Origin of the sequence: Butyrivibrio sp. VCD2006, from assembly GCF_000423925.1 — a bacterium.
Classification (GTDB): Bacteria; Bacillota; Clostridia; order Lachnospirales; family Lachnospiraceae; genus Butyrivibrio.
Genome location: NZ_AUIX01000022.1, coordinates 1 through 105,163, shown reverse-complemented (window position 1 = coordinate 105,163; position 105,163 = coordinate 1). Strand labels below are relative to the sequence as shown.

General features: G+C 40.5%; 85 protein-coding genes, 1 tRNA gene and 2 pseudogenes. 6 read left to right on the top strand and 82 right to left on the bottom strand.

From position 1 onward, the window contains the following. Positions 1-283: 283 nt before the first annotated feature. The 6 genes and pseudogenes from G586_RS0109825 to dnaX form a co-directional block, all read right to left on the bottom strand. A complete protein-coding gene (locus tag G586_RS0109825) occupies positions 284-736 on the bottom strand; it encodes a CvpA family protein (RefSeq protein ID WP_026527636.1) in 453 nt (150 codons plus the stop codon). Positions 737-777: 41 nt separating this feature from the next. Next, the gene (locus tag G586_RS22420; RefSeq protein WP_051204689.1) at positions 778-2,091 is read right to left on the bottom strand and encodes a DUF5711 family protein; all 1,314 of its coding nucleotides are present in this window, start codon (positions 2,089-2,091) and stop codon (positions 778-780) included. 23 nt (positions 2,092-2,114) lie between these two features. After that, positions 2,115-3,155 (bottom strand): aldose epimerase family protein, encoded by a 1,041-nt coding sequence (locus G586_RS0109815; RefSeq protein ID WP_026527635.1) that lies wholly within the window; start codon positions 3,153-3,155, stop codon positions 2,115-2,117. Positions 3,156-3,250: 95 nt separating this feature from the next. Continuing rightward, complete coding sequence (gene recR, locus G586_RS0109810; protein ID WP_026527634.1) at positions 3,251-3,850, bottom strand: recombination mediator RecR; 600 nt, start codon at positions 3,848-3,850, stop codon at positions 3,251-3,253. Positions 3,851-3,882: 32 nt separating this feature from the next. Further along, the gene (locus G586_RS0109805; protein ID WP_026527633.1) at positions 3,883-4,233 is read right to left on the bottom strand and encodes a YbaB/EbfC family nucleoid-associated protein; all 351 of its coding nucleotides are present in this window, start codon (positions 4,231-4,233) and stop codon (positions 3,883-3,885) included. A gap of 404 nt (positions 4,234-4,637) precedes the next feature. Beyond that, a pseudogene (dnaX, locus tag G586_RS22415) lies at positions 4,638-6,263 on the bottom strand (DNA polymerase III subunit gamma/tau); the annotation flags it as partial. Between the two features lie 188 nt (positions 6,264-6,451). On the opposite strand from dnaX, the gene G586_RS0109795 reads away from it, so the two are divergent. Continuing rightward, positions 6,452-6,537, top strand: a tRNA-Ser gene (locus tag G586_RS0109795). A gap of 137 nt (positions 6,538-6,674) precedes the next feature. On the opposite strand, the gene G586_RS0109790 is transcribed toward G586_RS0109795, so the two are convergent. From G586_RS0109790 to G586_RS0109755, 8 genes are all read right to left on the bottom strand, one after another. Beyond that, on the bottom strand, positions 6,675-7,991 hold the full coding sequence (locus G586_RS0109790) for a sugar phosphate nucleotidyltransferase (protein ID WP_026527632.1): 1,317 nt from the start codon (positions 7,989-7,991) through the stop codon (positions 6,675-6,677). A gap of 199 nt (positions 7,992-8,190) precedes the next feature. After that, complete coding sequence (gene glmS, locus G586_RS0109785) at positions 8,191-10,059, bottom strand: glutamine--fructose-6-phosphate transaminase (isomerizing) (RefSeq protein ID WP_026527631.1); 1,869 nt, start codon at positions 10,057-10,059, stop codon at positions 8,191-8,193. Positions 10,060-10,139: 80 nt separating this feature from the next. After that, positions 10,140-10,751 (bottom strand): hypothetical protein, encoded by a 612-nt coding sequence (locus tag G586_RS0109780; protein WP_026527630.1) that lies wholly within the window; start codon positions 10,749-10,751, stop codon positions 10,140-10,142. 84 nt (positions 10,752-10,835) lie between these two features. Next, a complete protein-coding gene (locus G586_RS22410; protein WP_155834085.1) occupies positions 10,836-12,059 on the bottom strand; it encodes a glycosyltransferase family 4 protein in 1,224 nt (407 codons plus the stop codon). Positions 12,060-12,223: 164 nt separating this feature from the next. Continuing rightward, positions 12,224-12,379 carry a rubredoxin gene (gene rd / locus G586_RS0109770; protein WP_026527629.1) on the bottom strand — a complete coding sequence of 52 codons (156 nt, stop codon included), beginning with the start codon at positions 12,377-12,379 and terminating at the stop codon, positions 12,224-12,226. A 125-nt stretch (positions 12,380-12,504) separates the two neighbouring features. After that, positions 12,505-13,167, bottom strand: a complete 663-nt coding sequence (locus tag G586_RS0109765) for a flavin reductase (RefSeq protein WP_026527628.1) — start codon at positions 13,165-13,167, stop codon at positions 12,505-12,507. 120 nt (positions 13,168-13,287) lie between these two features. Then, positions 13,288-14,469: a glycosyltransferase family 4 protein gene (locus G586_RS0109760; protein WP_035772932.1), complete on the bottom strand. Its 1,182-nt coding sequence runs from the start codon at positions 14,467-14,469 to the stop codon at positions 13,288-13,290. Continuing rightward, the gene (locus G586_RS0109755) at positions 14,456-16,441 is read right to left on the bottom strand and encodes a DUF2142 domain-containing protein (protein WP_026527626.1); all 1,986 of its coding nucleotides are present in this window, start codon (positions 16,439-16,441) and stop codon (positions 14,456-14,458) included. Before G586_RS0109755 ends, G586_RS0109760 begins: the two co-directional genes overlap by 14 nt. A gap of 72 nt (positions 16,442-16,513) precedes the next feature. On the opposite strand from G586_RS0109755, the gene G586_RS0109750 reads away from it, so the two are divergent. Then, positions 16,514-17,338, top strand: coding sequence for a glycosyltransferase (locus G586_RS0109750; RefSeq protein WP_026527625.1), 825 nt, complete (start codon positions 16,514-16,516; stop codon positions 17,336-17,338). Between the two features lie 10 nt (positions 17,339-17,348). On the opposite strand, the gene gmd is transcribed toward G586_RS0109750, so the two are convergent. The 28 genes from gmd to G586_RS0109600 all read right to left on the bottom strand — a co-directional run bounded on the left by gmd (position 17,349) and on the right by G586_RS0109600 (position 50,947). Continuing rightward, a complete protein-coding gene (gmd, locus tag G586_RS22405) occupies positions 17,349-18,440 on the bottom strand; it encodes a GDP-mannose 4,6-dehydratase (RefSeq protein ID WP_051204687.1) in 1,092 nt (363 codons plus the stop codon). Positions 18,441-18,566: 126 nt separating this feature from the next. After that, the gene (locus tag G586_RS0109740; protein ID WP_035772930.1) at positions 18,567-19,382 is read right to left on the bottom strand and encodes a glycosyltransferase family A protein; all 816 of its coding nucleotides are present in this window, start codon (positions 19,380-19,382) and stop codon (positions 18,567-18,569) included. Between the two features lie 40 nt (positions 19,383-19,422). Then, complete coding sequence (locus G586_RS0109735; protein WP_026527623.1) at positions 19,423-21,015, bottom strand: AAA family ATPase; 1,593 nt, start codon at positions 21,013-21,015, stop codon at positions 19,423-19,425. 153 nt (positions 21,016-21,168) lie between these two features. Then, complete coding sequence (locus G586_RS0109730; RefSeq protein ID WP_026527622.1) at positions 21,169-22,272, bottom strand: DegT/DnrJ/EryC1/StrS family aminotransferase; 1,104 nt, start codon at positions 22,270-22,272, stop codon at positions 21,169-21,171. After that, a complete protein-coding gene (locus G586_RS0109725) occupies positions 22,269-22,694 on the bottom strand; it encodes a sugar 3,4-ketoisomerase (RefSeq protein ID WP_026527621.1) in 426 nt (141 codons plus the stop codon). Before G586_RS0109725 ends, G586_RS0109730 begins: the two co-directional genes overlap by 4 nt. Positions 22,695-22,827: 133 nt before the next feature. Further along, a complete protein-coding gene (locus G586_RS0109720; RefSeq protein ID WP_026527620.1) occupies positions 22,828-24,423 on the bottom strand; it encodes an AAA family ATPase in 1,596 nt (531 codons plus the stop codon). 81 nt (positions 24,424-24,504) lie between these two features. Then, on the bottom strand, positions 24,505-25,506 hold the full coding sequence (locus tag G586_RS0109715; protein ID WP_026527619.1) for a glycosyltransferase: 1,002 nt from the start codon (positions 25,504-25,506) through the stop codon (positions 24,505-24,507). A 227-nt stretch (positions 25,507-25,733) separates the two neighbouring features. After that, a complete protein-coding gene (locus tag G586_RS0109705; protein WP_026527618.1) occupies positions 25,734-26,279 on the bottom strand; it encodes a GNAT family N-acetyltransferase in 546 nt (181 codons plus the stop codon). A 14-nt stretch (positions 26,280-26,293) separates the two neighbouring features. Further along, entirely contained in the window at positions 26,294-26,872 is a 579-nt protein-coding gene (gene rfbC, locus G586_RS0109700; protein ID WP_026527617.1) for a dTDP-4-dehydrorhamnose 3,5-epimerase, read from the bottom strand. A 26-nt stretch (positions 26,873-26,898) separates the two neighbouring features. Beyond that, positions 26,899-28,014 carry an acyltransferase gene (locus G586_RS0109695; RefSeq protein WP_196811573.1) on the bottom strand — a complete coding sequence of 372 codons (1,116 nt, stop codon included), beginning with the start codon at positions 28,012-28,014 and terminating at the stop codon, positions 26,899-26,901. A 117-nt stretch (positions 28,015-28,131) separates the two neighbouring features. Beyond that, on the bottom strand, positions 28,132-29,787 hold the full coding sequence (locus G586_RS0109690; RefSeq protein WP_026527615.1) for a glycosyltransferase family 4 protein: 1,656 nt from the start codon (positions 29,785-29,787) through the stop codon (positions 28,132-28,134). Next, positions 29,774-31,579, bottom strand: coding sequence for a glycosyltransferase (locus tag G586_RS0109685; RefSeq protein ID WP_026527614.1), 1,806 nt, complete (start codon positions 31,577-31,579; stop codon positions 29,774-29,776). Before G586_RS0109685 ends, G586_RS0109690 begins: the two co-directional genes overlap by 14 nt. 60 nt (positions 31,580-31,639) lie before the next feature. Next, positions 31,640-32,374 (bottom strand): ABC transporter ATP-binding protein, encoded by a 735-nt coding sequence (locus tag G586_RS0109680; protein WP_026527613.1) that lies wholly within the window; start codon positions 32,372-32,374, stop codon positions 31,640-31,642. A gap of 12 nt (positions 32,375-32,386) precedes the next feature. Further along, a complete protein-coding gene (locus G586_RS0109675; protein ID WP_026527612.1) occupies positions 32,387-33,184 on the bottom strand; it encodes an ABC transporter permease in 798 nt (265 codons plus the stop codon). Continuing rightward, entirely contained in the window at positions 33,181-33,687 is a 507-nt protein-coding gene (locus G586_RS0109670; RefSeq protein ID WP_026527611.1) for a GNAT family N-acetyltransferase, read from the bottom strand. The genes G586_RS0109675 and G586_RS0109670 overlap by 4 nt, the downstream gene beginning before the upstream one ends. 8 nt (positions 33,688-33,695) lie before the next feature. Next, a complete protein-coding gene (locus G586_RS0109665) occupies positions 33,696-34,832 on the bottom strand; it encodes a DegT/DnrJ/EryC1/StrS family aminotransferase (protein ID WP_026527610.1) in 1,137 nt (378 codons plus the stop codon). A 14-nt stretch (positions 34,833-34,846) separates the two neighbouring features. After that, entirely contained in the window at positions 34,847-37,000 is a 2,154-nt protein-coding gene (locus G586_RS0109660) for a glycosyltransferase (RefSeq protein WP_155834083.1), read from the bottom strand. Between the two features lie 456 nt (positions 37,001-37,456). Next, the gene (locus G586_RS0109655) at positions 37,457-39,133 is read right to left on the bottom strand and encodes a DUF6020 family protein (protein WP_026527608.1); all 1,677 of its coding nucleotides are present in this window, start codon (positions 39,131-39,133) and stop codon (positions 37,457-37,459) included. A 109-nt stretch (positions 39,134-39,242) separates the two neighbouring features. Continuing rightward, positions 39,243-40,925 carry a DUF6020 family protein gene (locus G586_RS0109645; RefSeq protein WP_026527607.1) on the bottom strand — a complete coding sequence of 561 codons (1,683 nt, stop codon included), beginning with the start codon at positions 40,923-40,925 and terminating at the stop codon, positions 39,243-39,245. A 104-nt stretch (positions 40,926-41,029) separates the two neighbouring features. Beyond that, entirely contained in the window at positions 41,030-41,404 is a 375-nt protein-coding gene (locus G586_RS0109640) for a DUF2304 domain-containing protein (RefSeq protein WP_026527606.1), read from the bottom strand. An 86-nt stretch (positions 41,405-41,490) separates the two neighbouring features. After that, positions 41,491-42,207, bottom strand: a complete 717-nt coding sequence (locus G586_RS0109635) for a hypothetical protein (RefSeq protein ID WP_026527605.1) — start codon at positions 42,205-42,207, stop codon at positions 41,491-41,493. After that, positions 42,194-43,585: an AAA family ATPase gene (locus G586_RS0109630; protein WP_330363260.1), complete on the bottom strand. Its 1,392-nt coding sequence runs from the start codon at positions 43,583-43,585 to the stop codon at positions 42,194-42,196. The genes G586_RS0109635 and G586_RS0109630 overlap by 14 nt, the downstream gene beginning before the upstream one ends. Before the next feature lie 170 nt (positions 43,586-43,755). Next, a complete protein-coding gene (locus G586_RS0109625) occupies positions 43,756-44,478 on the bottom strand; it encodes a glycosyltransferase family 2 protein (RefSeq protein WP_026527603.1) in 723 nt (240 codons plus the stop codon). Then, positions 44,478-46,310 carry a hypothetical protein gene (locus G586_RS0109620; protein WP_026527602.1) on the bottom strand — a complete coding sequence of 611 codons (1,833 nt, stop codon included), beginning with the start codon at positions 46,308-46,310 and terminating at the stop codon, positions 44,478-44,480. The genes G586_RS0109625 and G586_RS0109620 overlap by 1 nt, the downstream gene beginning before the upstream one ends. A gap of 73 nt (positions 46,311-46,383) precedes the next feature. Further along, a complete protein-coding gene (locus G586_RS0109615) occupies positions 46,384-47,601 on the bottom strand; it encodes an ABC transporter ATP-binding protein (protein ID WP_026527601.1) in 1,218 nt (405 codons plus the stop codon). A 65-nt stretch (positions 47,602-47,666) separates the two neighbouring features. Beyond that, positions 47,667-48,455: an ABC transporter permease gene (locus G586_RS0109610; RefSeq protein WP_026527600.1), complete on the bottom strand. Its 789-nt coding sequence runs from the start codon at positions 48,453-48,455 to the stop codon at positions 47,667-47,669. A 153-nt stretch (positions 48,456-48,608) separates the two neighbouring features. Next, complete coding sequence (locus G586_RS0109605; protein WP_026527599.1) at positions 48,609-49,739, bottom strand: glycosyltransferase; 1,131 nt, start codon at positions 49,737-49,739, stop codon at positions 48,609-48,611. A 29-nt stretch (positions 49,740-49,768) separates the two neighbouring features. Then, on the bottom strand, positions 49,769-50,947 hold the full coding sequence (locus G586_RS0109600) for a glycosyltransferase family 4 protein (RefSeq protein WP_026527598.1): 1,179 nt from the start codon (positions 50,945-50,947) through the stop codon (positions 49,769-49,771). A 282-nt stretch (positions 50,948-51,229) separates the two neighbouring features. Here G586_RS0109600 and G586_RS0109595 point away from each other — a divergent pair, with 282 nt between their 5' ends. Both G586_RS0109595 and G586_RS0109590 read left to right on the top strand, forming a co-directional pair. Then, a complete protein-coding gene (locus tag G586_RS0109595) occupies positions 51,230-53,029 on the top strand; it encodes a methyl-accepting chemotaxis protein (protein WP_026527597.1) in 1,800 nt (599 codons plus the stop codon). Positions 53,030-53,266: 237 nt separating this feature from the next. Next, a complete protein-coding gene (locus tag G586_RS0109590) occupies positions 53,267-54,079 on the top strand; it encodes a hypothetical protein (RefSeq protein ID WP_026527596.1) in 813 nt (270 codons plus the stop codon). Positions 54,080-54,123: 44 nt separating this feature from the next. Here G586_RS0109590 and G586_RS0109585 read toward each other — a convergent pair whose 3' ends face one another. The 23 genes from G586_RS0109585 to G586_RS0109475 form a co-directional block, all read right to left on the bottom strand. Further along, positions 54,124-55,197 (bottom strand): ABC transporter substrate-binding protein, encoded by a 1,074-nt coding sequence (locus G586_RS0109585; RefSeq protein WP_035772926.1) that lies wholly within the window; start codon positions 55,195-55,197, stop codon positions 54,124-54,126. A 197-nt stretch (positions 55,198-55,394) separates the two neighbouring features. Then, complete coding sequence (locus G586_RS0109580; RefSeq protein ID WP_035772924.1) at positions 55,395-56,315, bottom strand: hypothetical protein; 921 nt, start codon at positions 56,313-56,315, stop codon at positions 55,395-55,397. A gap of 132 nt (positions 56,316-56,447) precedes the next feature. Beyond that, on the bottom strand, positions 56,448-58,109 hold the full coding sequence (locus tag G586_RS0109575; RefSeq protein WP_330363259.1) for an ABC transporter substrate-binding protein: 1,662 nt from the start codon (positions 58,107-58,109) through the stop codon (positions 56,448-56,450). Continuing rightward, complete coding sequence (locus tag G586_RS0109570; RefSeq protein ID WP_026527592.1) at positions 58,106-58,981, bottom strand: carbohydrate ABC transporter permease; 876 nt, start codon at positions 58,979-58,981, stop codon at positions 58,106-58,108. The genes G586_RS0109575 and G586_RS0109570 overlap by 4 nt, the downstream gene beginning before the upstream one ends. A 118-nt stretch (positions 58,982-59,099) precedes the next feature. Then, entirely contained in the window at positions 59,100-59,999 is a 900-nt protein-coding gene (locus G586_RS0109565) for a carbohydrate ABC transporter permease (protein ID WP_026527591.1), read from the bottom strand. Positions 60,000-60,005: 6 nt separating this feature from the next. Further along, entirely contained in the window at positions 60,006-61,235 is a 1,230-nt protein-coding gene (locus G586_RS0109560; protein ID WP_026527590.1) for an ABC transporter ATP-binding protein, read from the bottom strand. Positions 61,236-61,372: 137 nt separating this feature from the next. After that, positions 61,373-62,191 carry a PHP domain-containing protein gene (locus G586_RS0109555; RefSeq protein WP_026527589.1) on the bottom strand — a complete coding sequence of 273 codons (819 nt, stop codon included), beginning with the start codon at positions 62,189-62,191 and terminating at the stop codon, positions 61,373-61,375. A gap of 171 nt (positions 62,192-62,362) precedes the next feature. Then, a complete protein-coding gene (locus tag G586_RS22400; RefSeq protein ID WP_051204686.1) occupies positions 62,363-64,549 on the bottom strand; it encodes a beta-glucosidase in 2,187 nt (728 codons plus the stop codon). 133 nt (positions 64,550-64,682) lie between these two features. Continuing rightward, positions 64,683-65,852 carry a serine hydrolase domain-containing protein gene (locus G586_RS0109545; protein ID WP_026527588.1) on the bottom strand — a complete coding sequence of 390 codons (1,170 nt, stop codon included), beginning with the start codon at positions 65,850-65,852 and terminating at the stop codon, positions 64,683-64,685. A gap of 209 nt (positions 65,853-66,061) precedes the next feature. Beyond that, entirely contained in the window at positions 66,062-68,074 is a 2,013-nt protein-coding gene (locus tag G586_RS0109540) for a glycoside hydrolase family 31 protein (RefSeq protein WP_026527587.1), read from the bottom strand. Positions 68,075-68,149: 75 nt separating this feature from the next. Continuing rightward, entirely contained in the window at positions 68,150-68,842 is a 693-nt protein-coding gene (locus G586_RS0109535; protein WP_026527586.1) for a thiamine diphosphokinase, read from the bottom strand. A 5-nt stretch (positions 68,843-68,847) separates the two neighbouring features. Then, positions 68,848-69,780, bottom strand: a complete 933-nt coding sequence (locus tag G586_RS22395) for an endo alpha-1,4 polygalactosaminidase (protein ID WP_051204685.1) — start codon at positions 69,778-69,780, stop codon at positions 68,848-68,850. Positions 69,781-69,858: 78 nt separating this feature from the next. Then, positions 69,859-70,731, bottom strand: coding sequence for a DNA-3-methyladenine glycosylase 2 (locus tag G586_RS0109525; protein WP_026527585.1), 873 nt, complete (start codon positions 70,729-70,731; stop codon positions 69,859-69,861). Between the two features lie 68 nt (positions 70,732-70,799). Continuing rightward, complete coding sequence (locus G586_RS0109520) at positions 70,800-71,897, bottom strand: substrate-binding domain-containing protein (protein ID WP_026527584.1); 1,098 nt, start codon at positions 71,895-71,897, stop codon at positions 70,800-70,802. Between the two features lie 86 nt (positions 71,898-71,983). Then, positions 71,984-73,378, bottom strand: coding sequence for a GGDEF domain-containing protein (locus G586_RS0109515; protein ID WP_026527583.1), 1,395 nt, complete (start codon positions 73,376-73,378; stop codon positions 71,984-71,986). 254 nt (positions 73,379-73,632) lie between these two features. Then, positions 73,633-74,826: a multiple monosaccharide ABC transporter permease gene (gene mmsB, locus G586_RS0109510; RefSeq protein WP_035772921.1), complete on the bottom strand. Its 1,194-nt coding sequence runs from the start codon at positions 74,824-74,826 to the stop codon at positions 73,633-73,635. After that, the gene (gene mmsA, locus G586_RS0109505) at positions 74,816-76,372 is read right to left on the bottom strand and encodes a multiple monosaccharide ABC transporter ATP-binding protein (protein ID WP_026527581.1); all 1,557 of its coding nucleotides are present in this window, start codon (positions 76,370-76,372) and stop codon (positions 74,816-74,818) included. Before mmsA ends, mmsB begins: the two co-directional genes overlap by 11 nt. A gap of 141 nt (positions 76,373-76,513) precedes the next feature. Then, positions 76,514-77,707 (bottom strand): multiple monosaccharide ABC transporter substrate-binding protein, encoded by a 1,194-nt coding sequence (gene chvE, locus G586_RS0109500; RefSeq protein ID WP_026527580.1) that lies wholly within the window; start codon positions 77,705-77,707, stop codon positions 76,514-76,516. Positions 77,708-77,947: 240 nt separating this feature from the next. Beyond that, the gene (locus G586_RS0109495) at positions 77,948-79,063 is read right to left on the bottom strand and encodes a sugar ABC transporter substrate-binding protein (protein ID WP_026527579.1); all 1,116 of its coding nucleotides are present in this window, start codon (positions 79,061-79,063) and stop codon (positions 77,948-77,950) included. A gap of 19 nt (positions 79,064-79,082) precedes the next feature. Then, positions 79,083-80,693, bottom strand: a complete 1,611-nt coding sequence (locus tag G586_RS0109490; protein WP_026527578.1) for a helix-turn-helix domain-containing protein — start codon at positions 80,691-80,693, stop codon at positions 79,083-79,085. Between the two features lie 48 nt (positions 80,694-80,741). Further along, entirely contained in the window at positions 80,742-82,217 is a 1,476-nt protein-coding gene (locus G586_RS0109485; protein WP_026527577.1) for a sensor histidine kinase, read from the bottom strand. Beyond that, positions 82,210-83,304, bottom strand: a complete 1,095-nt coding sequence (locus tag G586_RS0109480) for a substrate-binding domain-containing protein (protein WP_026527576.1) — start codon at positions 83,302-83,304, stop codon at positions 82,210-82,212. The genes G586_RS0109485 and G586_RS0109480 overlap by 8 nt, the downstream gene beginning before the upstream one ends. Before the next feature lie 32 nt (positions 83,305-83,336). Further along, on the bottom strand, positions 83,337-83,834 hold the full coding sequence (locus G586_RS0109475; protein WP_026527575.1) for a M13-type metalloendopeptidase: 498 nt from the start codon (positions 83,832-83,834) through the stop codon (positions 83,337-83,339). On the opposite strand from G586_RS0109475, the pseudogene G586_RS25595 reads away from it, so the two are divergent. Next, positions 83,825-84,106: pseudogene (locus G586_RS25595) on the top strand (transposase); the annotation flags it as partial. The gene G586_RS0109475 and the pseudogene G586_RS25595 overlap by 10 nt on opposite strands. A 147-nt stretch (positions 84,107-84,253) precedes the next feature. Here the strand turns inward: G586_RS25595 and G586_RS22390 are convergent. From G586_RS22390 to G586_RS22370, 14 genes are all read right to left on the bottom strand, one after another. Next, on the bottom strand, positions 84,254-84,808 hold the full coding sequence (locus G586_RS22390) for a hypothetical protein (RefSeq protein ID WP_035772911.1): 555 nt from the start codon (positions 84,806-84,808) through the stop codon (positions 84,254-84,256). 18 nt (positions 84,809-84,826) lie between these two features. Next, positions 84,827-85,120, bottom strand: coding sequence for a hypothetical protein (locus G586_RS0109460; protein WP_026527573.1), 294 nt, complete (start codon positions 85,118-85,120; stop codon positions 84,827-84,829). A gap of 141 nt (positions 85,121-85,261) precedes the next feature. Then, entirely contained in the window at positions 85,262-85,558 is a 297-nt protein-coding gene (locus G586_RS22385) for a replication initiator protein A (protein ID WP_051204684.1), read from the bottom strand. Between the two features lie 285 nt (positions 85,559-85,843). Continuing rightward, positions 85,844-87,346, bottom strand: a complete 1,503-nt coding sequence (gene rlmD / locus G586_RS0109450) for a 23S rRNA (uracil(1939)-C(5))-methyltransferase RlmD (RefSeq protein WP_081674309.1) — start codon at positions 87,344-87,346, stop codon at positions 85,844-85,846. A 180-nt stretch (positions 87,347-87,526) separates the two neighbouring features. Then, complete coding sequence (locus tag G586_RS0109445) at positions 87,527-88,021, bottom strand: tRNA (cytidine(34)-2'-O)-methyltransferase (protein ID WP_026527571.1); 495 nt, start codon at positions 88,019-88,021, stop codon at positions 87,527-87,529. Positions 88,022-88,143: 122 nt separating this feature from the next. Further along, complete coding sequence (locus tag G586_RS0109440; protein ID WP_026527570.1) at positions 88,144-89,580, bottom strand: sensor histidine kinase; 1,437 nt, start codon at positions 89,578-89,580, stop codon at positions 88,144-88,146. Positions 89,581-89,584: 4 nt separating this feature from the next. Then, positions 89,585-90,283, bottom strand: coding sequence for a response regulator transcription factor (locus G586_RS0109435; RefSeq protein WP_026527569.1), 699 nt, complete (start codon positions 90,281-90,283; stop codon positions 89,585-89,587). A gap of 141 nt (positions 90,284-90,424) precedes the next feature. After that, the gene (locus tag G586_RS0109430; protein ID WP_026527568.1) at positions 90,425-92,806 is read right to left on the bottom strand and encodes an endonuclease MutS2; all 2,382 of its coding nucleotides are present in this window, start codon (positions 92,804-92,806) and stop codon (positions 90,425-90,427) included. Next, on the bottom strand, positions 92,806-93,753 hold the full coding sequence (locus tag G586_RS0109425) for a 3'-5' exoribonuclease YhaM family protein (protein ID WP_026527567.1): 948 nt from the start codon (positions 93,751-93,753) through the stop codon (positions 92,806-92,808). Before G586_RS0109425 ends, G586_RS0109430 begins: the two co-directional genes overlap by 1 nt. Before the next feature lie 86 nt (positions 93,754-93,839). Further along, positions 93,840-95,225, bottom strand: coding sequence for a S1C family serine protease (locus G586_RS22380; RefSeq protein ID WP_051204683.1), 1,386 nt, complete (start codon positions 95,223-95,225; stop codon positions 93,840-93,842). 52 nt (positions 95,226-95,277) lie between these two features. Further along, the gene (locus tag G586_RS0109415; RefSeq protein WP_026527566.1) at positions 95,278-96,438 is read right to left on the bottom strand and encodes a pyridoxal phosphate-dependent aminotransferase; all 1,161 of its coding nucleotides are present in this window, start codon (positions 96,436-96,438) and stop codon (positions 95,278-95,280) included. Next, positions 96,435-96,923, bottom strand: a complete 489-nt coding sequence (locus G586_RS0109410; protein WP_026527565.1) for an Lrp/AsnC family transcriptional regulator — start codon at positions 96,921-96,923, stop codon at positions 96,435-96,437. Before G586_RS0109410 ends, G586_RS0109415 begins: the two co-directional genes overlap by 4 nt. Positions 96,924-97,307: 384 nt before the next feature. Then, complete coding sequence (locus G586_RS0109405) at positions 97,308-98,330, bottom strand: AIR synthase-related protein (RefSeq protein ID WP_026527564.1); 1,023 nt, start codon at positions 98,328-98,330, stop codon at positions 97,308-97,310. 86 nt (positions 98,331-98,416) lie between these two features. Then, complete coding sequence (locus G586_RS22370) at positions 98,417-100,114, bottom strand: VanW family protein (protein WP_196811572.1); 1,698 nt, start codon at positions 100,112-100,114, stop codon at positions 98,417-98,419. Positions 100,115-100,309: 195 nt separating this feature from the next. Here G586_RS22370 and G586_RS0109390 point away from each other — a divergent pair, with 195 nt between their 5' ends. Beyond that, complete coding sequence (locus G586_RS0109390) at positions 100,310-100,963, top strand: hypothetical protein (protein ID WP_026527563.1); 654 nt, start codon at positions 100,310-100,312, stop codon at positions 100,961-100,963. 77 nt (positions 100,964-101,040) lie between these two features. Here G586_RS0109390 and G586_RS0109385 read toward each other — a convergent pair whose 3' ends face one another. The 3 genes from G586_RS0109385 to G586_RS24865 all read right to left on the bottom strand — a co-directional run bounded on the left by G586_RS0109385 (position 101,041) and on the right by G586_RS24865 (position 105,034). Beyond that, positions 101,041-102,204 carry a galactokinase gene (locus G586_RS0109385; protein ID WP_026527562.1) on the bottom strand — a complete coding sequence of 388 codons (1,164 nt, stop codon included), beginning with the start codon at positions 102,202-102,204 and terminating at the stop codon, positions 101,041-101,043. 230 nt (positions 102,205-102,434) lie between these two features. Continuing rightward, complete coding sequence (locus G586_RS0109380; RefSeq protein WP_026527561.1) at positions 102,435-103,583, bottom strand: toxic anion resistance protein; 1,149 nt, start codon at positions 103,581-103,583, stop codon at positions 102,435-102,437. An 86-nt stretch (positions 103,584-103,669) separates the two neighbouring features. Next, entirely contained in the window at positions 103,670-105,034 is a 1,365-nt protein-coding gene (locus G586_RS24865) for a 5-bromo-4-chloroindolyl phosphate hydrolysis family protein (protein WP_051204682.1), read from the bottom strand. Between the last annotated feature and the right edge of the window lie 129 nt (positions 105,035-105,163).

Below are 105,163 nucleotides of genomic sequence, written 5' to 3'. Positions count from 1 at the left end.
ATCGTTCGTCTGACCAGAACTTAAGCTTGGCTTTTGTTCTGTCCGTTTTACCTTTAGTTAGGTTGTTTTGTTCTCTGAATATTCTTTTTGGAATTTTCAGGGTTGCATTACTATTTTATTGTCAAAGTGCTTTGTCTTGGCTTGTCAGCCGCAACTCTGATAGATTATCATGTTGTGTGCTTTCTGTCAAGAACTTTTTTAATTTTTTTCGAGATTTTTTATAAGTAGTTATCAGCTCTTATTTGTGCTCTCTCGAAGTGAGCGAAATTGATTATAGCATCACTTACACATGAATGCAACTAATTAATTCAGAAATTGTAAAATTAATTGCAGCGCCTATATTATAGCCCACAATATGCTGTATCAGCGCTACCCATATATAGGTTTCACACGCTCCAAAGACTCCGCCCAACACTTTATTTGCAGTTGAAAGTATCGGAATCTTCTTTGAACCGGTAGCAGCTTTTCCTATTCCCTGGATCACACGATAAACTGCAACGATAATTGCAAGTTCGATAATCGTTTCTATCAAATGAAGGTTCTTCCCTTGAAGAAGCTTACCTATTGCTCCTGCCGAGAGAGAGAAGATCACAAATCCTATAGCTAATGCCGCTATTCCAATTAACTCAGATATAAGTCCGTATGTAAAACCAGACGCAATTCTCCACAAGAGTATTATTAAAACCGCAAGTGATACAATCACCTGCGGCATAGCAATAAATTCCATAATATTCATAAACTAGTTCCTATTAAGCGAAATAGAAAAATAAATTATCATCACTTAAGCTCCAGCGTTTCAATAGCCTTCTCTGTAACAAGAATAAACTTGCTTCGCACATTTGTAGGGATCATTACTTTCACGGCACGATCAAAGGTATTTCTGAATTTTTCCACACCTTTCATATCATAGAGTATGTACTCATTTTCCCCATAAACAACTATTTGGTCGTTGTCAAATAGAACATCTACATATTCTGTATCAAAGAAAACCGTTGTCTCAAGACTACCCGTCTCACCATAGATCTGAAGCCTATAAGCACCTTCATCTGTGTTATTCATGAACACAACTCCAACATGAGAGTCATTGAAGAATACAGATCTTATTTCCTCATTTGCTGTAAGGCTCTCTGTCTGACTTGTCGGAACCTCTTTGCCCGAAAAGAACATTATTCTGTCATCTGCTACTGCAAAGATCTTAGAATCATTCATGAACTGAACATAAGGCACAACCACTCCGGGATACTCATATCCACTCGCATAGTTGTCAGAAAGATTCTGTCCGACAGCTCCAAAGTTAAAGAACGCTACACTTGTCTTTATTTTGCCATTATCTGCTTTCAAATAGGACACGCACACAAGCTCACCACTTGGCGAAATAGATATATCAACCGGATATCCGCTATCCTGCATGGTTGTCTTGAAATTTGCAAGGGTATTGCCTGTTGCATCAAAAAGATAGATCCATGTGACATTTTTATCATCCAATACCGCAGCCACTACACCTTGTGAAGCCACACAGAAATCTCTGATGGGAAGATTTGTATCTATCTCACCGAGAGCTCCTGATGTATTTGCCACGTAGATATTGTGTCCATTGTAATCACCTATGGCTACCACATTTTTACATGTATGAACCGTGGGATTCTGCATCTGATAAGTCTGGTTCCATAGCTGTTGCCCTTCACCATCAAGACAGCTGACACCATCTTTACTGTATGTGAGTACATATCCACCCAGATTAACAGCTTTAGCACCTGCCGCATCAGTCAGTTTGACAGATGAAATCACATTACTCTCTGTAAAATGCTTATCTCTCCAGCTGACATACACGGCAGCTACCATAAGTACTGCTATTGTAATGATAACGATAGTCCTAACAAAAACCGCAATCCTGTGTTTTCTTATTCTCTCCTTATACGAAGGACCACTATTTTCGTAATTGTCCTCGCCTTCAGAATCATACTCATCGCTATCAGGTTCCCAATCTAAGTCGCCATTTAGTGCAGCAAAAGGATTTTCATCCTTATCCTTTTCCTTTGAGTTCTTTTGCAGCTTCTTTATGTACTTAGTGAAATCCTTGACTTCTGCCATTTAAAACTCTTTTCCGAATTTTTTTAAATAAAGCGGTATACCGTTATTGAATCATACTCGCGCTCGGGTCCGAATACGGCATCCGGGAAGTTATCATGATGAATAGCGTCAGGATGTATCTGAGTTTCTAAGCAGAAACCATCTCTCTTCCTATAATCTGCGCCACCTTTTCCGCCTTCTGCTTCAAGGAAATTGCCGGCATAAAACTGGAATGCAGGAAGTGTTGTTGAACACTGCATTGTAATTCCGCTCTCAGGACACTTTACAGTAGCAAAAGTTCTTCTTGTTCCATCAGCGCCATCAATAATAAAGTTGTGGTCATATCCGCCACCCAATGCTATCTGATCATTATCTGCATCGATTTCGAGACCAATAACCTTTTCATTTCTGAAATCGAAAGGGGTTCCCTCAACATCAGCAATTTCGCCGGTAGGGATAAGTCCCTCTCCTACTGTTGTAGTTTTGCTTGAATTAAACTGAGCAACATGATCCGTGATAGTTCCTGATCCCTGACCGCGAAGATTAAAGTAGCAATGGTTTGTAAGATTGATCATGGTCTTAGCATCACTTGTTGCATGATAATGAAGTGAGAGTGCATTGTCCTCACTAAGAGTGTATGTAACAGAAAACTCTCTATTTCCTGAAAATCCAAGATCTCCATCCTCTGCTTTTAATGTAAAAGTAACACTATCTTCTGTCTCAGATGCTTCCCAGACTCTCTTGTGGAAGCCATTATCAAAATCACTATGAAGATTATTAGGTCCATCATTCACTGCCATCTGGAAAGTTTTTCCATCAATCTGATAGCTTGCTCCGCCAACTCTGTTAGCAACAGGGCCTACTACAACGCCAAGGAAGCAGGAATTATCAAAATATTTCTCAGGATCATCAAATCCAAGAACAACGTCTCTTGTCTGTCCATCCTTGTCTTTTACAAAAATATTACGTATGGTAGCGCCATAATTAAGAAGGCAAACCTCCATTCCCTGGCTGTTTGTCATATGGTAACCGTAAATAGGTGCTCCGTCCTTTGTTTCTCCAAGAAACTCTCTTTTCACACTCATTTTTTCCTCCGTTTCTGAATTTCCCGCTCGAAGTTCGAGCAACTTCCGCTTTTGTTTTCTAGTTTTTCCGTTTAGTTATTGCATCTGTTTTAGGTTTACAACTCAGTTCTGCCCTCTAGTGCACGGAGCAGTGTTACTTCATCTATGTACTCAAGATCGCCGCCGACAGGAACGCCGCTGGCAATCCTTGTAACCTTGATACCGGTGGGCTTTATGAGTTTACTTATATACATTCCCGTAGTCTCACCCTCAAGGCTTGAATTCGTAGCAATAATCACTTCGTTTACATCATCTGTCTCTAGTCTCTGTACAAGCTCTTTTAGCTTGATATCTCCAGGTCCAATCCCAAGCATTGGAGAAATGGCCCCATGAAGAACATGATAGACACCTTCGTATTTTCCCGTCTTCTCATAAGCTGCAAGGTCTCTTGCGTTTTCAACCACCATTATAGTTCTGTGATCACGCTTCTCATTAGCACAGATTGGGCATATCTCATCATCAGTAAGAGTGCAGCATTTGCTACAGTAGTGCACATTCTCTCTGGCATCAGTAAGCGATTTTGCCAATCTTTCAACCCTGTCCTTTGGAAGACCTATAATGTAAAAAGCCAGTCTCTGAGCCGATTTGCCGCCGATTCCCGGAAGGGATGAGAGCTCATCGATCAGTCTGTTAATATGTCCGCTATATAGATCCATTAAAATAAAAATCCTCCGAGGCTATGCTCCAATTAGAACGGAAGTCCTCCGAGACCTCCAAGGCCGCCTGTCATCTTGCCCATAATATCGCCCTGTGCCTTCTCAGCCTGTTCCATTGCCTCGTTTACCGCTGCAACTATCATATCCTGAAGCATCTCCACATCATCGGGGTCAACTGCATCCTGCGCAATTGTAATACCAACGAGCTTTTTATTACCTGTAACAGTGGCCTCAACGGCACCACCGCCTGCACTTGCCTTGAACTCCTTTGTCTCAAGTTCCTTCTGGCTCTCCTCCATCTGACGCTGCATACGCTGAGCCTGTTTCATAAGGTTATTCATGTTGCCAGGCATACCACCCGGGAATCCACCTCTCTTTGCCATTATTTGTTCCTCCTGTTTGTTACTTTTAATTCTATTTTTACTACTGATTGTAGGTTTTCAGCTTTTATCAGCTAATCCTCGTCCGTATCCTTCTCCTCAAAGGCATTCTCTTCATCGCTGGCCCGCTGCTCATTAAATGAATTCTCTGACGATGCTTGCTCGTATGCTGCATACTCTTCTTCCTGCTCATCATAGGAAGCGGCATATTCTGTAGCCTGCTGAGCATAATACTCATCTTCGTCAAGGCCGGTAATTATATCTCCGCCGGAGTTTTCCGGATTCTCGTCTTCTGATGAGGGTTGAATTTCCGGATTATCTTCTGATGATGGTTGAATTTCCATGCTATCTTCTGATGACGGTTGAATCTCCGGGTTATCAGGCATACTCACTTCTTCCTCAATCTCGATGTCGAAATGAATATCATTAAGGCTGACATACTGCTCTGATATTGGCTTATCCTGCACCGCATAACGAAGTTCAAAATCTACATGCTTGCCGATAGAGTCATCAAGAATAGCTGAAAGCTCGCTACGTCCCGGATCTTCGCTATATTTTTGTGCCCGCTCTTTATTATCCAGAACTATGAAAAGCTTACCATCTTCACTCTGACTGAGAACCGCCTTAAGCATATAAGCCCTCATAGGCATTGGCATCCTGTTAAGAATTCTGTTCCAATTGTTGACGACTTTTTTGACATCCTCAGCAACAGCCTTCTCAAGCATTTTGGCCCGCTCTTGCATGGAAGTACCTGACCCGGCACCTACTCCGCCAGTGCCTACGGCACCGGCCCCATTAAAACCCGGTCCTCCATTACCTCCTCCAGTTGCATTAACAGCAATCTGTCCACTGGTAATTCCGCCTAGGACTCCATTCATCTCCTGACTACGCTCTTCCAGTATTCTTATTCTGTCAAGAAGTGCATCCGTGTCTTCGTCCATTTGAGGTTTGCAAAGCCTTATCAGTGCCACCTCTATTAGAATACGTTTTGCCGCTGCAAATCGCAAGTTCTGTGATAACTCCGAGAACACGCGAATATAACGCATGATGGTATCTATGTCAGAGCTCTTTGCCAGTTCTTTTAGTGCTGCAAGATTATCCGTGGACATATCCACTGCATCCTCCATGTTATCGGAGGTGCTTACCAACATCAGATTTCTCAGGTACCAGATGAAATCACTGACAAACTGTGTTAGTTCTCGTCCCTGTATGACAATGTCGGACAGAAGATTAAGAGCGCCTGTAACATCCTGAACTATCAGATACGAAAACAGTTTTCCAAAAACAGCAGTATCAACTGCACCAAGTACACTAAGCACTCTGTCATAAGTCAATTCTTCGCCGTAATTGAAAGCGATACACTGGTCAAGAAGGCTTAACGAATCACGCATCGAACCATCTGCTGCCTTAGCGATATAGCGAAGTGCTCTTTCGTCAACTTTTACCTGTTCCTTATCAACAACCTCTCGAAGTCTGTCCGCTATAGTGTCGATAGTAATTCTGTGAAAATCGTACCTCTGACATCTGGACAAAATAGTGATCGGTATCTTCTGTACTTCTGTAGTTGCAAGAATAAAAATTACATACGACGGCGGTTCCTCCAGGCTCTTAAGAAGAGCATTAAAGGCTCCGGTTGAGAGCATATGAACCTCATCGATAATATATACTTTGTATTTTCCAACTGTTGGTGAATAAGAGATCTCATCAATGATCTCACGGATGTTATCTACGCCGTTATTGGATGCAGCATCTATCTCGATGACGTTACCCATTGCTGCACCGGACTCGATTGCCTTACAGGTGGGGCACTCGCCGCAGGGGCTGCCATCCTTCGGGTTCTCGCAGTTAACTGCTCTTGCAAGAATCTTAGCAACCGATGTCTTGCCGGTACCTCTGGTTCCGCAGAACAGATATGCATGCCCAATCCTGTCAGACTTAATCTGGTTCTTCAGCGTTGTCACAATATGATCCTGTCCTTTGACATCGTCAAAAACAGGTGGTCTGAACTTTCTATATAAAGCTACGTACGCCATTTAAATCCCCATTTATCAGGCACATCAATCAAAACACAGAAAAGTTTTATCAAGAGTTGCCCGATTTTTTTCATACTTCAACTAACTAATTATACTCAATAACCGCTCGTGCAACAACTGTTTATTGACTTAAACCATACTCCCTCGTATAATGAAAAAGCGCGAAAATATGAACTTTCACGCTTTATGGAGACGTATCAAAGTGGTCGTAATGAGGCGCACTCGAAATGCGTTTGTCCTCCGGGGCACGCGGGTTCGAATCCCGCCGTCTCCGCTAAGCTTCACCTTGACGGTGGAGCTTTTTTATTCTGAATTTTCATTTCCAATTAGTAAAAAGCCCCGGCAGATTTTCCTGCCAGGGCAATTATTAAACATTTTTTCAAGGCCATTTTTTGTCTTGATGTGAAAGTATTACAGATCAAACTTCTTCTTATCTTCCACTGTAATCTCTTTTCCCATCTGCACCTCGATAAGCTGCAGCTCTTCACCGTTATCATTGATGATGGTGTGCTTTGTGCCTGCTTTCATGTTGACAACATCTCCGGGACGAACTATCTTTTCAACGCCATCAATGATAGTCTTACCAGTACCACGTACAACACTCCAAACTTCATCGCGTCTCTCGTGACTGTGATAGTTCATAGAATGTCCGGGGTTAAGAGTAACTTTAATGGTCATGGAGTCTTTTTCAACATCAAGAACTCTATAGCTTCCCCAGGATTTCTCAGCAAACATGATCGGCTGCTCGATTTTCTCAACAAAAGGCTTAATGTAAGAGCTCTGTTCCTTATCAGAAACAAGAATACCATCAGGAGAAGCAGCAACGATGGCATCTTTTAGTCCCATAACAATTACAGGGATGTTCATATCATTTATCACATGAACATTTTCACAGTTTTCATTCAAAAGTGCATCGCCGATAACATTCTCTTCCATAGCCTCTGTAAGAGTATTCCAGGTTCCCAGATCCTTCCACAGGCCGTTAAAACGCATTACGCTGATCCTGGTCTCCTTCTCTACAACCGCATAGTCGAAGGAAATCTTCTCAAGGGTATCGTATTTTCCAAAAAGATCATTGTAGTCTGTAAAATCAATAATCTCATGTGCCTTATCAAGAAGGTATGAAAGTTTATACGCGAAAATTCCGCCATTCCAAAGGGCACCCTTTGAAATATAATCTTTAGCAGTTTCTACGTCAGGCTTTTCCTTGAAGGATACAACCTTTGAAACCTCTGCCTTATCCTCAGGAATGATGTAACCATATTTCTCTGAAGGATATGTGGGATCTATTCCCATGAGTGTAAGATTGGAATCACCCTCCTCTGCAAGCTTTGAAAGCTTCTCGAGAGCAAGGAAGTATTCCTTGTCAACATAAGGGTCAACAGGACATACCACTACAGGCTCATCCAGTCCAACGTTCTGCACATCATGAAGGTATGCACTTGCAAGAGCGATTGCAGGGAATGTATCCCTTCTGCAGGGCTCAATGGAAATTCCAACATTCCCACCAAGCTGATTATTGATGGCTGAAACCTGTGTCTTACTTGTTGCTATGGTTACATTTGCGTTTGGATCAATAGCTCTTATCTGGTGATAAACTCGCTGAACCATTGATTCATACTCTCCGTCAGTTCCTTTGAAAATCTTAATAAACTGCTTTGATCTAACATCGTTTGAAAGAGGCCAGAGACGCTGACCTGATCCGCCCGATAATAAAATTATATTCATGTTTGTCCTTTCTGATCCCCCTCATCCGGCACTTCGTGCCTCTTTTTTCCCAAGGAGAAGGCTTTGGTATTTATCTACGCCTCTTTTCTCCAAAGGAGAAGGCTTTGGTATTTATCTACGCCTCTTTTCTCCAAAGGAGAAGGCTTTGGTATTTATTTGTGCCTCTTTTCTCCGTAGGAGAAGGCTCTATAAACGCTTATTATTCTACAGTTACGCTCTTTGCAAGGTTTCTCGGTTTATCAACATCAAGGCCCTTGGCAACACTAATATAGTAACCAAGAAGCTGAAGCGGGATAACTGCAAGCGATGCCGCAAAGTGCTCCTCAATTTTAGGAACATACGCTGCAAAATTAACTGTATCCTCAATCTCATAATGACCATAGGTTGTGAGTCCCATGAGATAAGCTCCTCTTGCCTTACATTCAACCATATTACTGATTGTCTTCTCATAAAGGTCGTTCTGCGTGAGCACACCGATTACAAGGATTCCATCCTCGATAAGGCTGATAGTACCATGCTTAAGTTCTCCTGCAGCATATGCCTCTGAGTGAATGTAAGAAATTTCCTTCATCTTGAGGCTTCCCTCAAGCGAAACGGCATAGTCTATTCCTCTTCCAACAAAGAAGACATCCTTAGCGTTTGAATACTTAGCAGCAAACCACTGAAGTCTCTCCTTATCCTCAAGAACCTTCTGTATCTTCTCAGGGATAGTTTTCATTTCAGAAATATAACTAGCGTATCTCTTATTATCAATTAGTTCTCTTACAAATCCAAAGTGGACAGCAAGGGCATAAACTGCAACAAGCTGCGCACTATATGCCTTTGTTGTAGCAACAGAAATCTCGGGACCTGCAAGGGTATAAAGGACATGGTCTGCCTCTCTGGCAATTGAAGATCCAACAACATTAACGATACCCAAAGTAGCAACGCCCTGATTTTTTGCCTCACGAAGAGCGGCAAGCGTATCTGCAGTCTCGCCGGACTGTGAAATAACGATTACCAGATCATTTTTATCAAGAAGCGGCTTTCTATATCTGAACTCAGATGCAAGCTCAACGCGAACAGGGATACGTGTAAGATCCTCAAACACATACTGAGCTGCCATGCCTACATGCCATGCACTTCCACAGGCAACAATAAAAATCTGTCTAAGGGACTTGATCTTCTCATCACTTATACCGCATTCTGAAAGATCGATCTTTTTGCCTTTTATAACAGAATTAAGTGTATCCTCAACTGCCTTAGGCTGTTCATGGATTTCCTTCATCATGAAGTGCTCGAAGCCACCCTTCTCAGCAGCTTCAGCATCCCATTTAATCTCAACCTTTTCCTTCTGAATCTCATCTCCATCGAGATTATAGAAGTGAGCTTCGCCTTTTCCAAGGCATGCCATTTCCTGATTACCAATATAGTAAACATTCCTTGTATATTTCAAAATTGCAGGAACGTCAGATGCAACATAAGTAGCACCGTTCTCGACACCAATTACCATCGGAGAATCCTTGCGGGCAACCCAGACCTGATCCGGATAATCCTTGAACATAAGTGCAAGTGCATATGAACCACGCACACGCACCATAGTCTTAGCAATAGCATCGATGGGTCCGATTTTATACTTATTGTAATAGTAATCCACAAGCTTAACTGCGACTTCAGTATCAGTCTGTGAATAGAACTCATAGCCATGATGCAAGAGCTTTTCCCTAAGCTCCTGGTAGTTCTCAATTATACCATTATGAACACCAACGACATTTGCTTCCTCAATGGTTTCACCATGTTCAAAATGATTTGATGAAACATGTGGGTGTGCATTAGTCTCTGAAGGCTCACCATGTGTTGCCCATCTTGTATGCCCGATACCTATACATCCAGTGAGTGAAGCTCCGTCATTGGTTTTCTCTGACAGAACTTTAAGACGGCCCTTGGCCTTTACTACCTTTACCTTGCCATCATCGCCTCTTACTGCGAGACCTGCTGAATCATATCCACGATATTCAAGCTTTGAAAGGCCATCCAACAAAATGGGAGCTGCTTGCTTTTTACCAACATATCCAACTATTCCACACATATATTTTATCCTCTTAAAATAATTTGCTTAGCTTTAATCATTATATACATTTTTGTTAAAAGCACAAGTTTCTTATATTTTCATGATTTAATTTTTGCCCATCTAATATCAATTATCAAAGTTATTATTCCCATAAATAAAAATACTACGGTCAACCCTAATGCCGTATATGCAAGATATCCAATGCGCTTATCTTCTACCCTTCTAAAATCCGGTTTGGTGATTGCGATCTCAATACCGGGATCTACCGAGTAGATATATATCTCTCCTGTCTGTGGGTGATTGATTCCATCAAAATACAGATCACCTTCGATCAAATTCTCGCCCTCATCCAAAACTGTTGTAAAAGAACAAGACGACATATCATATTCACCTGCTGCAAGACTTGTGATAATTTCTGCTTTAGAAGCATTTAAAAGCGTCGCTTTATATTTTACATGAAAGCTTTCACCTGACATAAACGAAACAGGGACATGCAGCACATAGTTTTCTTTAAGTACGGATCTGAAACTGTGATTTCCATATGGAACATTCTCTATTTCGTCGCCATTTGAAAAATCAGTTAATATCAAACTCTCGTTATTTCTTACAGGTGCTCTGTTTGTAGCTGCAAGACTAAAAGCAATAAGACTGATATAAGCAACAAAGAAACATAACACCATCCTGAATTTTCTTTTTTTGATAATCTTCATATTATGTATTCTTTTACCGACACCCCCTTCATGAAGTCAAAAATCAAACCAACGCTACCATTATAAACATCTGTGCTTATCTCATTATACCTTTTTTGTCAACTCAGCAAACCTCTCCCTAAAAATATCTGCTGCACGTTCAGGCTTCATCATCTCTCTTATATGAAAAAAAGCTGATTCTTTCTTATAATCATAAAACGCTTTATCATCATACAATCTTCGAATATATCCTGCTGCCACATGAATATCCGGATCGGCCCAGTGATTGCCCTTATGATAAGGAGGCATATCTGTTTCAATTTCAACTATCCTTGCGGGAACCATACAGCATGATTCCTCAGACATGAACTCAGAATTCGCTGACCAGTTTGTTGCAACAACCGGGGTTCCGAGAAACATTGCCTCTGCCATTACAAGTCCAAAGCCTTCCGAGCGATGCAATGAAACATACACATCTGCATCTTTAATCAAACTATTGAACTCTTCCTTACTGAAGCTTTCAGTTAAAATGTATACGTTTCTATAACCCTCCAACATATTACGCAGACGCTTTATTTCTTTTTCATTTGCATGTGTCGCCTTAATTATCAGTCCAACTCCAGATTGCTCTTCCGGATAGGCTTCTTTATATGCAGCTATAACAGCCTCGGGATTTTTACGTTCGGAATTACTTAGCCCATCATAAGACATAAGAAATAAAAACTTATCTCTCGGCAAGCCAAAATAATTCCTGTCACATTCAAGTGAGACTTTCGGCTCTCTCATAGCATACGGCACCGTAAACACAGGCTTATCTGTCACCCTTCTTATTGACTCAGAAACAAACTCTGAAGGTGTCCATATTTCATCAAACATTTTAATCTGACAAACCCAATGCATAGGAAATTCCGGCACTTCCCAAAGCCAAAATGCAACCTGATATCTGTTATCAAACATATTTCTAGTTGATCTTAATGAAAAACTAACCATTTCATTTGGATTGATATGAATAAGGTTAACGTTATACCTTGGCTCATCCTCTTCATATTTAACAAAAGACAAGTTTGTTTCTTTTGCTTTTTTGTTTTGAAAACAGTTGTTTATTACAAATGGAATTCCGGAAGTCTTAATTGTTTGCGCAACCAGTCTGCAACTTTCACCGAGCCCAAAGTCACCTCTTGAATGGCCTATAAGATTAATGCCATCAGGATATTCTCCGAAATCAGTTTTTATTCTCTTAATCCTGAGATAATTAGCATTGAAAATCACACTGCGAATCTGTTCGCGAAGAGTATAAGGCAAAATCTGTTTTAATACTTCCCGTACCACTTCAGTTCCCCTTAAAACAAATGATTGATCACATCCATATAAACAAGATACACCCTAACGAACATAAAACCAATCAAATCGATCAATTTATCTCCGATAGGGTGTATTTTTATTCTTTGTCACATATTCGTACCCAACTAGGTACATTTCGAGTTCCAGCCTCCTTATTCAGCTTTGAACTCTTCCTTACCAACTCCGCAAAGCGGGCAAACCCAATCAGCCGGAAGATCATCCCATTTGGTTCCGGGAGCTATTCCGTTATCCGGATCGCCTGCTGCCTCATCATAAATATATCCACATGTGCCACATACATACTTCATAGAAAAGCTCCTTTCCTGCGAAAAAGTGCAATATCAACTAACAGAGTAATTATATCATGTATGAACCTGGATAATCATTATCATTTCATTAAATATCGATAATAACTTTTCGCGCATATGTTTACTTATCTAACTATTTTCTCAAAATCTGCCTTCGGATGCTTGCAGATAGGGCAAATGAAATCATCCGGCAGTTCTTCTCCAACCCACTCATAACCACAGATTCTGCAACGCCATACAGTTTCACCTTTAGGAGTAGTTCCAACTGCTTCCGGCTTCGGCTTAATATTGCTTTGGTAATATTCATAAGTACAGGAACCGGTATCAGCTAGAACTGTCATGAATTTAGGATCACAAATAAAGAGTGTATGGGATCCAAGATCAACTTCCTTCTCAACTCTTAATGAAAAATACGCATTAGTTCCACTGATTATGTAAGGCACTCCATTCTCAGCCAAAGCGCATGATATATCAGTACCTTCAATTTTCTGTTCACCTGCCCCTTCACTAATTCCGGCAAACTTATTCACATCCCTTCCGGACTGGAATCCAAAATGTTTAAACAAATCAAAGCTTGCTTCCTTGCTGATTACAGATACATTACATACGCCCGTATCCTTGATCATGTCATGGGTGAAATTAGCCTTGTTCACAGCAACTGAAATACGGTTTGGTTCTGACGCGATCTGCATGGCGGTGTTTATTATACAGCCATTAATTTTCTCGTCTCTTACAGCGGTGCATACAAACAATCCATACGATAACTTGTACATTGCTTTTGTATCCATTTCTGACATTTTGATTCCTCCTTTAGGATATTTTATTTAATTGTAACTCATTTAATTTTATACACAAATAAAATGTTTCTAAAGAAAATTCTCCATGCTTTTAACACTACGAGCTCTAATTTATCTTTCTCCGGCAAGCTCTATCATCTCGGAGAGATTGTCGCAAATTCTATTCCAGTTAAATCTCTCATGTACATATTCTCTCCCCTTCTCCCCCATTTCATCTCTAAGCGATTTACTTCCAAGTAGCTTAGTAAGTCCTCTTTCAAATTCCTCGTAATCGGTATAATAAAGTCCTCCACCGCTCTTTACGCAATGTCCCTTTAAAACCTCGCATTCACCGTTAACCAGCACAGGTTTTCCAAGTCCAAATGCCTCCAGAACAACTATCGAAAGACTTTCAAATTTTGATGGAAGCACCAGGAAATTGGCACCTGCAATTGCATCAAATTTGTCCTGATCACTCACAAAACCAAGCGACAAAATGTCAGGAGAATCAGGTATATCTATTACTGCTTTTCCTATAAGCACCAGCTTAAGGTCTTCATTATGAGCGCTTTTGTACTTTAAAAAATGATCAAATAATTCAGGACAGTTTTTACCATCATCTATTCTTCCGGCATATATGATGTAATTATCTATCTTATATTTTTTCTTGAAATCTTCCCCGCTTACAGTATCCGGAATCTCTACACCTGCGCCGCCAAATCTGTAGGGAACATGCCTGCTGTTAAACCGCTTCCATACCAAATCACGCTCCTCTTCTGTTTGAAAAAGAAATGCTTTTGGCAGCTTGAAAACAGGATCAAAAATCTTCATCTTAAGGAATGGCTCGTCATGCGCGAGTGGAAGAAAAACAGCATTGTCAGCTGCTACTTGAATTCCCTTTACTGTTGGATAATATAGGTATGTCATAAAAACAAAGGCATAATACTCATCCTTATGTGCCTTTATATATTCCACAAGCTTCGGTGCATGTGGTCCCTGAAGGGTAAGCCACAAATTCTCCATAAATCCCGGGAGAAATCCATCTTTAAACACTCGATTTATAATATTAAAGATCTTTCTATGCCTTGTTATATTTACAGAAAAACGGCGTACTACCACGCCGTTTATTTCTTCTTCATCCGCTTTATATTCATCTTTCCATGTCATGTAATCAACAGCTTTAGTTGTGATGACTTCAACATCATATTTTTCGGTAAGGCGCTCAGCCAACTCTCTGCACAAGGTCTCCGCTCCGCCATTTACATCTACGCCATATCGCTGAATTACAAAACAGACTCTCTTATTCCCACGCATAAACAATCACCTGCAGTACAGCAACAGCTTCAACAAATGCTCCGATTTTCCAGAGCTTCTTAACATCCTTATCCGAAACGCTCACCATGTGATTTCCTAAGTTCAAGAACAGGAAAGTTGCAAATGGAAGAAAATACCTTCCCTGAACACCTGAAACGGTATCAGATCCAAATGCAGTATCGGCAAGGAACATTCCTAGCAACACAAGAAATATTGAGCAGCACATTGTAATGATGAGAATCACCTTTTCACGCTTAAATCCCGTTAAAGAATCATCCTCAACATTAGCCATAAGCAGGGCTATCAAAAACATTGGAATTGCATACACCATACCAAGGTCAATTGAAAGCCATCCAAGATATCCTCCCATGAAACCAAGGAAATATTCATCAAACTTCTGCATGATAGTGTTTCCAATAACTTGAATAAACCAACCGGGGTTACTAATAATATATGGAACACTATAACTCTCCTCGCCATAGCCGGTCGCACTAGCTCCGGCATAGGAGAATATTGCATCCTTGTAAACAAGGAAAACTACCGAGCACAATACAATTAAAGCACCTACCAGTGAAAGCCAAAACCACACATTCCCTTTGAATCGCAATCCGGATAGCCTGCCTCTAAAAAAGAAGAAATATGTACCCGCCAAAATAACCGGCGTATACACTCCACCTTTACTGGTAACAATCAGTAAGCCTGTAAGAGCAAAAAGCGTAGTCTCCCACCATCCGGCTTTATGATCATCGCTCAAAGCTCTAAGAACCATAGCAGCAAAAACTGCTCCTGCCCCGATAAGCATAGAATCATACGATGCTGATCCACCCTGCTGCAAAGATATTGGCAGTATTGCTATAAGTGCAGTTATATTCTTACCAACCGGCATAAGTACTATCGCCAGATACATGAGTGCCGCACACGCGAAAAAAGCAAACAGTCTTCCAAGGACATACACCATTATTGCTGACAACCCAAATAGTCTTCCTATTGTCATCCCAAGTGCCATAGGAAAATACATAACCCCGAATACCTGATTTGAAGTATCTGTAAAACCAACCTCCATAAGTTCTGTATTATCAGCACGTTTAAAAGCACCTGTCATAAGCTGGTAATATGAATTAGTTTCCACATTATTACCCAGCATGTCAGATTGGATAACATCGCATTTTCTCTTCATGATAGTGCCGGGATTAGCAGAATCATCAATTCCCATCATCATGTTTGAATACTTATATGCCGTATCTATATGCCAGCTTTCATCCGGGACTCCGCCCACAGGAATGACAATTTGAAAAGTAATTCCCAATACGATCATAAGCAGTGGGAAAAGCGTTTTGATATCGCATAAATCAACCCATAAAAAAACGATACCGGCAAAAAACATCACCAGGATAGTAATGATGACAAATAGCCCTGATATCATCTGTACAGATCCATATCTGACTTTCGTTATAACATTCAGCTTATCCTCGGAATTATTAAATGATGTGACTATGCCGGGTTTGATATTAGAAAGAAGTGATACTTTGGTATCGCCCGGATTTTGCAGCATGATCCTTACAAGATAACTTCCACTTGTAAGTTCATTATCAGAAAACGAGATCTTAAGATTTTTCCCATCACCATCGAAAGCCTTAGAAACAAGTTTTGACACGTCAGCAACCACCGTTGCGGATTCTACATGTGTCACAATTACATTCACCATCGCATCCGATGCAACATCCTTCGACGTTCCATTAATGGTAATACTCTGAATATTGGGAAAATCCAAAACAATTTCTTCAGATACGGAATCATTTTCAGCAGATAGAATATATTCATAATTTGGCTTATGAGCCCACTTAAGCCCAGCCTCTATCGGCGCTTCATAAAAGCTGTTCATTCTATATCTGTATATAATTATTGAAATAAACAAAAGCAGAAGCTCCACAAGCAGAAAGCAGACTACTTTTCCCCACTTTTTAGTATTCATAAAGGATCAACCTTGCCTTGAGTAGTATACATATATTATATTTATAGCATCTTAGCCGTAAGGAGTCATCAAATGAATGATATAACCATCGTATGCTGTTACAACGATCCGAAGCAGTATAACGAATTAGTATCTCAGTTAAATGAACAATCTGTTATTCCGCAGATAATCGGAATTGATAACACTGATAACGCGTACTCTTCCTGTTCAAAAGCTTTTAACAGCGTACTTGATAACATAAAAACGCAGTATGTGGCCTTTTCTCACCAGGATATGATTTTCGAATCTCCTGATGTCATCAAAAACTTTGCAATTCATCTAAGTCGCATATCCGAATCAGATCTCCTTGGAGTTGCCGGAGTGAAGGCCAATGATAAAAGTACGTTTTCCAATATCTATGATGGACTTGAAAACAAGAAAATCGTCGGCAAAAGCAGAATCCAGGACATGGAAGAATGTGAAACATTTGATGAATGCTTCTTTGGCGGTTATTCATCATACTTTAAGAATAATCCGTTCTCAGAAGATATCTGTAACAATTGGCACCTTTATGCCGTCGAGCAATGTTTAAGAGCAAGAGTGCTTGGCGGTAAGGTCTATGTATGTGACACCGATATGTACCATCACTCTAACGGTGTTCACAATGAGAAGCTCCATGACAACTTTAGGGCATTATCCAAGGCATATCATAAAAAATATAACTATATCTGCACTACCTGCTGCCGTGGCTACACTGATTTCATTCGCAGGCATTGGGGGCATTATGCAAGAAATATGAAAATCGGAATAAAGCCCCAAAATGCCTTTATCAGAAAAGCTTTAAACTACTTACGTAAAAAATCAAAGAAGAATAAAACTCTTCATAACTTTCTATATGGAACCGGCTTTTTCAAATAAAGCCGGTTTATTATTTTACTACACCTTTTTCAAGATATTCTGCAAGGTTAGTTTTAATTCTCTCACTAGCACGTTCTACAGCAACCTTATCCATATCATGCTTTGTCATGATCTCTACAAGCTCCTCGAAGCTTGTTTTGGTAGGATTCCAGCCAAGTTCTCTCTTGGCCTTGGAAGGATCACCCCAAAGATTTACAACATCGGTAGGACGATAAAAATCAGGACTCACTTCTACTACAACCTTACCTGTAGCTTTATCGATGCCCTTCTCATCAATTTCCTTGCCCTGCCACTCAAGCTCAATTCCTGCATGATGGAAAGCAAGCGTCGCAAACTCTCGAACTGAATGCTGAACTCCGGTAGCAATAACAAAATCCTCAGGCTTATCATTCTGAAGAATCAACCACATACACTCAACATAATCTTTTGCATAACCCCAGTCGCGAAGTGAATCAAGGTTACCAAGGTAAAGCTTTTCCTGCTTTCCCTGTGCAATACGAGCAGCAGCAAGAGTTATTTTTCTTGTAACGAAAGTTTCTCCTCTACGCTCTGATTCATGGTTGAACAGAATACCTGAGCAGCAGAACATGTTATATGCCTCTCTGTATTCCTTCACAATCCAGAAGCCATACTGCTTGGCAACAGCATAAGGACTGTAAGGATGGAAGGGTGTGTTCTCATTCTGAGGAACCTCCTCAACCTTACCATAGAGCTCTGATGTAGACGCCTGATAAATACGGCATGTCTCAGTCAGTCCACAAAGGCGAACCGCCTCAAGTATCCTAAGAACACCAATGGCATCCACATCAGCCGTAAACTCAGGTGAATCAAAAGAAACCTGCACGTGACTCTGGGCAGCCAGATTGTAAATCTCATCCGGTTTTACCGTACTAACCACATCAAGGATACTCATAGAGTCACCAAGATCTCCAAAGTGAAGATGGAAATTCTCAGTTCCCTCGAGATGCGCTATTCTCTCTCTATAATCAACTGAAGAGCGACGGATCATTCCATGTACTTCATATCCCTTTTCAAGAAGAAACTCAGCAAGGTATGAACCATCCTGTCCTGTAATACCGGTAATAAGTGCTTTTTTTGACATAATAAATCCTTTCCAAAATCGCTTTGATTTAAGGGAACTTCCCCAAAGTCAAATGTGTGCCTCATAAGCATTCATGCTATTATAGCATAACATAATAATTAAACAAAAACGGCAATGCAAATCAGCCTAAAGATTATTAGAATTCTCGCTGTGTTTGTAAAAATGCTCTATTATCCGCGCTATCCACTTTGGCCAAAACTTGCAGAACATTTCGAAGTCTTCCTGTGTTCTGGTGTTACCGTTAATCAATGCTGTAGTCTCAGAATCGTCATGAATCCTATGAACCATCTGAATACTATTCACAAACACAAACTCTCCCTGAAGCCTTGAAAACCTCTCCCAAGCCTGCCAGTCAATTCCACCCTTGTAACCCGGAATGAACAACTGCTCCGTAAGATTCTCGGGCACATAAGTTACTGATGGGCAGCAGATTGCTGAGCCCAAAGATAACATTCTGCGTCTCATAAATTTGGAAGACCACATGAATCTGGGGCGAAGCGGAAACAGCATAATACGCTTGATGTTAAGATTTCTTATATTTGAAACTTCTACGCCATTCCTAAGCTCAGCATAATCTGTATAAGCAATAAGCGGCCTTCTTGTGCCATTAAAATGCTCTATGACTTCCTTGGCAAAATCCTTTTTATATAAGTCATCCTGATGTGCGATGGTAACAAGTCTGGTCTTTGCACAGCTTATTGCAAAGTTCCAGTCTGTAGCAATATCGCTATTAAACTTCTTTTCCTCATTTATAAAATACGGAATGTTATATTTCTTTGTGAGAAGTTCAAGATATTCCGAAGGAGTGGAGGTGCAAAGAATCACGTTTGTCTGTAGAGACTGCGACGTTACTGATCTGATACACTCTTCTATATATTCACTTTGTCCATAGGCACAGATCGTAAAGGTATGATCCTTTGCCTTAAAAAACTGTTTATTCATAATAATGTCTAATTCACAAGCTTATAAAAAGCGTCCCTTATTATTCATTTAGCGGAAAGATCATTTTCTCAATCTTACATTCATGCTTCTTTGTCTTGGCATCATAATTGATGCCGCACAAAATGACCTCTCCCTTAATGTTTTCAAAAACTTTAGGATAACTCCTTTCATGAATCTGATTAATAGCTCCATCGACGCTACCAGCCATTTTCAGTTCAATCAGAAGTACCGGTAACAGTTCGCCGGGATTAGGAATATACACCACATCAGCGTATCCACGTCCTGCAGGAAGCTCTTCAACTTTTATATAATTATTTGCACAACTAATATAAGCAAATTTTACAACAGAACGCAAAGCTTGCTCATCATTGTAGAACAACGGAGATATCCCAAATGTACCTGCCGTATGAACCTCTTCCACCGCCTTGGCCACAGCTTCTTCATTCCCATCTATAGTATCTGCTATAAGTTGATCAGAATTTCTGATAATTTTGGTCGTTGCTTCATGATTTCCGGTACGCACAGTACTTATGAACTCTCGCCTGATTTCCTCATTTGGGATCCGCGCCTTACCTGTTTTAGCATCATAAGCCAAATACCCCAAATGAATGAGCAATGACAATACATCATCACGGTTTTGAGCGGAAGTCATATCATTCTGAAACGTAGCTGTATCCACAGGCATCTCATTTCCACCAATCATCTGGATAATATCCGCCTGCAACCCGTATTTATCCAAGTTGATATATTCAAGTAATGCTTCATAGGTTTCTGTCTTAGACCAATAAGAATCATAAACTCCGGTTCTTACTGCCTGGCACACCGAATTAGGATTATAAACATCTCCAACCTTTGCAAATGAATAGCCATTATACCATTTCTTGAGCTTGGATTTATTGACAGTATAGTTGGAAGAGAGGTAATCAATGTCTTTTTTTGTGAAACCAACATATTCAGCAAATATCGAAGGCTGAATCATGGTATATTCTCTAAAATCAGAAATAGCTGATTGATGACCATATTTCTTGATTGGCAAAATCCCAGTCATAAAAGCGCCTGCAATAGCCCTATCAGTCACGTTTCCATTCTTAAATATCTCTCTGAGAAAATCTATGTATTCCTCCTGAAGCTCTGTCTTTTCCTTATATTCTCTAAATAGAGCATCCCATTCATCTATTACAAAAAAGAATTTATCCTTAGAAGCTTCAACCATATTTACTAACAATTCTCCAAGAGAATTGCCGGTAACTCCGGAATTAGCAGCACATATTTCGTCAATAATCGATGCCCTTATTTCCTTAACGATGTTATCTATATTTTTTGAACTTGAAATGAACCCGGTGATATCAAGATAAACCATATGATATTTATTTAAATGGACTTTATATGTGGGGGACTTCGAGATATCTTTGCCGTCAAACAAGCCGGATGAATCGCATGTTTTTCCATAATAAGCACATAGCATTTTAGCTGTGTATGACTTACCGAAACGACGAGGTCTGCTAATGCATGTGAGTTTATCCGAGGTATTTATTGTATTATTTATAGCCTCAATAATACCGGTTTTATCCACATAAATACCATTCAATATAGATTTGAAGTTCTCATTTCCCGGATTAAGAAAAAATCCCATATGGTTTTTTATCCTCCATAAATATTTCAAAATAAGGTACACAGCTAATGCCGCATACCTTAATGCGCAAAGAAAACATTGAGACAACATCGTCACTAATTACTCTAGACCTTTCAAGCCAGAATAGTGCCTCTTATGATCAATTAAAAACCCTTAATACGAATTAACTGCATTTATTACTGCCTCTACATCTTCTTCACTCATACCACTATACATTGGCAACGATACTTCGTGATTTGCTATATAATATGCATTCGGAAAGATCTCTGCCCCATTAAGTACACCCGCACAAGTATTCATATAGCATTCCGCTAAAAATGGAGGAATTGGATAGTGAACTTGAGTTTTTATTCCATTATTTAGTAGATGCTTTTGAAACGATTCCCTATCATCAACCAACACCGGAAACAAATGATAAACATGTTTGGCTTCATTTGCTGTTACCGGCAATTTTACCTTCGGATTATTTATTTCATTCATATATCTTTCAGAAAATCCTATCCGCATCTGATTGCTTTCATCCAAATGCTTCAGGCCAACAGAAAGAACAGCAGCCTGCACCTCATCCAACCTACTGTTAACGCCAATACTTTCGTTGTGATACTTCACCCTTGATCCATAATTTCGTAGCATACGGACTTTATCAGCCAACTCATCATCATTCGTACAAATGCATCCAGCATCTCCAAGCGCGCCCAAAGGTTTTGTGGGATAAAACGAGAAACAACTAATAGTACCTTCTGTGCCGGCATACTTTCCATTCCACATTGCACCATGACACTGAGCACAATCTTCAATAATGTAAAGGTCATATTTCTCAGCTATCTCTTTAATCGCAGACATATTACAAGCTTGGCCATAAAGATGCACCGGCAGTATCGCTTTTGTTCGATCTGTAATGGCCCTTTCTATAAGTGATGTATCCATGAGTAAAGTATCGCTTGTACTATCTATATATACAGGCTTAGCGCCATTTTCAGTTATTCCCAAGACAGATGCAATGTATGTTCCTGCCGGTACAATCACTTCATCCCCCGGTCCAATTCCTAAGGCTCGTATAGCAAGAATAAGAGCGTCAGTTCCTGAGTTTAACCCTACACAGTGTTTTATGCCTAAGTAATCAGCAAATGATTTCTCGAATTCATCAAGCTCCGGTCCAAGAATATACCACCCCGAGCGAAATGCTTTTAGTACAGCACTTTCATACTCTTCTTTATAGAGATTATAGTTTTGTAATAAACTTGTATATTCTATCATTGCTTATTTCCCTTTTCTGATATTAACTTTAAGTATTCGTCATAATTCCTAATATACTCGGATGAGTCATAATGAGTACTCGCCAGAACTAGAAGCACAGAATCTTTTGAAAAATCATACATATCTTTCCAAATCATTTTAGGAATATATACTCCCATCATTGGTTTATCTAAGTTAATAATTAGTTCTTCACTGCCATCTGTAATTCTTACTTTGCTTTTTCCGGCTACATTTATTAGAACAAATTCTGATTCTCGGTTAGCATGTTGTCCTCTGACTACCTCAGAATCTGAATCATATATATAAAAAACCCTCTCTATTTTGAATGGTATAGATTGATCACCTTCTACTACTACAAGTTTACCCCTTTCGTCACCAAAATCTTTGAAATTAATTACTTTGCATATATCTTTTAAACTCATATTTATAAACCCTTTTCATTCATTTTCACCGGAACACATTTAGCGCAGTAAACAAAGCAGTCTTCGTATAGTCTATTAAGAATTCCAATATCCAGTCCGGTGTTATTCGAAAATATATTAGCTAATTACACCCTCATATCACGGCTTCATATAACACCTTATCTTCATAGTTAATCTTCTTAACACCTTGTGTTTTCTTCTTGTTAAAGTTGAAGCTTAACATATATCCTGTTTTCTCGCCAAAATAATCTAAATACCCTGTTAATTGCTTCTCTCCGGCAGCATTATGACTATCGCCACGCCATATTTTTAACTCAATAATATAGCGTTTACCTAAATAGTCCACGATAATATCAGTTCTTGTCTGATCTCTTGTCTGTGCCTCTATGTAATAATTACCAGTCCCATTGATGATTGGTTTCAAATAAAGAAGGAAAAACTCTCTACCATCTTTTTCTTTGAATCTCTCTTGTAATGGACCATATACTTCAGTATAAGTTGCAATAAACCTTTCCAAAATTAAAGGCATGTCTAATCTACCATTCTTAATAAACAGGCTCTTAGCAATCCCTCCCTCTCTAACAAACACATTATTTTTCATTATCTCGTCTGAAAGAAAGAGGTTATATAAAAATGTTTCAAAAATCCTATTAGAAATAACAACGGAACCATTTTGATTATTAATGAATCCATACATTTTCATCTGTGCCAGTTCTTCCTGATAGTTATTAAAAGGTATGCTGGCACCTTCCATCAGAATACTCTTTAATACAGTCTTTAAATCGTGATAATTCTGCAATTTACCAGAAAGAGACTCAAAAAGTGTATTGCTATCATAGAGAATAGCCTTAACTGCTTCATCAATACCATCTCTGGTCCATGCTTTGGCCAGACTCTCGATTTTTTCAGGAACAAGTCTTTCATCAATTATCTGACATATTCTACTTACAAGATATGGGTAACCATTAGTATATTCATATATTTCCTTAGCTATAAGAGCCGTGTCAAAATCGATTTTATGATCAGTCTTATACTCCTCAAGCATCAGAGCTATGCCTTTTTCCTTAAGACTCATATCTACGTTAAAATCAGTCGCAATATTCCATGGACTATTCACTTTGTGTTGATCTTCAGTACGAAGTTTACTTTTTAGATGCTTGACATCTGTAACACCGGCAAGGATCACTGCTTTAAAGGTTTCTACTCCCTCTGCGTCTCTCCTGATATATCCCTCTCTCAGTAGCCCAAGAAAATCAAGGAACACCTGATTATTGGTAGCGCTATCCACCTCGTCAATAATCATAACTATTTCCTTTTCAGAAATAGAACACCACTCAGTAAAAGTATCAAAAAGCTCTCCCAGCTTAGCTTTATTCTCTTTTTTGGATATATAATCTGATAATTCATTCTCTATTACTTCAGGTATTATCAAACCACTTCTCTTCTTACCCAAAATCAGTCTTGAAAGCTCTTGCGTAAACGTCTGCTCTGTCTTAAATCCAGCATTACCTATCCCCTGAAAATCCAAGCTTATAACTACATAATCCGGCTCCAAGACTTTTCTTAAAGCAGTAAGCGTTGTGGTTTTACCGTATTGTCTGGCTCTATTGATTGTAAAATACTTCCCGGAATCAACCAGCGCCTTAATCTTCTCTATAGTATCTGAAACATCTACCATATAATGTTTTTCCGGTATACAGACCGCGGTAGTATTAAATGTTTTTGTCATATTGAAAAACCTCTCGTCTGCTTAACATTAATCGCAGCCACAATTCTTACAAGCTTATCCTTATGCCATACATCATGATTGCTAAGGGCATCTATGAAAAATCCTAAGAAACAAGCCATCCAGCTTTAATCTTTTAAGCATCATATAAATAAATATAGGTCTTGCTACAGATCTTCTCTCTCCTTCAGGTCCACTAAAAGAAATGTACTTATTTCTCTCAATATCCGGCATTTTCTTATTAAGCCAATCAAAAATGTCATTACGATATTTTATAAGGGCATCCACATCTGTACCACTAGCTGCATAAAGGATATGAAAGATACCTGTTTTCAACATAAAAAATCTAAACTGATCATCTTTCATCCATATATCAGCTGTGTCCATGTTGCCAAGAGCATCAAAAAGCCTTAAAATATGCGTTTCATCGCTCACTTCACGGTGAACTGTATTAGAAACGGAATTCTCATTTATTACCCATTGATATCCAACGTACTTTGTAAATTCCACCTTATCAGTATGCGAATAACACAATACATTAAAAAAAATATCTTCACCGAGTGGCACAGGTAAAAACCTAATCTTTTCATGTTCAACAAAATCTCTTCGGTATATTTTTCCCCAGGGCGTAATGTTCATAAAGCGGCACCACTCGCTGTTAATCAGTTCCACATGCTCCTTCACCTCTCCGGCAACAGTTATATGCTCATAACCAGAAATGACAATGTCTGAGTTATTCTCCTCCGCCACATTAAGAAGTCTCTCAATATAATCAGATTTAATCCTATCATCCTGATCCACAAAAAGAATATAATCACCGGTAGCCTCATCTATACCGCGATTTCTGGCTCCCCCCTGTCCTGTGTTAGATTGGGTGATTAATTTAAAAGAGATACTATTTTCCGAATTCTCACCATCATATTGATGAATTTTTCCTGCAACAATCTCTGCTGAATCATCAGTCGAGCCATCATCAATAAGGAGAACTTCCAAATTTTTATAAGACTGTGTTCCTATCTGATAAAAGATATTCTCTATGTAGTTTTGCCCATTATAAATAGGAATAATAACCGAAACTTTCTTCACGCATCAGCCTCTTAAACATCACATAGTCTGCAAAGAACCTTATTTATTATCTATTTTCCATTTGCAAGATCTTTTTGAATCAAATTCCAATCTCAGCCACTTTTACTTGTCTTCAATCAGCATACCATATTTTTTTAGTTTCATCTGAAAAAACGCCGCAAAAAGCGGCGTTGATAATTTCATTTTTTGAATATCTCATTTTACTCAGTACTAGCTCAAATATATTTTTAAATATCCATATCTACTTGTTTGTAGTCACTATCAAATATGACCATCCTATATGCATCATCATATTTGCCATTCATTCCAACAGCTTCATTTTCAAGCACATTCTCAACTTTGAAATTAGCACTCTCAAGAAGTTGTTTCTCGTCATCATATCTCGTAAATACATAAGAATAAACTTTATGCATTCCAAGTTCCTCAAAGGCAATAAATAACAATTTCTTAATTGCCATTGCCTGACTTTCAGTATTCCACTCCTCGTCATCACTTGTAAAAATGCACAACTCACAACGTTTATTAATTCTATCAATATCCTTCAAATAAACAGTAGCAATAGGATAAACTACGACACCAGTAAATTCTTCTATCCTTTCAACTATATATTGCTTATAGCGTCCAGTCTCAACCTGTTCATGAAAGAATTTCTTATTTGATTCAAGAGTTACCGGAGTTCTATTGAAGCAATGCATTGAAACATTAGGATTATTTCGCCATTTAACAATAAGTGCACCATCATCCTCTGTTATTGGTCTTAAATAAATTTTCATATCCAGCCCTCCAATCAAATGCCATGTTCTTCACAATACTGTTTGAAACTTGAATTCACCTTGTCTTTATCAGATAAAATTAAATCACTCTCAGTCATTCCATCAGGAATAGGCCACTCAACCCCTATATCAGGATCATTATACATTAGTCCACCTTCATCATTTGGATGATAGAAGTCAGTAACCTTGTAGCAAAACTCAGCATAATCACTCACTACCAAAAATCCATGTGCAAATCCCTTAGGAACAAGAAACTGCTTCTTATTCTCAGCTGATAACAAAATACCATAATGTTTGCCAAATGTTGGAGACCCTTTTCTCAAATCAACAGCTACATCAAATACTTCGCCTACAATGACTCTTACAAGTTTATCCTGCGGATGATTCTTCTGAAAATGAAGGCCTCTAAGGACACCCTTCTTGCTTGCTGATTGATTATCCTGGACAAAGTTATAGTTTAAGCCCTCAGCCGCCATATCATTTTCGTTATAAGTTTCCATAAAGTAGCCTCTGTCATCACCGTAAACTGTTGGAGAAATAACACAAAGTCCCTCTATGCCATTAATATCTTTATCAATTGTAATTTTTCCCATTTCTATACTCCTATCAATTTCCTGAATTATGGTTTAAATAAATTTTTAATACTGATAAATAGTCTTGCATAATAACTATATAACAATTCCATTAAATATGACAGTATCAGTGAACATACAAACACAATTGGAACAAATATGAAAAATGTCAATAATCTACTTTTAAAATCCAGTGTGTAATCTTGCATAATTGGATAAAACATATTCTGGAAAAATTCATTAGAAAGAAATCCCCCCCATATAAGTGAAGATATTCCTCTTATTATTTTTCTAGAATGATTTCCCAAGAATGAAATATCCAAATTTAAAACAAAACTGAATACTAATACTGATAACACCACAATAAATATGGATGGATAATTACACCAATTTTCTAATATAAAAACAGTTCCAAGGTTTCTCCAATATGTATAAACACATATTAAAAATGTCATTACCAAAATTAGCAATACATGAACCATTTTGTTAATTTTTAGATATCTTTCTCTAAGATAAGCACCTAGAAAATAATACAAAAAGGGATATAGTGACGTCCAATAATCTGTAATAATTTTGTTATACTCTGCATTTTTAGATGGCATTGACCACCAATCTAAATCTTTAAGATTATAAACATTAAGTACCGGACCTAATGATGATATAAACGCAAGCGAAAGAATAAGAACTCTTTTTTCATTTAAAGTACAGTTTGCCCATATCTTATTTATAAACGGCACCAAAAGAACAAATCCAAAATAGAACTCTATATACCAGGCATGTCCAAAAGAGAGTGTATCAAGAACAATATCAAAAAATGTTTTCCCTGTAAAAAAAATCTGAAATCTGTATACTCCCACAACACCTCTAAGTATTGAAAACATAACATAAATAATAAATGGTTTCAATCTACTAGGAATATAACCTCGAGTGAATTCCGTCTTTTTTAATAATAAATAACCAGACAGCATCATAAACAGCGGAACGCATGTTGTATTAAAAATCCTAATATAAGTCATTACAAACAGGCTTTTGTCCACTCCCTCAAATATCTGCTGATAATAGCCATTTACGAGAAAATAATGAACAGCAACAATAAAATATCCAGCCAAAATCCTTATAACGTCAATATTGACTGTTTTATCCGCCCTTTCTTTTTCAATCATGCAATCAATCATTACGTCACCATAAATATATTGTTTTTCTTTTATAACAAATTCCCAATGAATAATTCACAAAACTATTCATTAGGAACTTCAGAATTTATTATATCTGTTATCACTTTACTCAGCTTGATATAGTAGAGAATATTTTCTACCCCAAATCTTTCTCCAAGCAGATGCTGTCATTTTAAGCATATTATTCTTAGGATATTTCTCATACACTACATAATCAGATGCATAATCAGATTCGCACATCACTGATAAACGATACTTTTTCCCCTTTTTCACTGCAATAGAATCAAAATCAAACTCAGTCCATAAATTATTTACTATCTTTTTAATTTCAACCTTACTTTCAGCCAACTTTCTTTTACCATCAAATAATGACACCGTTACACTTCCTTTAGCATTACTAGTGGCGTAAGAAGTAAGAATAATATATATCCTTGATATTTTATCTATTGAAAACCGAACATCATACATCAAGGGTTTTGTAAGCCTTTCAGATACACCTATGCGATGAGTATCTATTGCCTGAAGACTCGACCCTCCTACCGTTTTAACATGTCCTTTCAATAAATATAACTTAATAAGATCATATACAAACTCTTTTTGATATGTATCTTTACTTGGAGTCTTTAATGTCTTATGCAATAAACTAACAATCTGCTCTTTAGCTGTATCTTCAGAATATTTCAATTCAAAAGAAGATTTAGCATTACTGGACATTTCTTCGATCTTACTTGGATTCTCCAATGCAAAGATCATTTTATCTGCTAAGCCAGAGTAATCACCCCGATCTATAAGGAATCCATCAAATCCATCATCAATAATACTATCAGGGCCTCCGCTTCTATATGATATAGGCACAACTCCATAAGACATAGCTTCAATAATAGTCAATCCAAAGGATTCCAAAAATGATGGTTGTATTAAGCAACATGCTGATGCATATGCTTTTTGAATATTCTTAGTTTTTTTGTTCAAAACAATATTTTCATGTAAGTCATTTTTATCAATATAATGTTCTATTTCTTTTTCATAATCTGACTCATTTTTACCGTATAAGTGAACCTCAAATTTATATCCTTTTTCCTTAACAATTTTTGCTGCATGTAATAAATCTATAATTCCCTTATTTTTTTCAAATGAGTTAAGACAAATGAAAGTAGTAGTATTATTTCTTACTAATTCATTCGACATTTTTTGCGACCAGTTATTTATTACAACGCCTCTGTTATCATCTAGGAAATTAGCATAATAATCTTTTGTCCAACTTGAACAAAAAATTACATTGTCACATAATTCGTAAACAATCCTATCAAAAAGAAGCCTCATTTTTGAGTCATATTTATTTCCAAGCAAAAATGGATCAAAAATACCGTGAGTCCATACTATAACAGGAATCCCTGCTTCATAAGCGGCCATCACTCCACACAAGCTGACTTGCGTATTACTAATCAACAAGTCTATATCGTAGTCTTCAATTATCTGATAAATATCCTGCTTAATTCTTAAGGTAAGTGATGAGAATAAGCTCTCCTCATCTTCATTTAAACAAATGTATACAGGCAAAGCCTCTATTTTCTTATACTCAATTGTTTCTCCGCACAATTGTGCTAATGGGCTTTCATCTAAAGCCGGAATAATCATTATTGGTTCAAATTTATCTGTTTTCCTTAGGAGTTGAGCCATATTATATAGCATTCTTTCAGCTCCACCCAAGGAACCCGTATGTGATAGTAAACCTATTTTATAAATTCTATTTCCACTCATTGATTACAACCTCTATATTGTGAAGTACAATAGGAAGAACTGCATCAACTGTATGGTTCTTCATTACGTCCTCATAAGCATTATTCTTAACTCTATCCAATAAATCGGAATCAGCTATTATTTCATTTATCTTATTAAACCATGCTTCCTCAGTATTTTGATCAAGCAAGAATCCATTATAATTATCTTTCACAACATCCGTATATGGTTTAACATTTGAAAAAATACAAGCAGCACCAATCACTCCACTTTCAACATACTTGTTATAACATTTCGATTGTGACGTTCTTGAAGAGTCAAGTGGAGCAACCAACAAGTCTGGCTTAATCTCCGATATTCTTTTGGCATATATTGAATATGACGAAAATGGTACTGTTATAATTTCAACGCCTTTGAAATACTCCAATTGCTTTTCACTCATATTTCCAACTAAAGCAACAATGACATTATCATTTTCCTTGGCCACTTTTGCTAATGCTTTAAATGCAGTATCATCATATCTCAATGATCCACTATATCCAATAATATATTTACCTTTTTTATCAATCTGTTTTCTTTCCGAAACAAATAAACTATTGTCCACGCTAATTCTTGATTGAATAAATCTAGAAGCGTATTTTTCTAAATCTTGCTTTATAAAATCATTGAAGTACCAGACGCCATCACATTTTTTCACAATTTCTATAAAATTATCATATTCCGGCTTACCCTCGGTAAAAATGTCCCCATACTCAGGAAAATCATTTGCTATAGAAAACCAGTTGTCATCTAACATGTATAAAGAAGTAATTTCATGCTTGTTGCAATATTCAACTAATTTTATAGCATTTTCACTTCTGGTCCTTGTGAATATCACTAAGTCATAACCTATTAAATCTGTTGGCAGGCACTCACTATCCAACTTAACATTGAAAGTTGCAAATCTTTTCCCTGCAACTCTTTCAAAATAATTCATAAAAACAATTTGATTATGATGATATTCCCAATACCCCCCTAATATCATAATTTTATACTTTGTTCCAGGTTTATTCTGATTTTTACAATCTAAATACTTAGCTACCTCTTCTGCTTCATAATCTTTCAAATCATTTACAAAGTTTTCATTAATTTGTTCAATATTACCATTATTAGCCCCACACCTTATAATGTAACGTTCAATTAAATCTTTTGAAGCAATTTTCGCAGTCTTTTTATTATATTTCTTTCTTGGTGCACCTAGATGACCAATACACGAAAAATTTTCTATTCTAGAATTCCGTAAAACCCATTCTCTAAAAAAGTCATTACGTAAAAGTTTCGTTTCATTAAACGAATTTTTTAGCAAATATGATCTACGTATTATGAAATCATCAACAGAATAATAGATTCCTGTTTGGAGCAAACCGTATCTATTCATATCACTAGGGATAACAGTCTTATTTATTTCTCTCTGAATAAAATTAATATTTTCTAACTCGTCTGTTTTAGAATAATCACAATATATTTTTATTCTATCAGAAATATTATCCGTATCTATTTGCCAAAAAGAAACAAATTCAGCCTCTATTTCTTTTAAAACATTATTATATAAGCCCGCTAATGTTTCATGTTTTGATGTAATTATCTTTTTAGCATCATCAACCTTCATTTCCAGTAATTGCATAATAGGAATAGATTCCCATTTTTTATCATCATAAGCAAACACCAATTGAATTCCATCAACATCTGAAAATGATTCAATTACTGTCCCTATTTCATTTATACTGTCTTCTATTCTTCCTGTAAGTGCTATTATAATTGCTAAATCATTCATAATTATTTGATAATATTCCTGTTAATTCATTTATAATACTTCGTTATCAATTAGTTTAACTTATTTCATAGAATCTTCTATATATCTTTTAGTTATCTCTTCAGGCGAACCGCTATCTATAATCTTACCAGCTTCCATCCAAATACACTTGTTGCACATATCCACTGCTGATTGCATACTATGAGTTACCAAGATCATTATCTTGGAAGTATTTACCATATTGTGCAATCTTGCATTAGCTTTTTCTAGGAACGCTGCATCTCCAGCTGCAATAATTTCATCAAGCAGCAATATATCTGGCTCTATAGAAGTAGATATTGAAAATGCTAACCTTACAAACATACCAGAAGAATAATACTTAACAGGCATATTTAAATAATTCCCTAACTCTGAGAATTCAGCAATCTCGTCCATTTTACTTTCTATTTCAGAAGGTTTTAATCCCAGCATGAGTCCTCTAAGTCGAATATTATTCCACCCCGATTGTTCCATCTCAAAACCGGTAGCTAACTCAAACATACTAGAAATATTTCCTTCTACTATAAGATTGCCACTTGTAGGCGGATATATGCCGGAAATCAATTTAAGAAGGGTACTCTTACCTGCACCATTGTGACCAATAATAGCAAGCCTATCACCATCTTCCAACGAAAATGACACATTATTAAGGGCATGAACTTTGCCATCATTAAAGGAACTAAATTTGTTGCTACCTGGAACTAAAATATCTTTAATTCTCTTCTCATGCCAAACATTAAAAACTAAATTTATATCTTCTAATCTTATCTGACTCATAAATTTTCCTAGTTATAATTTCATTGCAATTCCATGATTGTTTTTAACAGTAATAACCGCACTGATCAAAAAGGCCACAAAAGTAACCGCTAAAACAATCAGATATTCTTCTAATACTGCAAAATTAAAATCGTTTCCCAATGCCGGTGATCTTACAGCGTTAATCAAATAATAAAATGGATTTGCACGATAAATGATTGAAAATCCTTTATCGTCCATCATTGATGTCGTGTATATTATCGGCGTCACATAAAAAAGACCTTGCAGTACCAAACTCTGAAGTGGCTGAAAATCCCTTAGATGGATAGTTATAGCACTTGACATATTAGCAAGAGTTAATCCTCCTAAATATATCACCAACAATCCCGGGATAATCATTAGCATACTAAGTCCAAAACTAGATGGACTTAAAATCAAAAAGACCACAAAGTATGCTACCATACTATATACCAGATTAACAAAATTAACTGAAACAACTCTGATTGGAAATATCTGCGGACTAACCTGTGTTTGCTTTAAATAACCTTCGGCACTTATATAAGCAAACGTGCCACCATCAGCGCTACCACTTAAAAACACCCATGGATTTAATCCTGAAAAAAGTATAGGAATAAATCCTTTTGGATCAACTCCATAAATAATTGAATATATAAGTCCTATAATAATAGATAACCCTAATGGTGTTATAATTTGCCAAGCAACGCCTAATACTGATCTGTTATACTTCATTTGCAGATCCTGTTTGACTAAGCTTCTCAATACATATCTATCCTTATAGATACCACTAAAATATTTCTTTAAATATTTCATTTTTCACCTATATCATATATCACTTTTGTTATGCCTTCTTTTTCACAATCCTTGACGAACCCCGCGCCATAAAAAGATTTGAGACTCGGGACATTAGTAGAATAGATATTGGCATAAAGAAGTTTTAATCCCAATTCTTCTTTTGCTAATACCTCCAACAATCTAATTGCCTCTGCACCATAATGCTTGCCTGCAGCAAGCTCTCTATCAACGATTATCCTGCCAACTTCAGCACAGCCATTTGAATTATCCACATCATAAATTCCGATTCCGCCAATATACATGGCGGAATCGGTCTCATAAATACTAAACATATACTGTGTTTCATCAGCAAGATATTCATTATACCAATTAGCTTGCTGATCTTTTGTTATTTCTGTTCCTGAAAAGAAAAAGCTAATATTATCTTTTCTATTTCTAAGAACTCGATAATTCTCACTGTCTGTAGAAGACATCGGCTTTAAGATAATCTTGTTTGATTCTAATTCAAAACTATGATTCATAAGCCCTCTTAATTCTTCTCAACAAACTCAATTACCTTGTCACAAATATACTGAACATCATCATATGTAAGATAAAGGTTCATAGGAAGTGTTAATGTATGGTCACTTACATACTCAGCATAAGGGCATGTTCCTTTTGCATATGAGTACATTCTGTAATTTGTGTTATCAGAATAATGTACGCCTGGGAAAATCTCGTTTGCGTTTAAGTGAAGCATAAGCTCGTCTCTATTCTCAACCATAATCTGGAAAAGATGGCATGAAGACTCGCAACCTTCCTCGATTCTTACAAACTTAATCTTATCAGCATGCTTTGAAAGTCTCTCCATGTACCATCTTACAAGCTGACGTCTGTATGCATTATCTCTGTCAAGATACTTAAGCTGTACCTTACCAATAGAAGCCATGATTGAGTTACCGTGAGCCTTGTCACCTACATACTCAACATCATACTTCCACTTATAGTTACCCATGTTAGTTGTTCTAGCATATGTATCCTTGTTAATACCCAGCCATGCTTTCTTTCTAACGATTTCGTCATAGTTACCATTCTTGAAGCAGATCATTCCACTATCACCTGTAGGAAGGTTCTTAACAGCCTGGAATGAGTAGATAACTACATCTGCTTCCGATCCGGGAATCTCACCATCAACTCTTGTACCTGCCATATGAGCAGCATCAAGAATAAGTTTAAGATTTTTCTCCTTACAAATTTTAACGATTTCTTTATAATTACCGGTATTACCGCCAAGACCAACATACATAATTGCCTTAGTCTTATCGGTAATTCTCTCTCTTACAGACTTAGGATCAAGACACATTGTATCATCAATATCAGCAAATACAGCCTTAAGGTTAGACTTAAGGATAGCATGGTTTGTAGACACGAATGTGAGGGGAGTTGTGATAACCTCATCTCCATCCTGCCAGCCGTTCTCTTCCTTAAGAATCTCAACAGCAAGGTATAAACCAATTGTTGAAGAATTGAGGTAATGTGCAAAAGGAAGACCTGTATACTCCTTCCATGCATCTTCGAACTGAACTGTCTTAAATCCGAGTCCTGTCCAGCCCACCTCTAAACATTCTCTGATCTCAGCAAGGCACTCATCAACCTCATATTTCGCTTTAAATAACTGAATAGCCATCTTCTATATCCTCCTTAAAATCTTGAAGCTATATGTTTACGCCAAATAAAATTTAATTGGTGTAGTAAACGATTTGTATGATATCTGACCTTGATATCCGGGGCATGATATGCACATAACTCAGGCATATCAGCAGCCAATTTATCAACTACATCTTCCACAATGAAATTTCTGCGGAGATCTTCTTGCGCATTTTGAATTATCTGTTGTCTTTTATCTTCATTTTTTAATAACTGAAGAATTCCTGAAGCCCAGGCTGAAGATGTGTTATCAACAATTAACCCATTAACGCTGTCCTTAACTGCAAGCCGATATGGAATTACGTTAGAATATATACCCGCAATTCCCATTCTTGAGTACTCAAGATACTTATTATAATATTTGCAATTACCGAATTCATCATCCTTGATAACCGCAAGACCTATGTGACAACCGGATGCTTTAACCATTTCTCTGTAATCATCCATGCTTTTTGACCATGGAAGATATTTGGTTTTGAATTCACAACCCGATAAGGACTCTTCTTTGAAGCCTATAAATACTGCTCTAAACTTATTAAAACTCTTACTCACCTCGTTTAACGCGGGAACAATCATTTTCTGAACAGTCTCTATATGAGCAGGAGATCCTGCATATAAAATTGAATACTCCTCATCAGCATATGACATGTCAAACAAATTATCAATAGGATCAAATACCTTACCCTCTACAAACCTGATCGCAGGTGACAGCTCTTTATACTTATCATATATGTGAGGATTCGATGCCCATAGTATATCACAGTTTGTCAAACACTTTAACAACGCATCCCCATATAGCGTTCCTCGATAGACTCCATACAAATCATCATCCAAATACAAAACTGTCGTACGCTGAGCTTTTTTTGCCGCCTCCGCGATTCTGGCCATATAGGGATCAGCACCTCTGCAAAAAATAACGGTATCTGCATTCCTGATATCCTTGGCCGTTACTATTGTACTCTCTCTAACGACTAAATGAGCATTATTCTTTTTTGTTGCTCTGTCGACTATACTTTCCAATAATTCTGTTGTTGTTGTGTAGCCTGCATATACAAGCAAAACTGATGTGGAATCTTTTTCTATGTTTTTTTGAGTCATACTGTATTCATACTTTTCTACTAATATGGTCACATATTTCCTGATATAGTTCATAAACAATGTAGGATGATATTTTACTGTATTTTTATCGAATACCCCTTCAAATAATTCCGGAATCTTCCCATATACAGAACCGGTCATCTGCTTAGCAGAAAACTTCTGACGGCACAATTCCTGTGCATTATTTATCATATCCTGACACTCCTTTGGATGCCGTATCGCATATTCCAATTTATCAGTCCACGACTCGATGTTATTATCAGCCAAAAAACCATTTTGTCCATCAACCACAACCATTTTATATGGATAATCATTGGAATAAACTCCAACTATACCATATCTGGAATACTCTATAAATTTATTAACATACTTGCATCTGTGAAAGTCGTCATTCATTATGGGAGCAACTCCCAAATCAAACTTTCTACTCATGATCAGGCGATTATACTCGTCAAAATCTCTAATCCATGGTATGTATTCAGTTTTCCCTTTGCACTTATCAAGCGCTCCGGGATCAATCCCGATGCAAGTAAAAGAAATGCTATGATTTCTCTCTACCAATTTATTTATTGAAGGAATTATAAAATCATTCAAATACTTAACATGATCCCCATTACCTGCAAAAAGAATCTTAAATTCTCCATCACAAGCACCGGGACTTACCACATCATCGAAATCATACGCCACATCTGTGATTTCATATCTTCCATTATCTACATACTTACTGTACTTTTCTAATAAAAATGGATTTGATCCCCAAAGAACATCACACAATTTCAGACTTTTAATTAAGTATTCACAATTTCTTTTATATAATGACTTTGTCAGAACTTTTCGTATTATATTAGGATATGTTTCCGGAAGATTGAGGAGATCATCATCAAGATATGCAATTATTTTTTTGTTTGCTCTTTTGCCTGCCTCGATTATCCTATAAGCTCCAACCTCAAATGGTCTCACAAAAAGAATTGCATCTGCCCATTCTATATCTTGGGTCCGGACATCAACAACAGCCATTTCCCTAATTTCACATCCATATTCATTTTTCACCTTACTCATCAAATGACATATCAGCGAAACCGTTGGTATTCTCGACGAGTAGGATATCAGTATCCTGCTCATTTTCTAAGACTATCCCTCTAAATTCACAAAAGCTAAAAAAGCAAAAAACTCTTTGTACTTTATCATCTTTTCAATTTACATTCAACTACAAAACATTTTTCTAAATTTTTCCAAAATCAATGAAATAAAAAAATGATATGGCCGCTGTACCCACCGTAACAACAGCATATAAAACAATGATAATGAAACAATTGCTCCCCACAAAAAACCGTTCAGCGCTCCCAATTAGAAACAGCCCAGCAATAACATAAAATAGTTTTGTCAGATATATACTCTTAAATAATTTCTGCATAAGCAAAAGAATAAACAATATAGATTGCTATGCAAATGCTCGCTCGCAAATATTGTAATCATTCGTTTCTCTGAATAGTATGATTCCTCACCTTATTTCTCAGAAGCCCTATTTTCAAATAATAGCAATGGCATAGTCAAAAACACTGAATAAAGATATCTAAATTCTCCATTCACAGGAGATGCTATTAGCAATGTCCCCCATAACGCTATTAAAGGCAAACACATGATGCAGTATGAATAATCTTTTTTCTTGAAATGTATTAGCACTAGTGCAAACATTATCCATATATGTAACCCAATACTAATAAAGATACTTAGAGATGCCTTTGATCTATATTTCCATATATATTCTTCAATAGGATTAGTCTTTGCACTCTCTATGAATGAACTTTTTATCCCAAAATCATTATCAAAAATCATGGGATCCCACCAAACATTATTGGGAAATCCCGCACACCAAAAGCCTTTTGTTTGGTCTATCCAAGCATGTAAATAACATATGGGATTCCTGACTCCGATTTTTGCCCATAAAGTCAAAAAATTTGTAATATTATCTTCAGTTATGACTCCTACCGCATATGACTTAATCGGATCACTCCCACTATCAACATATAATTCCTTTACTTTATCTACAGGTAAGTAATTTATCAACTCTGTTATTTGATTTTCGCTCAAATAACCATCATCAACGATAACTCTTGATATCTGTTGAATAGGTATTGAAAGGGATTCGGCCGTTTCTGTTGGGCTTACAGATAACAATCCTAATAATGGCCCATTCATTATTATCCCTATAACCATCGAAACAAATACCGTAATAATCATTTTACGCTTAATTTGTGATTTAAAAATCCATAACCCAAACACAAATGCCAACAAACAATATACTCCGTTATTTCTCAGCACTCCAACACCAAGTGTACACATGAACATCATTAAATAATCAAATCTGCATTCATGTTCGCTACATCTAATAATCCTGATAAAAGAAGCTACTATTCCTGTTAAACAAAGTGCAAACGGTACATCTTTCCACATAGTAACACTGTATTTTATGTTATAAGGTAGGAATGTATACCCCATGATTGTTAAAACGATACATATTCGAGGTAATTTCTGTTTAACTAATGTATCAACAAAATATACAAAAAACATACTTACCACTAATACCTGAATCACACTATAAAGTCCAACAAAACTATTGATATCTCCCCAGATAGCCATAGAAATATCATATAAAACTTTCATATATCGAATCATGTAATAAGGATGATGATTAGTATAAGTCTCTAGAATAAAAAACCTTATCATAGCTGTACTATCATAAGTAACTAGACCTGGCCAAGCAACTGTAAATAGATAATAATAGTCCATGCCAACTACTGAAACAAATGTTAATATACACCAAATCCATCTTTCCTTTATGGGGAATTCATTAGACTTATGTGCTTTATTTATCAGCATTTCCAGTAAATATATGCAATTGTAAAAAATAACTATTCCAAACAGCCAAAGTCCTATCCATTGTTTTATTTCATCAACATATTTGTAATTAGCCAACATCACTGATGAGGAAAATATTATGGATAACAATATATTTAGAAAATCCAACTTAACTTCTTTTTTATAATGAAAAACTGCTGCTAATGCAAATCCCCCTAATAGAAAATAATTCTGAAAAAAAGTATCTGTATTATTATCCCAAAAAGACACCCAAGAAATAACACTTATTATACATAAAATAATACTTATATCGCGTTTTACCATCGCTTAAGAAGTCTCCTACAAAATTCCGTTATTTACATATCCCATCTTCATCATGCAATAAACTATAACTTCTGCTATTGAAGCAGCATCTTCAGCAGCATTTTCCATTTTATTCCTTAGCTACCCCATTTTCAAATAATAATAATGGCATTGCTAAAAACAGAGAATAAATATATCTGAATTCTCCATTTACCGGAGAAGCTATCAACAATGTGCCCCATAATACTATGAGTGGTAAACACATAACAAAATATGAATAATCTTTCCTTTTCAAATGGATTAGTATTAGTGCAAACATAATCCAAATAAATAAACCAATGCTAATAAATAATCTCAAGGATGATTTTGACGTAAAACTGCATATATACTCTTCCATAGGATTCGTCTCTGAACTATCAGGAAACCTGCTCTGAATCCCTAACGAATTTTCAACTATCATCGGTTTCCACCAAATATTATTCGGTATTCCCGCGCACCAAAAGCCTTTCGTCTGATCAACCCATGCCTTAAAATAGCAAACAGGATTTTTTAAACCAATCTTAGCCCACAGAATCAAAAAATCTTTGATATTCTCATCCGTAATGGTTTCCAATGCTAATGTCTTAACCGGATCACTCGATCGTTCGTAGTAGAGTTCTCTTACTTTATCTACTGGCAAATAATGGTTAAGCTCTGATTTCTGTTCTTTACTAATATAGCCATCATCTACAACAGCCCTGGCTACTTGCTGAATCGGAATTGATAGTGATTCTATTGTTTCAGTTGGCTTAACATTTAGCAAATCCAACATCGGTCCATTCATAAATATACCGAGAACTGTTGAAACAATTACTACCAGTAACATCTTTTTCTTTATGTGTGTTCTAAAAATCCATAACGCAAATACAAAAACTATCAAACAGTACGAGCCATTATTTCTTAAAATTCCCACACCGAGTGTACAGAGAAACATCATAATATAGTCAAATTTGTTTTCTTGCTCCTCACATCTGATAATTCTTAAAAATGAAGCCATTATCCCGGTTAAGCAAAGAGAAAACGGAATATCCTTCCACATTGTCACGCTATATTTGATGTTATAGGGTAAACATGTATATCCGATAATTGTCACAGCAATAATAACTCTCGACAACTTCTGTTTCATCATAGTATCCACAAAATACACAAAGAAGGCACTGACAACCAACACTTGAATCACGCTGAAAAGCGCAACAAAAGAATTGATATTTCCCCAAATAGCCATTGAAATATCATATAGTACTTTCATATATCTAATCATATAGTACGGGTGATGGTTCGTATAATTTCCGGAAAGGAAGAAGCCTATCATAGCAATACTGTCGACAGTAGCAATGCCTGGCCAGGCAACATTTAGTAAATAATAAAAATCAACACCAGCTACTGAGACAAATGTAATTATTCGCCATACCAGTTTTTCTTTTTTAGAATACTCATTAGCATCATGCCCTTTAGTAATTATTACTTCAAGCAAAAATATGCAGTTTTCAAAAACAACCACTCCAAATATAAAAAGACAAATCCATTGTTTTACATTATAAATATTGTCATAATTCGCTAATAATACTGATAAAGAGAATAAAGCAGATAACAATATATTAGATAAATCCGATCTGAACGTTTTTAAATAATATCTATATATTCCTGCCGCTAAAGCTACAACCCCCAAAAGAAAATAGTTTTGAAAAAAAGTATCTGTATTCTTATCCCAAAATGATACCCACAAAATAGCACTTATTATGCATATTATAATACTTATGTCTCGTTTCCCCATCTCTAAAAAACTCCTGCAAAATTTCACGCTTTGTAAATCCCATTTTGAGTTGTATTATCCTTTCCCGAAACAAGATTACCTTTCTTGATCGTTACCCTCGGAATTTATTCCTTATCCAGTCTCTCCTCAAGCTCCCTTACTCTCTTTTCAAGTAGTCCCTGAGTCTGGATAAGTTTAGTTATTCTACTTGCCTGACGTGAAGCTATACTTGTGAGCGAAAGAACAAGCATTATCAGGAATCCAATCAGAACGAGGAAAAGTCCATTCATGGTTCCAACAATTCCAATCATTCTCAGGAACCAGACTAGTATCTCTGGTCTTAACACAAGTATCAGAAAAGCCACTCCTGTAAAGAGCCACAGTAGTGTGTACTTCATGTTTAGCTTTTTATGCTTCAGTAGTGAAAGAATTATAGTGAAGTAGGCAACAATGACGATGATAAGGACTATCGTCAGCCGTTTAGGTATTATTTGAAACATTTTTTATCTCCTTACGCCATAGCTGATTCGGCACACAATTATATCTAGCGTCACTTTGATCCTAGAAAACCGGCTGGAGAAAATACTTATTCCTTAGTAAATATTATCCCCAAATTTGTATATCTATTTAAAGAGTTCTTTTCCTTTTCTATAAAAGTCCATGTTCTTTTATATGGTCCTGTAACCGCAAATTCAGGATTTAGGATAAATTCTATAAACCCTTCTACGTTTCCCTCATATTTTTCAGCAAAGTCATCTGCAAGTTCTTCCTTTTCCTCGTCAGTATAAGGCTTTAATTCTCCATATAGTACATGCTCCAAATTGCAGGAATTATAATACACCCTATATTTTATTCCGTTTCCGGTATCACTTAAGCTATCACAAATATGCCCTGTTAAATATAGTTTTTCCAAAATGCCGCTCTTTCGCTCATTACGTTTTACGATACCATTTACGTCTTTGGTTTCAATATGGTCAGTGTAATATAGTGTCTCTTCTGCAGCTTCATTATCAACAACTGACTCCGAATCTATAAATGCGCCATCCGTATCAACCATATGGATTATCTCTACCACATCTTCCGGATCATAACCATATTTGTTCATAAGTTGCTCTACTTTATCATTAAGGCGCGAAACAATATTCTCTTTTGTCACATATAATTCTGTAGTAATATCGCCACGAACCACTAAAAATGCAACTTCCTCAGATGAAAAATATTCCTGCATTATAGTACCTAATGCCGCTTTATCTGTTGATCCCTCAACTATCAGAATAATTACTTTTTTCTTATAATCCCCCAATTTTCTTCCCAGCCTTTCTGAAAGCCCTGGCTATTTTCAAGCTGTTTGTTTCATCATATATGACTTCGTCCTGTCCTCCTAGGGTCAAACTTTTAATATACTGCTTTCTCAGATTATTAGTCTCTCTGATTTTTTTCATACGTATATACCGATTGTCAGGATTAACTGTAGAAAACATAATATTATCTTTATCCAACATTTCTAATGCCCGAAGATTGTGGGATGTAAAAATAAGCTGCCCTTTCCCATCTGTATTAAAGATATCTAAGAGTTCTCCGAGCATATATTCAAATATTCCTGCATCCAATTCGTCGATTACCAAACATACTGTTTTTTGATTATAGGCCTGAATCAAAGCACTAAGGATGGAGATAATTTTTACAATTCCTTCAGACTCCATTCTAATGGGTATTTCTGTCTGTCCTTCACGTTTTGAAACAAGCTCCGCTTTCCATCCGTCTTCACCATTATCCAGCGCCTGTTTACCATGCTCTTTAACCCCAATCTGTAATCCTGGAATAATCTCACTAATCACTTTATTTATCTGATCAACAATCCCATATAGGATTGTTTTCTCCTCTGCAGATAGCACAACTGGTTCCCAAAGTAATACCGGCAAATCCCCTTTCCTGCCCTTGCCATCCTTTTCAAGCTTGAAAGCCATTGGTAAAATTACCTGTGCCGTTATATAACCGGAATGAGAATTGCGAATTACAAACAAATCTTTTACAGCATATTCATATAAAATCTTGATTATTGAAGAATATTGACTAAATGCATTCGTATATTTCTTGCAAAAAATATCTCTGCTGTTTTCCCCGAATATATAAGAGCACCTACTCTTTTCAGCCATTTTTCTAGCGACAATCAGATCCGTCTTATTTTCTTTATTGTCTTCTAACAGTTCCTGAAGTCTTACAGCAGGCCTAAGAATCTGCGCTGAGTCCATTCTGACAAATTCCAAAAATACAGTCTTATTTGAGCGCTCGTCATTCTCATTTTTAGCGCAACTAAGTGCTTCTTTTTCAATTGTTACGCCATTATAGTCTTTTCTAAATATGATTTTGTATGTGGTCTCGTAAATGATCTTTTCAACAAATATATTAAAATCCACTTCTATTTCCGCATTATTAGAGTCTGTATTAATATAATCAGCAAATTCTTCTGGAATGCTCTTACCTTTCATGATTTGCTGTAAAAAGAACATTACATCTACTACTGCGGTCTTACCTGACCCATTTTGTCCATAAATTCCCAAAACTTCTGACTCATCATTTACAAATTTCTTCTCAAACGCGAAAGGCATTACTATTCTTCCATTGGCAACATTCTTGAAATTTTTTATTGTAAGTGCAGAAATTCTTACTATTGCTTGCATAATGTAATCCTCCTGCCTGTATAATATCATAATATAAAGAAAAGGCAAATATTTATTTGTAAAAACGTATTTTTTATACATTTTACCAAATAAATATTTGCCTTTTCCGTGATCTAGTAATTCAGAACAAAAACTATCGTCAGCCGTTTAGGTATTATTTGAAACATCATTTATCTCCTTATGCCATAGCTGATTCGGCACACAATTATATCCAGCGTCACTTTGATCATATAGTAAATTGACTTCTTGAAGTTAATTGAGCTCTTTCCTGTCTCACGCTCTCTCATAACTACAGGAAGCTCAAGAATTCTCTTTCGTCTCATTATCGCATCCAGGATTGCCTCCGGTTCAGGATAATCTATGGGATAGTTTTCAGCAAAGACGTTTATGAAGAAGCGGTTGACTGCCCTAAAGCCGCTGGTCACGTCTTTTACCCTGTGAAAACAGAGGACGGTAATAAGTCCGCTAAGGAAATGGATTCCGAGCCTTCTGGTGAAGGAGCTCTGAAAGCCCTCTTTATTCACAAATCTTGAACCGATGACGTAATCAGCTTCGCCTTTTTCAATCGGTGCAATAATCTCAGCAATATAGGCAGGATCATGTTGTCCATCTCCATCGATCTGAACGGCAATTTCGTAATCATTCGCCTTGGCGTAGCGATAGCCTGTCTGAATTGCTCCGCCAATACCAAGATTGATGGGGCAGTTTATGTGATTGTAGCCTCTTTTCTTCAGTATTCGCGCTGTATCGTCTGATGAGCCATCGTTTACGACCACATAATCATACTGTGGATATCCCGTGGTGATCTCATCAACGATATTCTCGATATTTTCCGATTCATTATATGCAGGAATTATTATCAGCACATCGGAGTTTTTGTTTGCAGTTCCCATTATTTATATGTTTCCTTCCGCTCCATAGTTGCAGGATCATTATTTTTGTATACGGAGTAATTATTTCCGGTCAGTTCCGGAATAAGCGTCACCCCACTTATCATATCCTCGAAGGGCTCCCCTTTGTTCGTCACTATAAAAAAATCTATATTCTCCGGAATATATGAGTTCCTGATTATCGGTTCCACCAAAACTCCGGAATAATTTTTTAAGTCTTCGTCCGGTATCATGTATAGTCTGTCAGCAGATCTGAAATATAGATCATAGACCTTACTCTCCTCCGAAAACTGGCTCTCGTCAATAAAAGCGAAATTTTTATTCGTAAGGCCATTGTTTTCAAAGTATTCATCAAGTTCCGTCATTTCGGCAATCATATCCTCATCATCAACATAAGTATGATAGACATTGAAACAGCCTATGGCAATGTTCATAGCCGACAACAGCATTGCGCCACAGAAAAAAACGAAAACCGCAAGGCTATTTCCTCTCTTAGCAGCAAAATGAATTATCAATATGAAAACGGTAAATCCTAAGGTCGTCGCAACACCTGCCGGATAGATAACCGACATGCTATCAGAAACACTCCAAACGGCGCCAACAATTTTTCGAATCACATAAATATACTGTAATCCTATGGTTCCCGTAGTGCATGTGTTATAAATACCTTTGAAAACGAAGCTCGCCAAAATAAGAAGCCCTATGTTAATCAAGAGCGCTTTCCCTTTAACAAGTTTATCATTCTGGGACAAGTATGCAAAGAAAATGCTTATAAAAGGAACAATAATTCCTGCAAGGTACCTGAGATGCACCCCCGGAATTGCCTTTCCAAAGTCCTCTCTGGCTGTTATGGTAACTGATATCACAAATACGGAGCCAAGCATCAATAGCACTGTAAACAGCATGTATTTGCGACACACCCAGCTCATCTTCTTATAATTTACCAAAGGCAAAGTTACTGGTAGAACCCAAAATGCAAGAACTGTACTTATCAAAGTGTAAAAGAATCCATAAATCAAATACAGAATCACCTGATAATTCATGAAATAATGGATATCCAAGGCTCCGCTTTTAATATAGAAATTTGATATTCCTCCAAAGAAAAAAATATGAACTAAAAGATAGACAAAACCGGCTGCTGCCAGATATATGAAAATTCGCCAGGGAGCTGATGTTTTGCCCCCACGGACATTCGCATCCATCTTAGATGCGTCCCGTCTTTTCCCAAAAATCGCAGTCACCACCTCTGTAGCCACATAAGCAAGCAACAAGCAAATCCCGATTTCTTTGGTAAAGTATGCAAGAAATGACAGCACCAGCACTATCACTGTATATCTTCTTTTTTCATATTTGTACGAAAGAAGAATGTAATAAAAGGCGAAGGCAGTAGCAGGAAAATACAGGTTTTCTGACATAAAGGTCCCTGAAATGACAATATCCGGCCAAAAGCAGATAAGAATTGCTGCAAGACGGCAGTATTTATCCGTCACCTCCAGCTCCTTGCATATCAGATAACCGGGAATGAATGAGAGCGACATAAGAACCGAATTTATCAGCATGATGGCGCGAACTCGCAGAACAACGTTTTTGATTAAAAACGTCGGAAGAAGAACCAATGAATAAGCAATCTTGGTAAATTTAAGCTCTACGCCGTGGAGCATGAAGCTCTTTCCCTCAAAAATACTTTTAGCAATGTCGTAGTAGATTATCTCGTCCGGATAAGTCTCCATCGCCTTGCTGTAATCAGAAAGCAGGTAAAGAAATGCCACGTGAAGAAGGAAGATTACAAAAATAGCTGTCTTTTCTTTAGTTGTAAGTTGTACTCTTTTCCCCAATTAAAACTCTCCCCCAAACGCTTCTATCAACACTCATATCAGATGCTTCACAGACCTCTTATTGATACTTCTGTCAGTCCATTTTACCAAGCTTCCACTGATGCTCCATGCGGGTCGTGCCCTCATCCTCTATGCTAGATGTAACATTGAACTTTGCGACGCTTTTCCAATAGTCAACTGGGTACTCCTCCCCCGTCTCAATTGAAATGTCTATGGTGTATTCCCCGGAAATCAGCGCGAGCCTTGGCATGATAAATTCAATGCTCCCGTCTTCTGATAATTCTATTCTATTAAGATGCTCAGCCCTAGTCGTGGTGCCATAGCAGAGAACACCGTCATTTCTATATATTTTGATTCCAAAAACAGCATCCGCCACGCATTCCCTGACCGTATAATCCACGTGAATTGTACACGGATCCTCCGCATCAAATCCAAGAGCAGGCTCTCCGTTTTTCAAAAGCCTGACTTCGGATACCTGCGCTTCGCCACTGCCATATCTCTTGACCTCGAAATACTTAGTCTTATCTTCTTTAGCATCTTTATACTCCGAGCCTCTTTTTGCAATGAAGTCCAGATACAGTGGATTAACATCACAGGGCTTACCATCGGCTCTTACTTTCCCATCGTGAATCCAGATACACCTGTCGCAAAGCTGCTCAATCTGTCTTGTGGAATGAGAAACAAGTACAATGGTCGTCCCTTTCCCCCTGATTTCTCTTAGGCGATTGAAGCACTTAACCTGAAAAGCCGCATCTCCCACCACAAGAATCTCATCGATGAGGAGAATATCTGCATCAACATTTATTGCAACCGCAAAAGCAAGCCGCATGTACATTCCGGAGGAATAGGTTCTTACCGGGTTGTCAATGAATTCCTCAAGCTCAGAGAAAGCTATGATATCATCAATTCTTTCCTCAATCTCTCTGTGAGTGAGCCCAAAGATAGCAGCATTTATGAAAATGTTCTCTCTTCCGGTCATATCAGCATGGAATCCGGCTCCAAGCTCAAGAAGACTGGAAACCCTGCCGCGCATGGTGATGTTACCCGAATCCGGATAAATAATCCTTGTGAGCATTTTAAGAGTAGTACTTTTGCCGCACCCATTGTGGCCAACCAAGGCAACTGCCTCGCCTTTTTTAACCTTAAAGCTTAAGCCATCAATTACATTACGGATCTCGTAGCCTCTTCTTTTCTTGAAAAGTGAGAGTTCTTTCAGGGTAAAGCCTTTATCATGGTATACTCTGAAGCTCTTTTTTATATTATCAACTTCAATAGCGTATTCTTCCTGCATCTTAAATCTCCGGATTTATTATGATAATTAAATAGTAAGTATTCGGCAAATACTTTTAACGCTTACTATAGATACTCCGCAAACTTGCGCTTTAGTTTATTGAAAAGATGCCAGCCTACAACCAGGGATCCGATTCCCATTATGCACGCAATAATAAGAGTATCGATTTCAGGAGCCTGCTGGTAATACAGGATATCTCTATACGCCACTATTACTGAAGTCATCGGATTCAAATAAAAAATCTTTACCAGGTTTCCCGGAATCATATCCACGGAATACATAACCGGAGTCATAAACTGCCATGCCATGGTGATGATAGTCATCATATATTTAACGTCCCTAAGATACACGCACCATGCACTTGTAATGAATACAAGTCCTATAGTCAGGCAAAACTCAATTCCCATAATGAGCGGCAAAAATACAAAAACCGCAGGGTTTGTGAGCCTCCCGGCCACAAGTAGCGCCACTAACACTATTATGAAACAGAGCAACATATTTATAAACTGACTGACCACGTACGAGATCGGGATTACTTCTCTGGGAAAATATATTTTTTTGACCATATCCTCCATGTCCCGAAGGCACCCGCTTCCTTCACTCATGCATGTTCCAAAGAAAATCCAGGGAATCAGCGTCACAAAAAGGAATAGTGAATACTGTTCGATTTTATTCTGCATGATTACTGAAAACAAAATAGTATAAACAATGAGCTGAAATAGAGGATTCAAAAAAGTCCATAGAAAACCAAGGGCAGATCCTTTGTATCTGCCGCGGAGATTCCTGTGAACCTGAGTGAATATCATTTCACGATAGGCGTATATTTCTTCTATACGTTCGAGTGTGGTTTCCATTTAGCCCCTCATCCGGCACTTCGTGCCACCTTGTCTTCGCTCCGCTCCGGTCGGCGCAAAACCAACGTCCCCCGGACGTTGTGCGCCCCCAAGGGGAAGGCTTTAATTTTTTTCGTTCTATCTACAACTAAGAAGGCTCTTTCTTATTACGCCTTATTTATACACCGTTATGCCCTCAAGCTGCCTGCTCTTGAAAATCGCATATTGCTCTTCGACAAATCGCTTAAGCCTGTCGCGGAATACGCTCTCATCAAACTCCATTGCGTGAGCCCGGAGTTTTTCCTTATCAAACTTAAGCTTTTCAAATCTATGTATAGCATCTATCAAGGCTTCCGGTGTGGCCTCATTAAAAAACACACCGGTCTCGTTCTCTATTATAGTTTCAAGGATTCCACCTTTTCCAAGGGCAATCACAGGGCGTCCGCAAGCCTGAGCTTCAAGAGGGGTTATTCCAAAATCCTCAACTCCCGGAAAGATAAGAGCTTTGCACTTCGCATAGTAATCAATCAGCTCATCATTCTGTACGTACCCAAGGAACTTAACCGTAGGACCTGCCATTGCTTCAAGTTTATCCCGCATTGGTCCTGTTCCTATGACATACAGAGGCAGATTTTCTCTAGTGCACGCCTTTACTGCAAGTTCAATTCCCTTGTATTCCTGAAGCCTTGAGACACAAAGGTAGTAATCCCCATCCTCGGGGGATATATGAAACATGCTCATTCTCACAGGACAATGGATCACATAAGCATCTCTTCTATAGTGCTTGTGTATACGCCTCGCAACGTTCACGGAATTACCGACAAAGACATCCACGCGGGCCGATGATGCATAATCCCACACCCTCATAAAAGTCATGAAGTATGAGATCATCTTATTCTTAAAAGAGCCCTTGCCAACAAGCGGTCCGATATAGTTGTGGCGCTGCTCCCAGGCATAGCGCATAGGAGTGTTACAATAGCATATATGCAGAGTATCGGGACCTGTTATCACGCTCTTTCCAACACTTGTGCTGCTGCTGATGACCACGTCATATCCATTTAAATTTATGCTCTCCATTGCAGTAGGCATGAAAGGGAAAAGCTTCCTGTGATTAAGCTGCTTCTTAGTGGTTTTCTGAAGATGAGTGGTACGTATATCTGCATCCTGCAATGTCTTGCACAAATTCATCTTGTTACACATAGAAGTATATATTGGTGCATCGGGAAAAACCTCATGCATATTTATTATCACATTTTCAGCGCCTCCCATGAAAGGAAGCCAGTCATGAACAATCGCTACTTTCATAAACCCTCTTTATAAATTCTCTGCACAGCTTAGATTCCATCAATAATGCTCTTTGCTGAGTTCTTCCAGGAATATTTATCCGCGTAGAATTCTCTTATTTCATCCGTTATTGCATAATGCTCATCGTCTAACATTTTAATATCAAATAAATCAACATCCGCTGGATCAAAAAAATAGCATCCTCTCGAGTATATCTCCTTCAAAGCAGGAATATCCGCAAGTGCGATATGCTTTACACCCGAAAGTATAGCTTCCATTGGAGGAATTCCAAATCCTTCATATTGAGATGGAAAAATAAACCCATGAGCACATTTATATAATGATCGTATTTCATTATCCGTCACATATCCCGTGATAAGCAGGTTTCCTACATTACTTGATGAGTCCTCTGCTTCACCGGAGAATAAATCCCTTCCAAAGACATTATCATTATTCTCCCCTACAACCACAAATTTCCTGTCAGGGTATTTTTGAGCGAGTTTTTTGATGAACATCTGATTTTTATGCAGATTCTTACTTCCCACACTCAGATAGTAGCTTTCATTCTCTCTGATTCCCCATTTTGACAGGACTTTATAATCCTGAGAACACGTCGTATCCCGAGTACTTCCTTCCCCATCAATGATGTGCCGGGCTGAATTTCCGGCAATTATTACTTTGTCTTCTGGAACACCATAGTAGTCCATGAGTTCATTTTTACTAAACTCTGAGATTGTTATAACTCTCTTACATCTACGAATAGTCAGAGAATACCCCAGCTTATACATCGATCTGAATTTTCTGCTGTATGAATCGGGATATCTGATGAAAGCAATGTCATGAAATGCGGCATTATCAGGCTTTATTATGGGTGCTATTCCCGCAAGTGTAAGGATTATTCCCCTCTTTCTTAAAGCGTACAATGGCAGATCAATCTGCGTCCATTTGTTGCCGCTTCCTTTTCCAAAAGTCACAATTTCAATATTCTCATGCTCAGGCTTAGTCTTCAATTCACCCTGCGGAAGAGCAAGAATCACTTCCCCCGGTTCTACCATTTCATCCATGCACTTAATGATTTCTATACCATAGCGCTGTACTCCGGTTACCTTCTGAGTATAGATTCTTCCATTTATGATCAGTGGATGCTCTTTACTAAAACCCTGATGTGCTCTTTCGTTACCACCGGCTATTTTTCTCTTGTCTTTTGTTGTAGATTTTTCAGCCCGCATCAATTGATCTCTTTTCTCTAATGAAATTATCTCTAAATTTATAATAACTTAATTCCTAACATTTAGATATAGTAGTAATCCACATTGAGAAATCAAAAAACTGTTTGTTTTACTTTCGTTTTATTATCGTTTTTTCGATTTTTTATTGTTATTTTATAATTTGGTTTTCTATAAGGCGATATAATATATCTAGTAACTATTATGGTTCATTAGCTCATTCTTTTGGAATTGTGTGAAAGACCCATACTCTTTTCTTTTTGACCTTATGGGGAGGCGAAAAAAATGGCATACGAGAGAAATGAAACCACCGAGATGAGTTCGCAAAAAGGCGGGTTCTTCCAGACAATCCTGTTCCAGAACATGGCCGTTAATATCATAATTTTGGTGGCCGTAATAATCATGACCATTGTAATGGTCAATGGTATGAAAACCATGATGTTTACAGCTGTTATGGCTAGCACAAATGAGGTTGATACCTTGATAGCAGAAGGAAAACTTCGTCAAGCTACTCTGCAGATTGATGGCAGCCTTAGCGCTCTCATAGGTGCAGCAAGCATGGAGAGCGTAGATGCGGAGACATTACAAGGCTATGCTGATACACTGAAAGCTGCAGAGGCAGAAATTCCTGATCTTACTGAATATCTTAGCACAAGCCTTATGGTAACCCAGGTTGCCGAAGGACCAGAACAGTACGCGGCGCTTGAGAGCTCACTTAATGCATTCCTTGCAGACGCCAACGCGATAATGGAGAGCTGTCTGGCAAGAGATATGGAGCCTGCATTTGCGGTTCTTTCATCAACATACTATCCAAACATGACAAGCCTAAACGCAAGCTATGATGCCGCTGAAGCATCAATTCAATCCCTGTCAACCGGCCTTAGTGATTATCTACAGCTCACACTGAACGCGTCTGTTAAAAATGCTGTTATAGGCATCATTCTCATCATATTATTCATTCTTGCAGGACTTGTCCTCAGCATCACAAGAATAAGCCGCAAGATCAATGCCATCTCGAGCGAAGTAGGCGCGATTATCGATAATATAAATGCAGGAAAAGGTGACCTTACCGCCCGCATTCAGACCGAAACCAAAACTGAGCTGTGGTCCATCACAGATGGAATCAATCAGTTCATAAGCACCCTTCAGGGAATCATCCGCGATGTAAAAGACGGCGCCGATGTCCTTACATCCTCAGCAGATGAAATGACTGATCAGATTCAGAAAGCAAGTGATAACATCACAAATACTTCTGCTGCTTTGCAGGAGCTCTCTGCAAGCATGGATACAGTTTCAACCACGGCTGACCAGATCACCGAGAGACTTGACGAAGTCAAGGATGCAGCAGACGACATTAGAAAAGAAGCAGCTGAAGGTGCACAGACAGCAGTTTCGATCAAGACAGAGGCTGATGAGATCAAGGTTGCCGCAACGCAGAAGAAAGAAAACACCGGCGCCAAGATCACAGAGCTTAACGAGGTTCTTCAGATTTCTGTTAAGGATAGCGAAAAAGTATCACAGATCAACGAGCTTACAAATGTCATTTTGGATATCGCTTCCCAGACTAACCTTCTGGCCCTCAACGCATCTATTGAGGCTGCAAGAGCAGGAGAAGCCGGTAAGGGCTTTGCAGTCGTAGCTGAAGAAATCAGCGCACTTGCCGAAAACAGCCGCCAGACTGCCGGCAATATCCAGGTTATCAGTAACGAAGTAACTTCTGCTGTTAAGAGCCTTTCAAACAACGCTCTGGAGGTTATCGATTTCATCAACAATACCGTTATATCCGATTATGATGCTTTCGTTGAAACCGGTGACAAATATGAACAGGCAGCTATCATGATGGACGATATGCTTGGAAAATTCTCAGACAAAGCAGATAACCTTAACACCATCATGGATCGCATGGCTGATTCCGTTGAATCCATCACAGAATCAGTTAAGCAGAGTACAGAAGCCATTGGTCTTTCCGCATCGAACTCCACTGAAATCGTAGGCGAGATTCAGGGCATCGACAATGCTATGCTTGACAACAACAAGGTAACAGAGAGACTTAACCAGAGCACAAGTATATTTGTGAATCTGTAATACCCATATTATTGATCGCAATCCCCTAAATATAATAAATCAAGGCAGGAACCGGCTATGGTTTCTGCCTTTTTTATTTTATCTTATTATCCCAATTTTTCATTCCGCAACACCATATTTATGGTATAATATATTTAAGTACATACTATATATTGTGCTTTGTGTTTGTTACAGTCGTTCTACGATTTTTCGGGGATGGATCACTTTTTTGATGAAAAAAGTTTTTTGGGGGGAGTCATGGACTACGATTATCTTTCTTCGGTTGTTTCAAATTACAGTAATCTTACATCATTGAATTCATTATCAGGGGGATTACTTAGCGGAACTTCCAGCCTTGGCAGTGCTTCTGCATTAGCCAGTCTCGGAAGCTCTCTTGATGTCTCTGATTCCACCAGCGCTCTTGCAAGCGCAAATTCCTTTTCAAGCATCCTCGGAATGGTCATGAAATCGGATCTTTTAGGACAGACAGCTGCCTCTGAAGATTCTGCCGAGACCATAGCCAGCGAACTGGCAGAAGAGGCCAGGGACAGACTCATTGGTATCGCAGGTGCAGCATCTGATGGCACTGCTGATGGTGAAGCCAGGAGTAATCTGATTCTTCAAAACTACCTCTACACTGCTATGATGAAGGATTCCCTGGATAATACTCTTACTGACAACGCTGATTTTACATCAGGTCTTTTCTCCGACCTCGCAGTAGGCACGGAAGATGATAATGGCAATTCTGCACTGAGTTCACTTCAGGATTCAGCGCTTTCCGCTATAAGCAGCTATTCTAACTACAAGTCACTTCTGGATAATTCTCTTGGAACAAGTGCTCTCTCTTCAGCACTGGAGGATACTTCTGATGAAGACAACGTAATTTCATCATATCAGGGACAGGGCTCTCTTCTAAGAGAGATGCTCGCAAGTCTCTCAGATGATCTTATGACTACATCTGCTGCTTCTTCGGGAGCAGGAGATTCTCACAGCATAGAATCGCACATGAGAAATATTGATAACAGAGCTTCTTATAACTCAAGACTTCGCTCAGCATACAGCAGAGCATAAAAATGAGCTGCAACGTTTTGTTGCAGCTCTTTATCGTCAACACTCTAATAAGCATCCTCAACCGCTTTTTCATCCACAACCACTATAGGCTCAGTCACTTCCTCGCCCATGCTGTTGAAGTATGTTATCGATGGAATTATGTCCTCAGCGGCGTACCAGGTCTCGCTCATAGTTGTTTCCGGCTGTACTTCTATGCCATTTTCCAAATCCGATATAAGCTTAAGACAATCAGGTCCCTGAAGTGGATTGCACTGAAAATCTGCGTTAATCGACCCGTCCAGCACTTTCTTAAGCCCTGCGGTACAGGCATCAAACGAAATAATTATGACATCTCCCCCAACTCCATAGCTGATGCCATGGGCATCAAGACTTTCCATTATTCCAAAAGCCATGTTGTCATTCTGAGATACTATCACATTAAACTGTCCTTCATATTCCTCACAGAACAGGTCCATGATGCGTTTTCCGCCTTCCTCGGTGAATTCGCCATCAAGCGAATCTATTATATTCCAGCCTTCATACTCAATATATTTATGAAAACCCGCTGTTCTTCCATTCTCAGCTGAGGAACCCTTATTTCCTGTTACCTCCAGAATGTTTATCTCCTTTATTCCTTTTTCATTCGCATAACTCTTTAGCCATTCACCGGCAGCCAGACCTTCATCTGTAAATTCCGATCCAAGCCATGTGACATAGTTCTCGGAATCATCGATAGTCCTGTCAATTACTATTACAGGAATATCGGCGTCCTCTGCCTTTTCGAGTATATCATCCCAGCCCGTAGATACTATAGGAGCAATGAGAATGTAATCAACTCCCTTTTCAATAAAGTCGAGAATCGCCTCGCGCTGGACATCAATATCATTGTCACAGTCAACCAGCTCCAGTGTAATCCCATTCTCTTTACTAAGCGCCTCTTTAACAGAATTTGTTTCAGCTGATCTCCAGTCAGATTCATGCCCTACCTGCGCAAAGCCTACATAGAGCTCTCTTTTAAGCTTTATGCTATCATTTCTGCCTGAAGAAGATGCGCACCCAAAAAGCATAAATGCTGTCATAGCAAAAACCAGAATGAGCGAAAGAAATCTTTTAATTTTCCCGGCTGACAAGATCCTCATGTGCATAATCTCCATACTCACAGTCAAAAATTGCATTTCAAGAAAAAACCTGTTGCGAATTAGCAATAACGCAAAAAGGCGCTACCATTATTATGATAGCGCCTTTAAATACCTAATTCTATTTAATTTCTATTAAATCTTCCTTAGCCCTGATCCTGTTTTATCCCCATCAAAGCCTCGACTGTTTAACGGAATGATTACTTAACAGTAACCTTTGTGATGTGGGGGTTAACGCCCTCATACCAGTAAAGGAAGCCTTCCATATCTACCTTGTCGCCAACGTTCAGAGCCTCAACAGCCTTATAAACATCTGAATCCTTGTCGCAGAGATAAGACTCAACAGTAAATGTATAAGTCTTGCCATCAGCAGAAACATTGAAGTAAAGGTCATCACCCTGTGAACCTGAACCATCATAGTTGTAAAGGAAAGCTACTTCGTTTCCTTCAGCATCTGTGCTGGGCTCAACAGTCATATCTGTGAAAGCTACAAACTCGTTCTGATGATCAATTACAGAATCGCTTGCAAGATCAGCTGTGATGTCTGTTGCTTCAGCAACATAGTTTCCATCCTCGATCTCGTATGTAGCATCAACAATCTCAACCTCACCGGACCACTCAGACTTAAAGCCTGTTACCTTAATCTTTGTTCCCTGAGTAAGCTTCTCGTAATCCTCCTCAGAGCAAGGCATGTTGTAAAGGAAATATGCACCGTCCTCAGCCTGTGTATAGAAAGTAGCAACGCCTACGCCGTCGTTCTCCCACCAGCCCTGCTTAGCCTGTACATAAGTCTCAACAGTAACCTCTGACTCAAGCTCAGCTGCGATGAAATCGTCGTGTGTCATAACCTCGCCTGCAGCAGCATCGCTCTCTTCAGCAGTCTCTTCCTCTGCTGTCTCTTCTTCTGTAGTCTCCTCTGCTGTCTCTTCCTCTGCTGTTTCTTCCTCAGTTGTCTCCTCAGCTGCTTCTTCAGTAGTTTCTTCAACTGCCTCTGCAGCTTCCTCTGTGCTCTCAGCTGTTGCAGGTGCCTCAGCGGGAGCCTCTGTCTTTGCGTTGCCGCATCCGATCATGCTAACTGCGAATGCAACTGCTAACAATGTAGCGATAGTCTTATTTTTCATAATTTTTTCCTCCTGTAAAGGCAGATGACCAATCCAGCTGAATTTACAATAATTCCATATCAGCTTTTGGCGTACTGCCGTTAACATTATCGCGGATTATTATACACCATTATTTTGAAAAAAACTATTTTCTTATTTATCTGCTTCATTTTTCCTGAATGAAAAATAATATACAGCGATAATGATCCAAACTCCGACTAAAATTCTTATAAGCCATTTGGATATTTCCGGAAGCGGTCCAAGCTCGGCTTTTCCTGCTGTGACTGCTCCTGTAGAATCCAGATGATAAAGGCTTCGTGTATCATCATAAAGCTTATCTATATATTCATCATCCACATTCTTCTTTCTGCGCACAGCCTTGGTGACATTCTCAATCAGCGAGCCCGCTGCATCCCTAAGAGACGTGGAGCCATTGAATACACTGGTTACAAATGTATATCTCTGGTTATCAAGAAGAAGCTTTGTCGCAGCGATTTTTACATCATAGTGTGCGCTGTTGTCCTCTCCCGCTCTGCTTAAGTAATCCACATATTCGTCAGACTTCTGAGCCTTGGTGGTTACAGGAACATAACCTTCTGTCTGCGCATAAGCCATCTGAACATCATTTGTGAGCATATACTGCGCAAAAAGCCAGGAAGCAAGCACTACCTGCGGATCAGACTTGTTGAAAATACAAATCGAGGGACCCTGAGATATCATGGCATATCTTGGTCTGCCGTCTGTAACAGGTGCTTCCTTTGGCACAACCTGTGGCACCGGATAAACCACTGTCTCAAAATCAACTATCTTGTCTTGCGCAATATCACAAAGCGGTGCATTGGTTCCCATCCATGTGGAACCAGCTGTCGAATCCACAGCGAAAATGCATTGACCCGCATTCAGGAAATTTGCGGGATAACCGGATATCTTAAAGGTGGAAAAAGCACCGGTTTTCGCATGCTGTGCTATGTTCTTGAGGTTTTCTTTAGTATCATCGCTAAATAGGCCTATATCACCGTTTGAATTGGAATACTCCTTACCCTGCTGCTTAAGCATCTGGATCATCATGTTATCTGTGGACTTGTAAATAAAAGGTATCAGCACCTTCTGCCCATTCAGCTTGAAGGTTCCGTCTTCATTTTTTTCAAGTGCTGCCTCAGAAACCTCCCATACAAAATCCCATGTAAGCACCTCAGGCATCTCGAAGCCAAGCTTTTCCACATAATCCTTATTCACGTAACATGCCTCAGTGGAGCGCATATATGGAACGGCATAATGATTCTGACCAATCATACATTCAAACAAAAACTCAGGAACTATCTCTTCCTTTGTGGGGCCATCAAATTTCAGCTCGCTTCCTCCAAGACCATACTTTTCATCTGCGAAAAGATCATCAAGCGGTACCACAGTATCGGCGCCCATCATATATGTAGCAATATGATCAGGATACGTAATGCAGACATTTGGCGTTGTATTCGTGGAGATATTGGTTATTACATCGTTGTAGATTTTTCCATAGTCCGTGTACAGACGGATCGTGACATCTATATTAGGGTAAAGCTTCTCAAAATCGCTTATGGCTCTTTCATAAATCTTGGTCTGGGTCTTATTTGTGTCGTTCTTAGCCCAGAATGTAAGCTCTATCTTTTTACTCTCATCAAAAGCTTCCGGAATATCAAAACCTCTTTCCTCCTTACTGCCATGGCAGGCTGTAAGAGAAAGCGATCCGGCAATCATCGTAGCAGCCATTCCAAATGAAAAGAGTGTTTTTGCGACTTTTTTCCTGAATACCCCGCTTAGCAAATTCGGCATCATCCCTTCGTACCTCCTCTTGCAACTCCGGCCATAATCTTCTTTCTGAAAACTAGGAAGAGTATCATCAGCGGCACTGAAATCGCAACCACTGCTGCCATCATGGCGGGTATATTTTCGCGTCCAAAACCGTTTTCACGTATCTCCTGAATACCGTTGGAAACGAGGAAATAGTTGGAATCATCGGTGATAAGACGAGGCCACACATAGGAATTCCAGCACTCAATTACCTTCAAGATGGTAATGGTGATAATAGTTGGCTTAGAGATTGGAATCATGACACGCCATAAAAATCTCATGTCACTTGTGCCGTCAACCTTTGCTGCCTTATACAGCTCATCGGGAATCTGCTCAAAGTTCTCTTTTAGCAGATAAATGTAGAAAACCGAGATTACGGACGGAAGTACCAGACCCTGATAGGAATTGCGCATATTAAGGTCTGTGATCGTAACATAATTAGTTATGATAACAAGCTCATTGGGAATCATCATCAGCGATAAAAAGAGAGCAAATACGAGATTTTTCCCCGGGAATTCAAGTCTTGAAAATGCAAATGCCGACAAAACCACAATAACCAGCATAATGGCTGTTGTGATGATTGTGAAAATCGCTGTGTTTATCAGATATCTTCCCAGTGTCACTTCCGTAAATGCACTCACATAGTTCTGAATAGTGGGTGAAGTTATGATAAGTCTCGGCACATACTCACTATTGTAGGAACTGTAGCTTTTAAAGGATGTGAGAATCATCCAGTAAAAAGGGAACAGAACTATTAATGCCCAGAATGTGAGGAATGTATATTTTACGATTCCCTGGGTTATTTTTCCTGCCCTATCGCGGGCTTCGATTTTTTCGTAGTCTATGTTGTCTTGCATGTGGCCCTCATCCGGCTGCTGCGCAGCCACCTTCCCCCAGAGGGGGAAGGCATAAATAATTATTTCTTCATCCTTCCAAAAGGAAGGCATATTTTTTGCAAATAGATAAATCAAATGTTTACTGATAATATACTGTCTTCTCACTCACAAGAAGATTAATTACAGTTATCGTGAACACAATTGCAAACAGGATAATGGCTGCTGCCGATGCGTAGGAAGGATAGCCTCCGCTGTTACCGTAAAGCATGTCATAGATATAACCAACAATTGTATTCATTCCCGCGGCGTTAAGGTCAGTTCCGAAAAGTGCAACCTCATCGCTGTATGCTTTAAACGCGCCAATGAATCCGGTGATTACAAGATAAAAAATCATAGGGGAAATCATTGGAAGCGTAATCTTGAAAAAGATCCTCCACTTTGGAGTAGCATCTATCTGAGCTGCCTTGTAATAAATCGGATCCACCGATGCCAGATTGCTGGTGAGAATCAGTATCTTAAACGGTAATACTACCCAGATAGTGTAAAAGCACATTACAAACATTTTTGCCGCATAAGGTCCATCGATAAAGTCGATGCTCTCTCCGCCAAAGACATTTATAAGTGCGTTTACCATTCCGTCCGTGTAGGCCGTTTTTTGGAACAGGATCATGAAAACCAGTCCTACGGCCAGTGTATTGGTCACATAGGGCAGGAAATAGATTGTCTGAAAAAGCTCTCTGAGCTTCCCAATCGAGCTTAAAGCTATGGAAATAATCAATGCTATCCCTGTAGATAGCGGCACTGTAATAAGCACAATAAGGAAAGTGTTCTTAAGCGCCTGAATAAAATATGGGTCGTGCAAAACATAAGAGTAATTATAAATACCAATCCCAAAATAATTCTGGGATGCAAAGTTATAGCCTTCCTCAAAGGAGTACACAAATACATCTATCATCGGATAGACAAGGAATGCACCTAAAAATATGATTGCCGGCAAAAGGCATAGCCAGGCAGTTAGAATCTGTTTCTTATTAGTCATATGAGGTTATCTTATTACCTCCTCCGTCTCAGCATCAAAAATATGAACCTTTGATGGCTTTAACCTAAAGCACACTTCACCACCAACAAATTGCGGCCTCGTATCAGAAGGGATAATCGCCCTTATCACGGTTCCGTCAAAAGCTTCGTGATAGCAGATAATACTTGTATCACGTCCCATAACTTCCATTTTTCTAAACTCGCATTTAAGAACTCCGAAGCCATTCCCGGCCTTAGAGGTAGCGTTTCCGTTTTGGTCCCCGCTGTTATCAGTTATAGTCTCTGCATCTGACAGCGCCTCAAAGCCCTCCGGTCTTATTCCGACATATACCTGCCTTGTCTCTGTGCCACCGGGATTTTGAGTTGCTTCTGACAATTTACCCTTTGCACAGTCCCTGCCGGCCTTTCCGCAGAGTTCATTCATATCCATAATATAATCGTTTCCAATGAAAAGTGAGCTGCCTCTGATCTCGCCTCTAAAAACATTGATCTGAGGTGAACCAAGGAACTTTGCAACAAACAGGTTGTCAGGATAGTCATAGACATCCTGAGGTGAGCCATACTGCATTATCCTGCCATCCTTCATTACAACTATGGCATCGCAGATACTCATAGCCTCTTCCTGATCATGGGTTACAAAAATCGTGGTTATTCCGGTCTCTATCTGGATGCGCTTTAACTCCTCTCTTGTCTGGAGACGAAGTCTGGCGTCAAGATTTGATAACGGCTCATCCAAAAGCAGAACTCTGGGCTGTTTTACAAGTGCTCTGGCAATCGCAACTCTCTGCTGTTGTCCGCCGGACATCTCAGCAGGTTTTCTATCCATAAGCTGCTCAATCTGCACAAGCTTCGCAGCCTGCAGCACCTTGGCATTCATCTGCTCCTTGGTAAGCTTATCCTTACCTCTTAGATTCTCAAGTGGAAATCTGATGTTATCCCTTACATTCAGATGGGGATACAGCGCATAATTCTGAAAAACAAGCCCCACTCCGCGATTTTCAGGTGGCAGTTCAGTCACGTCATCATCTCCGAAATATATCCTGCCGGAAGTTGGTTTCTCAAGGCCGCTGATAAGATTAAGAACTGTACTTTTTCCGCAGCCGGAAGGACCGAGGAGCCCAATGAGCTTCCCGTCCGGTATTTCGTGATCAAAGCTGTTCACGGCGATGACGTCACCCTTTATTTTTTTGTTTCTGTTTGGGAATTTCTTAGTGAGATTCTCTAAAACTATTTTCATACGTTGCCCTCATCCGGCTGCTTCGCAGCCACCTTCCCCCAGTGGGGGAAGGCATATATATTATATCTTTATGCCTGGCCACTGTAATTGTTTTCCAGGCACATAATAATTTATATGCCTGGCCCCAAATGTCTGCTTTAACCCTGCTCGGAAAAATCGATTTCCGGGAAGCCGGCCGCGTAGTACTGAGAGAGGAAGCTCTCGCTGTCGCGGTTCATGATAAGCTCCTGTGGAAAATGAATTTCCTCAAGCATTGCTATTGCCGTAGGAAATCTACCGATATCAGTTGCAATGTGGGCATCGGTATTGACGCAGATACTTACCCCAAGCTCCGCGCATCTTACAGCAATCTCTTTGCATCTTGAAGCGATATCGCCGCTCCAAATGACGCTATGCTCATTTATTTCAATTGGCTTATGAAGCTCTTTTGCCCTGTTCAGAACCTCATCGGTTTCAAAAGGAATACCGGCTCTTCCGATATGCCCAAGCATCAGGATTCGCGGATCCTCCAAAACTGTTATATACATCTGTGTCGCCTGATTACTGGTAATGCCCTGAAGCCCCCACTTCCCATGGACACTTGCTATTATAAAATCAAGTCGCTCAGTTGTTCTCTGAAATAAATCTTTGTCATCCTTATACGGATCCCCTACAATTGATTTTTTTATCGGAAGTCCCATTCCAAAGAGGTATCCTTCAGGATTCACAATATCCACCTCACAGCCACGAAGAAGCTTAACGTTGTGCCATAGTCTTCTCCAACAGTTCTGATTAGTGAAAAACTGATATGACCTGAGATCCTCATCTTCAGCAACGACCATTGAACTAAAATGATCGGTACTGGCCAGAAGCTCTAATCCCAGGGACTCAGCTTCACGCACATTCTCTTCTATGGTCGAGTATGCGTGAGCTGAAAATAATGTGTGCGTGTGTAGGTCACACTTTATCGTTAGCATGTTTCCCCCTCATCCGGCACTTCGTGCCACCTTGTCTTCGCTCCGCTCCGGTCGGCGCAAAACCAACGTCCCCCGGACGTTGTGCGCCCCCAAGGGGAAGGCTTATAAGTTTCTTTTTTCAAAAGTTTCCTCAAAAACACTTAACAACAGCTATCCGCTCAAACCCATAAATCAAAATATATCCATAAGCTCTGCGCTGTTAAATCCTATAGCGTATCTTCCCATGCCGACTCTGTCCCGCACGTTTACTTCAAATTCTATCTCAGAATTTGCGCGAAGATATATCTTTTCAAAGCCCACAAGCTCAAGATAATCGTGTATCTCGTCAGGCAGACGATAAACCTGTATGATCTCGGCACCATCCTGATCGGATTTGTTTGTCAGTGTGCCCTTTGCCGCATGTCTGCCGGTATTAAAGGACAGGTTAGAAATCTCAAAATTCGAATATGTAAGTCCATAACCAAATGGAAACTGGACCGAAATATTTCCTTTGTAGATATGGCGGTATCCGATGTCAAAGCGCTCTTTATAATGAACGATATCAGTTCCTCCAAAGTCTCCAATGCTATTAGCCGAGCAATCTGCTGCCGATTTATAGAAGGTCTCCGGCAGATGACCGCATGGATTGATATCGCCAAGGATAACCTCAGCAAGTGCGTTTCCGCCCTCCATGCCATTATAATACATCCACACCAGTGCCTTGCAGTCATCCAGCCACTTTGTCATGTCAACGACACTGCCTCCGATCATGGTGACAATTGTGTCCGGACGTTCCTTCAAAAGTTCCACAAGAAGTTCATTCTGATCATAAGGAAGATTCAAATTCTCTCTGTCAAATCCCTCGCGGTCGATGTCATGATTGAGACCACCTACAAAAATAACATAATCATAATCCTTGCAGGCTTCAATAGCCTCTGCTCTAAGCTTTTTCCGCAGTTTTTCGAGGGCTTCCTCATCTGCCTTAGCCAAAAGACAATTATCAAGTCCAAGGCTGTCAGTCCCCATTGCTCCCACTTCCTCAAAGATTTCATGCACACTCTTTGAATCAATATCATCATCCTCTGCGGATTTATCTGAGTCGTAGCCATCGAGGCTGGTGGCCTGCCAATTTGTACCCTCGTACGTGCAATCAAGCATTGGCGTACTTGCATAGCCTCTAAGATAATCAACCTTTGCAGCGCCGCCAATTCTCGACTTTAATCCCATGAGAGGTGTTATCTCATAAAGCGCCTTGATTTCTGCACTTCCTCCGCCATTTGAATGTGTCCTGTTAGCATTTTCACCTATCACAAGTATCTTCTTATTCTTGATCTGCGGCCTTATTATCGGAAGCAGCCCATCCTCATTTTTCAGTAAAACAACGCTTCCTCTTGCGATATCCAGACAATCCTGCCTTGCGGCAAAGGAATTGTAAGATGCATCCTTTCTGATCATCACATCTTCATCAAGCATATTAAGTCGCAGCATCAGGATTAGAATCCTTATGACCTTCTGATTAATAATTTCCTCATCAATCTCTCCGTTTTTCACCATTTTTAATAAAGGCTTCGCGAATTTATAATGATCAAAATCTCCTGTCACTGACATTTCGCAGTCAATATCAGCCTCGGCGCCTTTTCCGGTATCGTGGATTGCACCCCAGTCAGATACTGCAAATCCCTCATAACCCCACTTTTCTCTTAGTATCTCGTTTAAAAGGAATTTACTCTCACAGCAGTATTCTCCGCGAATCTTGTTATATGCGATCATAATACTGTATGGATCTGCCTGATCTATAACATCCTTGAAAACCTGCAGATAAAGATCCTCAAGAACATCATCATCAATATCTTCGTCAACCTCAAGTCTCGCAGTTTCCTGGTGATTCAAGGCAAAATGCTTAGGACATGCGGAAACATCCCAGCTCTGGACACCTTTAATATACTCTGTGGCAAGCTCAGATGTAAGGTAGGGATCCTCACTGAAATACTCAAAGTTTCTACCACACAGAGGCGATCTCTTAAGGTTCATACCGGGAGCAAGAATAATATCCTTGCCACGACCTCTGGCTTCCTGTCCCAGAACGCTTCCTGTTCTTCCCGCCAGATTCCTGTTCCAGGTAGCCGCAACCGCACTGTTGCACGGCAGATATGTCACATAATCATCGGTATTTCCAATAGGAATCCACTCATCCTTTTCATACTCTGCCCTAACCCCCATGGGGCCGTCAGACATGACGAGAGGTGGAATTCCAAGTCTCTCCACACCCTTCGTCTTGAAAAGTTCGTTTCCGTGAATCATTCCTATTTTTTCTTCCAATGTAAGTGCTTCAAGTATTTCCTCTGCACGGTATTTTAATGTTTGAATGCTTCCTTCCATCTTCAGCCCTTCCTGATTAATAATCACGAATCAGTTGACAGTATGTGGGATTACATGTTAATCCATTCTCATCTTAGCACACAGCCACTGAAGCATTCGTTAAATTACTATTAAAAAACAGTTATGCAAACGATTAAGCGAATACAATATTTCTCAGCTTTCTGGTTGTTATTCCTGTAGCGTAGTCGACTCTCTGAGTGAGCATCAGGAAGGTCGTTCTGCTCTCAGGGTCATTACAAAAGTAAGGCCCAAGCCAGCCATCCCAACCGTATTCACCTTCACCTGCGATGAGTCCCGCTTTCTCAGGATCCTTCATGATACGCATGAGATTCCCATATGAAAAGCCACCAAGTGCAGGCCATCCATTAGTCATATCCTTCTGCGGGCCCTCCTGAAGCTTTGATTCTGTCATGAAACGAACGGTTCTCTCTGTAAGAATTTCTTTTCCTTCAAAAGTTCCTCCGTTCATAAGCATTCTTGCAAAGTTAGCATAGTCATCAATCGTTGAGAAAATGCCTGCACCACCTGACTCAAACGCATTTTTCTTTCCATCGTCACGAATTCCCAGGTTGTTTCCACTATAGGGAACGGCTTCACCACTGCCCAGATCATAGGCAGTTGCATATCTGTCCATTTTTTCCTCCGGCACATAAAAATCCGTGTCCTTCATGTTTAGAGGCTCAAAGATTCTCTTCTTTAAAAATTCTCCGAATTTCATACCGGAAGCCTTCTCGATGACAGCTCCAAGCACATCTGCACTTGTTCCATATTGGAAATGATCACCCGGCTGGAAATTCAACGGGAATGTTCCCAGGCGCTCAGCAAATTCCATGGTGCTCATCATGTCATCTGTGGATAATCTCTCTATGAGTTCATTGTACAGCGCCCCTGTGCATACCTGCGCTACCGTATCATCTGCCGGGTATGTAAGACCGGATGTCATATCCAAAAGATCCTTGATAAACATCGGATGATCCTCCCTTACGGGATGCCTTAACCCATTCTCAATTGTGTACTGCTTCTTAAAGCTTTCTATATAGTTTCCGACAGGCTCATATGGCTCAATTATTCCGTCCTGAATAAGGAGCATTGCTGCCGCTGCTGTTATTGGCTTACTTTGAGAGTAAAGTCTTATTATGGTATCTCTTTTAAATGGCTTTTTCTGCTCAATATTTGCATATCCCGCATCTGCGTAAAATTCCTCCTTGCCGTCTTTAAGAACAAGGACGTTTAAGCCTGCCAGTTCCTTTGATTCTATTGCTCTGTTCATGCAATCTATGAGTAGTTGTTTTTTGTCGCGCATGGTGTCTCCTTTCTGACCCCTCATCCGTCAGCTTCGCTGACACCTTCCCCCACAGGGGGAAGGCAAAAAGAATATATCAATTCTCTTTTTTTTCTTAGAGAATATGTCAAAACTCTGTATTTAATTTCACTTAACCAGCTTACAACGTCCCCCAGGGGGGAAGGCTTTAGAATAATCTACTCCAAATGAGGTTAGAGAAATTTTTCTATTTATTTTAATAATCTATATACCGGAATAGACTCAATAGGCGCTGCTGCCTTGATTGTCTGTCCGCCGTCGTATATCTTGCCATCTCTTATATCTTCCCATTTTCCTTCCGGGAGATATACTTCTCTCTCATACTGATTAAGCTCAAGGATCGGAGCAACAAGATACTCACTTCCGAACATGTACTCATCATATACTTCCCAGCACTTTTTATCCTCCGGGAACTCGTAGAACAATGTTCTTATGATGGGTGCTCCGTTTTTGCTTGTCTCCTCGAAAAGTGATTTGATATATGGTTTAAGGTCATGTCTCAGCTTAAGCTGATCCTTCATAATCTTGAAGTTGTCCTCGCCATAGCTCCAAAGCTCGTTGTCCTGACCTGTGTGGAGATAACCGCCTCCAAAATCTCTGTTATCAAGCGGCGGAATGTCGTAAGGTCCTCTGTCTCCGTGAATTCTGAGGATTGGTGAAAATACCGCAAACTCATACCATCTGATTAGGAGCTGTCTGAAATCAGGATCATTTACATCGTCAGTCATAAATCCGCCGATATCCGTTGTCCACCAGGAAATTCCGGCAAGGCCCATATTAAGTCCTGCTGCCAGCTGGTCTCTCAACGCCTCAAATGTGCTTGGAACATCACCTGACCAGACTACATTTCCGTACTTCTGGCTTCCTACCCATGCAGAGCGAAGAAGATTAACTACAGGCTTATCCTGTACTTTTTTCATATTGTCATAGAAAACTCTACTGTAGCACTGAGGATAAATATTACTTACCTCCAGTGCAGGTCCCATGTAGTATCTAAGTGAATCGAAATCATACTTAACAAGATCAGGCTCGGAGTTATCAAGCCAGAACATATCAATTCCCAGATCATAGTAGTTCTTTTTGCAAATCTCCCACACATAATCTCTTGCTTCGGGATTGGTTGCATCAAAAACAGTGCAGTCGCCCTGATAATCGTAGTTCTGAAGACCGCCTCTCTCATTTTTCACAAGAAGGCCTCTCTCAAGCATGTCGTAAAAATGCTCACTTCTCTTATCAACTGAAGGCCATACTGAAACCATAACCTTTATGCCCATGCTGTGGAGTTCATCCACCATGGCCTTGGGATCCGGCCAATAGGTCTCGTCAAACTTCCAGTCTCCCTGAACTGTCCAATGGAAAAAGTCGATTACAATACAGTCGATCGGCACTCCTTTTTCCTTACAGGTGCGGGCTACCGTAAGAACCTCTTCCTGTGTGCGGTAACGAAGCTTACACTGCCAAAGACCCAAAAGCTCATCAGGCATCTGTGGTGCACGACCTGTTACCCCTGTATAATTTTCAATTATCTGTCTTGGTGTATCATCCACTGTAATCCAGTAATCGAGTTCCTTTGAAGCTTCTGTAACCCATTCTGTGTAGTTATTTCCAAAGGTTACTCTTCCAACTGCCGGATTATTCCACAAAAATCCATACCCAAGGCTTGAAAGCGCAAACGGAACAGAAACCTGAGAATTCCTCTGCTCGAGATCCAGAATGCAGCCCTTCAGATCTGTGTAAGGCTGCTGGTACTGACCCATGCCAAAGATTTTCTCGCCGTCATTGCTCTCGAATTTCTGAATTATGCGATAATCGCCACCAACATGGGGCTTATAATCACGATTAATGTATTTAAGGCATCTTGATTCTTTCGACTCAGTTCCACCGTAGCAGCGGAAATACTCGCGAAGAATGAAATCATCAGGACCGCTGTTGTCCTTTTTATAAAAAGTGATAACGCCGGCAAAATTCACAGTTGCCTCTATTTTGCCATTTGAAATCTTAGCAAAGGGGCCATCAGCTCTCTCTGTGATAGTAACCTTAGCCTCATTTCCTGATACAGACTCTGTCAGTGCCCAGTCCCTCCCGGTAAAATCCGGATACATGGTACTTCTGACTCTCAGGGAATTCTTACCCCAGGGCTCAATTTGCAGAGTTTCTCCCTGTCTTTTTGCAATTAGTGCTCCATCCTTCTCCCTAAATACCATACTGTCTCCTCCAATTCTCTGTCCTACATTTTTCCCAAAAGCCTCTATATATCAGTTCTGTAAATAAGTAATCATTCACTCTGAAAACACTTCAATAACAAACAACCGTCCCTGCTTAACACTGACTTCAGCTATGCTGCCTGCGGGAACCTCATTGGATACACCAAGGGGAAAATCCGATTTAATATCAGCATTCTCAATATTATATTTCGCATTCCTTATAGTTACTCCATGGGCGTCGCCTCCTGCTGCCAGCACAGAGAAATATTTGCAGGCATCAGACACACTAAGGACACCCGGCTCCTCCTCCGAAAAACCGCCGTAGGTATCAGGGCTTCCTTCTTCAGAAGATTTTCCGACTTCCCCGGATACAACCCTTATCTCTGAATAGTCATCAACGATTACTCCGGAGAGCCCCATGGAATCAAGCATAAGTAAAATAGAAAGATTCCCAAGGGAATGGTCAAATCTTTTCCCTAAAGCTCCTACAAGCACAAAATCAGTAAAGCCACGTTTTACGGCTTCTTTCACAGCATAAACCGTGTCGGTGTCATCCTTCACTGTCGGTAATACAATTGTCTCAATATTAAGACCGGGATTCTCATGGGAATCGAAGTCCCCAACAATCAGAGAAGGCTCTGCGCCAAGCCCATCCATGTGAGAAAGTCCGCAGTCACAGTAGATGACGAAATCATCATCCCTTAGGTGCTCGCGGACAAATTCATAATTTCCTATATAAGATCCCCCAACAACAACACATCTTCCCATAACACTTAACTTTCCTCATCCTCGTCCGTGCCACTCTCCTCCGGCACTTCCACATTCCCATCAAGCCTTAGTGAATCCGTAACATAGCATTTATAGCCATTCTGTATGCAAAAATCGCTGATCTTTTCAACCAGTCTCATATCCCGAGTATACTCAAGCATATACACGATGAGTCCCTGTTTCTTTGCTCTTTTCAGATATTCGACAAAATACTCTCTATCCAGGGCTGGTTGTTCTCCGAATATGCCCTTATCATAATCCAAAATACTGCTAAAAACCGACTCCTGATTGATTCCTGTGATCAGACCCTGTTTTCCTTCATCCATGAGCTGTGTCACAAACATGTCTCCGCCGTTTACTATGATTGGCAGATTGTAGGAATCCCGGAGCCTTGTAATAATCTTGACGAGTCCCTTATAAATCCAGGAATGCTGATATAGATAATACACATCGCAATTATCTATGAAAAATCCATCAACTCCCTTGGCAACACAGTCCCTGGCAACAGTATCACATATAAAATCCTGCCACGGCTCTTCTGATACGTCTATCCAGTATTCTCCCGGCCAGTTTTCATAAGCATTTAATGTCAGCGCGGAATATGTATCATAATAATCCCTGAACTCCTCTAAGGATCCGACATTAAGATACGTGTAAATCCTTCTGCCATTACTCTTAAGCGCCCCGATATCCTGCGCAGTTACATACTGAGCATCAATAATCGCAAGTCCGATGTCGGTATCCTTATCGAGCTTTTTATGAAGCTGCGCTGCATTTGCACCAATATAAACGCCATAGCCCCTTGGGCCGTCAGGCGATTCAATATCAACGACATGACCCGCATGAGCCATGGAGGGAAATAGCAAAATACTTGTAAATAAACTTATCAAAAATACAGCTATTTCTCTTCTCAATTGTTGCTTGACTGTATCCCACATAGTAACGCTCCTAACTGCCAGAACTACTAATATTAGACCAACACCGGGCAAAGTAATCACTATTGCCACAGCAAGAATTCATCGATTCTTCATGTAGTAGAAAATATATTGCTGGATAATCCCCGCATTTCCCCCATATTCAGGGAAAGGATTGACTCCGCCAAACTCGTCATCAATGGCGCGCGCGATCCAGACATCCACAGGTGCTCTTCCCATTCTTGCATATGCAAAAAGACACACACAATTGGAAACCTTCATTCCCACGCCATGGACTTCCATAAGCTTCTCAAAGAGCGCTTCATCATCAAGTGCTTCTATTCCGTCAAGATCGAGCTCACCACCAAGGACTTTTCTAATTGCATCCAGAACATATGGCGCCCGATATCCAAGCCCGCACTCCTTAAGATCATCAAGCGTTGCACTTGCCATCTGCTCCGCAGTAGGAAAAGCGTACAACTCTTCATCCAAATCTTTCGTAAAACCATCCGCATAAAGGCGCGTTCCAAACTTTCTTGATACGGCCTCAACAGCACTGGAAATTGCAGGAATACTCTTTCTCTGAGAAATAATGAAGGATATAAGCATCTCCCACTTATCCTGCTTCAGGATTCTCAGTCCACGGCCACATTCTATTGCCCTATCTGTAAAATCATGCTTTCCGCACTCTCTTCTGCAGATATCAGCATAGTTTCTCCCCATATCAAAATACGGTTCCCAGACCTTCTTCCATATATCCTCAGAGCATGAGATTTCAAAGCGTTTTGACGTCTCATCTGCTGAAGCTGAGCCATCGCCTTCTGCACTCTCTTTGGCTCTTCTTATATAAACAACATTTTCACCGGTTATAAATCTAAATACATTCGGTTCGCACTCCTTAACCCTGAAGCACTGCCCGCTTATCTGAATCTTCTTTAAATCAAAATCATCTTCAATGATTATGCTTGTCCCCATTTATAGCTCTCCTCAAAATTCTTATTTAAAAAGGGCTGGAACACCAGCCCTTCAACTCCGCATTCTTATTATTTTACGGCATCGAGGATTTCCTGAGCGTTGTCCACAGTAATCTTTACATAATCACATCCGATATAGTGGTCATTGCTCTGACCCTTCACATAATTGATTGCCGCATCAGCAGCACTATGGGCCTGAGAAAAATGATCATTGAAAACAGTTCCTGTCATCTTGCCATCTATGACATCTTCAAGAGCCTCAATAAGTGCATCCACACCCACAAGGTAAATATCAGTTCCAACTGTTCTACCTGCTGACTCAATGGACTCAAGTGCTCCGAGAGCCATTGCATCATTATTGCAGAATACAACTTCCGTCTCAGGGTGAGCTGCAAGTGCATCGGCAACAATTGTCTTAGCCTGCTCCTTTTCCCAGTTTCCTACATCGCTTGCAACACACTTAGTTTCCATTCCGGCATCCTCAATAGCCTTTATTGAAAAATCCGTGCGATATTGCGCATCTATGTTTTCAGGATCACCCTGAACCATGATATATTCAACTTTTCCATTTTTATTAAGGTCAACGGCACCCATTCCGAGATCTGAAATGATCTCTCCCTGATATGTTCCGGACTGACGTGCATCACAGCCAACATAGCACACATTCCAGTCATTATCTGTCCATCTCTGCTCCTCAGCATTGTCGGGCTCGCGGTTTATATAAACGAGCGGTATATTGGCTTCCATGGCAAGATCAGTGATTTCCGATGCAGATGAAGCATTAACCGGATTGATGATCAGGACATCAACTCCACTATCAATAAAATCCTTTATCTGACTTGTCTGTATATCCTGGCTGCCCTTACCGTCAGCTATTGAAATATTATCTGCAGAAAAGCCCTGCGCAACCAGATAGTTCTTAAGTTCATTCCTGAAAAGGGTCATAAAGTCATCTTCAAACTGATAAATGCAAACTCCTACCTTTTTATCCAGAAGACTTAGCACATTGGTACTTGCATCTTTATTCCCTGTTTTAGAAACAGTTTCCGATGCGGAACTATCGGATCCTGTATTATCAGCTGTATTCGCTTGTGATCCCGAACAGCCCGAAAGCATGGTCACAACCATTGCTGTTACCACCAAAAGGCTAATCAGCTTTTTTTTCATAATATTGTATCCTCCTGCAATAAAAAATTAAGTAATCCAATACATTCTATCAGAAATTCCGATAATAAGTTTCCATTTTTTCTAGCTTAGCATCTCTTTTCGGGATATTTTTCATAGAAAGTTTCGTTCTCACTCTGCATCATCTTATTGGCAACACGAAGAGCAGCCCTGAGATTGCCTTCCTTCTTGTCATACTCATATCCTATGGCAAAATAGACACCATCAGGGTCACTTCCCAATTCTCTGAGCTTCTCAATCTTCTCGTTAAACTCATCCTCATCGATGTTTTGGCATACAATGGAGAATTCCTCGCCGCTGGACCTGAAAACCTCAGACTCGTCAAATACATCCCTCAGAATCTTTCCGGCTTTTTCAAGACACTGATTACCTGCATCATGTCCATTTTTATCATTTAAAAATTTAAGTCCGTTCATCATGCAGAAAGCAACACCAAATGGTGTTTTTTTCCACTTAAGAAGCTCTGCAAACTCATCAACCACTCTGTTCATTGTGGCTCTGTTTCTAACTCCTGTCAGCATATCGACACTGGTCAGCCACTCAAGGCGCTTCAAAAACTGGCTGTTTGCTATCTCAGAAGATAGGAAAACAGACAGAATTACAAGTGTATCCTTTATCATGCTGGCATTATCCACATCGAAATTAGTAAGCAGAATATACCCTGTTATATCTCTTCTCTGTGAAAGCGGAACCAGACAAAGGCTCTGCACACTATCCATCTTTAATTTGTCAGCCCAATCAGGAATGACCTCTTCTATTCTCTCTAACTCTGCCTTGCTTCTCATTATGAAGCAATCGCTTTCACCTACAAGATCTTCCCACTTTTCCGCAATAGCATAAGGAATCTTCATGAAGGTATTTTCAACTAAAAACAGCCCTTCTTCTGTAGACTGACTTAGAATTTCTGCCTTTTTCTTCTCTCTATTGAGCGAAAGCACACATGTAGTTGCGGCCCCTGTGAACACTCTGATATCAGCCATAACCTGATCTAAGTTTGTCTTGAAATCATTGTCAGCACGGAGCTCTAAACAGCTTTTAATAACAAAACCAGCTACCTTCGGAGAGATAGTAGAAAATTTTCCGGCATCCATATCTTTTGTCAATTCATAGATGTACTGGCAATATCCGATATTTCCACCTTCTTCGGACTTAAGCGGCAGGATCAGATTATCAACCCAGGATCCCAGCATTTTTCTGGAATCAACGTAGGTGTGGAATTTCTCTCCCCCAAAGGCCGCTCTATAGCACATATTCTCAAATTCAGGCTCCTTCGGTAAGTATTTGGTATACACTTCACCCTCTACATTTTCGCCCGTCATACTGAATTTATCATTAGCAGCAAAAATCCTTAATTCACCGATAGTTCCGTCTTCCTTTTTCTCTATGGAAATGACAGCACACGGATTTTCAACTGACTCAGCTATGATCTTGAATTTCTCGTAGGTGCTATTGGCCGGATTCATCAGGATACCTCCTATTCTCGTAGTTACGAATATTTTACCACATTAATATATTGTAAATCGTTAAATTTATATAAAAGAAGAGGCGTAGGGAACGCTTTACGATCCACTATGCCTCTTAGATGATTACCCTCATCTGTCAGCTTCGCTGACACCTTGTCTTCGCTCCGCTTCGGTCGGCGCAGAGCAATCGTCCCCCGGACGATTTGCGCCCCAGGGGGAAGGCTTTATATTCATTTCACTAATTTCGAAAAAGATCAGTTCTTTACGATCATCTTACCGCCGCGCTTTGAAACTACGTCGAAGATAACGGCTGCAAGAAGAACGACACCCTTAACCACCTTCTGCATGTTGGCATCAACACCCATAAGTGACATACCAAGGTTGATAACACCCATAAGAACCGCACCGACAATAACTCCGGGAACTGTACCGATTCCACCGTAAGCTGATGCTCCACCGATGAAGCAGGAACCGATAGCATCCATCTCATAGTTCTGACCATATGTAGGCTGAGCTGATGTAAGTCTTGCGATTGTGATCATTCCTGCAAGTGCTGCAAGGAATCCCATGTTTGTATAAGCAAGGAAGTAAACCTTGTTTGTATTGATACCGGAGAGCTTTGTAGCCTTCTCGTTACCACCTACTGCATAGAAATAACGTCCAACTGTTGTATTGTTTGTGATGTAACCATAAACAAGTACTACGATAAGAACCCAGATAAGAACTGTAGGAATACCCTTGTGCTGTGCAAGCTTGTAAGCGAAGATAACGATTACAGCTGAGATAGCAACAAGCTTAACAATAAATGTTCCGAAATTCTCTACCTCATAGTTCTTCTTAGCTCTCTGAGTACGAGATGAAATCTGAAGAACGATGAAAACTGCTGTAGCTACAAGTCCACCAAAGAGACATGTAAGGTTGAGTGTTCCGTTTCCGAAGATATCGTGGATATAGCAGTCAGCTCCGCCACCGAAGAGGTTTACGAAAGTTGTCTTATCCTTGATGGAAACTGTAAGTCCGTTAAGTACTACGTTTGAAAGTCCTCTGAAAACAAGCATTCCTGCAAGTGTTACGATGAAAGGAGGAATTCTTACAAATGCGATCCAGAAGCCCTGGAAAGCACCGATTGCTGTACCAAGAAGGATCATGCAAACAATTGCTAAAGGTGTAGGAACCTTAAGGTTAACCATAAGTGTTGCACCAACAGCACCTACGAAGCAGACAACTGATCCAACTGAAAGATCGATGTTACCACCGGTCAAGATACAAAGCAACATACCTGTTGCAAGCACGAACACGTAAGCGTTCTGAGAAATCAAGTTAGAAACGTTCATGGGCAGGAGAATTGCTCCGCCTGTTCTCCAAGAGAAGAATGCAAGTACTACGAGGAGAACGATAATCATAGTATTTTTCTTTAAAAAGCCAAGAACCTGGTCCTTATTCATTATTAACCTCCTTATTTCCGGATGACTGTAAGATATAAGTCATAATCTTTTCCTGAGTAGCATCTTTTCCATCGAGCTCTCCTACCATTCTACCTTCGTTCATGACATAGATTCTGTCACACATACCAAGGATTTCAGGAAGCTCTGAAGAAATCATTATTACTGATTTGCCCTCAGCTACCAGCTGGTTGATGATGCAGTAGATTTCGTATTTAGCACCTACATCGATACCTCTTGTAGGCTCATCAAGTATAAGAATATCAGGATCTGCGAACATCCACTTTGCAAGAAGTACCTTCTGCTGGTTACCACCGGAGAGGTTTCCTACGTTCTGTTCTACTGAAGGAGCCTTAGTCTTAAGCTTCTCCTTGTAGTCTACTGCTACTGCGTATTCTTTATCTTTATCAATAACTGTTCTGGTACTTACCGCATCAAGATTTGCAAGTGTTGTATTGATCTTGATGGGATTTGAAAGGATAAGTCCGTTACCCTTTCTGTCCTCAGTAACATATGCAAGCTTGTGTTTGATTGCATCCTGTACTGTATTTAAGTGGACTTCCTGTCCCTTTATGAAAAGCTGTCCGGAGATGTTTTCTCCATAGCTCTTTCCAAACACACTCATGGCGAGCTCGGTACGACCTGCACCCATAAGTCCTGAGATGCCGAGTACTTCACCCTTTTTAACGTGAATATTAACGTCTTTAACGACTTTTCTGTCACTATATAAAGGATGGTAAACATTCCAATTCTTAACTTCCATCATTATCTCATCGCCGACATGATGTTCTCTCTTCGGGAATCGGTCTGAAAGCTCACGACCAACCATGCCCTTAATGATTCTGTCTTCTGAGAAGTCATCAACACCCTTTGTCAGAGTCTCGATTGTAGAACCGTCACGAATAACAGTGATCTTATCTGCAACGTATGAAACCTCATTAAGTTTGTGAGAAATGATGATTGATGTAAGTCCCTGCTCCTTTTTAAGCTTGAGCATAAGATCAAGCAGAGCCTTGGAGTCTGTCTCGTTAAGTGATGATGTAGGCTCATCGAGAATAAGAAGTCTTGCGTTCTTTGAAAGAGCTTTCGCAATCTCAACAAGCTGCTGTTTACCAACACCAATATCCTTAATCTGTGTCTGTTCACTGTCTTTAAGTCCGACAATGTCAAGATATTTGCGTGCAAGATCGCTGGTCTCATGCCAGTTAATCTTAAACTTGGTTCCTCTCTCGTTTCCAAGGAACATATTCTCGGCAATTGTCATATAAGGAATAAGTGCAAGTTCCTGATGGATAATAACTATTCCTTTTCCTTCACTGTCCTTAATGTCACCAAACTGGCAAACATTTCCGTCATATATAATATCGCCCTCGTAGGTACCATACGGATAGATGCCACTAAGAACATTCATAAGTGTAGATTTTCCTGCTCCATTTTCACCTACCAGTGCGTGAATTTCGCCTTCTTCAACCTGGAGATTAACATTGTCCAGGGCTTTCACACCGGGGAAGGTTTTGGTGATATTTTTCATTTCAAGTAATATCTTCGCCAAGTTAACCCCTCCTTTTCCAAATTATATTTTCCATTGATTTAAAACACCCTAATTCCATTTAAAAAGTTGTTGTAGCTATGTGATTACTTAAAATTTGGACGGGTCTTAGAAGACCCGCCCAAGAAGATAATTCAATTTGAATTACTGAAGATCTGCCTCTGTGTAGTAACCAGAGTCGATAAGAAGCTCTTTATAGTTGTTAACGTCTGCAAATACGGGCTCGCAAAGGTATGAAGGAATAACGCCTGTGCCGTTGTCATATGTAGTTGTATCGTTTACAGGAGCGTCTGTGCCCTTCATGATAGCGTCAACCATCTCAACTGTCTTAGCTGCGAGGTCACGAGTATCCTTGAAGATAGACATTGACTGCTTACCAGCGATCATGTTCTTAACGTTTGCAACGTCACAGTCCTGACCAGTGATGATCGGCCAATCGCCTGTGTAGTTAGCCTCGAGTGAGTTTGTAGCACCGAGAGCTGTTGAATCGTTAGAGCAAAGAACTGCGTCAAGCTTTGTGCCATCTGCATAGTTAGCAGAGATGATAGCATCCATTCTGGACTGTGCTGTCTCTGTTGCCCAGTTAGCTGTAGCAACTTCGTCGAACTCAACCTGACCGGACTTAACTACAAGCTTGCCCTCGTCGATGAAAGGTCTAAGAACGTCCATAGCACCGCCGTAGAAGAATCTAGCGTTGTTGTCACCGGGATCTCCTGTGAAGATCTCAATGTTGAAAGGACCATCAGCGTTCTCAAGATCAAGCTGATCTCTGATGTACTCACCCTGCTTTGTACCAACCATGTAGTTATCGAATGTTGCATAATAGGTAACAGCGTCTGAGTTCATGATAAGACGGTCATATGCGATAACAGGAATGTTTGCTTCCTTAGCCTGTGCAAGAACTGTTCCAAGTGAATCACCATCGATAGATGCGATAACCAGAACCTGTGCACCAGAGCTGATCATGTTCTCGATCTGAGAAACCTGAGTTGCGATATCGTTTGATGCATACTGAAGATCTACTTCATAGCCAGCGTCCTTGAGCTGTGCTTCCATGTTTGAACCATCCTGGTTCCATCTCTGAAGGTCCTTAGTAGGCATTGCAACACCAACCTTACCGCCGCCTGCAGATGTTGTATCAGCAGCCTCTGTTGCCTCTTCTGTTGATTCAGCCTCTGTAGCTGTCTCTGTAGTTGTTTCTGTTGCTGTCTCTGTTTCTGTAGCTGTCTCTGTCTGAGTGTCAGATGATGCCGGAGCTGTGCTTCCGCCGCCGCATCCTACAAGAAGTGATGCAGCCATTGCTACTGAAAGAAAAGTACTAACAAGTTTTCTCTTCATTTGTGTTTCCCTCCCTATTGAGAAATAATCATGCGGGATTTGTGTCCCGTCGTTTACGAGTTATACTTTAACACAGAAATATTAGGAATAATTTACGATGTTCTTCAAATTTTTGAAAATTAATTTCGCATAAAAATACCCGAATAGCATTTTTTTGCTATTCGGGTTAATGTTTTTAAAAATATGCTATTATCAACGATTAATCGTCAACTTTACAATGCATCAAAACTCGCATAAAACCTAGTCTTCTTCGGTTTTATCGTGAACGTTTAAGTACACATCCTCCTTGAGATGGAATCCACTTTTTATGATAACTTCGTCCATATTTTCTGCTGTAACACTCACCGGTTCTATCTTAAGACAGGGAATTTCATAGGTTCCGTCCGAAATTGTGCTAGTCCTTCCACCTGCAGCAGTGATTTCCTCACCCTTTGCCATCTTTACAGCAATCTCAGCGGCAGCCTGTGCCAGCTTCTCAATGGGCTTGTACACTGTCATTAGCTGCGTACCTTCAACTATTCTCTGGCATGCCTCAAGATCCGCATCCTGACCTACCACAAGCTTTTTACCTGCGAGCCTCTTCTCAGAAAGTGCCGTAACCACTCGGCTTGCAATATCATCGTTACCGCACATTATTGCATCACAGTCAATTACACTGGACATGTTCTTGTCCATGTAGTCACTTGCAAGCTCTGCTTTCCAGCCATCTGCATAGAAGGTATCAATGATCTCATTCCCATGCTCCTTCATCACATCCTTGAAACCTTTGCCGACCATGGGTACATTGTTATCACTGTGGGGACCGCATACCATTATGACTTTTCCGTTTTCAAGGCCGTTGTCCACAAGAGCCTGTCCCATCATTTCTCCGACCTTTTCATTATCGAAGGAAATATAGAAGTCAACATTGGAATCACTTATCAGTCTGTCGTATGCTATAACCTTTATTCCCGCATCCTTGGCCTTCTGAATATTGGCCTTCAAAGCCATAGAATCTATGCTGACGATAACGATTACGTCCATTCCCTTTTTAATAAAATACTCAATCTGCTTTTTCTGTTCCGAGATATCTCCGTTGGCATTCTGGATATTAACCTCAGCTCCGAGCTCCTTGGCCATGGAAACAAATACGTCACGGTCTCTCTGCCATCTCTCAATTACAAAGGAATCAAAGGTCATTCCTATCTGAATTTTTTTGTCCTCTTTTTTCTTCTGAGTACTGCCGCCGCTCTCCTCTCCGGTACAACCGCAGATTGAGCACGCAAGCATAATAAGGACCACAAAAACACAAAGAATCCTTTTTATAAATGTGGAAAAATGTGCTATTTTCCCGGCTTTGGTATATTTAGTCTTCATTCTCAGTCTTCCCCGGTTTTTATGTCTTCGCCGGAGTCTTACCATCCTTATATTCTGTAGGGGTCACACCCACGTTCTTCTTAAAGTTTCTGCTGAAATAGTTGGGATCAGTGTATCCGCACATAGCGCAGATTTCCTTCATGGACAGATCTGAATTATCCAGAAGCTCCTTAGCCCTCTCCATTCTGACATTGGTCAGGTATTCGATAAAGTTACAGCCGCTCTCTTCCTTAAATATTTTGCTGAAATAATAGGGAGAGATATTCACTATTCTTGAAACATCATCAAGTGAAATGTCCTTGGCGTAATTATCCTCAATATAGCGCTTGGCTGTTTTTATAGCGTCTGTTGATTTTTCCTCCCGCTTAACAAATACATTTCTGCAGGCGGTGGAAATCTTATCAACAAACCATTCCCTTAGCTGATCCGTTGTTTCAAGCGCCATTATCTCGGGAAGATAGTGATTTCTGCCCTGATAATGATAGGTCTGTCCACCGTTTAAATACATAAGGTGCTCTGCATAGAGTGAAAACTCCAGGACCTTAAGTCTCATGGCCATCACATCGCCATCGGCAACGGATGCACTCATCCAATCGGCATATTTATTGGCAATTACTACAGCTTCATCGATATCGCCCTTGGAAACTGCCTCAAAAAGCGGTTTCTCAAGATCGATAGGATAACCCTCATCATAATCACAGCTTATGGGAAGATCGTCTGCATGAGCAACCGTTCCCGTTGTCGCAATTAGGGCATTAAGAGCCTCGTGATATGAATCGCCAAGCTCTCTTAAGGGCTTCACTTTTCCTATTCCCACGCGAAACTTTATGTCCGTTTTTTTCCTTAAATATCTGGCAAGATCCCTTGCCTTATCAACAGCCTCGGTTCTCTCTGCGTATTCGAACTTGTTTCCTGAGTGCGGCACAAGCACTGCGATCTTGTTGGCCATTACGTTTCCTATTTTGCAGTCAAAGAACTCTTTTACGCAATCACGGATCTCCTTGTATTTACCCGAGAGCTTTACAGAGCTTCCTACAGCATTTGTCATGTGGTTTCCCTCCTGGGAATCACCGCAGACAATCGCCAACATATAACCATAATTCTCACTGATTCCAAGAATTGTTTTATAACTGTCGATATCCTCATCAAAATGCTCCTGGAGCAGAATATCATATATCAGTCCGTTCTCGATTATAGGCTCGACCGTCTCAAGCTTTTCCTTGATGAGAAGGTCATTACTTCTCTTCTCACGCTCATGATCAATCTGGGACATAGCCTTTCTTAGGACCTCGATGACCTTCATCCTGTCCACAGGCTTATTGATATAGTCCATAACTCCAAGCTTGATAGCTTCCTTGGCATAATCAAACTTATCATAGGCAGTCATTATGATAAAAATTGTATTCGCCGAAAACTTCTTGATCTCTTTCATGGCTTCGATACCATTTATGCCGGGCATGTGAATATCCATCACGGCAATATCGGGCCTGAAGCGCTCAGCAAGCTCTATTACACTTCTTCCGGTTTTGGCAAATTCAATATCACACTTGCTGCCAAATTCTTTTTCAATAATGAATTTCATTGAATCAATGACGATACCCTCATCGTCAGCTAACATGATTCTGTACATAGTACCCCTTTATACCTTCTCTCATTGCAGCATCCTGCCGCAACCTTCTTATACATTTTCAAAAGGCAGCCTTATGGTAATCTCGCAGCCTTTGTCTTCTCCTTCGCTCTTCATCGTGATAACCTTCTCATCATCTGTGTAGATGCGAAGTCTGGAAATAATGTTGTCCATACCGATACCATTGTTATCGTTCTGGTTTTCTTTCCTTTGCCAGTTGCCGCTCAGAATCTGATCAATAGATTCCTGGTCAATTCCTTTTCCGTTATCGGATATGCTGATGCAGGCATAATTGTCCTCGCGGTAGACCCTCAGAGTTATTACGCCCTTATCTCCCATCTCTCTGATACCGTGGTTAACTGCATTCTCGACTATAGGCTGCAGTATCATGTTAGGCATCATTATACCGAGAAGTCTCTCATCTATCTGCTTATGATAGTGAATATCTCCCGAAAATCTTACATTCAGTATCTGAATATAGTTATCAACCAGTGTTACCTCTTCCTTTACGGTAACCTCAGTGCCGTGGTTTTTAACATTATATCTGAAAAAGTCGGCAACCGTCTGAACATATTCATAGGTCTTATCAGCTCCCTCCATCATGGCGAGCTGAGCACCTGCATTTAGCGTATTAAAAAGGAAGTGCGGATTGATCTGTGCCTGAAGATATTTAAGCTGCGCATCCTTAAGGTGAGCCTCCATGGTGAGCTCTTTTTCCTGCATCTTGCGCTCGTTCTCCATACTCTCTCGAAGTCTCTCAATATACTCCTTAATGCTGATGACCATCTGACTGAATGCCGCAGTAACTATACCGATCTCATCATGATAAGGCGTCTTTGGAAGCGTGGTATCAAAGTTACCGGCTGCGACTTCATCTGCTGAATCGGCCAGGTTCTTCAAAGGTCTTATCATCATTCCTACAATAAGCGTAATGCTTATGATATTGCCTATCATAACAAGCGAAAGCACCAGTACACTCATCCTCTCAAATGTACGGAATGCACCTGTTAGTTCAGTGTAGTTTTCAGAGTTACTGATAAACTGCTCGTTGTTAAGACTCTCTATGTAGGCATTGATATACTCGTAAAGTTCAGTTGCCCTCTCATAGTAAGCTCTGTACTTTTCAACATTTCTACCGCGCTTAGCCTCTACTGTCTGCGAAACCTCATCAAGATAATTCTCAGACATATTCTTGATGTTGCGTCTCATTCTACTAAATGAGAGATCTGTCACTTTTCCGCCAAGCTCCTCTGAGAGCGTCTGGAATGTCTGAGCACTTCTATAATAATTCTCCAGAGAATCTGTGGTCTTGGAGCTGAGATATCCGGTCATGCTGTCCTGAACATCGTTAAGCGACTCTGATAGCTCATTGAGCTGCCTATTATCCTGATATACCATCTCCATCTCAACGGACATGCTGTTGATTCCGAATATCAGGAAAATGTTTACTATAAAAATCAGGATATTTGCAAGCATATATATGCTGACGATCTTTTTCTGAAGAGGGAGGTTTAAGAATCTACTCATAGCTCTCCTCCTCTTTTTTTATGAAATCGTCCACATTGTCATTATTAATAAGTGTTACATCAGCAGTGAAATACTGGCTGGTATTACCGAAATGATAGTAATCCGACAGTGCTTCAATGCAATATCTTCCCATCTGCTCAGTATCTATGGAAATAGTTGCATAGACGATATTTTTGGAAATCGCTGTCACGATTTCATCAGAATTATAGTATCCGAGAATATTAACTTCTCCTACTTTATTAAAATCGACAACTGCCTGATAAGCACAGACTGTGTTGAGCTCGTTAAGGCACACGATAACATCTGGAATATTGTTATCCATGAAAATATCTCTGATGGACTCCTCGACAGAAAACGCATTTTTGTTATCCACCGGAACAAGTGATATGGAAAACTCCGAATCTGTCGCATTCTCCTGCTCAAGTGTCTCCTGCAGAGCTGAGATAATAATGTTCTGGCCTGAATCCTTCGTATCGGTATTTACAAGAACCGCAACATCTGTGGTTGTGTGTCTGATTGCAGCCTGGGAATTTCCAAAATCGTCCGTTCTTTTATCCTTAATAATATTGAAAATCTGCCTGCCGTACTCTCTACCGATGTTATAGCTTCCGACACCCACAAAACTCAGTCTCTCTGAGTGTGTGCTGTCGTTATACAGCGTAACTACAGGGATTTTCTTCTCATTTGCCTCATTGATGAGTGATGTCATCTCTTCGTTTTCATTTGCAAAAACGATTATTCCGTCTACTCTTGAAGCAATTGCTATTTTCATAAGCTGTTCGCAGCTATATTGTCCGGATATATTCTGTCCCAGAAGGTCTACATATATATTCTGCTTCTTCGCCGCTTCGAAAGCACCCTTGTAAACAGCCTGCCAGAAGTCGGTCTTATAGTTATCCGTTATCATAACGTAGTACTTGTCGTACTCCGTTGCATCCGAAGATTTCCTATAGTCTTCAAGATAAAAACGAAAAACAAGTGCTCCCACCACAAGCGTTGTTATGGTAAAGAGCACAGTAAGCAATAGCAAAATTCGCTGATTATTAAGTTTATCCGATGATCTCTCAGTTTTTTCCTGTGTCCCCATATTGCAAATTTTAGCAGATTAAGGGACTTCACTCAATATTGGGCAACAAAATACTTTTTCATAAAAAATGCTAGAAATCCAGCTCCTTTTTCCTGAATAGCAGAAATGATACAACTACCGATAACCTGTTGCTGACCCGGAATAGGCCTTGCAAGGGAAAAATAGTTCCCTACCTGACTTACCCTTTCATCAAGCCTTGACCTGTCTTCACTAGACATCCAGTCGGTTTGATTTCCGTCATCATCATATTTTCTTCCATAAAGATCATAACGTGATCCCTGGCTGTCAAATCCATGGGATATCTCATGTCCCACAGTAGTTCCCACGTACCCCAGGAACTCTTCATTGGTAATATCGTCCCCAAATATGACATCGCCGACAGCCATCCATCCGGCCAGGATATAAAAGCTATTGTGATCAGGCTGGTAGAAACAGTTAACTGTAGAAGTAGAGAATCCCTGATCATATATATCCCAGAACTCCCGGTCTATATCAGGATCAGCGGCCTGTTGCGCTCTATGTTCATACATTTGGCAGGCCGCTTGAGTGGAATCCTCATATACACTGCCTCATCTCCGAAGGTGGAGTAGGCGATACAGGTTTCTGGCGCAAGGTCGATTTCTTCAGTTTCAAATACATGCGCCATGCTTTCCAAGCAGCTCTTCTAAGCCTTATGGAAAACCGCATCACTGATCCTCAAAAGAAAGCTCAGTTCAAAAGAGAAAAAGCTCTCTCCTATAAAAACCAGAAAGATGGCTTCTACATCTACGCAAAGCCAACACTTGCTGATAAGAATACTGTAGCCATCGACCTGCATTGCAGTTGATACTCTGGTATAGATGTAACAATTAGTTTTCTTGTTCTTTACCGATACATGCATCCTTTCCAAAAAAATTTCGTTGACAATCCCCATTAGCACCTTTATCATAAGACTTAAGAAATGGGTTTTTTACTGAGTAAGGTCTTCGGACTGGAAAAGGTCACTCGTTTCTTTTTTTATGTTCATAATGTCATAAAGATACTTTTTTCCATCCTTTGCGTGTCGCAATATCATCGCTACATGAAATACGTTATATCTTTCTACTTCTCCATTACTTGCAAACACAGGAAGTGCAAAACGTGATTCATATTTGTACCAGCCATACATTGCATCTTTCTTATGTTTTGCTTTTGAGTTTTCCGTAAACACCATATTTGTAGCTGTATTAATCAGCTCCGGCAGCCCCTGTGCTGCATTAGCCTTTGCCTTCTCATTGGTTCCCTTCAGAATATTTGTATATTCAGAATGTGAATATTCATCCGGAAGATCTGTGCCTATGTATACGACCTCATTTGTTTCTGCTATGGTGTAGAACTCGCCAACATATTGTCTGAGATATTCTTCAACATCCACCCATTTTATTCCCCGCTTTCCACGAAAAGCGATATCATTAATCATTACAACATTATGCCCCAGTGCATCCTTGATCACTGAGACATTTCTTGAATTACTTCCTTTTTCCATACTGCATTTTCCAGAGCACTACTCCGCTCCGGACTCCCTTCTATTTTTTAATTTGCATAGCTCATCATAATAAGCTTTGTAGCGATAAGCAGTTCTCCTACTTATCCTGCCTTCGGCAACAATCTCCATTATTGTCATGCCGCCTTCAAACTTGATCACAAAATCGTTGTATGATTCCCTCCAGATAGCATCATGTTTCTGTCTGCCAGCGAACTTACGCCCTCTGTAGCTTTCAAGTTCAGCCTTCAGCTTTACATTTTCATCTTCCAGTTCAGCTATTCTCTTAAGAGCTTCTTCCAAAGTGGTTATCATAAACGCCTCCTATGCCAAAAGTTTTATGACACAATTATAAACTCATGTGCACAGAGTGTCAATTTTCCATTGGCACTCCATGCACTATTTTTTAATCATGCAGCCTTTTTAATATTGCCGGAATACACTCGATGACAGTAATCAGTCATAGCTTAAACCGGCTTTTTCTTCCAGCTCTTTTAGCATCTTCGTTGCTTTCTGATTAGCGCAATGCATATCCGTCATAATCCGATCCAATTTGTAATAAATGAACACTTTGCCATCTTCATCAAGCCATCCATTCTTCGCTGAAAGAGATGCTCTGTCCAGCATTAAGGAGTAGAGAATTTTTGATTCCATCGTTATTCCCGCAAATTTCTCATCCGTGATCAAAATCTTGGGTATTTGATAAAAAGCAAATTGATCTGCTCCTCTTCCATAAAAATAATTAAAATCCACTGGCGTTCCTCCTTTCTTAGATTTGGAATAAAACAAAAAAAGACGCCTAACCTACAGGAAATGCTGTAAGTTAAGCGTCTTCCGACGATTCTTATTTTGTTTATTTCAGACATATTTAGGTAGTGCACTACTGTCACGACGTAGGCTCTATTTTTGCACCTACTGTAACGAGTTCGACAGCTACAACTACCCGAATATACTTTTTCATGTGCTTTCCACGCTCAGAATAATCAGTCTTATCAAACGTGAAATGCTCGAAAAAGTGCGTAAATTCAAGGATTTCTATTAGTTCACTCTTGTGAGCAACACTACAGTCTCTACATGAACAGTGTTGGGGAACATATCGCAAGGGCGTACCCTTTTAAGCTCGTACCCACCATCTACAAGTATTCTTAAATCTCTTGATAAAGTAGCAGAATCACAGCTAACATACACGATTCTGTCAGGTGCCATTTTTAACATCGTATCAAGACAGTCTTTATCGCACCCCTTTCGTGGTGGATCAACTACAATAACTTCCGGATGAAGAGCTTTTTCTCTGTCATCCGTATCAATCACCTTTTTCTCATAAAAAGCAGGCAAGACTTCCTCGGCTTTTCCTACATAAAATGTCGCATTTTTTATATTGTTATTCACAGCATTCTCTTTTGCATTATCAATAGCCTGGGGAATAACCTCAACGCCGTAGACGTGTCCTGCTTTCCTGGCCATTGACAAGCTGATGGTCCCGATTCCGCAGTAGAGATCCCAGACGGTCTCTTTTCCCGTGAGTCCTGCGTAGGATATGGCTGTATTGTAAAGCTTCTCCGTCTGAATGGGATTCACCTGATAAAAAGATAGAGGCGAAATAGAAAATTCAATTCCGCAAAGAGTATCTCTTATCGAATCCTCACCCCAAATAGTATGGAGCTCTCTTCCAAGAATTACGTTTGTCTTTTCGTTGTTAATGTTAACCGATATGCTCTTTATTCCATCTATCGAAGCGAGTCTGCTTATCAGATTCTGCTGATTTTTGATGTATTCCCCGTTTGTATCTAATCCCTCTTTCCGGTTATTTTTCTTATTCTTCTTATTATCTCCGGCTGAATTAATGACTATGCACACCATTATCTCGCCGCTTGTGAAGCCTTTGCGAATCAGCACATGACGAAAAATTCCTCTGCCTGTCTCTTCATTGTAAGCAGGGATGTTGTTTTTCTTCATGTGATCAAGGACAATTTCCAGTATTTCCTGATTCTCCTCTACGCCAAGAAGGCAGTCCTTTACAGGAATTATCGAATGAGTTCTTCCCGCATAAAAGCCTGCTATAGGCATACCATTTTTATCTGTGCCTATAGGAAACTGTGCCTTATTGCGGTATCTGAAGTAGGCGGGAATCTCTCCCTTCTCATCCTCCATTCCAATAACAGGCTCCATAATCCCGTCTATAAACTCAGCATCGAATCCACCTAGTCTTATGAGGTTATTTCTGACCTTGTCCTTCTTAAATTCCAATTGTTTCTCATAGGAAAGGTTCTGTATCTGACAGCCACCGCAGGCTCTTGATACAGGACAGGGCGGATCCACTCTGAAAGGCGAGGGCTCTATGATCTCATCAAGATGAGCGTAAGCATAATTTTTCTTACTCTTCATGATAGAGACCTTCACCAGATCTCCGATTACCGCATCCTTTACAAAAAGGGTATAGCCATCAATCTTGCCAATACCCTCTCCGTCGTTTCCAAAATCTTCAATTTTTATTAAAAATTCTTGCCCCTTCTGGTAGGGTGAGTTGTCTTTTTTTGCCACGTTGTCTCCTTTATGCCCCTCATCCGTCAGCTTCGCTGACACCGTCTTCGCTCCGCTTCGGTCCGCGCATAGCAATCGTCCCCCGGACGATTTGCGCCCCCCAAGGGGAAGGCATATAAATCTCTCTATCCTTCCACAGGGGAAGTATGTCAATCTCTCAATTCTTCCTGTGGAATGGCTTTAGTTATTCCACTTTAGCCTATGGAGCTCCCCTTCCTCTTCCATTCCAGGGAACCCGTTCTGTCTAAGCGCCTCATATAAAACGATTGCCACTGAATTAGATAAATTCAGGGATCTGATATCATGTCCCATGGGAATTCTGATGCAGTCCTCTTCATTGTCCACAAGGATTTCTTCAGGAATTCCGGCACTCTCCTTGCCAAACATGATATAGTCATCCATTCCAAAGCTCACTTCTGTGTAAGAACGCTTAGCCTTGGTTGTAGCAAGCCATACCTTTGCTCCGGGATGCTTCTCCTTAAATTCCTCATAATTCATGTATCTTGTGTAATCAAGTTTATCCCAATAGTCCATGCCCGCACGCTTTAAATCTTTTCCGTGAAGGGCAAAGCCCAGTGGTTCTATTAAATGCAGCGAGCTTCCCGTCGCAACACAGGTTCTTCCTATATTACCTGTGTTCTGGGGAATCTCCGGCTGGTGTAGTACTATATGCATATGATCTCCTTATTAGCCCCTCATCCAGCACTTAGTGCCACCTTGTCTTCGCTCCGCTTCGGTCGGCGCAGAGCAATCGTCCCCCGGACGATTTGCGCCCCAAGGGGAAGGCTTTATTGTTATTAAACTTCCTCATCACTATCCATGGAGGCTGCCTTCGGGATGGAGAAGATAAACTCCGTTCCGACGCCAACTGTTGAGATACAATTTATATTCTCTCCATGAGCCTTGATGATTTCTTTTACAATTGAAAGGCCAAGTCCTGTGCCCTTTTTATCCTTACCTCTGGAGGCATCGGACTTATAGAATCTCTCAAAGACCATCTTCTGGTCTTCCTTGGGAATTCCGATTCCGCTATCCTTCACGGAGACAAAAACCTTGCTCTTTTTCTCTGTAGTCTCAATCTTGATGATTGAATTGTGATGACTGAACTTGATGGCATTATCCAGAAGATTATACAAAACCTGCTGAATTTTACTCATGTCCGCATTCACGATCATCTTATCATCCGTCAGAACAAGCTCGATAGCAATTTTCTTATCAAGACAGATCATTTCAAAAGAAGCTGCCGTGTTACGGATAACCTGATTGATGTCAAAATCTGCTTTTTCAAGAAGCATTCCACGGGCGTTCAGATTGTTCAGCGTCAGAAGGCCGTTGGTTAGCTTTGTCAGTCTCTCAGTCTCATTGAGAACGATGCCAAGATATTTTTCATGCATCTCCTGTGGAATAGTACCATCCAGCATTGCCTCGATATATCCGCGAATTGAGGTAAGAGGTGACCTGAAATCATGTGACACATTTGCCACAAATTTTTTCTGATCCTCCTCCTGTCTCGCAATCTCGCCTGCCATATACGACAGAGACGCTGCGAGGTAACCCATCTCATCCTCAGAATCCACCGAGAATTCGTAGTTCATATTTCCTGCTGCATACTCCTCGGTTGCCTGGGTAATCTTTCGAAGCGGTATGTACACGAGCTCTGTGAAAAAGATAAGGATTATCAATGAGAGCAAAAACATGACAATCAACATCAGATATGAAATATTAAGGAATTCATCTGATGTTCTGCGAATCTGGCTCATGGGTGTGTGGATTATAACATAGGCCTGAACCTTATAATTCGCTGTGATGGGCGCAAAAACGCTGAGCACGCTCTCATCAAAATTACCCCAAAAGTCACCAATTGTATAATAAGTTCCTCCCGTTGCGGTCGGATCAAATCCGTTGACCTTAATCTCCTCACTCTGCTCAATGACATTGGATGAGTCCAGAACCAGTCGTCCGGAAGGATTGACAATCCATATCCTTGCTCCATCCATGTATTTGGAAAGAGCAGACAACTGCTGCTGAACTGTAACAAGTGATGTCTCAGAGTTGTACAGATCCGCTGCGTAGGTATTTGCAATCTGAGTCGCCTCAGCATAGAGGCTCTCTGCCTTTTTACGGCGGCAGTGCTCCATAGTCATATTTGACACGAAAGTCGCTACCATAATGAAACCGAAAATGGCAAAGAGCAGATATGCAATTAGAAATTTAAGATATAGTGTACGCTTCATCCGGTTATGAAACCTCGAACTTGTAACCTATTCCCCAGATAGTTGCTATTCTCCAGGTCTCGTGATCCTTGATCTTCTCTCTAAGACGCTTGATATGAACGTCAACCGTTCTGGTATCTCCCACATATTCATATCCCCAGATCTGATCAAGAAGCTGTTCTCTTGTGAAAACACGATTCGGAGATGATGCGAGGAAATATAAAAGCTCCAGCTCTTTAGGAGGCATATCCAGCCTTGAGCCCTGATAATTTACAGAGTAGTTGGTCATGTTGATCTCAAGATCCTGATATTTCACAACCTTGTCATCTGAAAGCTCGGGCTCAACCACGATAGGCTTGTATCTGCGAAGAACAGCCTTGACTCTTGCCACAAGTTCCTTTGAATCAAAAGGTTTTTCCATATAGTCATCGGCACCCATCTCAAGTCCAAGTACCTTATCAAAAACCTCTCCCTTCGCAGAAAGCATGATTATAGGAGTCTGTGACCTTGTCCTTAATTCTCTGCAGACTGTGTAGCCGTCAATTCCCGGAAGCATCAGATCCAGCAAAACAAGATTAGGCTCAAATGTATCAAATGCAGTAAGAGCGGACTCACCGTCACCTACAATAAGAGTGTCAAAGCACTCCTTTACAAGATAGAGTGAGATCAGCTCTGCGATATTGCTGTCGTCATCGACGATTAAGATTTTTTGTTTAGTTACCATAATACCCTCAACCCCTCATCCGGCACTACGTGCCACCTTGTCTTCGCTCCGCTTCGGTCGGCGCAGAGCAATCGTCCCCCGGACGATTTGCGCCCCCAAAGGGGGAAGGCTTAAGATGAAGGCCCCCATTCTTGAATTATTCTATTTTATGAACGTTACTATCGTTACTCCTGAGTCCCCTTCTCCGAACTCACCGAGTTTAAATGATTTTACATAAGGCGCAGCCTTTAAGTGGTCGTGTACGGCCTGTCTTAAGATACCTGATCCTTTTCCGTGAACCACTCTTACGGAAGGCAGATGTGAAACATAGGCGCTATCAAGATATTTATCAAGCTCAGCGATTGCATCAGCGCTGTTGAGTCCGATGAGGTTAATCTCCGTCTTGATGTTCTTAGCTCCGGACAGATCCATCTTATGCTGTCCGTAGAACTTCTTCATCTGATCTCTGCCGTTTTCCTCTTTTACAAGCTCAAGGTCATCAATGCGCACTCTTGATTTCATAATACCACACTGAACCATGACATTCCCATCTTTATCGGGCTTAGAACTGATGGTACCGGTCATGCCCATTGAAATGATTCTCACTGACTCTCCAAGCTTGATCTGAGAAGGCTTAAGCTTCTTTCCTCCGGCCTGAGCAGGCTTGTTCTTGATAGAGAGCTTCTGATTCTTATCTGAAATCTTCTTGTTGACACTCTGACGAGCTCTCTCAAGCTCCTGCATGGGAACACCTGCCTCAGCCTTACGCATGGTTCTGATGGTCTCATCAGCCGCATCCTTGGCCTCCTGCAGAATCTCCCTTGCTTCCTCGTGGGCCTCTCGCAGAATCTTCTCCCTGGACTCATCCAGCTTAGTCTGCTTGCCCTGAAGCTCTTCCTTTAGCTTCTCTACTTCCTTTTTATAGCGCTCTATCTCAATGCGCTCGTTTTCAATCGTAACCCTGCTGTTTTCAAGGTCAGTCAAAAGATCCTCAAATTTGCGGTTATCCTGACTAATCTGCGCACCTGCTGCCTCTATGATCTCATCCGAAAGCCCGAGCCTCTTGGAAATAGCAAATGCATTACTCTTTCCGGGAACGCCGATAAGGAGCCTGTATGTAGGTCTGAGTGACTCCACATCAAATTCGCAGCTGGCATTCTGTATTCCCTCTGTTGTAAGCGCATATACCTTAAGCTCGCTATAGTGAGTTGTGGCCATAGTCCTTATACCGCGCTTATGAAGGTGATCCAAAATGGAGATCGCCAACGCTGCACCCTCTGTCGGGTCTGTACCTGCACCCAGCTCATCGAACAGACACAACGAATTCTCGTCAGCATTCTCAAGGATATGTACAGTATTTGTCATATGAGATGAAAACGTCGACAGGCTCTGCTCAATACTCTGCTCATCACCTATGTCCGCATAAATCTCTTCGAAAACCGATAGCTCGGATCTGTCACCCGCAGGAATAGCAAGTCCCGCCTGTCCCATTAATGTGAGAAGTCCAACGGTTTTCAATGTAACCGTCTTACCTCCGGTGTTGGGACCTGTGATGATTATCATGTCAAAATCCTTGCCTGCATACACATCAATCGGAACCGCTTTTTTCTTATCAAGCAAAGGATGACGCCCCTTAATGATATTGAAATAGTGATTCTCATTGAAAATCGGTGTTATCGCATTCTGTGAAAGAGCAAGTGATGCCTTGGCAAAAACAAAATCCAGCTCCGTCATAATAGCCGCATTATCCGAAAGAGCGGTAAGGTAGCTCCCCACTTCCGCTGAAATCCTGGCAAGAATAACCTCTATCTCAGCCTTCTCCATTGCGGCAAGCTCACGAAGCTTATTATTTAACTCAACGATAACAGCGGGCTCAATAAAAAGTGTTGACCCCGTGGATGACTGGTCATGAACAATACCGTTCACCTGACTTTTATACTCCGCCTTGATCGGGATGCAGTATCTGTCACCGCGCATGGTAACAACCGCCTCCTGCAGATAGGAGCGAAGTGAACCATTAACCATTTTTCCAAGCTGGTCGTGAATTCTGTCTCCGGTAATCTGGATATCTCTTCTGATATGTCTGAGCGCCGGACTCGCATCAGAGGATATCTCATCCTCGGAAATGATACAGCGCCTTATCTCTCCTGACACAGGTGTAAGGGGCTCTAATCCGTCAAAAAGATCAGAAAGGACATCTCTGCTATCGTCCTCCTTATCCGACCTTCCATAGCTCTTAACTCTGTTAACATTATCCAAAAAACCTGCAATATTCAGAAGCTGCGGTGCATCAAGTGAGCTTCCGATCTTCAGTGCTTTAAGATAGCCACTGATGTCTCTGTTACTTCCAAAGGAAACCGATCCCTTTTTGAAAATTCTGGAAATTGCGGCTTCCGTTTTATTAAGATTCCTCTGAATCTCACGAAGATCCGAGGATGGCAAAAGCTCCCTGCAGGCCCTTTTTCCGGGCTCTGAGGTCGCATGTTCGCTTAATTGTTCAATAATCTTATCGTACTCAAGTACGTGCAAAACTTTTTCATTCATTATGATTCAACCCTGGTGTCGAACAGGTTGCTCTCAAGTAGTCTGTTATAACCGAGCCAACCTACTTCATTTGTGTTATTAAGTATCTCAGTAAATGTCTCGAGCTTGGCATCCGTGTTGTCCGCAAGGTGAAGCGCAAGAGCCTCAATGATAGCAGGCATCTTAGGTGAGCCATACTCGTATTTTCCGTGATGCGCAAGTATGCAGTGCTGTAACTCCTGCTTTAAGAGCACCGGAAAACCATTAATGTTACGAATTTTATCGGAAACCATCTCACTACCCATGACGATATGTCCGAGGAACTGACCCTCATTTGTATAGTCATTCTCAGGGAAAAGTGAAAGCTCCTTCGTTTTTCCTATATCATGACAAAGAGCTGCTGTGATCAAAAGATCTCTGTTGATCGCGGGATATGTCTTTGCAAAATAGTCACACATCTTTGTAACGCTTAAGGTGTGCTCAAGAAGTCCGCCAACAAAGCCGTGGTGCACTGATTTTGCAGCAGATGACTTACGAAAAGCCTTCAAAAAATCCTCATCCTCAACAAAGAGTGCCTGAAGAAGGGCCTTCAGATACTGGTTTCCAACTGTATTAATGATGGACAAAAGCTCCTTGTACATCTCATCATTGTTCCTGGAAGAAACAGGAAGATAGAGAGATTCATCATACTCGCCCTCTCTGCAAAGACGAGCTCTTTTTACATTGACCTGAAGCGCACCCGCAAATGTGGTAACCTCTCCGAAAACATCGATATAGTCAAAGTCATCGAACTCATCTATTCCTTCACTGTTGGGGTCCCAAATCTTTGCATCGACAGTTCCTGTCTTATCCTGCAAAGTTACGGAATAATAGGTCTTTCCGTTTTTTGTAGTAGCTGCCTGGATATGCTTACAAAAATAGATATCCGCAACTCTGTCCCCATCTTTTAAATCCTTAATAAACTTCATTTTATTCCTCTTTCTAAAACCTTTATCTTCCTCCGCTGCAAATGATTTACCATTAGTTATCAAAATGCAGCGCTTATATCAAATAATTACTCTCCGCTGTCAGAAGTAGTCTCGGAGCCTATATCTATTGTAAGCTCCGCATAGCCCTCAGCAGCCTGTCTCATTAATGTAAGAGTAACTTCGTTTCCGGCCTTAACTTCCCTAAGCCTTGAAACAAATGTATCAAATCCCAAAACTTCCTCGCCATTTACAGCAGTTATAATATCTCCGCTCTGAACTCCCGCAAGCATTGCCGGTGAGTCCATATCTGTCCTTGTTACATATGCCCCTGCAGGAACAGCAGCACTTTCCTGAACATCCTTAGGCACAGTCTGTCCGTGGATTCCAAGATAAGCTCTTCCCTTTCCGTTAGAAAGATCCTCGATAAGAGCCCTGAGCTCCGTGATTCCAACCGCAGAAAGAACATAAGGCATAGCGGAATTGTTGTATTTCATATCAATGATGCCTACAACCGAGCCTGACAAATTGATGATCGCACCACTGGCATTGGTACTACCATTCATATCGGTCGTAAGAAGCATATAATTTGAATCTGCAAGATTAAGTGAAGAATTGGCAGATGTGACAAAACCGTAGCTTATGGATCCTTGCGTACCGATCGGACTACCTACCGCAATAACAGGGGTACCGGTAACGCCACCTGTCTTGGAACTTCCAAGAGGTGCTGCAGAAATGTTGCTTCTGGTAGTTTCCGGAACATCCTTGTATTTTACCGCAAGAATACTAAGTCCTGTCACCTGATCGCTCATCTTGATTCGTGAGCTACTCTCGGTTCCGTCAAAAAACGTAACCTGAATGGATCCCTGATCACTGATTGCCCCTGTCTGAACAAGAATCAGATACTCCGCCCCGTTGTCTGCAACAATGACACCTGAAGTCTGTCCCTCACTTTCATAGGGATTGTTGATCCAGTTAGTATCTGAAGTTGTAGATGTGACAGTTACAAGACTCTTTTCAGCATTTGTAGCAACACTCTTAAGAGATGCATACATGTCCAGATAATCTGTAGAGTCAGCCTGATGCGAAGTCATCTCCTTCTGCATTCTGGACAGCTCACTTGATGCCATATCAATAGCAACGCTGGCCGCCTCTGCTGCAATGGCGCTGTCATCGGCATACATATCCTCAGGCTGCATCTCATCATCAACAGTCTCCTCGGTCAAAGCCACAGGAGCAGGTGTCTCCTCGGGATACAGTTTATTGTTTATAACCGGTGAGAGAAAAACGAAAGTCAGGCAGGAAACCGCACCAAAAACAACAGCCATCGTCACTGTTATAAGAGTTCTCCTAAGGAGCTTCTTCTTATTGATGGGACGCTGCTTGATCTTTTCTCTCATGAAATCCGCTCTGGCTATGGGACTCTTTTCAGGGTCCAGCCTCACGTCATCCTGTTTTTCCTTATTGTCTTCCATAAACCCCTCTGATCTTTTTTCACTACCATCTATTCTAATCTGCTAATACAGATTACTTATGATTCTCAATAAATCTCCTCATCCTCTCCATTGCCTTTTTCAGGTCATCCAATGAATAAGCATAAGAAATTCTAATGAAGCCTTCACCGCAGTCACCAAATGCTGTTCCCGGTACGACTGCCAGTTTTTCCTCCTGAAGAAGCTTCGTAGCAAAATCATCACTACTCATTCCAAGCGAAGCAATGCAAGGGAAAATGTAGAATGCGCCAAAAGGCTCAAAACAGGGAAGACCCATTCCTCTAAGCTCATTAATTAGATAGCGCCTTCTCTGGTTGTACTGCTCACGCATCATTGCCACATCTTCATCGCCGTTCTTCAATGCCTCCACAGCCGCATACTGGCTGGTTGTCGGAGCACACATAATTGCGAACTGATGAATCTTGGTCATCTGCGTAAGAATCTCCTCAGGTCCGCATGCGTATCCGAGTCTCCATCCGGTCATGGCATATGACTTTGAAAAACCATTAATAAGCACAGTTCTCTCATACATTCCGGGTATCTCAACGATTGAAACATGCTTGTCTGTATATGTGAGCTCTGAGTAAATCTCATCGGATATTACGAAAAGATCCTTCTCTATGATGACCTTGGCAATAGCCTCAAGATCCTTCCTCTCCATAATTGCCCCTGTCGGGTTATTGGGAAAAGGCAGAACCAGTATCTTTGTCTTATCAGTTACATGCTCCAATATTTCTTCAGCAGTAAGTCTGAATTCATTCTCTTCTTTAAGCTCAATGATAACAGGCTTTGCTCCTGCCAGAATTGCGCAGGGCTCATAGGAAACGTAGCTAGGCTGCGGAATAAGAACCTCATCCCCGGGATCTATCATTGCCCTGAGCGCGAGGTCTATAGCTTCAGATCCGCCCACAGTGACAAGCACCTGCTTATCAGGAGTATAATCAACATTCTGTCTGCGCTTCAAATAATTGCAAATTTCTACCTTAAGTTCCATCAAACCGGAATTGGATGTGTAAAAGGTACGTCCCTTTTCCAGTGAATATATGCCCTCATCCCTTATATGCCAGGGCGTATCAAAATCGGGTTCTCCCACACCAAGTGATATTGCACCGTCTATCGATTTTACAACATCAAAGAATTTGCGGATTCCCGAGGGCTTGATTTCTACTATTTTCTCAGAAAGCGGATTCCTCATGGTGTAACAATCTCCCTTGTATCTTCATATTTTTTAGTTAAAATTGTTCCGTGCTCCTTGTACTTCTGAAGTATGAAGTGTGTAGAGCAGCTAAGGACAGTATCAAGCGGTGAAAGCTTGTTGGTTACAAAAGTTGCCACCTCTTTAAGTGTCTTGCCCTCAAGCATAACCATGAGATCGAAGCCACCGGAAATAAGATATACGCTGGTAACCTCGGGATATTTGTAAATACGCTCAGCGATGGAATCAAAACCAATGCCTCTCTGGGGTGTAACCTTTACCTCAATAAGAGCCATAACTTTGTCAATTGAAGTCTTGGACCAGTCTATCATTGTGTGATAACCACAGATGATTCCTTCGTCTTCAAGGGCTCTGAGTTCATTCGCGACTTCTATCTCGGGCGCGGCCAGTATCACCGCCAGTTCATCCACACCAATGCGGCTATTCTTGTCAATTGTACGAAGTAACTCATCTCTGTTTACCATGTTATTCTCCTTTTGTTATATATAATCCGTCCTGCCCCGGGGTTTTAAACGGCAAAAGTATAATATTTGCTCGTGTTGAACCGGGAACTCCGCAGAGCCCAGGACATAAATCCCTGCGTGCAATAGCACTTGGGATTTATTGGTCTCTGCTCCGTGGTTCAAATCTCGCAAAGTATTATACTTTTGCCTAATAAAACCAGGGGCAGGACTCATTCATGCATCAAATATCAAATTCAAGCGATATACGTTTTCATTCTATCACAAATCAAGCATGCAAGGTAGGTTACTAATATAGCGCAGTTTTAGTTTACTTTTTTGTGAGCTATCATAAGACAATTAGCATGCAAGCACGATGATTTTTTGATCAAATTATCATCACGTAGGTTATTTAGTCGTAATCCGCAATATTTCGTCGGGTTGGGGTTTGTCGAGGTAGCGGGTTTCGTCATCATTTTTGATGATTTTGTTGTTGTTATCTGTGGTGTAGCCAATGATAGCTGCATTTATGCCGGCATTTTCAAAGGCACGGACAAGAGCTTCGCCATCGTCAGAAAGTATGATCAGCGATCCACCGGAAACTAACAGGTAGGGGTTTACACCAAGGTGGTTTGTTATTTCAACTGTCTCCTGTCTTATCGGGATTTTCTTAAGATCAATCTCGAATCCAAATTTGTACCTTGCCGCAATATCCCAGAGTGCAGCAAAGATGCCGCCAAAAGATACATCATGAAGGCCTAATGCTCCGTTTTCAAGGGCAATCCTAGCATCTTCTTCAATTGATACAAGGCTCTTAAAATCCTGTGCCTGTCTGATCATGTAATCAGGAAGGCGCTCTAAAAGTTTTTCTGACTGCTCCTTTGCCAAAATTGCAGTGCCTTCAACTGCTGCCCACTTGGTCATGACTATGGCAAGACCGGCCCTCTTTGTATTCTTATCGCCAGCTGTCGTAGGTCTATCTGATCTCTGCAGAGCCTCTCGCTCTTCGCTTGAAGGAATCTTGCCCGTAACCACTGCGCTCACAAGCGGTCTTGTCACTACCTCCGTGACCTCGGTATGACCACCTTCAATAGCTATACCAAGTTCATTTGTGGAACTAATGGCACTTTTCATTATGGACTTAAGCTCTGCTTCCTCTGCTTGTGCCGGCAGCATAATATTTAGAACTGTCATAAGAGGCTTTCCGCCCTGACAGAAGATATTATTCGCCGCATTGTGCACGGCATAGTATGCCGCATCCAAAGAAACTGCAGTAAATGTGGAAACGGCTGTAAGAATGCCATCACCGTTTTCATCTAAAGAATAAGCGCAGTCTGACCTGCCAGCTGCGCTTTTCTTATTGGAATCACTTTTAATAAGCTTAAGTACCGAGCGATTTAGTACGCTCTCAGTTACTTTTCCGATTCTCATATATAATTTGCTCCATAGATTATCTGAAAACATGTGTATCTTCAGATTATTAAATTCATACGTGTAGCAATTAGTCTATATCCAGGTTACTCTGCCGGTGGAGGAACTTCCTCGGGTTCAGGATCTATAGGTGCCGGTGTATCTCCCTCTGCAGGAGCTGGAGCCGGTGCCTGTTCCGGTGCAGGTGCGGGTGCAACCTCCTGAGTAGCTGCAGGTGCCTCTGCCGGTGCTGCTTCGGCAGCCTGTGCCGCCTGCTGAGCTGCAAGCTGTGCTTCAGCCGATGCCGCCTGCGCTGCAGCTGCTGCCTGTGCGGCTTCAACGTCGCCACCCTGTGCTGCTACCTGCTGTACTGCTGCGATAGCACCTGCAACAGCCTTGATCTGGTTTATATCACCTGTTGCGATAGCTGTACCTATCTGTGCAGCTGCTGTAGGATCTGCTGTAGCTGTTCCCACAGTGATGATCCTGGGTACCATCTTGTAATTACTGCTATTAACTACCTGTCTGTCGCTTACCTGACCATTTTCATAAGTGATCTTCCAAAGCTGTGCCTTATATCCTATATGTGCAGACTGAACATTCACAGTACCAACGGGTGAACCTCCGTCAGCAACTACCTGATCGGCACCTGCAGGCGTAGTCTCAAGAACCTCGCTCTGGAACTCAACCTTGTGAGATGAAGGTCTTGTCTCCACTCCGTAAATAGTAAATGTTATGTGCTTATCTGATGATGTGTAACCTTCTATATAAATAGGATGCTCTGTACTGTTAACGAATTTGAAGTTCTTTCCACCATTTTCAGCGATTGCCGCATCCATTGAAGGCTCAACATAGTTGATGATCATTGAATGATTATGGCGCTCTGTAACCTCAAGCTCAGCCTTAAGTACCGCATTATAAAGCGTAGTTGAAACCTGACAGATTCCGCCTCCGACACTCTCTACAACTATACCGTTCAGGTATGAACCTGCAGGGAAATATCCATTAGCCTCTGTGAAAGGAGTGATTGTATCAAGAACAGAGAACTCCTCTCCGGGATAAATCGTAGTTCCATTAATAAGGCTGCATCCGTTGGCAACATTGGCACTTCTCGCAGCACCTGATGATGAATAGCTTGTCGTAAATGTTCCGAGAACATCCTTAACCTGACTAAGCTCCTCATAGCTACCCTGAGGTAAATCCTCATCGATGACCACATCTATTGCGCAATCGTTGTGATCCCAACTATTCTGCACAAAGTCCTTAATATTGACAAGGGACGTCCGCTCATCAAGGATATAACCTGTCTGGCCTTCTGAAATATTAAAACCTTCTGATGTTTTAGTAAGATTGTAATTCACCTTTGAAACATTAAATGGTGCACAATTAACCTCCAGGATCTGGTAGATAGCGTCATCATTGAAAGAATACTCAATATTGTAACGCTGTGTACTGTGCTCAAGGTCTTTAATTGCCTTGTAGCGCTGTATGATGTTGCCCGCTCTGCAAAGCGAAAAAGCTTCATCAACAACCCCGGGATTGGCCCACCCGAGACCAAAGTCACCCATTGTGACTGTGACGCTCTGCCCCTCATTTTTGCCTCTAAGTGTTACGTTCTTTGCTCGCAGCTGCTCAATGTACTGATTAACAGCCTCAGTCGCCTGCGCAGTTGTCATGCCCGAAACATCAACATCACCAATAAAAACACCCTGATGAATAGTATCTGAAGCAGCTTCTGCGCTGCCTGCCGGGTATACAAGAGCAAGCGTAAGCGCCATCAGACAAAGAAACATAAATTTTTTCATAAACTTCTCCATTTCGCCACTTTCCTGGCAAATGCCGGTGTTATATAATCAGAAAGAAAAGCTACTTGCAAGCGGAATAACCAGTGCAAGTATCAGAACCATGATAATAATTGCTGATATTATCTTTCTTCTTTTACCGGAATTAAAAAACTTAAACATATGCTTTTCTCCTCATTTTCTGAAAGGATATTATAAATGAGATTACCAGTTTTTACAAGTTTTATACTTATCGTCATCCTCACCAATATAGCCATCCACAGAAATGATGCTAAAATCCGTAAAAACGAAGAAGATTTCTGGGATAAAGAGCTAAGGGCCAACAGCACCAGAAGGAAAAGCCTTGATTCTCTGAACTATATCAGGGTCCCTCTGGATAAGCTTCCTTTCGGCGCTGTGAAGGGTAACGACGAGATTGATTTTTGCGAAAGAACCATCACTCGTCTCGCCGATCAGAAGATCGTAAATCTCACCGGAATCACCAACACTGACCTCAAGTTGGAATACGGAGCTCCAAACATTACATCGCTCACAACCTATGATCAAAACTATACAACTCTTGTAACTAATCTCCAGAAATGGGGAAAAGAGCTGTATGACGCTTCTTTATATAAAGAAGCTACCGATGTACTTGAGTTTTCCATATCAACAAAAACCGATGTGACCGCTACCTACAAGCTCCTTTGTGATCTTTATAAAAACAAGCTGTCACTTAGCAGTTCCGAATCCTCTGCTAAAATAAGATCACTTATTCCCGTTGCGGAATCCCTGAATTCTCTTAGCAAGGAAAACATCCTCTCCATTCTCCATGAAGCATTGGGAGAGGTACCCGCAAATGAGCAGTTTGCGTAAGATTATCCATAACATTCTATAAAAAATGAGAACAGCCGATTGCTGATTAAAGCAAAATCGGCTGTTTTATTTTTCTATTAAATTACTGCGGGACCTCCACCGATGGATACAGTGTAGAAGGTTGCGTCGTAGCCTATCTTCTCACGATAAGCCTTACCTACCTTCTCCTTGAATTCCTCGACTGCCTCGTCCTTGACGATTGAAACTGTGCATCCACCGAAACCGCCACCTGTCATTCTGGAGCCGATAACTCCCGGAATCTTCCAAGCTTCCTCAGCCAGGGTGTCAAGCTCAACACCTGTGACATCATAGTCGTCACGAAGTGAGATGTGTGACTGCTTCATAAGCTCACCGAATCTCTCGAGATTACCTGCCTTTAGAGCTGCTACAGCTTCGATTGTTCTCTGATTCTCATAAACTGCATGCTTAGCCTTGATTCGTCTGTCATCATCCTTGATGGCATCCTTGTGAGCCTCGAACTCTTCCTCTGTAAGATCACCGAGTCCCTTGATATCAACTACCTTCTGAAGCTCAGCGAGTGCCTCTTCACAGGCACTTCTTCTCTCGTTGTAGGCAGAATCTGTAAGCTTATGCTTTTTATTAGTGTTACTGATTATGATCTTGGCACCTTCAAGCTTAATGGGCGCATAATCAAATGAAAGATCTGCAGTATCAAGGAAAATTGCATTCTCCTCTTTGCCCATTGCAACAGCGAACTGATCCATGATTCCACAGTTACAGCCGTTGAAGTTATTCTCGGAATACTGTCCGATAAGCGCAAGATCCTGATTGGTCACATCAAATCCATAGAGGTCGCGAAGGATAAATCCTGTGAGCACCTCAAGGGATGCTGAAGATGAAAGACCGGAGCCGTTAGGAATATTGCCATAAATAATCATGTCAAAGCCCTTGTCGAGCTTGAAGCCTCTCTTCTCAAAAGCCCAGACAACGCCAACAGGATAAGCTGTCCAGCCTGCTGTTCTGGATTTTTCAAGATCATCCAAAGAAACCTCAATAATCCTGCCATTGTCAAAATTCATGGAGAAGAAGCGCATTTTTCTGTCATCTCTCTTAGCAGCTGCGCCATAGGTTCCTATTGTAAGTGCGCAGGGAAAAACATGTCCGCCATTATAATCTGTGTGCTCACCGATAAGGTTAACACGTCCGGGAGCGAAATATGCTTTAACGCTGTCGTTCTTACCGTATTGCTCCTCGAAGCCTCTTAATACTTCATCTTTCATTTTCTGTTCCATTTTTAGCCCTCATCCGTCAGCTTCGCTGACACCTTCTCCCAAAGGGAGAAGGCTTTAGGATTTTCTTCCTTTTCCTTAGTTCTTAGCAACCTGAAGGACTTCTATTATCCTCAGTTCTTAGCAACCTGAAGGACTTTCTATTATCCTCAGTTCTTAGCAACCTGAAGGACTTTCTATTATCCTCAGTTCTTAGCAGCCTGAAGGAGTTTCTATTATCCTCAGTTCTTAGCAGCCTGAAGGAGTTTCTCACGAAGCTGTCCCTCGATCTGAGCGAGCTCTGCTTCTGCATTTCTTCTCTTTTCCTTACCTTCAGTCTGTATTCTCATGACTTCATCAAGAGTTGAGATAAGTGATTCGTTAGTATGCTTAAGTGTCTCCATATCTACGATACCACGCTCTGATTCCTTAGCAGCCTCAACTGTAGCAACCTTGAGCATATCAGCATTTTTCTTAAGAAGAGCATTGGTCATATCGTTAACTTCGCGCTCTGCCTTAGCAGCCTGTGCGGAATGCTCGATACCGATAGCGATAACCATCTGGTTCTTCCAAAGAGGAATTGTGTTAACGATTGTTGACTGAATCTTCTCAGCCATTGCTGTATCAGCACTCTGAACCATACGGATCTGAGGACCTGTCTGCATAGCGATTGTACGTGTAAGCTCAAGATCATAGATCTTCTTCTCAAATCTGTCGCAAAGAGAAGCAAGATCCTTAGCTGCCTGTGCATCCTCAGGAAGTCCTGAAGCCTCAGCCTTCTGCTGAGCTGCAACAAGATCTGTTGCTCTAACCTGCTCAAGCTTCTTCTTACCGGCGATGATGTACATTGAAAGCTCTTTGTAATAGTTAAGGTTGAGCTTGTACATGTTATCCAGTGTAGCAACGTCCTTCATGAGCTGCATCTGATGACGCTCAAGCTCATTGCTGATGGTCTCAACATTACCCTCGATGCTTGTGTATCTTGCCTTGAGGGCGGTAACCTTATTTGTTCCTTTTTTGAAAAAGGCCTTAAGTCCCTTCTCATCCTCTTCGATCTCGAAGCTCTTAAGCTCTGTTACCAGACCTGCGATCATATCGCCGACCTGCCCCATATCCTTTGTGCGGACATTATCAATGGCCTTCTCTGAAAAGTCTGCCATCTTCTTCTGTGTTCCTGCACCATAGTTCATAACAGCCTGTGAATTAGTGATATCTATCTGATCCACGAAAGCGTCTACCTGTTTCATCTCCTCTGCAGAAAGCTGTGCCTCCTGCGGATCAACCGTAGCGGTAGGTGCTGCCTGCGCTGCAGGTGCTTCTGCCTCAGCAACCGGTGCGTCAAAAGACAGCGTCGGTGCTGAATTCTCAAACTCTTTAAACTCGTCTCCCATTTTACTTCCTCCAACTTATAATTTCTTATCAAAATGTTTCAAAAAACAAACATTAACGACTAAAAATGGATGGATCTCCTCCATGGTTAAAATTTAAGTTCAACCTTTCCATCCTGCGCTGCCTGCTCCTGTGACTGCACATCAGGTGCTGCCTGATAAGCTGCGCCATCAAAAGTAAGCGGTGCGCTCTGAGCCATCATACCCTGTGCGGGGGCTGCGCTCCTTGCCGGTACCGGAACAGGCTCCGGAACGGGCTGTGACATGAAGCTGTCAGGAGTAAGCCCATCCTGCGCCATCATTGTCTTCATTACTGATATATCTGAAGAAATATCCCATGCCATATCCTGGAAAAGACTATCAAGAAGATTCTCAAAAGCATCAATAATTACATCGATAGCATCCTCGATCTCTTTCTTGGTCTTAATGATGTTCTCACCAACCTCAGGCTGTCTGTCCAGATCCACATATGCATTCAAAAGCTTTGTGGTAGTGGGCAGATAATAATTCATAAACTTCTTAAGATCATCCGCGCACTCAGGTTCCTTCTCAACCTGCTTGAATATCTTCCTCATGATATTCTCGAGCTGATAAAGCTTTTCACTCATCTCATCACCGGGAATCGCATCATTTATCTTGCGGATAGTCTCGAGATATGCATTGCCCTCATCAATAATGGACTTTGCACCCTGATCTGTGACATTAGCTGTACTCTCAGCCTGAAAACGCTGCTGATTAGCTGCATTCTGAGCCTGTACTAATTCTCTGTCCTGTCTGGACTTCTCAGCTTTGAGATACTGAGCAAAAGCCCTCTCGGAAAGCATTACCGTAGTCTCATTTCTGTCAAATCTGGCTGTCGGAAGAAAATCCTTATCCATCATTTTCTTGATATTTTTAAGAACAACGTCCGAACGCTCACCTGCTGCCATAGCAAGATCACTGACCGCGAAGAACTCAGAATCCCCAAGAATACGTCCATATTTGTTAAAAATCCTTGCCAGCTTCTTCTCTTCAGAACCTCTCTTTATAAGAAGAGCAAATGCTGCTGTAGCAACCGCACAGATTGCAAATGCAGGCCAGTCACCGATAGCTGCAAGTGCTGTCATTCCAAACATTGCGGCGCCGATAATACCGCCAATGACCTTGCCTGTACCGTAGCCTAATCCGATTTTCCTGGTAAAAAACGGTGTCCTTCTAGCTCTGGCTCTGCTGGCATAATTGACTGTTCTGACAGTTGATGCCCTGCCTCTGAAATTCTGTGAAGGATTAGCTTTTGCAGCCTTAACTGCATCCTCGATCGAGACCTTCAGTGAAACACTAAGATTGTCATAATTGCCGGTTTCAACCGCTTTGGTAACTTCTTTTAGTATTTTGTTACCGGCATTGTATAAATTATCGTAATCTCCCATAATAAATCCATCCATTTTGAAAAACTGCTTATAAATCTTTTCCATTTTATAATATTATTTGTCAAAAAACAATCTCAGACCGCGTGATTCAAGGGTTTTAATTGGTTTAGTTTATGGTATTTCGATGACTTAATTTGTGGTATGATTGGTCATGGAATTGTTTTCCAAAAAAAC

Coding starts and splice junctions, on each gene's coding strand:
- G586_RS0109825 (WP_026527636.1), bottom strand. CDS start 736: ATGAATATTATGGAATTTATTGCTATGCCGCAGGTGATTGTATCACTT.
- G586_RS22420 (WP_051204689.1), bottom strand. CDS start 2,091: ATGGCAGAAGTCAAGGATTTCACTAAGTACATAAAGAAGCTGCAAAAG.
- G586_RS0109815 (WP_026527635.1), bottom strand. CDS start 3,155: ATGAGTGTGAAAAGAGAGTTTCTTGGAGAAACAAAGGACGGAGCACCT.
- recR (WP_026527634.1), bottom strand. CDS start 3,850: ATGGATCTATATAGCGGACATATTAACAGACTGATCGATGAGCTCTCA.
- G586_RS0109805 (WP_026527633.1), bottom strand. CDS start 4,233: ATGGCAAAGAGAGGTGGATTCCCGGGTGGTATGCCTGGCAACATGAAT.
- G586_RS0109790 (WP_026527632.1), bottom strand. CDS start 7,991: ATGAATATAATTTTATTATCGGGCGGATCAGGTCAGCGTCTCTGGCCT.
- glmS (WP_026527631.1), bottom strand. CDS start 10,059: ATGTGTGGAATAGTTGGATATGTTGGTAAAAAGCAAGCAGCTCCCATT.
- G586_RS0109780 (WP_026527630.1), bottom strand. CDS start 10,751: ATGAAGATTATCAAAAAAAGAAAATTCAGGATGGTGTTATGTTTCTTT.
- rd (WP_026527629.1), bottom strand. CDS start 12,379: ATGAAGTATGTATGTGGCACATGTGGATATATTTATGATGAGGCAGCA.
- G586_RS0109765 (WP_026527628.1), bottom strand. CDS start 13,167: ATGGATACAAAAGCAATGTACAAGTTATCGTATGGATTGTTTGTATGC.
- G586_RS0109760 (WP_035772932.1), bottom strand. CDS start 14,469: ATGCGTGGGAATAAGAGAGTCTGTTTTGTAATTCAGCGATATGGCGTA.
- G586_RS0109755 (WP_026527626.1), bottom strand. CDS start 16,441: ATGAATACTAAAAAGTGGGGAAAAGTAGTCTGCTTTCTGCTTGTGGAG.
- G586_RS0109750 (WP_026527625.1), top strand. CDS start 16,514: ATGAATGATATAACCATCGTATGCTGTTACAACGATCCGAAGCAGTAT.
- gmd (WP_051204687.1), bottom strand. CDS start 18,440: ATGTCAAAAAAAGCACTTATTACCGGTATTACAGGACAGGATGGTTCA.
- G586_RS0109740 (WP_035772930.1), bottom strand. CDS start 19,382: ATGAATAAACAGTTTTTTAAGGCAAAGGATCATACCTTTACGATCTGT.
- G586_RS0109735 (WP_026527623.1), bottom strand. CDS start 21,015: ATGGGATTTTTTCTTAATCCGGGAAATGAGAACTTCAAATCTATATTG.
- G586_RS0109730 (WP_026527622.1), bottom strand. CDS start 22,272: ATGATAGAATATACAAGTTTATTACAAAACTATAATCTCTATAAAGAA.
- G586_RS0109725 (WP_026527621.1), bottom strand. CDS start 22,694: ATGAGTTTAAAAGATATATGCAAAGTAATTAATTTCAAAGATTTTGGT.
- G586_RS0109720 (WP_026527620.1), bottom strand. CDS start 24,423: ATGACAAAAACATTTAATACTACCGCGGTCTGTATACCGGAAAAACAT.
- G586_RS0109705 (WP_026527618.1), bottom strand. CDS start 26,279: ATGAAAATTTATTTAAGACCAATAACAGAGGATGATGGTGCACTTATT.
- rfbC (WP_026527617.1), bottom strand. CDS start 26,872: ATGGGAAAAATTACAATTGATAAAGATATTAATGGCATAGAGGGACTT.
- G586_RS0109695 (WP_196811573.1), bottom strand. CDS start 28,014: ATGATTGAAAAAGAAAGGGCGGATAAAACAGTCAATATTGACGTTATA.
- G586_RS0109690 (WP_026527615.1), bottom strand. CDS start 29,787: ATGAGTGGAAATAGAATTTATAAAATAGGTTTACTATCACATACGGGT.
- G586_RS0109685 (WP_026527614.1), bottom strand. CDS start 31,579: ATGAATGATTTAGCAATTATAATAGCACTTACAGGAAGAATAGAAGAC.
- G586_RS0109680 (WP_026527613.1), bottom strand. CDS start 32,374: ATGAGTCAGATAAGATTAGAAGATATAAATTTAGTTTTTAATGTTTGG.
- G586_RS0109675 (WP_026527612.1), bottom strand. CDS start 33,184: ATGAAATATTTAAAGAAATATTTTAGTGGTATCTATAAGGATAGATAT.
- G586_RS0109670 (WP_026527611.1), bottom strand. CDS start 33,687: ATGAATCATAGTTTTGAATTAGAATCAAACAAGATTATCTTAAAGCCG.
- G586_RS0109665 (WP_026527610.1), bottom strand. CDS start 34,832: ATGGCTATTCAGTTATTTAAAGCGAAATATGAGGTTGATGAGTGCCTT.
- G586_RS0109655 (WP_026527608.1), bottom strand. CDS start 39,133: ATGGTAAAACGCGATATAAGTATTATTTTATGTATAATAAGTGTTATT.
- G586_RS0109645 (WP_026527607.1), bottom strand. CDS start 40,925: ATGGGGAAACGAGACATAAGTATTATAATATGCATAATAAGTGCTATT.
- G586_RS0109640 (WP_026527606.1), bottom strand. CDS start 41,404: ATGTTTCAAATAATACCTAAACGGCTGACGATAGTCCTTATCATCGTC.
- G586_RS0109630 (WP_330363260.1), bottom strand. CDS start 43,585: ATGCAAGCAATAGTAAGAATTTCTGCACTTACAATAAAAAATTTCAAG.
- G586_RS0109625 (WP_026527603.1), bottom strand. CDS start 44,478: ATGGGAACTGCAAACAAAAACTCCGATGTGCTGATAATAATTCCTGCA.
- G586_RS0109615 (WP_026527601.1), bottom strand. CDS start 47,601: ATGCAGGAAGAATACGCTATTGAAGTTGATAATATAAAAAAGAGCTTC.
- G586_RS0109610 (WP_026527600.1), bottom strand. CDS start 48,455: ATGGAAACCACACTCGAACGTATAGAAGAAATATACGCCTATCGTGAA.
- G586_RS0109605 (WP_026527599.1), bottom strand. CDS start 49,739: ATGAAAGTAGCGATTGTTCATGACTGGCTTCCTTTCATGGGAGGCGCT.
- G586_RS0109600 (WP_026527598.1), bottom strand. CDS start 50,947: ATGCGGGCTGAAAAATCTACAACAAAAGACAAGAGAAAAATAGCCGGT.
- G586_RS0109595 (WP_026527597.1), top strand. CDS start 51,230: ATGGCATACGAGAGAAATGAAACCACCGAGATGAGTTCGCAAAAAGGC.
- G586_RS0109590 (WP_026527596.1), top strand. CDS start 53,267: ATGGACTACGATTATCTTTCTTCGGTTGTTTCAAATTACAGTAATCTT.
- G586_RS0109585 (WP_035772926.1), bottom strand. CDS start 55,197: ATGAGGATCTTGTCAGCCGGGAAAATTAAAAGATTTCTTTCGCTCATT.
- G586_RS0109580 (WP_035772924.1), bottom strand. CDS start 56,315: ATGAAAAATAAGACTATCGCTACATTGTTAGCAGTTGCATTCGCAGTT.
- G586_RS0109575 (WP_330363259.1), bottom strand. CDS start 58,109: ATGATGCCGAATTTGCTAAGCGGGGTATTCAGGAAAAAAGTCGCAAAA.
- G586_RS0109570 (WP_026527592.1), bottom strand. CDS start 58,981: ATGCAAGACAACATAGACTACGAAAAAATCGAAGCCCGCGATAGGGCA.
- G586_RS0109565 (WP_026527591.1), bottom strand. CDS start 59,999: ATGACTAATAAGAAACAGATTCTAACTGCCTGGCTATGCCTTTTGCCG.
- G586_RS0109560 (WP_026527590.1), bottom strand. CDS start 61,235: ATGAAAATAGTTTTAGAGAATCTCACTAAGAAATTCCCAAACAGAAAC.
- G586_RS0109555 (WP_026527589.1), bottom strand. CDS start 62,191: ATGCTAACGATAAAGTGTGACCTACACACGCACACATTATTTTCAGCT.
- G586_RS22400 (WP_051204686.1), bottom strand. CDS start 64,549: ATGGAAGGAAGCATTCAAACATTAAAATACCGTGCAGAGGAAATACTT.
- G586_RS0109545 (WP_026527588.1), bottom strand. CDS start 65,852: ATGCGCGACAAAAAACAACTACTCATAGATTGCATGAACAGAGCAATA.
- G586_RS0109540 (WP_026527587.1), bottom strand. CDS start 68,074: ATGGTATTTAGGGAGAAGGATGGAGCACTAATTGCAAAAAGACAGGGA.
- G586_RS0109535 (WP_026527586.1), bottom strand. CDS start 68,842: ATGGGAAGATGTGTTGTTGTTGGGGGATCTTATATAGGAAATTATGAA.
- G586_RS22395 (WP_051204685.1), bottom strand. CDS start 69,780: ATGTGGGATACAGTCAAGCAACAATTGAGAAGAGAAATAGCTGTATTT.
- G586_RS0109525 (WP_026527585.1), bottom strand. CDS start 70,731: ATGGGGACAAGCATAATCATTGAAGATGATTTTGATTTAAAGAAGATT.
- G586_RS0109520 (WP_026527584.1), bottom strand. CDS start 71,897: ATGAAAAAAAAGCTGATTAGCCTTTTGGTGGTAACAGCAATGGTTGTG.
- G586_RS0109515 (WP_026527583.1), bottom strand. CDS start 73,378: ATGAATCCGGCCAATAGCACCTACGAGAAATTCAAGATCATAGCTGAG.
- chvE (WP_026527580.1), bottom strand. CDS start 77,707: ATGAAGAGAAAACTTGTTAGTACTTTTCTTTCAGTAGCAATGGCTGCA.
- G586_RS0109495 (WP_026527579.1), bottom strand. CDS start 79,063: ATGAAGACTAAATATACCAAAGCCGGGAAAATAGCACATTTTTCCACA.
- G586_RS0109490 (WP_026527578.1), bottom strand. CDS start 80,693: ATGTACAGAATCATGTTAGCTGACGATGAGGGTATCGTCATTGATTCA.
- G586_RS0109485 (WP_026527577.1), bottom strand. CDS start 82,217: ATGAGTAGATTCTTAAACCTCCCTCTTCAGAAAAAGATCGTCAGCATA.
- G586_RS0109480 (WP_026527576.1), bottom strand. CDS start 83,304: ATGGGGACACAGGAAAAAACTGAGAGATCATCGGATAAACTTAATAAT.
- G586_RS0109475 (WP_026527575.1), bottom strand. CDS start 83,834: ATGTATGAACATAGAGCGCAACAGGCCGCTGATCCTGATATAGACCGG.
- G586_RS22390 (WP_035772911.1), bottom strand. CDS start 84,808: ATGGAAAAAGGAAGTAATTCAAGAAATGTCTCAGTGATCAAGGATGCA.
- G586_RS0109460 (WP_026527573.1), bottom strand. CDS start 85,120: ATGATAACCACTTTGGAAGAAGCTCTTAAGAGAATAGCTGAACTGGAA.
- G586_RS0109445 (WP_026527571.1), bottom strand. CDS start 88,021: ATGCATATAGTACTACACCAGCCGGAGATTCCCCAGAACACAGGTAAT.
- G586_RS0109440 (WP_026527570.1), bottom strand. CDS start 89,580: ATGAAGCGTACACTATATCTTAAATTTCTAATTGCATATCTGCTCTTT.
- G586_RS0109435 (WP_026527569.1), bottom strand. CDS start 90,283: ATGGTAACTAAACAAAAAATCTTAATCGTCGATGACGACAGCAATATC.
- G586_RS0109430 (WP_026527568.1), bottom strand. CDS start 92,806: ATGAATGAAAAAGTTTTGCACGTACTTGAGTACGATAAGATTATTGAA.
- G586_RS0109425 (WP_026527567.1), bottom strand. CDS start 93,753: ATGAAGTTTATTAAGGATTTAAAAGATGGGGACAGAGTTGCGGATATC.
- G586_RS22380 (WP_051204683.1), bottom strand. CDS start 95,225: ATGGAAGACAATAAGGAAAAACAGGATGACGTGAGGCTGGACCCTGAA.
- G586_RS0109415 (WP_026527566.1), bottom strand. CDS start 96,438: ATGAGGAATCCGCTTTCTGAGAAAATAGTAGAAATCAAGCCCTCGGGA.
- G586_RS0109410 (WP_026527565.1), bottom strand. CDS start 96,923: ATGGTAAACAGAGATGAGTTACTTCGTACAATTGACAAGAATAGCCGC.
- G586_RS0109405 (WP_026527564.1), bottom strand. CDS start 98,330: ATGAGAATCGGAAAAGTAACTGAGAGCGTACTAAATCGCTCGGTACTT.
- G586_RS22370 (WP_196811572.1), bottom strand. CDS start 100,114: ATGAAAAAATTTATGTTTCTTTGTCTGATGGCGCTTACGCTTGCTCTT.
- G586_RS0109390 (WP_026527563.1), top strand. CDS start 100,310: ATGAGATTACCAGTTTTTACAAGTTTTATACTTATCGTCATCCTCACC.
- G586_RS0109385 (WP_026527562.1), bottom strand. CDS start 102,204: ATGAAAGATGAAGTATTAAGAGGCTTCGAGGAGCAATACGGTAAGAAC.
- G586_RS0109380 (WP_026527561.1), bottom strand. CDS start 103,583: ATGGGAGACGAGTTTAAAGAGTTTGAGAATTCAGCACCGACGCTGTCT.
- G586_RS24865 (WP_051204682.1), bottom strand. CDS start 105,034: ATGGAAAAGATTTATAAGCAGTTTTTCAAAATGGATGGATTTATTATG.